Origin of the sequence: Paenibacillus urinalis (genome assembly GCF_028747985.1) — a bacterium.
Lineage (GTDB): Bacteria > Bacillota > Bacilli > Paenibacillales > Paenibacillaceae > Paenibacillus > Paenibacillus urinalis.
This window is the reverse complement of record NZ_CP118108.1, coordinates 1,091,200-1,206,542: the sequence shown is the minus strand read 5'-3', so window position 1 is coordinate 1,206,542 and position 115,343 is coordinate 1,091,200. Positions and strand designations below refer to the sequence as shown.

At 46.7% G+C, this 115,343-nt stretch carries 102 protein-coding genes, 1 pseudogene and 1 riboswitch (1 of these 104 running past the window's edge); of the genes and pseudogenes, 42 read left to right on the top strand and 61 right to left on the bottom strand.

Annotation, left to right across the window (positions count from 1 at the left end):
* Window positions 1–290 precede the first annotated feature (290 nt).
* Together PUW25_RS05330 and PUW25_RS05325 are read left to right on the top strand one after the other, a co-directional pair.
* Window positions 291–1,118, top strand: a complete 828-nt coding sequence (locus tag PUW25_RS05330) for a hypothetical protein (protein WP_274338206.1) — start codon at window positions 291–293, stop codon at window positions 1,116–1,118.
* 107 nt (window positions 1,119–1,225) lie between these two features.
* Window positions 1,226–1,399 (top strand): hypothetical protein, encoded by a 174-nt coding sequence (locus PUW25_RS05325; RefSeq protein WP_205053932.1) that lies wholly within the window; start codon window positions 1,226–1,228, stop codon window positions 1,397–1,399.
* Window positions 1,400–1,473: 74 nt separating this feature from the next.
* Here the strand turns inward: PUW25_RS05325 and PUW25_RS05320 are convergent, their stop codons facing one another.
* The 7 genes from PUW25_RS05320 to arfA form a co-directional block, all read right to left on the bottom strand.
* Complete coding sequence (locus PUW25_RS05320) at window positions 1,474–2,247, bottom strand: ABC transporter permease (RefSeq protein WP_047912243.1); 774 nt, start codon at window positions 2,245–2,247, stop codon at window positions 1,474–1,476.
* Window positions 2,248–2,274: 27 nt separating this feature from the next.
* Window positions 2,275–3,051: an ABC transporter ATP-binding protein gene (locus tag PUW25_RS05315; RefSeq protein WP_274338205.1), complete on the bottom strand. Its 777-nt coding sequence runs from the start codon at window positions 3,049–3,051 to the stop codon at window positions 2,275–2,277.
* 14 nt (window positions 3,052–3,065) lie between these two features.
* Window positions 3,066–4,076, bottom strand: coding sequence for an ABC transporter substrate-binding protein (locus PUW25_RS05310; RefSeq protein ID WP_274338204.1), 1,011 nt, complete (start codon window positions 4,074–4,076; stop codon window positions 3,066–3,068).
* Window positions 4,069–5,526 (bottom strand): aryl-sulfate sulfotransferase, encoded by a 1,458-nt coding sequence (locus tag PUW25_RS05305; RefSeq protein WP_274338538.1) that lies wholly within the window; start codon window positions 5,524–5,526, stop codon window positions 4,069–4,071. The genes PUW25_RS05310 and PUW25_RS05305 overlap by 8 nt, the downstream gene beginning before the upstream one ends.
* Window positions 5,527–5,589: 63 nt before the next feature.
* Window positions 5,590–6,147, bottom strand: coding sequence for a MarR family winged helix-turn-helix transcriptional regulator (locus PUW25_RS05300; protein WP_047912247.1), 558 nt, complete (start codon window positions 6,145–6,147; stop codon window positions 5,590–5,592).
* A 402-nt stretch (window positions 6,148–6,549) separates the two neighbouring features.
* The gene (locus PUW25_RS05295; RefSeq protein ID WP_047912248.1) at window positions 6,550–6,798 is read right to left on the bottom strand and encodes a hypothetical protein; all 249 of its coding nucleotides are present in this window, start codon (window positions 6,796–6,798) and stop codon (window positions 6,550–6,552) included.
* A gap of 711 nt (window positions 6,799–7,509) precedes the next feature.
* Window positions 7,510–9,024 carry an arabinosylfuranosidase ArfA gene (arfA, locus tag PUW25_RS05290; RefSeq protein WP_047912249.1) on the bottom strand — a complete coding sequence of 505 codons (1,515 nt, stop codon included), beginning with the start codon at window positions 9,022–9,024 and terminating at the stop codon, window positions 7,510–7,512.
* Between the two features lie 199 nt (window positions 9,025–9,223).
* Between arfA and PUW25_RS05285 the strand changes: the two genes are divergently transcribed.
* On the top strand, window positions 9,224–10,129 hold the full coding sequence (locus PUW25_RS05285; RefSeq protein ID WP_081872500.1) for an ArsR/SmtB family transcription factor: 906 nt from the start codon (window positions 9,224–9,226) through the stop codon (window positions 10,127–10,129).
* 46 nt (window positions 10,130–10,175) lie between these two features.
* Here PUW25_RS05285 and PUW25_RS05280 read toward each other — a convergent pair whose 3' ends face one another.
* The 8 genes from PUW25_RS05280 to PUW25_RS05245 form a co-directional block, all read right to left on the bottom strand.
* Window positions 10,176–10,961, bottom strand: coding sequence for a C40 family peptidase (locus tag PUW25_RS05280; RefSeq protein WP_047912250.1), 786 nt, complete (start codon window positions 10,959–10,961; stop codon window positions 10,176–10,178).
* A gap of 407 nt (window positions 10,962–11,368) precedes the next feature.
* Complete coding sequence (mmsB, locus tag PUW25_RS05275) at window positions 11,369–12,532, bottom strand: multiple monosaccharide ABC transporter permease (RefSeq protein WP_047912251.1); 1,164 nt, start codon at window positions 12,530–12,532, stop codon at window positions 11,369–11,371.
* Window positions 12,525–14,075: a multiple monosaccharide ABC transporter ATP-binding protein gene (gene mmsA, locus PUW25_RS05270; RefSeq protein WP_047912252.1), complete on the bottom strand. Its 1,551-nt coding sequence runs from the start codon at window positions 14,073–14,075 to the stop codon at window positions 12,525–12,527. The genes mmsB and mmsA overlap by 8 nt, the downstream gene beginning before the upstream one ends.
* Window positions 14,076–14,111: 36 nt before the next feature.
* Window positions 14,112–15,197, bottom strand: coding sequence for a multiple monosaccharide ABC transporter substrate-binding protein (gene chvE / locus PUW25_RS05265; protein WP_274338201.1), 1,086 nt, complete (start codon window positions 15,195–15,197; stop codon window positions 14,112–14,114).
* Window positions 15,198–15,460: 263 nt separating this feature from the next.
* Window positions 15,461–16,666 (bottom strand): response regulator transcription factor, encoded by a 1,206-nt coding sequence (locus tag PUW25_RS05260; protein WP_205053941.1) that lies wholly within the window; start codon window positions 16,664–16,666, stop codon window positions 15,461–15,463.
* Entirely contained in the window at window positions 16,663–18,525 is a 1,863-nt protein-coding gene (locus PUW25_RS05255) for a cache domain-containing sensor histidine kinase (protein WP_205053942.1), read from the bottom strand. Before PUW25_RS05255 ends, PUW25_RS05260 begins: the two co-directional genes overlap by 4 nt.
* Complete coding sequence (locus PUW25_RS05250) at window positions 18,515–19,516, bottom strand: substrate-binding domain-containing protein (protein WP_205053943.1); 1,002 nt, start codon at window positions 19,514–19,516, stop codon at window positions 18,515–18,517. The genes PUW25_RS05255 and PUW25_RS05250 overlap by 11 nt, the downstream gene beginning before the upstream one ends.
* A 145-nt stretch (window positions 19,517–19,661) precedes the next feature.
* Window positions 19,662–20,339, bottom strand: coding sequence for a nitroreductase (locus PUW25_RS05245; RefSeq protein WP_205053944.1), 678 nt, complete (start codon window positions 20,337–20,339; stop codon window positions 19,662–19,664).
* A 226-nt stretch (window positions 20,340–20,565) separates the two neighbouring features.
* Between PUW25_RS05245 and PUW25_RS05240 the strand changes: the two genes are divergently transcribed.
* Window positions 20,566–21,765, top strand: coding sequence for an acyltransferase (locus PUW25_RS05240; RefSeq protein ID WP_274338200.1), 1,200 nt, complete (start codon window positions 20,566–20,568; stop codon window positions 21,763–21,765).
* A gap of 134 nt (window positions 21,766–21,899) precedes the next feature.
* Here PUW25_RS05240 and PUW25_RS05235 read toward each other — a convergent pair whose 3' ends face one another.
* The 3 genes from PUW25_RS05235 to PUW25_RS05225 form a co-directional block, all read right to left on the bottom strand.
* Complete coding sequence (locus PUW25_RS05235; RefSeq protein ID WP_052512004.1) at window positions 21,900–22,592, bottom strand: hypothetical protein; 693 nt, start codon at window positions 22,590–22,592, stop codon at window positions 21,900–21,902.
* Window positions 22,593–22,696: 104 nt separating this feature from the next.
* Window positions 22,697–24,586, bottom strand: a complete 1,890-nt coding sequence (locus PUW25_RS05230) for a sensor histidine kinase (RefSeq protein WP_274338199.1) — start codon at window positions 24,584–24,586, stop codon at window positions 22,697–22,699.
* Window positions 24,587–24,611: 25 nt separating this feature from the next.
* Window positions 24,612–24,965, bottom strand: coding sequence for a hypothetical protein (locus PUW25_RS05225; RefSeq protein ID WP_238546392.1), 354 nt, complete (start codon window positions 24,963–24,965; stop codon window positions 24,612–24,614).
* A gap of 163 nt (window positions 24,966–25,128) precedes the next feature.
* On the opposite strand from PUW25_RS05225, the gene PUW25_RS05220 reads away from it, so the two are divergent.
* The 5 genes from PUW25_RS05220 (at window position 25,129) to PUW25_RS05200 (ending at window position 28,244) form a co-directional block, all read left to right on the top strand.
* Window positions 25,129–25,290: a hypothetical protein gene (locus PUW25_RS05220; protein ID WP_177178795.1), complete on the top strand. Its 162-nt coding sequence runs from the start codon at window positions 25,129–25,131 to the stop codon at window positions 25,288–25,290.
* A 72-nt stretch (window positions 25,291–25,362) separates the two neighbouring features.
* On the top strand, window positions 25,363–25,773 hold the full coding sequence (locus PUW25_RS05215) for a hypothetical protein (protein ID WP_047912260.1): 411 nt from the start codon (window positions 25,363–25,365) through the stop codon (window positions 25,771–25,773).
* Between the two features lie 189 nt (window positions 25,774–25,962).
* Complete coding sequence (locus tag PUW25_RS05210; RefSeq protein ID WP_047912261.1) at window positions 25,963–26,619, top strand: peptidylprolyl isomerase; 657 nt, start codon at window positions 25,963–25,965, stop codon at window positions 26,617–26,619.
* Window positions 26,620–27,009: 390 nt separating this feature from the next.
* Complete coding sequence (locus tag PUW25_RS05205; RefSeq protein WP_047912262.1) at window positions 27,010–27,285, top strand: YqkE family protein; 276 nt, start codon at window positions 27,010–27,012, stop codon at window positions 27,283–27,285.
* A 167-nt stretch (window positions 27,286–27,452) separates the two neighbouring features.
* Window positions 27,453–28,244: an SDR family oxidoreductase gene (locus PUW25_RS05200; protein ID WP_047912263.1), complete on the top strand. Its 792-nt coding sequence runs from the start codon at window positions 27,453–27,455 to the stop codon at window positions 28,242–28,244.
* Window positions 28,245–28,328: 84 nt separating this feature from the next.
* Here PUW25_RS05200 and PUW25_RS05195 read toward each other — a convergent pair whose 3' ends face one another.
* Window positions 28,329–29,099: a YwaF family protein gene (locus PUW25_RS05195; RefSeq protein WP_238546393.1), complete on the bottom strand. Its 771-nt coding sequence runs from the start codon at window positions 29,097–29,099 to the stop codon at window positions 28,329–28,331.
* 197 nt (window positions 29,100–29,296) lie between these two features.
* Between PUW25_RS05195 and PUW25_RS05190 the strand changes: the two genes are divergently transcribed.
* From PUW25_RS05190 to PUW25_RS05170, 5 genes are all read left to right on the top strand, one after another.
* Window positions 29,297–29,743, top strand: coding sequence for a MarR family winged helix-turn-helix transcriptional regulator (locus tag PUW25_RS05190; protein WP_047912264.1), 447 nt, complete (start codon window positions 29,297–29,299; stop codon window positions 29,741–29,743).
* 71 nt (window positions 29,744–29,814) lie between these two features.
* A complete protein-coding gene (locus PUW25_RS05185; RefSeq protein ID WP_047912265.1) occupies window positions 29,815–30,801 on the top strand; it encodes a ring-cleaving dioxygenase in 987 nt (328 codons plus the stop codon).
* Between the two features lie 299 nt (window positions 30,802–31,100).
* Window positions 31,101–32,528: an aspartate ammonia-lyase gene (locus PUW25_RS05180; protein WP_370510357.1), complete on the top strand. Its 1,428-nt coding sequence runs from the start codon at window positions 31,101–31,103 to the stop codon at window positions 32,526–32,528.
* Window positions 32,529–32,691: 163 nt separating this feature from the next.
* Window positions 32,692–33,615 (top strand): proline dehydrogenase family protein, encoded by a 924-nt coding sequence (locus tag PUW25_RS05175; protein WP_047912266.1) that lies wholly within the window; start codon window positions 32,692–32,694, stop codon window positions 33,613–33,615.
* A 902-nt stretch (window positions 33,616–34,517) separates the two neighbouring features.
* Window positions 34,518–34,976, top strand: a complete 459-nt coding sequence (locus PUW25_RS05170; RefSeq protein ID WP_274338198.1) for a hypothetical protein — start codon at window positions 34,518–34,520, stop codon at window positions 34,974–34,976.
* A 66-nt stretch (window positions 34,977–35,042) separates the two neighbouring features.
* On the opposite strand, the gene PUW25_RS05165 is transcribed toward PUW25_RS05170, so the two are convergent.
* Window positions 35,043–35,549: a hypothetical protein gene (locus PUW25_RS05165; protein ID WP_274338197.1), complete on the bottom strand. Its 507-nt coding sequence runs from the start codon at window positions 35,547–35,549 to the stop codon at window positions 35,043–35,045.
* Between the two features lie 336 nt (window positions 35,550–35,885).
* On the opposite strand from PUW25_RS05165, the gene PUW25_RS05160 reads away from it, so the two are divergent.
* Window positions 35,886–37,016: an AbrB family transcriptional regulator gene (locus tag PUW25_RS05160; RefSeq protein ID WP_047912268.1), complete on the top strand. Its 1,131-nt coding sequence runs from the start codon at window positions 35,886–35,888 to the stop codon at window positions 37,014–37,016.
* Here the strand turns inward: PUW25_RS05160 and PUW25_RS05155 are convergent.
* Genes PUW25_RS05155 through PUW25_RS05145 form a run of 3 tightly spaced genes read right to left on the bottom strand, consistent with a single transcriptional unit; the run spans window position 36,993 to window position 39,619 of the window.
* Window positions 36,993–38,021 (bottom strand): 5-oxoprolinase subunit C family protein, encoded by a 1,029-nt coding sequence (locus PUW25_RS05155; protein ID WP_047912269.1) that lies wholly within the window; start codon window positions 38,019–38,021, stop codon window positions 36,993–36,995. The two genes, PUW25_RS05160 and PUW25_RS05155, sit on opposite strands and share 24 nt — an antisense overlap.
* On the bottom strand, window positions 38,018–38,833 hold the full coding sequence (gene pxpB / locus PUW25_RS05150) for a 5-oxoprolinase subunit PxpB (RefSeq protein WP_047912270.1): 816 nt from the start codon (window positions 38,831–38,833) through the stop codon (window positions 38,018–38,020). Before pxpB ends, PUW25_RS05155 begins: the two co-directional genes overlap by 4 nt.
* Window positions 38,834–39,619: a LamB/YcsF family protein gene (locus tag PUW25_RS05145; RefSeq protein ID WP_047912271.1), complete on the bottom strand. Its 786-nt coding sequence runs from the start codon at window positions 39,617–39,619 to the stop codon at window positions 38,834–38,836. It lies immediately after the preceding gene.
* Between the two features lie 174 nt (window positions 39,620–39,793).
* On the opposite strand from PUW25_RS05145, the gene PUW25_RS05140 reads away from it, so the two are divergent.
* Window positions 39,794–41,023, top strand: coding sequence for an aminopeptidase (locus tag PUW25_RS05140; RefSeq protein ID WP_047912272.1), 1,230 nt, complete (start codon window positions 39,794–39,796; stop codon window positions 41,021–41,023).
* A 251-nt stretch (window positions 41,024–41,274) separates the two neighbouring features.
* Here PUW25_RS05140 and PUW25_RS05135 read toward each other — a convergent pair whose 3' ends face one another.
* Both PUW25_RS05135 and PUW25_RS05130 read right to left on the bottom strand, forming a co-directional pair.
* Window positions 41,275–42,279 (bottom strand): DUF1835 domain-containing protein, encoded by a 1,005-nt coding sequence (locus PUW25_RS05135; protein ID WP_047912273.1) that lies wholly within the window; start codon window positions 42,277–42,279, stop codon window positions 41,275–41,277.
* A gap of 61 nt (window positions 42,280–42,340) precedes the next feature.
* Complete coding sequence (locus PUW25_RS05130) at window positions 42,341–43,960, bottom strand: PucR family transcriptional regulator (RefSeq protein WP_238546394.1); 1,620 nt, start codon at window positions 43,958–43,960, stop codon at window positions 42,341–42,343.
* A gap of 270 nt (window positions 43,961–44,230) precedes the next feature.
* On the opposite strand from PUW25_RS05130, the gene ald reads away from it, so the two are divergent.
* Window positions 44,231–45,358 (top strand): alanine dehydrogenase, encoded by a 1,128-nt coding sequence (gene ald, locus PUW25_RS05125; RefSeq protein WP_047912274.1) that lies wholly within the window; start codon window positions 44,231–44,233, stop codon window positions 45,356–45,358.
* A 133-nt stretch (window positions 45,359–45,491) separates the two neighbouring features.
* On the opposite strand, the gene PUW25_RS05120 is transcribed toward ald, so the two are convergent.
* Window positions 45,492–46,700, bottom strand: a complete 1,209-nt coding sequence (locus tag PUW25_RS05120; protein ID WP_047912275.1) for an MFS transporter — start codon at window positions 46,698–46,700, stop codon at window positions 45,492–45,494.
* A gap of 215 nt (window positions 46,701–46,915) precedes the next feature.
* Between PUW25_RS05120 and PUW25_RS05115 the strand changes: the two genes are divergently transcribed.
* A complete protein-coding gene (locus PUW25_RS05115; protein ID WP_193746052.1) occupies window positions 46,916–47,773 on the top strand; it encodes a helix-turn-helix domain-containing protein in 858 nt (285 codons plus the stop codon).
* A gap of 58 nt (window positions 47,774–47,831) precedes the next feature.
* On the opposite strand, the gene PUW25_RS05110 is transcribed toward PUW25_RS05115, so the two are convergent.
* Window positions 47,832–49,058 (bottom strand): AGE family epimerase/isomerase, encoded by a 1,227-nt coding sequence (locus PUW25_RS05110; protein WP_047912276.1) that lies wholly within the window; start codon window positions 49,056–49,058, stop codon window positions 47,832–47,834.
* Between the two features lie 218 nt (window positions 49,059–49,276).
* Window positions 49,277–50,191: a PD-(D/E)XK nuclease family protein gene (locus PUW25_RS05105; RefSeq protein ID WP_337999943.1), complete on the bottom strand. Its 915-nt coding sequence runs from the start codon at window positions 50,189–50,191 to the stop codon at window positions 49,277–49,279.
* A gap of 192 nt (window positions 50,192–50,383) precedes the next feature.
* Here PUW25_RS05105 and PUW25_RS05100 point away from each other — a divergent pair, with 192 nt between their 5' ends.
* Entirely contained in the window at window positions 50,384–51,091 is a 708-nt protein-coding gene (locus PUW25_RS05100) for a protein kinase family protein (RefSeq protein ID WP_047912277.1), read from the top strand.
* Between the two features lie 168 nt (window positions 51,092–51,259).
* On the opposite strand, the gene PUW25_RS05095 is transcribed toward PUW25_RS05100, so the two are convergent.
* Complete coding sequence (locus PUW25_RS05095; protein ID WP_047912278.1) at window positions 51,260–51,712, bottom strand: SRPBCC domain-containing protein; 453 nt, start codon at window positions 51,710–51,712, stop codon at window positions 51,260–51,262.
* 173 nt (window positions 51,713–51,885) lie between these two features.
* Between PUW25_RS05095 and PUW25_RS05090 the strand changes: the two genes are divergently transcribed.
* A complete protein-coding gene (locus tag PUW25_RS05090) occupies window positions 51,886–52,701 on the top strand; it encodes a helix-turn-helix domain-containing protein (RefSeq protein ID WP_047912279.1) in 816 nt (271 codons plus the stop codon).
* A gap of 146 nt (window positions 52,702–52,847) precedes the next feature.
* Here PUW25_RS05090 and PUW25_RS05085 read toward each other — a convergent pair whose 3' ends face one another.
* The 3 genes from PUW25_RS05085 to PUW25_RS05075 all read right to left on the bottom strand — a co-directional run bounded on the left by PUW25_RS05085 (window position 52,848) and on the right by PUW25_RS05075 (window position 57,253).
* On the bottom strand, window positions 52,848–54,569 hold the full coding sequence (locus PUW25_RS05085; protein ID WP_047912280.1) for a cellulase family glycosylhydrolase: 1,722 nt from the start codon (window positions 54,567–54,569) through the stop codon (window positions 52,848–52,850).
* A gap of 232 nt (window positions 54,570–54,801) precedes the next feature.
* On the bottom strand, window positions 54,802–56,100 hold the full coding sequence (locus PUW25_RS05080) for an NCS2 family permease (RefSeq protein WP_047912281.1): 1,299 nt from the start codon (window positions 56,098–56,100) through the stop codon (window positions 54,802–54,804).
* A gap of 286 nt (window positions 56,101–56,386) precedes the next feature.
* Window positions 56,387–57,253, bottom strand: a complete 867-nt coding sequence (locus tag PUW25_RS05075; RefSeq protein WP_047912282.1) for an AraC family transcriptional regulator — start codon at window positions 57,251–57,253, stop codon at window positions 56,387–56,389.
* Between the two features lie 226 nt (window positions 57,254–57,479).
* Here PUW25_RS05075 and PUW25_RS05070 point away from each other — a divergent pair, with 226 nt between their 5' ends.
* The 3 genes from PUW25_RS05070 (at window position 57,480) to PUW25_RS05060 (ending at window position 60,341) form a co-directional block, all read left to right on the top strand.
* Window positions 57,480–58,538: a Gfo/Idh/MocA family protein gene (locus tag PUW25_RS05070; protein ID WP_047912327.1), complete on the top strand. Its 1,059-nt coding sequence runs from the start codon at window positions 57,480–57,482 to the stop codon at window positions 58,536–58,538.
* Window positions 58,535–59,392, top strand: a complete 858-nt coding sequence (locus PUW25_RS05065; protein WP_047912283.1) for a sugar phosphate isomerase/epimerase family protein — start codon at window positions 58,535–58,537, stop codon at window positions 59,390–59,392. Before PUW25_RS05070 ends, PUW25_RS05065 begins: the two co-directional genes overlap by 4 nt.
* A gap of 67 nt (window positions 59,393–59,459) precedes the next feature.
* Window positions 59,460–60,341: a sugar phosphate isomerase/epimerase family protein gene (locus tag PUW25_RS05060; RefSeq protein ID WP_047912284.1), complete on the top strand. Its 882-nt coding sequence runs from the start codon at window positions 59,460–59,462 to the stop codon at window positions 60,339–60,341.
* Between the two features lie 535 nt (window positions 60,342–60,876).
* Here PUW25_RS05060 and PUW25_RS05055 read toward each other — a convergent pair.
* Entirely contained in the window at window positions 60,877–61,551 is a 675-nt protein-coding gene (locus tag PUW25_RS05055) for a MarR family transcriptional regulator (protein ID WP_274338537.1), read from the bottom strand.
* 184 nt (window positions 61,552–61,735) lie between these two features.
* Between PUW25_RS05055 and PUW25_RS05050 the strand changes: the two genes are divergently transcribed.
* Window positions 61,736–63,268, top strand: coding sequence for an FAD-dependent monooxygenase (locus tag PUW25_RS05050; protein WP_047913471.1), 1,533 nt, complete (start codon window positions 61,736–61,738; stop codon window positions 63,266–63,268).
* 160 nt (window positions 63,269–63,428) lie between these two features.
* On the opposite strand, the gene PUW25_RS05045 is transcribed toward PUW25_RS05050, so the two are convergent.
* Both PUW25_RS05045 and PUW25_RS05040 read right to left on the bottom strand, forming a co-directional pair.
* On the bottom strand, window positions 63,429–64,448 hold the full coding sequence (locus tag PUW25_RS05045) for an SDR family oxidoreductase (RefSeq protein ID WP_047913470.1): 1,020 nt from the start codon (window positions 64,446–64,448) through the stop codon (window positions 63,429–63,431).
* Window positions 64,449–64,725: 277 nt separating this feature from the next.
* Window positions 64,726–65,241: a mismatch-specific DNA-glycosylase gene (locus PUW25_RS05040; RefSeq protein WP_047913469.1), complete on the bottom strand. Its 516-nt coding sequence runs from the start codon at window positions 65,239–65,241 to the stop codon at window positions 64,726–64,728.
* A 192-nt stretch (window positions 65,242–65,433) separates the two neighbouring features.
* Between PUW25_RS05040 and PUW25_RS05035 the strand changes: the two genes are divergently transcribed.
* Window positions 65,434–66,261: a nucleotidyltransferase domain-containing protein gene (locus PUW25_RS05035; RefSeq protein WP_047913468.1), complete on the top strand. Its 828-nt coding sequence runs from the start codon at window positions 65,434–65,436 to the stop codon at window positions 66,259–66,261.
* 128 nt (window positions 66,262–66,389) lie between these two features.
* Window positions 66,390–67,313, top strand: coding sequence for an AEC family transporter (locus tag PUW25_RS05030; RefSeq protein ID WP_205053969.1), 924 nt, complete (start codon window positions 66,390–66,392; stop codon window positions 67,311–67,313).
* Between the two features lie 240 nt (window positions 67,314–67,553).
* Here PUW25_RS05030 and PUW25_RS05025 read toward each other — a convergent pair whose 3' ends face one another.
* The 5 genes from PUW25_RS05025 to tnpB all read right to left on the bottom strand — a co-directional run bounded on the left by PUW25_RS05025 (window position 67,554) and on the right by tnpB (window position 72,926).
* Window positions 67,554–68,123 carry a YdeI/OmpD-associated family protein gene (locus tag PUW25_RS05025; RefSeq protein WP_047913467.1) on the bottom strand — a complete coding sequence of 190 codons (570 nt, stop codon included), beginning with the start codon at window positions 68,121–68,123 and terminating at the stop codon, window positions 67,554–67,556.
* Window positions 68,124–68,149: 26 nt separating this feature from the next.
* Entirely contained in the window at window positions 68,150–68,662 is a 513-nt protein-coding gene (locus tag PUW25_RS05020; protein ID WP_047913466.1) for a DinB family protein, read from the bottom strand.
* 84 nt (window positions 68,663–68,746) lie between these two features.
* Window positions 68,747–69,664 (bottom strand): helix-turn-helix transcriptional regulator, encoded by a 918-nt coding sequence (locus tag PUW25_RS05015; RefSeq protein ID WP_047913465.1) that lies wholly within the window; start codon window positions 69,662–69,664, stop codon window positions 68,747–68,749.
* A 503-nt stretch (window positions 69,665–70,167) separates the two neighbouring features.
* Entirely contained in the window at window positions 70,168–71,601 is a 1,434-nt protein-coding gene (locus PUW25_RS05010) for a PstS family phosphate ABC transporter substrate-binding protein (RefSeq protein ID WP_052512249.1), read from the bottom strand.
* A gap of 188 nt (window positions 71,602–71,789) precedes the next feature.
* Window positions 71,790–72,926 carry an IS200/IS605 family element RNA-guided endonuclease TnpB gene (gene tnpB / locus PUW25_RS05005; RefSeq protein ID WP_274338536.1) on the bottom strand — a complete coding sequence of 379 codons (1,137 nt, stop codon included), beginning with the start codon at window positions 72,924–72,926 and terminating at the stop codon, window positions 71,790–71,792.
* A gap of 458 nt (window positions 72,927–73,384) precedes the next feature.
* On the opposite strand from tnpB, the gene PUW25_RS05000 reads away from it, so the two are divergent.
* From PUW25_RS05000 to PUW25_RS04990, 3 genes are read left to right on the top strand one after another with little or no spacing between them, the layout of a single operon-like run.
* Window positions 73,385–74,632 (top strand): ABC transporter substrate-binding protein, encoded by a 1,248-nt coding sequence (locus PUW25_RS05000; RefSeq protein ID WP_047913463.1) that lies wholly within the window; start codon window positions 73,385–73,387, stop codon window positions 74,630–74,632.
* Window positions 74,633–74,634: 2 nt separating this feature from the next.
* Window positions 74,635–75,504, top strand: coding sequence for a carbohydrate ABC transporter permease (locus PUW25_RS04995; protein WP_047913462.1), 870 nt, complete (start codon window positions 74,635–74,637; stop codon window positions 75,502–75,504).
* A gap of 34 nt (window positions 75,505–75,538) precedes the next feature.
* Window positions 75,539–76,354 (top strand): carbohydrate ABC transporter permease, encoded by an 816-nt coding sequence (locus PUW25_RS04990; protein ID WP_047913461.1) that lies wholly within the window; start codon window positions 75,539–75,541, stop codon window positions 76,352–76,354.
* Window positions 76,355–76,382: 28 nt separating this feature from the next.
* Here the strand turns inward: PUW25_RS04990 and PUW25_RS04985 are convergent, their stop codons facing one another.
* Window positions 76,383–77,255, bottom strand: a complete 873-nt coding sequence (locus tag PUW25_RS04985; protein ID WP_047913460.1) for an AraC family transcriptional regulator — start codon at window positions 77,253–77,255, stop codon at window positions 76,383–76,385.
* A gap of 184 nt (window positions 77,256–77,439) precedes the next feature.
* On the opposite strand from PUW25_RS04985, the gene PUW25_RS04980 reads away from it, so the two are divergent.
* Both PUW25_RS04980 and PUW25_RS04975 read left to right on the top strand, forming a co-directional pair.
* Window positions 77,440–78,579: an LLM class flavin-dependent oxidoreductase gene (locus PUW25_RS04980; protein WP_047913459.1), complete on the top strand. Its 1,140-nt coding sequence runs from the start codon at window positions 77,440–77,442 to the stop codon at window positions 78,577–78,579.
* A gap of 239 nt (window positions 78,580–78,818) precedes the next feature.
* Complete coding sequence (locus PUW25_RS04975) at window positions 78,819–80,834, top strand: S9 family peptidase (RefSeq protein WP_274338535.1); 2,016 nt, start codon at window positions 78,819–78,821, stop codon at window positions 80,832–80,834.
* Window positions 80,835–80,975: 141 nt separating this feature from the next.
* Here the strand turns inward: PUW25_RS04975 and PUW25_RS04970 are convergent, their stop codons facing one another.
* The 4 genes from PUW25_RS04970 to PUW25_RS04955 all read right to left on the bottom strand — a co-directional run bounded on the left by PUW25_RS04970 (window position 80,976) and on the right by PUW25_RS04955 (window position 85,334).
* The gene (locus PUW25_RS04970) at window positions 80,976–81,842 is read right to left on the bottom strand and encodes a hypothetical protein (RefSeq protein WP_152557814.1); all 867 of its coding nucleotides are present in this window, start codon (window positions 81,840–81,842) and stop codon (window positions 80,976–80,978) included.
* Window positions 81,843–82,032: 190 nt separating this feature from the next.
* Window positions 82,033–84,063 carry a hypothetical protein gene (locus tag PUW25_RS04965; protein WP_274338534.1) on the bottom strand — a complete coding sequence of 677 codons (2,031 nt, stop codon included), beginning with the start codon at window positions 84,061–84,063 and terminating at the stop codon, window positions 82,033–82,035.
* On the bottom strand, window positions 84,038–84,940 hold the full coding sequence (locus tag PUW25_RS04960) for an ABC transporter ATP-binding protein (RefSeq protein ID WP_047913455.1): 903 nt from the start codon (window positions 84,938–84,940) through the stop codon (window positions 84,038–84,040). The genes PUW25_RS04965 and PUW25_RS04960 overlap by 26 nt, the downstream gene beginning before the upstream one ends.
* The gene (locus PUW25_RS04955) at window positions 84,933–85,334 is read right to left on the bottom strand and encodes a GntR family transcriptional regulator (RefSeq protein ID WP_047913454.1); all 402 of its coding nucleotides are present in this window, start codon (window positions 85,332–85,334) and stop codon (window positions 84,933–84,935) included. The genes PUW25_RS04960 and PUW25_RS04955 overlap by 8 nt, the downstream gene beginning before the upstream one ends.
* A 211-nt stretch (window positions 85,335–85,545) precedes the next feature.
* Between PUW25_RS04955 and PUW25_RS04950 the strand changes: the two genes are divergently transcribed.
* Together PUW25_RS04950 and PUW25_RS04945 are read left to right on the top strand one after the other, a co-directional pair.
* On the top strand, window positions 85,546–86,193 hold the full coding sequence (locus tag PUW25_RS04950; protein ID WP_052512248.1) for a futalosine hydrolase: 648 nt from the start codon (window positions 85,546–85,548) through the stop codon (window positions 86,191–86,193).
* A gap of 8 nt (window positions 86,194–86,201) precedes the next feature.
* Window positions 86,202–87,035, top strand: coding sequence for a 1,4-dihydroxy-6-naphtoate synthase (locus PUW25_RS04945; RefSeq protein WP_047913498.1), 834 nt, complete (start codon window positions 86,202–86,204; stop codon window positions 87,033–87,035).
* Window positions 87,036–87,143: 108 nt separating this feature from the next.
* Here PUW25_RS04945 and PUW25_RS04940 read toward each other — a convergent pair whose 3' ends face one another.
* Both PUW25_RS04940 and PUW25_RS04935 read right to left on the bottom strand, forming a co-directional pair.
* The gene (locus PUW25_RS04940) at window positions 87,144–88,742 is read right to left on the bottom strand and encodes an ATP-binding protein (RefSeq protein ID WP_274338533.1); all 1,599 of its coding nucleotides are present in this window, start codon (window positions 88,740–88,742) and stop codon (window positions 87,144–87,146) included.
* 133 nt (window positions 88,743–88,875) lie between these two features.
* Window positions 88,876–89,112, bottom strand: coding sequence for a MerR family transcriptional regulator (locus tag PUW25_RS04935; protein WP_047913497.1), 237 nt, complete (start codon window positions 89,110–89,112; stop codon window positions 88,876–88,878).
* Between the two features lie 315 nt (window positions 89,113–89,427).
* On the opposite strand from PUW25_RS04935, the gene PUW25_RS04930 reads away from it, so the two are divergent.
* From PUW25_RS04930 to PUW25_RS04915, 4 genes are all read left to right on the top strand, one after another.
* Window positions 89,428–91,026, top strand: a complete 1,599-nt coding sequence (locus PUW25_RS04930) for a flavin monoamine oxidase family protein (protein ID WP_047913451.1) — start codon at window positions 89,428–89,430, stop codon at window positions 91,024–91,026.
* 92 nt (window positions 91,027–91,118) lie between these two features.
* Window positions 91,119–91,700 carry a RidA family protein gene (locus PUW25_RS04925; protein ID WP_337999912.1) on the top strand — a complete coding sequence of 194 codons (582 nt, stop codon included), beginning with the start codon at window positions 91,119–91,121 and terminating at the stop codon, window positions 91,698–91,700.
* A gap of 27 nt (window positions 91,701–91,727) precedes the next feature.
* Window positions 91,728–91,916, top strand: a complete 189-nt coding sequence (locus PUW25_RS04920; RefSeq protein WP_047913450.1) for a twin-arginine translocase TatA/TatE family subunit — start codon at window positions 91,728–91,730, stop codon at window positions 91,914–91,916.
* Window positions 91,917–92,076: 160 nt separating this feature from the next.
* On the top strand, window positions 92,077–93,423 hold the full coding sequence (locus tag PUW25_RS04915; protein ID WP_274338532.1) for an LLM class flavin-dependent oxidoreductase: 1,347 nt from the start codon (window positions 92,077–92,079) through the stop codon (window positions 93,421–93,423).
* Window positions 93,424–93,593: 170 nt separating this feature from the next.
* Here PUW25_RS04915 and PUW25_RS04910 read toward each other — a convergent pair whose 3' ends face one another.
* From PUW25_RS04910 to PUW25_RS04895, 4 genes are all read right to left on the bottom strand, one after another.
* Window positions 93,594–94,343 carry an amino acid ABC transporter ATP-binding protein gene (locus PUW25_RS04910; RefSeq protein ID WP_274338187.1) on the bottom strand — a complete coding sequence of 250 codons (750 nt, stop codon included), beginning with the start codon at window positions 94,341–94,343 and terminating at the stop codon, window positions 93,594–93,596.
* Window positions 94,344–94,362: 19 nt separating this feature from the next.
* Window positions 94,363–95,022, bottom strand: coding sequence for an amino acid ABC transporter permease (locus PUW25_RS04905; RefSeq protein WP_274338186.1), 660 nt, complete (start codon window positions 95,020–95,022; stop codon window positions 94,363–94,365).
* Between the two features lie 116 nt (window positions 95,023–95,138).
* Window positions 95,139–95,882: an amino acid ABC transporter substrate-binding protein gene (locus tag PUW25_RS04900; RefSeq protein WP_274338273.1), complete on the bottom strand. Its 744-nt coding sequence runs from the start codon at window positions 95,880–95,882 to the stop codon at window positions 95,139–95,141.
* A 312-nt stretch (window positions 95,883–96,194) separates the two neighbouring features.
* The gene (locus PUW25_RS04895; protein ID WP_420799969.1) at window positions 96,195–98,762 is read right to left on the bottom strand and encodes a rhamnogalacturonan lyase; all 2,568 of its coding nucleotides are present in this window, start codon (window positions 98,760–98,762) and stop codon (window positions 96,195–96,197) included.
* Between the two features lie 207 nt (window positions 98,763–98,969).
* Here PUW25_RS04895 and lpxC point away from each other — a divergent pair, with 207 nt between their 5' ends.
* From lpxC to lpxA, 3 genes are read left to right on the top strand one after another with little or no spacing between them, the layout of a single operon-like run.
* Window positions 98,970–99,803 carry a UDP-3-O-acyl-N-acetylglucosamine deacetylase gene (gene lpxC / locus PUW25_RS04890; RefSeq protein WP_274338185.1) on the top strand — a complete coding sequence of 278 codons (834 nt, stop codon included), beginning with the start codon at window positions 98,970–98,972 and terminating at the stop codon, window positions 99,801–99,803.
* Between the two features lie 16 nt (window positions 99,804–99,819).
* Entirely contained in the window at window positions 99,820–100,851 is a 1,032-nt protein-coding gene (lpxD, locus tag PUW25_RS04885) for a UDP-3-O-(3-hydroxymyristoyl)glucosamine N-acyltransferase (protein ID WP_274338531.1), read from the top strand.
* A 3-nt stretch (window positions 100,852–100,854) separates the two neighbouring features.
* Window positions 100,855–101,658 (top strand): acyl-ACP--UDP-N-acetylglucosamine O-acyltransferase, encoded by an 804-nt coding sequence (gene lpxA, locus PUW25_RS04880; protein WP_274338183.1) that lies wholly within the window; start codon window positions 100,855–100,857, stop codon window positions 101,656–101,658.
* 72 nt (window positions 101,659–101,730) lie between these two features.
* On the opposite strand, the gene PUW25_RS04875 is transcribed toward lpxA, so the two are convergent.
* Complete coding sequence (locus tag PUW25_RS04875; RefSeq protein WP_047913442.1) at window positions 101,731–104,112, bottom strand: glycoside hydrolase family 95 protein; 2,382 nt, start codon at window positions 104,110–104,112, stop codon at window positions 101,731–101,733.
* A 282-nt stretch (window positions 104,113–104,394) separates the two neighbouring features.
* On the opposite strand from PUW25_RS04875, the gene PUW25_RS04870 reads away from it, so the two are divergent.
* A complete protein-coding gene (locus tag PUW25_RS04870) occupies window positions 104,395–104,970 on the top strand; it encodes a DUF6434 domain-containing protein (protein WP_047913441.1) in 576 nt (191 codons plus the stop codon).
* Between the two features lie 106 nt (window positions 104,971–105,076).
* Here the strand turns inward: PUW25_RS04870 and PUW25_RS04865 are convergent.
* The 7 genes and pseudogenes from PUW25_RS04865 to PUW25_RS04835 all read right to left on the bottom strand — a co-directional run bounded on the left by PUW25_RS04865 (window position 105,077) and on the right by PUW25_RS04835 (window position 111,441).
* Window positions 105,077–106,056 (bottom strand): annotated as a pseudogene (locus tag PUW25_RS04865) (ABC transporter ATP-binding protein).
* A 17-nt stretch (window positions 106,057–106,073) separates the two neighbouring features.
* Complete coding sequence (locus tag PUW25_RS04860) at window positions 106,074–106,883, bottom strand: ABC transporter permease (RefSeq protein WP_193746100.1); 810 nt, start codon at window positions 106,881–106,883, stop codon at window positions 106,074–106,076.
* The gene (locus PUW25_RS04855) at window positions 106,880–107,656 is read right to left on the bottom strand and encodes an ABC transporter permease (RefSeq protein ID WP_047913439.1); all 777 of its coding nucleotides are present in this window, start codon (window positions 107,654–107,656) and stop codon (window positions 106,880–106,882) included. The genes PUW25_RS04860 and PUW25_RS04855 overlap by 4 nt, the downstream gene beginning before the upstream one ends.
* Window positions 107,657–107,882: 226 nt before the next feature.
* Entirely contained in the window at window positions 107,883–108,767 is an 885-nt protein-coding gene (locus PUW25_RS04850) for an ABC transporter permease subunit (protein ID WP_047913438.1), read from the bottom strand.
* A complete protein-coding gene (locus PUW25_RS04845; protein ID WP_047913437.1) occupies window positions 108,764–109,735 on the bottom strand; it encodes an ABC transporter ATP-binding protein in 972 nt (323 codons plus the stop codon). Before PUW25_RS04845 ends, PUW25_RS04850 begins: the two co-directional genes overlap by 4 nt.
* On the bottom strand, window positions 109,732–110,880 hold the full coding sequence (locus PUW25_RS04840) for a hypothetical protein (protein ID WP_205053980.1): 1,149 nt from the start codon (window positions 110,878–110,880) through the stop codon (window positions 109,732–109,734). The genes PUW25_RS04845 and PUW25_RS04840 overlap by 4 nt, the downstream gene beginning before the upstream one ends.
* A 39-nt stretch (window positions 110,881–110,919) precedes the next feature.
* A complete protein-coding gene (locus tag PUW25_RS04835) occupies window positions 110,920–111,441 on the bottom strand; it encodes a sigma-70 family RNA polymerase sigma factor (protein WP_047913435.1) in 522 nt (173 codons plus the stop codon).
* A 294-nt stretch (window positions 111,442–111,735) separates the two neighbouring features.
* Window positions 111,736–111,815, top strand: a riboswitch (ZMP/ZTP riboswitch).
* 53 nt (window positions 111,816–111,868) lie between these two features.
* Between PUW25_RS04835 and PUW25_RS04830 the strand changes: the two genes are divergently transcribed.
* Window positions 111,869–112,726, top strand: coding sequence for a bifunctional 5,10-methylenetetrahydrofolate dehydrogenase/5,10-methenyltetrahydrofolate cyclohydrolase (locus PUW25_RS04830; RefSeq protein WP_047913493.1), 858 nt, complete (start codon window positions 111,869–111,871; stop codon window positions 112,724–112,726).
* A 119-nt stretch (window positions 112,727–112,845) separates the two neighbouring features.
* Here the strand turns inward: PUW25_RS04830 and PUW25_RS04825 are convergent, their stop codons facing one another.
* Both PUW25_RS04825 and PUW25_RS04820 read right to left on the bottom strand, forming a co-directional pair.
* Entirely contained in the window at window positions 112,846–113,961 is a 1,116-nt protein-coding gene (locus tag PUW25_RS04825; RefSeq protein WP_047913434.1) for a serine hydrolase, read from the bottom strand.
* 134 nt (window positions 113,962–114,095) lie between these two features.
* Window positions 114,096–115,343, bottom strand: the 3' portion of a protein-coding gene (locus PUW25_RS04820; protein ID WP_274338530.1) for an alpha-glucuronidase family glycosyl hydrolase. Its footprint extends 834 nt past the window's final position; only the last 1,248 of its 2,082 coding nucleotides appear in the window; its start codon lies off the right edge, out of view — the gene reads right to left on this strand; it ends in the stop codon at window positions 114,096–114,098.

Below are 115,343 nucleotides of genomic sequence, written 5' to 3'. Positions count from 1 at the left end.
ACACGATGACACATGTAATTTATGCTCGTAAAATAGTACTAGTATTTGTTTGTATCGGTTTATTTCTCACTTGGAGAAATAAACACCAAAAATCATGACCACTCCAAAAGTTTGAACCCATTCAAAACTGTCCTATATTTTATGGAGGCAGATCATGACTAAAGTAACTTATCATCGGAAAAATGCTATTATTCACACCCTGATATGTCTCCTCTTTTTGGTTATCGGAACCTTTCTTGCAAAAATCATCTATTAATCAGCCAATATATCTTAAGTAAAAAGGAGATCTTATGGACAAACCATTAATTACGTTATCCATCGAAGAGTTTGGTTTTGCACTGGCTTCCTTGGGCGCAGATGACGTCGCTGCCGGCCTGCTCAAACCAATGTACGGTGAACTAGAAGAGAATGAATGGGAGCTAGTGCTGAGAGCAGCATCTCATAGTCTTCTATCCAAAGGCCTCATCGTACGTATGGAAGAAAATGAAATTGAATTCGTCCCCGAGCTTCTGGACATGCTTGTTCATTTTGCGAAGAGCCGGAGCATGCTCAGAGGCTACACCGATTGGGATGGTCAGGAGAAAGTACTGACAATCCATAAAGGAACCGAATCCGGTGATCCATACCTCTATCATTTATCTATTGATCAGCGCATCCACCTCTTTACCTGGACGGAGCCAAGTGAATGGGAAGAAGAATTATACCGTCTATACGTGGGACAAGCACGTACTCTACCGCCTGGTACCTCCTCCCGTTTCCAGCTGCCTGAATCACAATGGAGCCAATTGACGGAGAACCCTGCCCTTAATAATGCAGAGCGTTTAATAAACGAATGGTCCGTCGATGCCGCGGATAAGGATCTGATTGTATCCTGGTGCACCGATTTTCAAGCATCCGGACGAAGCCTAGATAACCTCAGCATTATGAATTATTCACAGGAAGAGCTGCCGGCTGCAGAGAGCATATTACTGCTGCTCCACACAGACAATCATTTCTGGAGCGTATATGATACCCCACAGGAATCAGAAGCCGAAACGCTCATCACCATTGAACGTACTGGTGAGAGCAGCCTGCGGACTCATCTTCAAGGCATGATCAAGCAATTTGCCAATCAGTAATACCTAATGGTATAGCTCACCTCCTTATCCTGCATGAACAGGTATAAAATTCTGGCCTGCTTGAAAAAATACTTGAGTATGCGGAGATGGGAGGAGGTGTGTTACTGATGAGCAAATCTAAGAACCAAGCTACAAAAGCCGAGGTCATCTCCACGAAGCTGAACAAGCTGCCAGTCCCTGGGGAGAATGACACTGAATTTTCTTCTGAAGAAGCAGCTCATGTGTTTGAGAAGCAGCCTTCATCCCAAAATAACAATCTGGAGCAGGATCCAAATCTGTAGTTCAACAGAGCCGAACCTCTCTATACCAAAATAAAAGCTTCACGGTCACATTGTGCCGTGAAGCTTTTTTCACCTTACCTGCGCAGCGCATTGGAGCTGACTACCCCGTAACGGGAGAGAAGTTTTCGTCCGATCAGTCCTACGATTCGGTCCGTGAGAAATCCCATGAGCCCCAGGCATAAGAGTCCAACAAAGATCCAGTCGGTGCGGAAGAAGAGCCGTGAGTTCCAGATCAGGTAACCCACTCCCTCATTGGAAGCAATCATCTCTGCTCCAATAATCGCCATGAAGGAGGTCCCCATAGCTAACCGAATCCCTGTGAACATATAAGGCACGGTTGCTGGAACAATAACATGAAGAACAATTTGCCACTCTGACGCCCCCATGCTTCTGGCTGAACGAATCTTATCCTCTTCCACGGACAGAACACCCGTGAGCGTATTCAGTGTGACGATAAAGAAGGTTGCGTACAGAATCAGCATAATTTTGGACGTCTCCCCGATCCCAAACCAGACAAGGAACAATGTAATGAAGGCAATCGGCGGTATGAACCGGATAAAATTCAGAAACGGCTCGGCGAATAGCCGGATCGCATGAACCTTCCCAATTGTAATCCCTACGGGTATAGCCAGAAGGCTGCCAAGGGTCCAACCCAGAAGCACTCGGTATGAGCTGATTCCTATATATTGAAGCAATGTGCCATCCATGAACAGCTCATAGCCGCCTTGCAGTGTATAGAGTGGACCTGGTAGAATTTCTGGTTCATATACAAGTGACAGCAGATGCCACAGGATGATAAGTGCGAACCAGAAGGTGATATGCAATGCTGCTTTTTTATACTTGCTCATAACAATCTCCGCCCTCCGATATCCGCTTTATTCATCAAAATGAGATTGAATTTGGTTATAGACTTCATGAAACTCAGGTGCAGACAAATCTCTTGGATAGGCAAAAGGAACATCATACACATCTGTTATTTTGGAGGAAGGGCCTGCAGACATAATGCCGACTCGCTGCCCAAGAAGCAGTGCTTCCTGAATATCATGCGTTACAAAGATCACCGTCTTGTCTGTCTCCTGCCAGATCTTCACGAGCTCTCGCTGCATCGTTCGTCTCGTCATCGCATCCAGCGCACCAAAGGGTTCATCCATCAGCAAAATAGCAGGGTCATTGGATAGCACTCTGGCAAGCTGAACTCTCTGCTTCATTCCGCCTGACAGCTCCCTGGGGAACTTGTGCTCATGACCCGCAAGACCTACCATGGATATATACTGATCCGAAATTTGCTTGCGTGCTGCAGCGGGTATCCGCTTCATCCGGAGACCAAACTCCACATTCTCCCTCACCGTAAGCCAAGGGAACAGGGAAGAATCGGCCTGCTGAAATACAACCGCACGATCCTGTCCCGGTCGTTCAACCTCTTTCTCCCCAACCTTGACCTGCCCCGACGTCTTAGACACGAATCCTGCGATCAGACTGAGCAATGTAGATTTACCGCAGCCGCTTGGACCAAGCAGAATAAAGAATTCTCCTCCTTTGACCGTCAAATTAACGTCCTGAATGATGTAATGGAGCTCCCCTTGGGCCTGTTGAGTAAAGCTCTTATTAAGCCGCTCGATATAGATCTCATTGGCGCTTGCTGCTGCTCTCATAACGTATCCCCTCCTTATTCCACTTCAACCCGATCCGGAAAAGCGGTGCGAATCAGATCCAGATTAATCTTCTCTTTCAGATCAAAATCCGTTTCAATCGTACCCGAACTGATCATATATTCCTTCTGTCCGACTAGTCCTTCATAGGCCTTCTCGCTAAACCCAACATTCCATGGATTATTGGGCAGGTCCTTCAGCGTAGCTTCTCTCGGCTGCTTGACTTCCTCATACAAAATATCTGCTGTTTCATCGGGATTAGCTTGGGCGTATTCAGAAGCTTCGTCCAGCGCTTTTAGAAAAGCAACCATACCTTCTTGGTTGTTGTCCAGCACTTCATTGGTTGCAATTAAGCCCGTACCCAGCCGCACAGGCGTCTGTGACATATCTGTCAATTCATGAGCTTCCTCCAGTGCACTGAATTTCTCATTCAGCACGGCTCCGTATATCCAGGTTGCATCAATCTCTCCTTTTTGCAGAGCAACATAAGCTTCGTCGAATGCCCCTTGGCCAATGAGCTCAACCTCGGATAAAGACACTCCATTCTCAGACAGATACACATCCCATAAGTAAGGAATGAAGGTACCTCTGGAGAAGCTCAGCTTCTTCCCCTTCAAATCCTCTGCACTTTTGATCTCATTGCGTACATAGAGCTTCCACTCCTTGGCGCCTTGATCGGTAGCGCTGCCTGAAGAAGCGAAGATGGAATAGTCTCCCTTGCTCACTGCATTAATAAGCGGATAATCCGCTCCAAAAGCAACATCTACCTGTTTAATGAAGAGTGAGTTAATTCCTTCTGCTGGTGTTGCAAAAGTAACAAGCTCTGCGTCAATCCCGTGTTTATCGAAGATCCCTTTGCTCTTCGCCACTCGAAAAATCGGATTCGTTGAAATATCTGCAATTCGGAGCTTGAGCTTGTTACTGCCTTGCCCTTCTGCAGAAGTTCCGCAGCCGCTAAGCAGGGAGACGGTAAGGATAAGGACAGCAAACAAGCTTACATAACGGATGATCGCTCTCAATTTACTCATGTTGATCCCCGTCCTTTCGCTGCGTGACTTCATCCTGAGTCGCTACGCAGAAGGCCCCTTCTCCATAAGATTCTGTTCCCTGTACTTCGACGGCACTGACCGCGCCTCTTGGGGCTGCACCCGGCAGACGGAAATCAGCGACATCCAGTGGAGCAATTTCCACTTCAACAGGCTGTTCCAGCTGGGGAACCCAGTTATAAGGAACACGGTAAGCACGATAGACCATATTGGCATTTATTTTATTTTTATATGGAGATATATACTCCCACACAATCTCATGCTCTCGGGTAACTTCAAAGATCCGGCCATCTGCTCCCTCGGTAATGAGTGTATTTCCATTCGGAAGGCGCTGGGCGGAGCTGATATAAGGACTGTAGAACCGGTAAGCATCAAGGGGTACAATATATCCTGCCTCTGCCGGTGTATACTGCCATTCAATTTTGAGCGTAAGCGGGTTAATCTCAAGAATTCGGGAGTAGTCACGACGTGCTACCTTTACGCCGTCCGGTGCTTCCGGGTTTGGAGCTCCGAACCCAGCCCAGCCCCCGTTATCAAATACAAGAATATTTCCTTCCCCAGGCAATCCTTGAGGTATCAGATGAGCATGATGCTGTCCAATGATCCACCCGATCTGCTTAAGCTCCTCTGCCCCATAGTCTGGTCCCAGCTTCCACACGATGCTGCCTGTCTTCTTATCTGTAATGGCGATAATATTCGTCTCCCGCGCATCCCATATAATATTATCCGGATGAAAACGCTCATCGCCTGCATCGTAGTGCTTATTAGGTCCTAAAATAGACGCTGAATTGATATGCATCCAGTCTCCGGCGTGACTACCAAAGCCGCGGGAATTCGGATCGCGGTAAAGCGATCTTTTGGCATCCTCATCGAATCCGAGCTCTTCAAAGTGGTCACTCACTGACCATTCCCATACAATGTTTCCTTCCCAGTCCACTTCAATAATGATGTCATCGAGCAGCTCCTTATCGGATATTTCGGGACGGTGTACATTTTTGTGAGCGAGAATGATCGTATTGCCGGAGTCGACCTTCGGCTCCTGACCAGGGACGTAATAGCCTACTGGATTGCCTTCACGCTGATAATCATGATGCTGGCGTGCCATCCACTCCCCTTCATGATCCGGGTCCTCAATCCATTCCTGCCGATCGAACTTCCAGACAATATTGCCATCCCAGTCCACCTGAACCAGATTCGCTTCGTCCTGAAATCCGTATTTTGGATCTCTCTCCTTCGTGCTTCCCAGTACATAGCCGCCTGGAAACAGCTTGTTCGGAAATCCTCTCAGCCCCTTCCACAGCCGCACCTCTCTGCCGTTCATATCAATAAGCAGCGCTCCCGTATCTGCCGCCTGAAAAATCGTGTACCCGCCCCATGCCTTCTCTGGCAAATATACCGTTGCCCCTGTTGGATAAATGGTTGGATGTCCCATGTTGATTTCTCCCCTCAAATTTGTGGTTTAACAAGCACTGGATCATATAATTGCAGAAATTTTTTAATAGGATATAAATCGATTGGGTCTGTCTAATTCACTGTCTGATCGACCCTCATACTCATTCACAGATTCAGCGGTTATCTGATTCACAGTCGCTTCTATCCGTGTAATCACATTGTCAGACAACCCCTCTAGCTGTACATTCAGTCGTTTCAGAAAAGTGGCAGCAGACTCAAGCTCCTTGTTTGTAAAGCAACCAAAAATCTCATCAATGATAATGGAGCCACTATCCTTGTTCCGCATGATCATTTCATTACCCGATGGAGTAATTCCAAGAACGACCGATCTCCGGTCAGTATCACTCCGCTTGCGTATGGCAAATCCACTAGCCTCCAGCTTGTCACATAAAGCAGTCACTGCTCCTGAGGTAAAATCAAGCTGCTCCGCAAGATCACCAAGCCGCTGATCACCTTCGCGCAAGATCGTATTCAGGATAAGAAGACCCGGGAGGGATATGCCTTCCACCGATACCTTGTCTCTCTCCTTCACAAATCTTCGAACCACTTTGCGGAACAAATAATCGACCTCTTCCAGTAGAATCCAATCCTTCTCCTGCATATCGCTCCTTTCAGGTGCATACCATGGAATGCAAAAAGGCCCCTAGCACCTCTTCACGCATGCATTCGCATCACGAAGGAAGAGATGGTTAGGAGCCTTTGGTTGGTCCAATCGGCTGACCGTTATGTATTGAGTTAGTTAGGCATATGGTATGAATCAAATGTTGATCGTTCGCTTCATACCAAATGCTTCAGTATTAAAATAACGATTGCTTAATTAATGAACATTTACTTAATGAGCACTCATTTAATGAGTTGTGGTGTAAATGTCTTGTTGCAAGATTAAACCAATTAATCCAACCTGTCAAGTGTGTTTTTAGATAATGCTTTGCATTTAAAATTTTGCTTAAATTTGTATAAATTGATAAAGAAGCACCCAGTAACGGCTGCTTCTTTCTTTTAGCTATTGCTTAATATTTTTTAACTGTTTTTGTAAATCAAAATTTTCTGGCTTAGGAAGGTAAGCCCAATTTTCTCCATTTTGAATCCACTCTTTTAAATAACCCTCATAAGTGTATTCTTGATCATCATCGTGAAAGCCAAACTCAAATCCACAGCATGGGCAAACGATAAATGACTTCTCTCCAGTTTCATATATGGGAGGGTCTTCCAGATTATTGTATCCACAAACAAGACAGGTGTATGTTTTCATATTTCATATTTATACCTTTTCGCTATTATTTTTGGAGCTTGTTTCTTTAAGATAATACTTAGCTCCAATCTTAACTAGTATACACGTTACTTGAATCATAGAAAAAGGATTATCGCCATCATGCCTCGCCTGGAGTCTAATCCGGGAATCAGCAGAAAACTTACGATCTGAACCCACATTCACCTCGCAGCCCTACTTACAAAATAAGGCCAGAGCTTCGCATACTTGCGGCTCTGGCCTCACCCCCGCCTCCCCACAAAAGGGGATGCGAAGGTGCCTTTGAGGTTTGCCTCCAGCGATTAGCGAAGAGGTGATTGTGGAGAGAGGAAGCGTCAGCGTTCGTTTTTTGTCTGCTGATTCCTTCCTTGCCTGAGTCTAATCCGGGAATCAGCAGACAACTTACGATCCGAACCCACATTCACCTCGCAGCACTACTTACAAAAAAGGCCAGAGCTTCGCATACTTGCGGCTCTGGCCTCACCCCCGCTCCCCATAAAAGGGGGTGCGAAGATGGTTTGAGGTTTGCCTCCAGCGATTAGCGAAGAGGTGATTGTGGAGAGAGGAAGCGTCAGCGTTCGTTTTTTGTCTGCTGATTCCTTCCTTGCCTGAGTCTAATCCGGGAATCAGCAGACAACTTACGATCCGAACCCACATTCACCTCGCAGCGTCCTTAGCTGGAGCCACCTCACTCATTTTCAAAACCTCAACACTTTACTTCGCACTCACCTTCAACCGAATGACATTCCAGCTCGCCTTACCCAGCTGCGCAGTCACCGTCGTACCATCAACAACCGCATTTCCATTCTTATGCGGAGCAACACGGTCTGGCTGAGCTGCTGTATTCACTGCTTTTAGATCATCGCTTTCAAGCACAATGTGCTCAATGATCTGGCATTGGCCGAAGCTGCGCAAGTCCACTTCCACAGGCAAGGATTCATTGAGGTGGCGGTTTACAGCAAAGACCGTAACCTCCTCGGCCTCTTCATTATGGATCGCAATGGCTTCAAGGTAAGGAACGTCTGTAATTTCCTTCGTATCATATTTAGGAGATTGAACCAGCGGCACAAGGGCCTGACCTCGACCGTATACAGAAGTATGCAGATAAGGGTAATAGATCGTTTGTTTCCAAGCAGCCCCGCCATTCTCTGTCATAATCGGAGCAATGACATTGACCAGCTGAGCGAGACATGCCATTCTCACACGGTCGGAATGCTTGAGCAGGCTGATCAGCATACAGCCAACAAGCAGTGCATCCTCATGATTATAGACGTCCTCGAGCTGTGGAGGCGCAATTTGCCATGGTTCCATCTTGCTGTCGTTCTCATTGGAGTGGAACCACACATTCCATTCATCGAAGGAGAGAAGCATCTTCTTCTTGCTGCGCTTCTTCGCTTTGATATAATCACAGGTTGCCGTGACGGTCTCAATAAAACGATCCATTTCAAGCGATCTCGCCAGGAATAACGCAGAATCCTGCTCACGATTGCCATAATATTGGTGCAGCGATAAGTACTCTACATGATCATAGGTATGATCAAGCACGGTCGCTTCCCATTCCGGGAACGTCGGCATGTTGATGCTGGAGCTTCCGCAGGCAACAAGTTCAATCGTTGGATCCACCCACTTCATAACCTTAGCAGCCTCAAGCGCAACTCTACCATACTCTTCTGCCGTCTTATGTCCAATCTGCCATGGACCATCCATCTCATTACCAAGACACCAGGTCTTCACGTTGTGCGGATCCTTGTAACCATGCTTAATACGCAGATCACTGTAGTAGGAGCCGGAAGGATGATTGCTGTACTCGACAATATTACGGGCAGCATCGACTCCGCGTGTACCCAGGTTAACGGCCATCATGACCTCGGTATTGGCCTTCTTCGCCCAATCCACGAATTCATTGAAGCCAAACTCATTGGTTTCCACTGTGCGCCATGCCAGCTCCAGACGGCGTTTACGGTCTTCCTTCGGACCCACACTGTCCTCCCAATTGTAACCGGATACAAAATTGCCCCCTGGATAACGGACAATCGGAACCTGAAGATCCCGGATGAGTCCCAATACATCCTGACGCAAACCAGCTTCATCCGCAGTCTCATGACCTGGTTCGTAAATTCCTCCATATACCGCACGACCTAAATGCTCTATAAAAGAACCATAAATTCGTTTGTCCACTTCTGCGATTCGAAAATCTTTGTCGACGATCATCTTTGCTTTATCTGCCATGAATTATGCCAACTCCTTAAATTAATTTAATTATTAATCCTTTAAGCAAATCATAATTCCCTCTTTTATTAAAATCCAAATAAAACTTAAATGCAATAACATTTTTGATATTTTTAAAATATTATTGAATTTATTTAATCATTAATCCTATAATAAGAGTTAATAATTAAATCAACGGATTCAGGAGCGAATAGAACATATGATAAGAGCAAATGCTGAAGATAAATGGCTCCCTCTGTACGAAGCGTTAGCCAGCGGTGTCCGGCTGTCCATCATCCGGCTTCTTGCAGAGCAGCCTATGAATATTAAGGAGCTTGCGGCCTCTCTTGAACTAAGCAGCGCGATTGTAACCAGCCACGTCCGCAAACTGCAAGAAGTCGGCATTGTGGAATCCAAGATGATCCGCAAGGATGGCGGAACACATAAGATTAATTCCCTGGCCGTCGATTGGATCGAGATTATGATGCCGAACAAGGTTCAGCAGCTAGCACGCAAGTATAAGGAGACCTCTATTCCAATCGGGCATTACACCGAGTTTGATGTGTATCCGACCTGTGGATTGTCAACGACAGAAAAAGTCATTGGACAGTACGATGATCCGCGTTATTTTCTCGATCCCGAGCGTGTGAATGCACACATCTTATGGTTTGGTAGAGGATATGTAGAATATAAAATCCCGAATTATTTGCTGCAAAACGAACAAATTACAGAGATTGAAATTTCATTTGAGATCGGCTCTGAGGCTCCAGGCGTTAATCCCAACTGGCCATCTGACATTTCCTTTACCTTAAACGGCATACCGCTCGGAAAATGGACAAGTCCCGGAGACTCCGGAAATGGCAGAGGTGTCTTCACACCCGAGTGGTGGCAGGATGAAGTGAATCAATATGGACTCTTGAAGGTCATTCGCATCACGAACGAGGCTACTTTTATTGATGGACAGCGCATGTCGGAGATGACCATTCAAGATATTCCGATAGAACGTAATCAATGGACATTCCGTCTAGCTGTTGAACAGGACGCGAAGCATGTCGGTGGATTAACATTATACGGTGAAGGCTTCGGTAACTATAATCAGAACATCATTCTGAGACTGTACCACTAAAAAAAAGCCTCTTCCGTTAAGGAAGAGGCTTGTCTTAGATAGGATATTACAGCGCGCTGCCGCCATACAGGAAGCGGTATTCCCAATGCTTGCCTTTGAAGGTATCGACTTTTACGCCGCCGGATTCAGTCGAGTACGTATGAAGCATTTTGCCATTACCCAGGTAAATCGCGACATGCGTAATTCTTGCTGAACTCTTATTGATTCCGGAGTACGAGGATTTGCTCGAACCTTTGTAAGACATGAAGAACATCAGGTCACCGCGTTTCAGAGAAGAAATGCTGGATTTTGCATTACCTTTGTTCTTAACATATGTTCCTTGTTGACGAGAATCCGCTGGAAGCGTAATACCCGCCCCATCCATGAATGCACGTCTTACAAAAGAAGAACAGTCAAATGTCTTGGTGCTGCTGCGTGGTGCGCCGAACTCATAAGGCGTTCCCAGATACTTCGCGCCCGCGTCGATCACTTTCTCCACAGTCTTTGAACTTGTGCTGTTGGCAGAGACGCTGCCACCGCTAGAAGAACTTCCGCCGCTTACTGTCTTTGTATATTTAGAAGAAGAAGAAATATATCCTGTGTTTCCTTTTGTATCTTTGACTTTAAGCCAGCTGGATCCAGATGTTCCAAGAACAGATACGGTTTCTCCCTTTTTCAGCATGCGAATGACGGATGAAGAAGTGGTTGCTTTCTCTCTCAGGTTAACACCGTAGAGAACTTCCTTAGTTGTTGTAGCTGCATAAGCCTGGCTTGAGAATACAGGCATGCTCACTGAGCCGAACATTAATGCTGATGCTATAGTTGCAGTTAGTATCTTTTTTGTAACCTTCATGTTGTAGAACCTCCTGAAGTTTTAGGTTTTGTTAATTCCTCATGACATCACCTTGCCATCAACTGTCCCCATTGTAGGACAGGCAAGCAACCTAAATCATCGGACTTTAGTCCTGATCACCCCTTTATAAAGATAGGTATATAAAACTATATAAATACGTTATATGATTTAATTCCAGATTGCATAATACTGATGAAAACAAATCAAAATATTCTTATATATCAACACATTATTACAAATAAGCAAGAAAAAACAGCCTTAAATTTATTAGGTATATAGACCTATAAATAAAAAGGCTGTTTTATGAATTGGATAAACTTACTAGTAGTTACATTGGATATTATATCCGTCAATAAGTTTTGTTTTTACTTTTTAACCTTTTTGTAACCTATTGAAACGTTTACAGTTTAAGCAGCTCGTTTGTTCTTGTTGTAAATATCAAACGCGACAGCTAACAACAATACAAGTCCTTTAATTCCCTGCTGCCAGTCGATACCGAGCCCGATCAGCGACATCCCGTTATTCAGCACACCCATAACCAGACCACCGATAATAGCGCCAAATACGGTTCCAATTCCCCCTGATGCGGAGGCTCCACCGATAAACGCGGCCGCGATCGCATCAAGCTCAAAGTTTGTACCCGCTCTTGGGATAGCCGCGTTCAATCTTGCAGTAAAGATCAAGCCGGAGATCGCAGCAAGTACCCCCATGTTAACAAATACCCAGAAGGTAACCTTCTTTGTTTTTACACCAGACAGGCCTGCAGCCTTCTCATTACCGCCTACCGCATAGATGTGACGTCCCATAACTGTCTTATTCATAACAATGGAATAACCTACAATAAGCACGGCAAGCAGCACCAGGATGTTCGGAATCCCTGCATAGCTGGCAAGCGCCACGAAAAATACGTTAACGACGATCGCAATCAGCACCATTTTCGTTATAAACAGCGGCGTAGAACTGGTCTCGAATTTATACTTCTGCTGATTTTTACGTGCTTTCACTTCATTAATAATGTAAAGTACGGTTACAATCACACCTGCAAGAATTGCTACCAGATTCGTCCCTGCATTCCCGAAGTCCGGAATGAAGCCTGCACTAATCTTCTGGAACCCTTCCGGAAGAGGGGATATGGACTGGCCTTCCAGTACAATCATCGTAAGACCACGGAACAAGAGCATCCCGGCAAGAGTGACGATAAAGGCCGGTATACGGACATATGCTATCCAGAACCCTTGCCATGCGCCGATCAGTGCTCCCAGCAGAAGCGACAGAATGACCGCTACGACCGGATGCAAATTCATATCTACCATCATAATTGCAGCGCAAGCACCTACCAGGGCAGCTACGGAGCCTACGGACAAATCAATGTGTCCTGTAATGATAACCAGCACCATACCAATGGCGAGGACGAGAATATAGCTGTTTTGCAAAATGAGGTTCGTAATATTGATTGGTTCGAATAATAATCCGCCACTAAGGACCCCGAACAAAATCATAATGAGTATTAATGCTATAATCATGCCGTACTGGCGAATATTATTTTTGAGCAGCTGCATTAAGTTATCCATTTGTATGCCCTCCCGATCTGGTCGTGTTCGTCATGTATTTCATCAACAGCTCTTGATTCGCTTCACTCCGATTCACCTCACCTGTGATCCTTCCTGCATTCATAACGAAGATTCGGTCACAGATGCCGAGTATTTCTGGAAGCTCGGAAGAAATAACGATAATGGCCTTTCCTTCATTCGCCAGCTCCTGAATAATCGAGTAAATTTCAAACTTGGCCCCTACGTCAATTCCTCTCGTAGGCTCATCGAGTATAAGAATATCCGGCTCGGAATAGATCCATTTGCTCAGCACAACCTTCTGCTGATTACCACCGCTAAGGTTCTGAACCTCCTGGTGGATACTGTTTGTTTTGATCTTGAGCCGTTTACGCATTTGCTCCGCAACGATCACTTCTTCATTTTCATTAATAACCGAAGCCTTCTGCAGCTTCTTGATTCCGGTTAACGAAATGTTTCGCTTAATATCCTGGATCAGTACAAGCCCATAGTCCTTGCGATCCTCTGTTACATAGGCAAATCCATTATCAATCGCCTGATTGATTGTGTTATTGTGAATGACCTGTCCGTCCTTGCGCAGCTCCCCTGAGATTTTCTGTCCGTAGGCCTTTCCAAAAATACTCATCGCAAGCTCCGTCCGTCCCGCTCCCATGAGACCGGCAATTCCTACAATCTCTCCGCGCCGTACATTGAGATTGACTCCATCCAGTACTTTGCGATCGGCATGATGCTCGTGGTATACAGTCCAGTCCTTGACTTCAAGCATAACTTCACCAATGTTTGGCCTGCGTTCCGGATAACGATCCGTTAGGTCACGGCCAACCATGCCTCGGATAATTCGGTCCTCGCTCATATCCTTCGATTTCATATCCAGCGTTTCGATCGTCTTGCCATCTCGCAGAATCGTTACAGAGTCCGACACCTCAGATACTTCGTTCAGCTTATGTGAAATGAGAATACAAGCGATTCCCTGCCTCTTGAATTCCAGCATCAGTCTGAGCAGATTTTGACTGTCTGTCTCATTAAGCGCTGCTGTCGGTTCATCCAGAATAAGCAGCTTCACCTTCTTGGACAGCGCCTTCGCAATCTCGACAAGCTGTTGTTTACCGACACCGATATTCGTGACCAGCGTGTTAGGATTCTCATCCAGCCCCACTTCCTTGAGCAGTTCAGAGGTCTTCGTGATAGTCTCCTGCCAATTGATTACCCCTTTGGTTGCCCGCTCGTTACCTAGAAAAATGTTCTCGGCAATAGACAAGTATGGGATAAGCGCGAGTTCCTGATGGATGATGACGATCCCTTTCTCCTCGCTGTCCTTGATCGTTTTGAATTCACATACCTGATCCTCGAATAAAATATCTCCCTCGTAGGAACCGTAAGGGTACACTCCGCTCAGTACCTTCATCAGTGTTGATTTACCGGCACCATTCTCGCCGCATAAGGAATGAATCTCGCCTGCCTTCACTTTCAGGTTTACATTCTCCAATGCTTTAACACCGGGAAATTCCTTTGTAATCCCGCGCATTTCAAGTATATATTCAGCCATGATTTCACCTTCCCGCATCAAAAGTTAACAGTCATTCTATTCCAGCCCAACTTCGTCTTTGGTGTAGTATCCGGAATCAATTACAACTTCCTCCAGATTCGTCGCATCCACAGATACTGGTTCAAGCAGGTAGGACGGCACAACCATTTTTCCATTATCGTAGCTCTCCGTATCATTCACTTCTGCTTCGGTCCCAGAGAGAACGCTTTCAACCATGGCAACCGTTCGCTCCGCCAGCTGACGCGTATCCTTAAATACAGTTTGTGTCTGTTCTCCTCTGACGATGGATTTGATGGAGGAGAGCTCTGCATCCTGTCCAGTAATTACAGGCATCGGATTGTTAGAGCTTCCATACCCTACACCCTTCAGAGAAGAAATGATGCCCAGACTTAACGAATCAGCAGGAGCAAGAATTGCATCAATCCGCTCATTTGAGTAATGCGCACTGATCAAATTATCCATCCGCTTCTGCGCTTCCGCACCATCCCATCTGAGCGTAGCGATTTGACTCATTGAATTCTGTTTGCTTCGTATAACGAGCTGACCGGAGTCAATATACGGCTGTAGAACAGACATAGCGCCGTCAAAGAAGAAGTAAGCATTGTTATCATCTGGTGATCCGCCAAACAGCTCGATATTAAACGGTCCCTTGCCTTCCTTGAGGCCCAGCTTCTCCTCTATATAAGAGCCTTGAAGAACACCGACTTGGAAATTATCAAATGTAGCATAATAGGACAGATGCTCTGTATTACGAATCAATCGGTCATAAGCAATGACACGAATGCCTTGGTCATGAGCCTTGCTGATGACATCGGTTAATGTATTTCCGTCAACGGATGCAATCACGATCACATCCACGCCTTTCGTAATCATGTTCTCGATCTGTGCAATCTGATTCTCGACTACATCCTCCGCATATTGCAGATCGGTCTTGAAGCCTTTCTCTTCAAACAGCTTCACCATGTTATTCCCGTCGGCTACCCATCTCTCCGCCGATTTCGTTGGCATGGCGATGCCGACATAGCCCTGACTTTCGCTGCCGCCTGTCGTCTCCTCAAGATTACATGCACTCAAAGAGATAACGAGCACGAAGAGAAGAAGATAGGTTAGTGCTTTCTTCATCGTTTCCACCCTTTCGCTTGTACGATTGTGCCTGGATTAAAGCTTTTATAGTTAGCGCTTTCATATCCATTGATCCCTTGTTTCTTCTATAATGATATCTCAACGCTTCTTGAATCGTCTTTGCACATTTGCAACCGTTTTTATAAAAATCAAACCTTTCTTGGCAATATCCCGATAGGAGTTCAGTGGCAACAAAAAAAACGCCTTGCGGCGTTTTTTTCAAAATGAAGAGCTATATCTTCCTTGAATGCTCTATTGATTCTCTAAACAAAGGCTTCGCCCTTACGATATTTGTTCGGGGAAATGCCGATGACCTTTTTGAATGCAGTGCTGAAATAGTGCTGACTCTCATATCCGATATGATCCGCAATCTCGTGCATGGCAAGACTGCTGCTATTCAGCAGCTGTATCGCTTTGTGAATCCGAATTCCGGTCAGCAGGGCAATAAATGACTCCCCGAGCTCCTTCTTCAGCATGCGGCTCAAATACACGGGTGAAACTCCCAGCTCGGAAGCCACCAGCTCCAGTGTCAAAGCGTGGTTGTGATAATGCTCCTGCAAATATTGCCGGGCTCTTCGTACAAGCGGAGATAGCGAAGCCTCCTGATAGATGCATTCCTTGCACAGGTTGTATGCCTCTAGAAGCTCCATCTCCACTCCAACATCCTCAGCAGCGGTGTGTAGAGTGACACCCAGATTCTCCTTGGCCGCCTCCTCGATCTTCATGAGCAGTTCTGGTGTGAGCCTGCTCCAGCTGATCCCTACGATCAGATCAGATCCATTTCTGAACACAAGCGCTTCCGAGGTGCCGATCAGCTCTTCAACAATGTTCTTGACCGCATACAGATACAGCTGGCGATCGCCTTCCTTCAAGATCGTATTCGGCATGCTTGCCTCTGGCCAGCGGATCACGAGACAGCTTGCGGGAGAAGCTGCAGGAAGAGAGAGCAGACTGAGCTGCATCCTAAGCTCCTCTTCGTTCAGTCTGCCTTGTACCCATTCCTGTCCCAGCTGCTCTCGCAGTACCTCCCTTCTCTTGCGGAGATGCTCCCTGGCAGATGCCTGTTTTTCCTTCTCCAGCTGCTCCTCATCGAGTGAAGCCTTGATTCGCTGCAGCACACTCATCAGCTCATCCGTTTCAACCGGCTTCAATATATATTCCTCCACACCCAGCCGAATCGCTTGCTGCGCATAGCTGAATTCATCATACCCTGTAATGATAATGCATCTGCATTCCTGCTTCTGCTCTCGAAGTGCCTGAATGAATGAAATGCCATTCATAATCGGCATATTCATATCGACGAGCACAAGATCAGCTCCCCGTTCTAGTACAAGCTCCAGTGCTTCCGCTCCGTCTTCGGCGAGTCCGATGACTTCCATGCCCAGAGAAGCCCAGTCTACCGACTCGCTGATGCCTTCACGAATGATAGGTTCATCATCCGCAATCAATACTTGATATGGTTTATTCATAGCTCCTCCTCCTGTTCGTGGTCAGCCATGACTTGAGGCTCGGTCAACAAAGGATGCTTAATCGTGACCGTTGTGCCTTCCCCCAGCGTGCTGTCCAGCTGCACGCCGTAATCTGTTCCGAATGCGAGCTGAATTCGGGCCTGCACATTTAACAGGCCATAGCTCTTCGGTGACTCCTTCTCTTCATGCTGCTTATCTATGGTGATCAATGGATTGGCAAGCTTCTCCCTCAGCTGCTGAAGCCGCTCCTCATCCATGCCCGCCCCATTATCTGTGATCGTCATCAGAAGATAGTCGGTTTGCTGTTCCACCTGAATTCGAATGTTGCCTGCACCGCGCCTGGCCTTGATCCCATGATAGATCGCATTCTCAACGATCGGCTGCATGATCAGCTTGACGACATAGAATCTTCTGACCCCCTCCTGCAGCTCGATCTGGCAGTTCAGCCGGTCCCGATAACGGGTCTTCTGAATCTGCAAATAGCTGGTGATATGATCTATCTCTTCGGACACCGGAATCATGCTGCTGCCCTTACTGAGCCCGATTCTAAACAATCGGGATAACGATTTCACCATTTCGGATACATCTTCCGCCCCCTGCTTGCGTGCCATCCAGTGGATGGTATCCAGTGTGTTATACAAAAAGTGCGGCTTGATGTGAGCGGTAAGACTGCGCAGCTCAGCTGCCTGCTTCTGTTTTTCTTTTCTCCGGTTCATAGCCATCAGCTTCTTGATCTCCTGCAGCATTCGGTTAAAGCTGACACCGAGCATTCCGACCTCATCTCCACGGTTACCGAGATTACGCAGTGTCATGTCGCCTTTTTCGGCCTTCTGCATCAAGCTCATCAAGTGATGAATCGGCCTTGAGATGGATTGTGACAGGACATAAGCCGCCGTTAGTCCAAACATGCAAACAATAAACAAATAGCAAATCACATAAAAATGAATTTCTCTAACAGCAATTGCTGAATCACCTGTATTGAACACCCCGATAGTACGCCAGCCAGTGTAAGAAGAGGTCTGGTATTGAAACTGAAAGTTCTGATCTCCGACTTGTTTTGTAAAGGTTCCATAGGCGGCATCTTCAAACCAGGAGCTCTCCAACTGAGTAATAATGGACTGATCCGGTGCGAAGATTTTATTCCCATCCTGATCCTGAATCATTAAATATCCATCTTTACCTAACGTGACGTCCCTTGCAATGCCTGAGATCGAGAACAGCTTCAGGTCGATCAAAATAACGCCTCGCGTTTCCCGAGTCTCCGGATCAACCAAAGCTCTGGATACAGACACGACTTCATCCGGCGTATAGTTCACATGGGTAGTTACTCTCCGCTCTCCAGGGTGCCCGATGACCGTAAAGATCCCTTTCTGATCCACGGCAGCCTGATACCAGCTCTCTTGTGTGAGATCTGTATCATCTACAGCATACATTTCGTTGCTTATATATTCCCCTTCATTATTAATGATTAAGATCCCTGCAATATCGGGATGAAGTGTTGTAAATCCCTGTAAAAAAGCTTGAACACTTCCAGAGCTCTTCACCCGCTCTCTTACCTCGGGAGTACCATCAATAAACTGCTGAACATCCTCATCAAATTCGGTGAGATAGGTAATGTTCTGCAGATTTTCAATGGACTTGTCGAGCGACTGATTCACTTTACCAATCAGCTGGAGTGTATTGTCTTCGACCTGCCTTTCCACAATTCGATCCACGGTCCAATTGACGATTAATCCAAGACCCAGTGCAGGCACGATACCAATCAATACAAAAAGAATGGAGAGCTGATAACGCAGCGGCATTTGACTGAACTTAAGGCGCTTCCATAACCTTCCAGATCCGCGCTCATTATTTCGCATAATACTGCTCCACATTCTGTTTGGTAACTACATTAATTCCTGTATCGACCTGGACTGGAACCGGTGACACATCGTCTGTCGCAGAAGGCGCCGGAATCGTCAGATCATGGTGAAGATGGAACAAATATTGTAAGGACCAGTACCCCATATTCCATGTTCCCTGTGCAATGCTTGCCGCAATAGCACCTTCCTTGATCAAATCAAGTGTGGCTTTGTTCGTATCAAAGCTCACAATTTGAACCGGATCCCCATGCTGCTGAACCGCTTCAGCGACACCGACACCACTTGCTGCTTCGGTGACGAATACTCCGGCAAGATCCGGATACTTCTCAAGCAGTGCCGAAGTCACTTGTTCCGCATCCTCTGCATTTCCTTTTCCATTAACCGTATCGACCACTTTCATCATCGGATAGGTGCTCTCCAGCGTATCCTTGAATCCTTGAATCCGCTCTGTATGATTGTGCTGTCCAGGTACAGTAACGATCGCTACCTGTCCCTCTCTTCCTGCCAGCTTCGCCATCTGAGCTGCTGCGGTTGCCCCAGCGTTGTAATTATTCGTTGCCAGGAAGGAGTAAGCTTTGCTATTCGGTGCACCTGAGTCAAACAGCACGACCGGAATGTTCTCCTCAATCGCGCGGTCGATAACACCATCGAGTCCATTCGTGTCAATCGCAGAGATGGCGATGCCTGCCGGTTTCTTCGCAATCACCTGGTCCAGTACCATAATCTGCTCCTGCAGGTCGTACTCCGTTGCTCCTCTATATTCAATGGACACGTTCAAAGCGTCAGCCGCATCCTCAAAGCCCTTAAGCACGCTCTTCCAGTACTCAGAGCCAGATTGGAAAGTGACCATCACATAACGCTCCGAGATATCTCCTCTCAGACCTTCACCCGCAGCTCCTCTATTGTCCACGTCCTCTGTCATATATTGAAATATATAAACCAAAAAAGCGAATATTAAAAGCGCATAGATCAGCATCATCTTCTTCAATATAGCTACGCCTCCTCGGTCTGTTCCAATGCCGGCATTTAACCGCTTTCATTAATCATTATAAATCGAGCTGTCAAGACTGTGAACCTCATGACAACAGACCCCCATCGCTGAGAGTCTGTCGTTACAATACATATGCACGAGTCTAGTTTAAGAAATGTACCATTTGGTGAAGCGCTTCTCTATCTGATGTATGCTCATTATAGGGACTGTCGTCGACAGCATAGCCAAGAACAACACCAGAGCGGATAATCAGATGATCCGGAATCGACAGCTTCTCTCTAAGTATTTGGGGATAAGCAATCGAATTAAAGGCAGGAACACTCTGCACATGATGATGCTCAGCGGCCAGCACAAGATATCCGGCGAAGGTGCCCAGATCCATGGTCGACCAATCCGTAAGCGATCGCTCCTGACAAATAATAACCAGGGCTGTTCCATCAAAGAACGAAATGTTATTGCGTCGATTCAGCTCTCTTGCCTTCTCATCCTCACGATTGATCCCCATACACTCAAACATATGTATGCTGTTACGGATGCTGCGCTCCTGCATATATTCAGGCCATTCCTTCGGAACAGGAACATCCGTATTGTATGGCTCTGAACGATCAAACGCAGCTAAATAGGCCTCTCTGACCGCTTCTAAGGTGCCGCCTGTAGCAATAAATACCTCCCAAGGCTGGGTATTCGCCCAGGATGGTGCACGCAGTGCATCTGTTAATATATTCTCAAGGGTCGCCTGCGGAATAGGCTTGCTCTTGTCAAATTTACGGTGAGACTTTCGGCTCTGGAACAGGTTCTTACTCTCTTCATGATGGTTCACTATTGGTTCTCCTCCATTCCTATACTCTATATCTCTGGAATTGACGATTCTTCATGAACGATAATATATACAGACAATAATTACAAGCACACACAGTCCCAAGTTGTAGTATACTTGCTCATGTTATTTGTTATTTCATCTATTCCTAATGTTGATTCGTTACAATAATGACTCCAAGTGCCTGCCTACTTGTCATGAGAAACAACTATTAGGAGGTTATCTACTATTGAAAAAACCTAGAATCGAGGAGCTGACACCTCTACGGGGACTCGCGTTCCTCGCGATTGTGATGCAGCACAGCCTCGCGGAATATATATACCGGGCGGATATACTTGCGCCAGATTCCACCATGCTTATGATTGTGTATCATTTGACAAGGTTCGGTACACCGACATTCGTGTTCCTGTCCGCCGTACTTCTGTTCTATAACTATGAGAAGAAGCTGCACTATTCAAGCTTTATCCGCAAAAGATTCGGAGATATTTATGTCCCGTTCCTGTTATGGACAGTTCTATACTGGCTGAGTGTAAGACTGACGGCTGGCACCAACTGGCTGAGTGCTGACACCTGGACAAGCCTTGTTAGTGAATGGTTTGTTCCTCAAGCCGGTTATCAGCTGTGGTTCGTCATCATGGTATTCCAGTTCTATCTGCTGTTTCCGCTGTTCCGGAAAGCCGCTCTGTTTCTGAAGAGCAGACTGACTCCTCTCGATCCGACGCGGCAGAACCGTACGGTTGTTACTATTATCGTACTCACTGGCGCTGCCTATGCTTATCTGTTATACCTGTCTTATTACGAGATGGGCGCTTGGGCAGCAGAAGCAGGCGGGATAACCCAAACACTGCTAGGGTACAGATCTTATTCTTTTATTATGTATTTCTTTTATTTTATTCTTGGTGCACTGGTTGCCTTCATGCTCGAAAAATTTCGCAAATGGATACTCAAAATTATGCCCTGGACTGCGTTCCTGTCCATCGCCTTATTCACACTGCTCGCTTATGATGTGCTTCGCGGCTCTTCTGATGTGATGAACCTGAACATATCTACCTATTTGAAGCCTCAGACCTTTGCTTTGATTTTGACACAGATGTTCCTGCTGTATGGATTCATGCTTGTCATCTCGCCGCAGAGCCGTTTCCGCAAGCTGTTTACATGGATCGGAAGATATTCATACGGCGGTTATCTTGTCCATGCCATGGTCATTTACGGCATCGCATTCTTCACTAGACCAATGGAGCTGTCTGGATATCATTTGCCGGTAACGATCGTCACATTCCTGCTTACCGTCATCGTATCGCTGCTCATCAGCTTCGGCTTGTCCAAGCTGCCTGGATCAAGGTATCTGGTAGGACTTGCGCGCAGACCTAAGAACAAGACCGCGAGAGACAAGGACAAGACGGTCCCGGCAGAAGGTGCTGTGCTCTGAGTTAAGAAAAATGCATCATTTTCTTGTTATTCTTAATCTGCACATGCAGATTTCCCTAGTAATTAAACATCCCCTTCAAGCTTCGTCTGTCAATGTATGACATTCCTGCTTGAAGGGAATTTTTTATTTAGACTTTAGCTATGATCATGCTTAAGGGCTTCTTTTCCCGGCGCCCCATCGATCTTGATCTTCCGATGGATAAACTTCTCCAGATCAGGTGTTAACTCTTCCTTCAATTTATCCACCAGCTGTTTCTCGGATACACCTTTTGATTTGGCGATTTCAGCCAGTGACTTCCCTTGCCGAAGCTCTTGGTTAAGCTGATCCGGCGTCAGACCGAGAAACTTGGCAATTTCCTCGCGATTTAAACGATGTCCTTTGCCATGATGTGCATGCCGCCCGCGAAGCTCACTGAGCGGAGTGTTGATCACTTTGGCGAGCCGGGCGTGAATATTTGATTTCATCGTGGTGCCTTGTTCTTTCGTGAGGCAGCCTTCTTTGACCGCGGCATCCACCCGCTTATCGATAGCAGGAATAAGCTTCTTCTCGAGCTGCTTGTCTGTCATTCCCTTCGACTGCGCAATGCTTACAATCGTCTTCCCTTGTTCCATTTGGGATGCCAGTTCCTTCAGATCCATATTCAGAATCTTGGCTGTCTCATCCATGAAATAGAGGTGATGTCCTTGACCGCAATTTGCATCTACCTCAAACTCGGTAAATACCGGATCCGGGGTCTTTGCTTCCTGTGCTTCGGCCCCTCCTGCATACCCTGTCATAATCGAAATCAGAAGAGCCGCAGAAGCGATGCGCGAAATATATTTGTTCATGTGTTTGTCCACCTTTCTAGCTGCAATAAATTGTCTGCACTTCGTTAGTGTGGACGAACACACCCTTTTTTATCCATTGCACATGAACAACCTGAATTACAAGCTCAAGTACCCGAAGGAAAACGAATAACAGCCTCCGTTCCAATCCCCTTCTCGCTGCTATATTCTATACTTCCATCCATAGCCTCAATAATCCGGAATGTCACCATCATGCCGAGCCCCGTACCCTTCGTTTTATTGGAGAAATAAGGTTCACCGAGTCTCATGAGCTCCTGCTCATTCATCCCTATTCCGGTATCCTGTACATGAATAAAAATTTCCTTGCCTCTCGAATAAGCCTTGACTCTAACCTCGCCGCTGCCCTGAATTGCCTCTATGCTGTTCTTGAGAATATTAATAAATGCTTGCTTAAACTTGGAGGTGTTTCCCCGAACCCACAGGTTCTCAGGTACATCCATCGTAATGACACAGCCCTCCAGATTGGCCATCGGAATCAGCACACCTTCGATGTGATTGAATTCTTCCGCCAGATTAATAAGCCTGATCTGATCAAATTCCGGCTTGGCAAAGGTCAGAAAATCATTAATAATCTCGGATGCCCGATCGAGCTCCTCAATCGCGATGCTGACATATCTTCGATTCCTCAAATTCTCCTGCTTGCTCATCAGCTGCAGAAATCCGCGGGTTACCTGAAGGGGATTACGCACCTCATGTGCGACAGAAGCCGCTAATTCACTTATAATCTTGATCTTTTCCGAGCGCTGCAGCTCATTATTAAATACTTCAAGCTCTTTCGTATACAGCTCTACTTGCTCATGCTTACCCCACAAGGGATTGGTCTTGATGATCACTAGAGTGACGGTAAATGCAAGCATCCCCCACTTGATCATCCAGAAGTCATACCAATTCAAGGTGTAATATAGAATCCATTCGACAACGGCAGCGACTGTAAATATTCCAGAACCGCATGATAGCAAATAGGCTTTACGGTTCCCCTTAAGTGCCTCCAGGATGGCAAAATAGGTCAGCAGAATAAGCTCTACAATAAATACAACGCCGAACACAGGCCGGGTCAGGAATTCATAAAACGCATAGATGACATCCCCCGTTAATGCATTGACGACTCTAACCAGCATGCAGAATGCGATGTATACCAGCATCGATTTCCACAGTTTATTGATTAATCCGCCTGGTCCAGGTCCGATCATCTGTTCAAAACAATAGGCCAAGAGCGGCAGCAGCAGAATCAAAGCCGCTTCGAAGCCTGTAACCAGAATCTCGCTGTAATCAGGGTACAACGTATATAAAGTCGGCGAATACAGCAAGACAGCCAGCCCGAAGCAGATAATGACCCCCATCATTGAGGACCACTGTCTTGTATTCACCCGGGTCATAAATAAACAGGTTACCGCAATAAGGACGGCAAGCAGAAGCAGGATACCACCTATCAGGACCGACGATAAACCATCTCTAAGATACATGCCGCTTAAGTCTATATAAGACCCTGTCCATGCGTCCTCGCTCAAGCCTACTGTTCTATCACTGCTGTGTGTCCAGATGTACACGACTTTGCCTGCATCCTCTTGATCGAGAGACAACAGAATATGATTCCGATCAAACGGATAATTATTGGATTGTCCTATTACACGTTCTCCGTCTATATAGATATCAATTTGCTGTCCATAAATATATTCAAGCAGAAGTCCCGATCTCTCATCTAGATCGGCTGGCAGCTTGATTCTGGTCCATGCGGCATGAACCGTAGATGGATCCATCTCATCAGCAAAATAGCTGTCATCAATCGCTGTCCACTTATAATTCCCCTCCATCAGCTCCTCATAGCTGAGGTTGACACTGTCATTAAACCAGAGCATGTCCCGCGACAATTTCTGTATATCCTTCTCCTGTGCGTGCAAGACTGCTTGCGGCAGGATGAAGAGTACCCCTAGTAAACACAAGATGATAGCCGCCGATACTCTGGGCCCGATCTTCATTAGAACACCTCAAGACTCGATAAAATTAATATACATCCTTATTTTTCCACACTTTATTGATATCTACAATACTATTCTCTCGCTCATCCCGAAGTCTCTCGCGCTCTGCTTCATACTGATTCTTGATCATTTCTAGTTCCCTCTGTTCTGCTTCCTCCCGGTATTCAAGCCAGACCAGACTCTCCTCATCCTCGTAGATGGTCCATATATCTGAGAATAGGTAGTCCTTGATCTCCACAATCCTGCCGTTCCATAAGCCAGAAGACCAGTAGAGGCCGTCAGGTTTACGAATGACCGTCCGTGAGTATCCAGGTGTAGATGCTTTTTGACCGATCTTGATTGATCCGATCATATTCGAGAATGTACACCATTCCATCACCTGTCTTCCCCCATTCCTAATGACTCTCTATATTTTATAGCTAACATGGATTTTACGAAACTATATTCATTGTATTCAATTGATTCGGGAGCGAAAGCTCGGTTTAAGAAATAGTCAAGTACGTTGATCAGACCTCTCAAATTCATGAAGGAGGATAAAAAAAATGAATAACACACATCGAAATGTGGAAGTCGAGCACAAGGATGTTCAGAAGAAATCTGATTCCAGCTTAGTCGCATCTACATTTATCAAATACGCAGCTTATATCATCCTATTTTTCGGATTCCTATACTTTCTCGTTAAATTTGTATTCCCCATGTTCTAGATGGACACGCTATCCGTAACTATGAACTGCTATGCATTGCATGAAGATGATAAGACTAAGGAGAGATATCACATGAATAATAGACCACATACTAACGAAGCCGATTTTGCCTATGACCGTTATAAATCCATGCAGGAGCCGGATCCGCTGAATACCGTACCTGAAGATGATTTGGATTATGTAAATACGTATACAGAGCAAACCGTAAGTCTTGATGAAGACACGACACCGCTTGATGCCGAAACGGCTCAAAAGGAACCGATGCAGGATGTGCGCAGCGCCTCTTCCATTGAATTTGCAGCGGACGAGGATTTCATGGAACGGCAGGATGTGCTGATCCGATCCACCGAGCCCGACCTTACTTCCGTACCTGATGCAGATGATATCGATGCAAACAGCCCGGTGGATCCGGCTGCTCCAGACCCGGATGCCATGCATGGTACAGATCTGATCAATGGCGCCGGCGGAAGTCCGGAGAAATGAATAAAAAATAAGATAATGAACAAGCTGTTGCGGTGTCTTCATTTGCAGCAGCTTGTTTTTTTGTTCCGTCACACTCCTCTCCTCTTCTACAGCTATGACATTTTCGTGTCTATTCCGATGAGCGTTTCTAAATGGATTAAAAAAAGGTATGATGAGAACATATTCAAACTATATCAAGGAGGAAACAGCATGTTGTTCAGATCCAAAGGCTTCAAATTCCTCTTGCTCCTGACTACGCTTGTCGTTATTCTGGCAGGGTGTGGAAAGGATACTGCAGAGAATGACGAGCTTGAGTTTGGAGGGATTGGTGTTCCTGACCCTGAGAAGTCTCATCCGGTTGCTACCATTGAGCTGTCCAATGGCAAGCAGATCGTAATGGAACTCTACCCTGAAGTTGCGCCAAATACGGTGAACAATTTCATATCCCTTGCCAACAGCGGCTTTTATGATGGAACGATCTTTCACCGGGTTATCCCGAACTTTATGATACAGGGCGGCGATCCAGAAGGAACAGGGACCGGCGGTCCTGGTTACAGCATTAAGGGCGAGTTTACCAGCAACGGGGTGAAGAATCATCTGCTGCATGTTCGCGGTGTCGTATCCATGGCACGATCCAATGACCTTGATTCGGCTGGGTCCCAATTTTTTATCGTACAAGCCGATTCAGAGCATCTAGACAATACTTATGCTGCCTTTGCTAAAGTGACTGAAGGCATGGACGTTGTTGATGAAATAGCCAATCTTGAAAGAGATCAGAACGACCGTCCGACTGATCCGCCCGTGATGACCAAGGTTACTGTTGACACACTGGGTGTTGAATATCCAGAACCGGAGAAAATTCAATAGAAAAACAGCAAAAAGACCGGACTCCTTCGTTTGTCCGGTCTTTATTACGTACACCATTTATCCCGTATCATCACCATATTAAGCTAATCCATCCCATGATCGAAATCCAGAGCGGTACACTGAGCAGGATGCCCCACATTAACCCTTTCAATAGCTGCGTGTTTAGTTCCAATAGCAACGACCCCTTCACTGTTTAATTAGTCGTAGTATCGGTGTTCAAAATGAGCTATATACTCTAGTTCGCTTATTTTCTTCCTCTACTTTATATTACACCAATTTTTAGAAAGCGCTATCATTAATTTATTTCTATTCCACTTTCCTGCTACTTATACTTCCAATCCACCCTGTGTACCTGTTATAATTTTGCGACGATGAAACGGAGGGATCATCATGGTCAAAAAAAGAAACACGCCGTCCCGGCAGTCGACTAACCGTACTTCGAGCCGTGAAGAATCCGGAGCAGCGACGCTGAAGGACATGCTGAGCGATGAAGTGCTTGGCAAGCTCAAGGCGCAGGCTAAGGAAATTAAGGCAGCCAATCAGCAGCGACAGGAAGAAGCTCGCCGGTTGGCAGAAGAGAAGAAAAAGGCAGAGCAAAAAAAACTCGACAACAACTTTGAATATCTTCTAGAGAACAGTAACCTCGATTGGCACAAATATAAATAAAATGCGGAATCCCCAAGCACTGACCTGTGAAGACAGGCTCTGTGCTTGGGGATTTTGCAAAATGTTGCACTCCCCCTCTTCCCTATGATTCAACCTACCGCTGCCGGGGGTATTTCTACGTTAGAAAGCTTCACGAATAATAGACTATGGATTAGGGAGGAATCGTTATGCCGAATCTTCGATTTGAGAATAAGATTGCCATTGTGACCGGGGGAGGTTCCGGCATAGGGCAAGCCGCTGCCCTTCGATTGGCAGAGGAAGGTGCGCACGTATTTATGCTTGATCGAACCGTCGAAAGAGCAGAAGAAACCAAAAGTAGGATTGAGCAGAACGGCGGAAGGGCTGAAGTCATTGAATGCGACATCGCGAAGCCCGAGATGGTGGAGAATGCGATTAACACCGTTGCAGAACGGGCAGGTCGAATTGATGTTGTCTTCGCCAACGCCGGTGTAAACGGAAAAATGGCGCCGATTGAAACGATGGAAATCGAAGATTGGGATCAAACGATGTGCATTAATATGAGAGGTACGTTCGCCACGGTTAAATACGCGATACCTCACATGAAGGAGAATGGCGGAAGCATCATTATTAACAGCTCCATCAATGGAAACCGCGTATTCTCGAATATTGGCTTCTCTGCTTATGCATCGACAAAGGCCGGTCAAGCTGCATTTATGAAAATGGCGGCACTGGAGCTTGCCAGATATAAAATCAGGGTCAATTCTGTTCATCCCGGCGCGATCGACACGAATATTGATTCCAAGACGGAGCGCTCTGAGGATCTGGATCAGGTTCAAATTCCGGTCGAATTTCCTGAAGGAGATCAGCCGCTGGCCGGTAAGTCAGGCAAGCCTGACCAAGTCGCTTCTCTGGTCTTGTTCCTGGCCTCAGATGAAGCCTCCCATATATCCGGCACCGAAGTCTATATCGATGGAGCAGAATCCCTGCTCCGCGGATAATAAGACAAGACGTATAGAAGAACCTCCATACCTGCTGCAATATCGCAGCGAATATGGAGGTTTTTTTGCTGTAAGAATTGCAGGCTAGAGTGATACATGATCCTTGCTTACCGTCTTGCTTGAGGCACGTGAGGGCAGATAGAAGAAGAGGATATACATCATGGTAAATAACACGAATGCGACCCATTCTTCGACAAGAATATAGTAAGGATAAGGTCCGAGCATATCTAATATAGAAGGTGACTCCGGCTTGTGGGACAGGAACATATAATTCGCCCCGAATACTTGATTGAAGCACCACACGATGCCAGCAATAAGATTAAGCAGCAGCATAGAGAGCGGAACCGAGGTTATCGTGAGTCTCACCTGCTCAATCCAGGTCATATATAAGGCGGCAGCAATAATAGAGCCGTGCGCGATGAAGAATTGTATAAAGCGAAAATGAGGGAAGGTATATACCAAATCAGGCGTTAGTAATGCAGCCAGCGCACCGCAGATTCCAGCATAGAACACAAGCATGTACAGCACGCGATTTCGGGTCACCAGCATAACACATGACAGAAGAAGCGTAATGCTGCATAGCTCCAGCGGCAGCGTGTAAGCCGGATCCCATAGATCATAGATCTGATACCATACTTCAAGCATGAGCTGCGATAGAATCAGTAGTGACAGCAGTATGCAGCGCAGTATTTTTCTAGCCGATACGGAGTTCCTCAGCTTCTGTCGATACATAAACATCGCGAGCAGAAGAACAATAATGACAGCTACTGCTCCTGCATGAGCAAGAGACATGAATTCAAACCTCGGTGCATTATAAGGATTGAAGATGGATAGGTCAGCAACAATGGTATGCAAGGATCTCTCCTCTTCCTTTCGAGAATAAAGTTAATTTGATCATAATGGATCTCCATGAGGATGGAAAGCCATCATATAGAAGAAACTCATAGAATTAAACATGAAAAAAAGACAGTTGACATATTATCAGTTTAATTATAAACTGAACTCAATAAGTTTAGTTCTAAACTCAAATTTCTATTGAAGGAGGAACTTGGATGAATGAAGCAAACTTCACTCCTCCTCACCTGTCCAAACCGGAGGAACGGCTCGGTCTGCTGCTATGGTTCCGGCTGTCCCGCATCTATAACCATAACATCCGGGAAAATAATCAGCATTTGAAGGCCTGGAATTTATCAACAGCTCAATTCGACGTCCTTGTTCAGGTGGGCACTGAGGAGCGGATGTCACAGCAGGAGCTGGCGAACAAGCTGCTTGTTACTAAGGGCAATATTACTCAGCTATTGAGTAAGATGGAGGATTTAGGTCTGATTCAACGGGAAACAGACTGGAAGACCAAATATGTATCTCTTACCGATCAAGGCAGAGCATTATATGAAGAGGTTGTGCCAGCACAAGAGCAATTCCAAGCATCCCAATTCAGCAAACTAAGTAAAGACGAGCGTAAGGAGCTGCTTAAGCTGCTCAAGAAGCTGCAAGACTAACTGCTCATCTGCGTGTATTCTGGCGGATTTTTTATAAATTACAATGTAAATTATGGGGAGGTTATCTTATTATGACGGAACTCGCTGCAATCAAAGGAATCCATCATGTATCTGCGCTTACAGCCAAGGCACCAGAAAATTTCGAGTTTTACACCAAGACCCTAGGTCTGCGTCTCATCAAAAAAACGGTGAATCAAGACGACAATTCGATGTATCATCTATTCTACGGCGATGAAAAAGGAAATCCCGGTACCGAGCTGACCTTCTTCGAAATGCCAAATGCGGGACAAACACGCACAGGGACGAACAGTATTTCGGCCACCTCTCTCCGGGTGCCCAGCGATGCCTCCCTTGCTTATTGGAAGCAGCGTTTTGAGGAACTCGAGGTCGATCATGATGAGATTACGGAACGCGCTGGACGCAAGACACTGGCTTTTCGTGATTTTGAACAGCAGCGCCTCATTCTTGTCTCCGATGAGCATAATGAAGGGGTCGCCGGCGGAGTACCTTGGGAGAAGAGTGTCATTCCTCAGGAGCATGCCATTGTAGGACTCGGACCCGTGCAGCTGACCGTAGAACAAGGCGAGCATACAGCAGCTGTACTGATCGAAGTGCTGGGCTTCCGTCACAAAGGAAGTTATCCTTCTAATGTGCCTGGTCAACCGGATATTGAGGTATACGAGGTTGGGGAAGGCGGCAGCGGTACGGAAATTCATATTGAAGAAAGAACGGATCTGCCGGTTGAACGTCCCGGACGCGGAAGTGTACACCATGTAGCTCTGCGTGTAGAGAATGAAGATCAATTGAAGGCGTGGATCCCTCGTATCAACAGCTATGGCTTTCCGAATTCCGGATTTGTGGATCGATTCTATTTCAGATCCCTGTACTTCCGTGAAGGTAACCGCATCCTGTTCGAGCTGGCTACGGATGGTCCGGGCTTTGATACGGATGAGGATATTCTCCATCTGGGAGAATCTCTAGCCCTTCCGCCTTTCCTTGAAGAAAGTCGCGGTGTGATTGAGAAGATGCTGAAACCGCTGAATACCCAACAATCTTAAAATAGTTAAGAGTTATACGCAGCCAATGCACCAAGGCATATTAACCAGTTATATGGTTGATGTGCCTTTTTTCCAAACATCTCTGTCTCTCTCCTCTGTGGACATCTTATATTCATTGAGTGTGAACGCCTAGTCCTGTCCAATTCACTGCGCACTGCATATAATAATAGGAACAAAGTCGACCCTATCTGCTTTTTTGTGAAAATCTTGGATACTTTGAGGTATACTAGTAGTGCTTGTTTGCAATCCAGTGATGTACACCCCGGCAAGCACATCATAACCGTTTCCTATTGGAGGGAATAAAAGTGTCAGGATTAATTAGAACTGAAAAAGATTTTATCGGCGAAAAAGCCATCCCTGAGAATGCCTATTACGGTATCCAAACGATGCGCGCCGTCGAGAATTTCCCGATCACAGGAGTTCCTATTGAAAAGGAATTGATCACTGCATTAGCTGCTGTCAAAAAAGCTGCTGCTGCGGCCAACATGGATTTAAAAATGCTTCCTCAGCCGATCGGCAGTGCCATCATTACCGCTGCTGAAGAAGTCATGAAAGGCCAGCACCTTGATCATTTCATCGTCGATTCCATTCAAGGCGGCGCCGGCACCTCGATCAATATGAATATGAATGAAGTTCTCGCAAATCGCGGTCTCGAGCTGCTTAATCAAAATAAAGGCGACTACTTCCATTGCAATCCTAACAATCATGTAAATATGTCCCAATCGACCAATGATGCCATTCCAACAGCTCTCCGTATTGCAGCTTATCGCCTTAGCGAGCATCTGCTGGGTACGATGAAGGAGCTTGCAGAGGGCTTTAAACGTAAAGAGAAAGAATTCGACGATGTCGTTAAAGTCGGGCGCACCCATTTGCAGGATGCGGTTCCGATTAAGCTCGGACAAGAATTTGGCGCTTATGCGAGAGTACTCACTCGTGATATCGAACGGCTCGATCATGCAACCAAACGTCTACTCTCTATTAATCTTGGAGCGACCGCTGTTGGTACAGGACTAAACGCCAAAGTTGAATATATCGAAAAGGTAACCAGCCACCTGGCACAAATCACCGGACTCCCCCTCTATACAGCGGAGGATCTGGTGGATGCTACCCAAAATACAGACAGTTATCTTGAACTCTCGGCAGCTCTCAAGGTCTGTGCCGTGAACATGTCCAAGATCTGCAATGATATTCGTATGATGGCTTCAGGACCAAGAGCGGGATTCTCCGAGCTGCTCCTGCCGCCGAGACAACCAGGCTCCTCCATTATGCCAGGCAAGGTAAACCCGGTCATGGCCGAAGTGATGAACCAGATCTCGTTCCAGATCATCGGTAACGATCATACCATTGCGCTGGCCTGTGAAGCGGGTCAATTCGAGCTGAATGTCATGGGACCGGTCATCGCCTTTAATCTGCTTCAATCTCTGAAAATCATGAATAATGGCATGAGTGCCTTCCATGACTTCCTGGTGAAGGATTTAGAGGCCAATCGCAAACGAATCAAAGAAGTGCTCGATCAAAGCTTCAGCATGATTACCGCACTGAATCCACATCTCGGATATGATGTAGCGGCCGGTGTCATTAAGGAAGCTCTGCGTACAGGCTCCACCATCACGGCCATTATTCTGGAACGCGGACTGCTGACCCTGGAGGAACTGGATGAAATTCTTCATCCAGAACAAATGACGACACCCGGCATTGCCGGAGAACGTTTCCTGCATATGAATTAATCCACAGCTATACCCCGTCTTCCTTTCGAACGACGAACTGGACGACAAGTTTAAATAAGTCGTGTTCTCACTTACGAGAATACGGCTTATTTTCCGTATTGGATTGTTATTTAAGCCCTCTTCTCCCCATACATATGATTAGGAGAGAAGGGAGATATCGCCCATGATAACTACGAACGAGCTGTATCGAAAAACGCTACTTACGATTGCCGGCAATCCACGTATTGAACGGCTTACGATAAAATACGGAAGATCGCTCGCGAGACGATTTATTGCCAGTGAACACTTGGATGGTGCTCTTACGGAAGTGCGGAAACTAAATGAAATTGGAATCATGGCTACTCTGGATCATCTTGGCGAGGGCATTCAGCAGCTGGAACAGGCAACAGGCTACCGGGATGAGTACATTCGTCTCATCGAAGGGATATCGAAGAGCAAGGTTCAATCCAACGTTTCTTTGAAACCAACCCAGATGGGGCTCGCGCTGGATCCGGAAGCATGCTACCAGAATATTCGGGCTGTCGCTCGCGAGGCTAAGTATCATCGTAATTTTGTCAGGATTGATATGGAGGATTCGCCTTACACTGAAGCGACTCTTCAGATCGTGGAGAGGCTTCATCGCGAGGGGCTCACCAATGTCGGTACTGTAATCCAGGCCTATCTGTTTCGGACGGAAGCGGATGTACAGCATTGTATTGAGCACCATATTCCACTTCGCCTGGTTAAGGGCGCCTACAAAGAACCTGCTGCCATCGCTTATCAAAATGCAAAGGATGTACGCAGCCAGTTTGAGCGTATCATTCAGCTGCATCTGGATCAGGACGTTTATACGGCAATTGCTTCGCATGATGATCGGATCATTCAATTTACGAAGAGATACGCAGCGGAGCATAGCATTTCCAAGGAACGATTTGAATTTCAGATGCTCTACGGGCTGAGAATGCAGGAACAAGAACGGCTGGCGGCCGAAGGTTATCGGGTAAGATGCTATGTACCCTATGGGACGATGTGGTACCCGTATTATACGAGGCGGCTTGCGGAGAAGCCGGGCAATTTAATGCTGGTGTTGAAGAATATGGGCAGATGAGGGTAGTTCTGGAAGGGCTTGCCGCGGGGCTCTGTTAGCGAAAAGAAACTTGCGGGCTGGCCTGGGGGGCTCTATAAGCGAATGTTCGTCCGATCGTTCTTGGATTGGAAAGCTTTGAATTATTCTAAGCGGTTTTCTTTCCAATCCAAATACGAACGCTGTCGCTTCTACCGAATCATTTCGCTTACTGAGCCTGGGGGCCAGCTGGCTGGACAGTGCCCTTCCCCTATTCTTCTCTTGGGGGAGGGCTTGTTAGGTGTCCGATGTTCTTATTTCATCGGACTCTTTGGTTTGGATAGCTCGCGGGGGACACTCTGGGAGCAAAGATAACTGCGGCTGGCCTTGGGGGCTCTATAAGCGAATGTTCGTCCGATCGTTCTTGGATTGGAAAGCTTTGAATTATTCTAAGCGGTATTCTTTCCAATCCAAATACGAACGCTGTCGCTTCTACCGAATCATTTCGCTTACTGAGCCTGGGGGCCAGCTGGCTGAACAGTGCCCTTCCCCTATTCTTCTCTTGGGGGAGGGCTTGTTAGGTGTCCGATGGTTTTATTTTATCGGACTCTTTGGTATTGTTAAATTATACTATAAAGGAAAAATACAGGAGTATTTGTAGCTGCGTTACGATATCATCTCTATCAAAAATATGCAGGGCAACTAAATCATGAAGTGACTAATAGAACATGAAGGGACTAATAGAGCATGAAAAAGAACAAGTATAAAATCCTATACATAAGTATCATCTCTTTTATTGCTTTGATCTTGATTTTGTGGAGTATGTCTATTTTAAACCGTAGTCGCCCTTATCATGATACCCCATCTCAAATTACTGAAGAAAAGACAACCTAACTAACTTCAGATCATTGAGTACTAATTCTTTTCAGTATGAAAGCGTCGATCATATGGATCAGTTAGCAGAGCTTATTATTATTGGTACACCTACAAAAAGCTTTATCGATAGAGAACATAAGATTACACATTATGGAGATGGCGAAGTTCAAGACTTCTACACTTTAACTGAGATACAAATCGACAAGATCCTTAAAAAACCGGATGATTTACCTCAAGATCAAAAAACGACATCCATCATTGAACCCATTGGTTTAGATGGAGAGACCAAATTGATCGTTGACGATTATGTAGAACTTCAAAAAGGAGATCAAAGTGTCATTTTCTTAGTGAAAAATACGTTTGGGGATTACGGTATTATGAACGAAAATCTAGGTAAGTACAGCCTGGATCATCCAGAGGTATCAATCAGCAGAATGTCTGAGGAGTCTTCACGACAGTCAGAAGAAAATGAGACAGATAAATATATTAACTACCGTGAAGAAGTATTCAAAAAATATAATATTGAATAACCATCAAACAACAAACGCTGATTCATGTTCAAATTAACGTTTGTTCTCAGGGGGGAATCTATACTTTTAATTCGTATAATGTCCTTTATATAACCATTGTCCATCAACTAATTCAAAATGCATATATATAGCCACGTGCCCTTCATGGTGAACATTAGCGAGAAATACTTCGACTTCATTTTCATTCGTTTGATGATATCCCCGGTATTCTAAATTGCCTATTTCAATAGAGGACAACATCGAAACATCCTGCTTGTGGTCATCGTCTTTTAGTGTATAAGTTTCTTCCTGCTCGTCGAACTCCATTGTAGGAACAGAAAGGGATTCTAGGGTTACATAATCTTTGTTATTCATCGCACCAATAATCTTAAAAGACGCATTCAGTGTTCCTCTAATCACATTCATATGTTTCTCAGAAGGAGCCATTTTAGAAGCGTCAAGCTCTTCTATTAGTTGTTGATTCTCGGTCTGTAAATCTTGAATTTGTGCTTCATGCGTCACTGGTGATACTTCACTATTACTACAAGCAGATAAGATAAATACAATAAATAACATAAAATATATGTTTTTCATGTTTTACCTCCTTTTAAAAAAACAATAACATACACTAAACAAAAAGGATGAAGAATTTGTAAGTTCTTCATCCTTTTTGTTTTTTATAAGAACATGATCTAAACTCAATGAACTCATTGTTTTGACGCTAGCATCATTGTCAGCTTGTATCTGAACGCCTGAATAAAATGGTATTGAGTCTTAATTAATTATGATCTGCAGCTAACATAAATCTCTGATTAAATTTATTAATAACTTTCATAATGTAAGCAAGGAGTAGTATGCTTAACAGGATCATGTACATATAAGAACGACCTACGCTCCATGAATCCAATATAGAATAGGATGATCTTCGCTATGCAAGGCATATTACGTAAGCATAAAACGGCACGCCTGTGCCTAACACTGCTCACTGCTCTACTCGGCGGCTGGGTTTTTGCTCTGCTTCACATTCCGCTCTCCTGGCTGCTGGGTCCAATGGTATTTGTACTGATCGGCTCTAGTAAATGGGCAGCCCAGTTTGAGTGGAACGCCTCCCTGCGAAATACAGGAATGATCATCGTTGCCTATACGATGGGCTTGTCCTTCACTCTCTCTGCGATTAAGGAAATTACCAGGCATCTGCCGACGATGCTCCTTATGACGGTGCTGTTACTCCTGTTGTGTGCTGGCATGGCCGTTATTTTGTCCCGACTGACGCGAACCGATTTCTTGACGATGCTGATGGGCAGCATCCCTGGCGGCTTAAGCCAGGTCGTTACCCTTGCGGAAGAAACCAAAGGGGTTAATGTCACGATCGTTACCGTTATGCAGGTCATTCGTTTATTTACCATCATCATATCCGTTCCCGCCCTGCTCTTCAGCCCTATTATTGGTCAGACTCATGAGCATTCAGGTTCAGATGGTGCTGGTCTCAGTGAAGGAGCTGCTGCGATAATGGGCAGCGGTCAAAGTATTATTTTGAACTATGGACTGTATGCTGTGGTCTGTATTGTGTGTGCTTGGGGAGCCAAGCAATTAAAATTCCCAACTGCGCCGCTGCTCGGCCCCATGATCGGAACCGCATTGCTGCAAATGACGGGTCTAATTGGCCCTATTCTGCCTCCTGCGGCTATTAACGGAGCTCAAGTGCTTATTGGTGCATATCTTGGTTTGCTGCTCAAGCCCGGTCAGTTTACGCAGAGATTTAAAATTCTGTCCCTTTCCATTACTTCGAGTCTGCTGCTTGTCACTGGCGCGGCAATACTTAGCTTCTTATTGTCTGTGTTTAGTTCTGTCAGTCTTCCAACTGCGCTGCTCAGCCTGGCCCCTGGAGGAATGGATCAAATGAGTATTATGGCGCATGAGATCGGTGCAGATCTGTCCATCGTTGCTGTCTATCAGTTGTTCCGTCTGCTGTTTATTTTTTTTGCAGTTCCTCCCGTACTGAGAATGATCATAAGCTATGTACACAAAAGGAACCGTCTAGTGACCGAGGAGCATCTTTAATTGGATGGCATTTCTAAGCTGATTCATTTGGATCTCCTTCATAATCAGAAGGGTCTCCGCTTCCTGCACACGGATGAGGCGAAAGGACAGATGAGCTCCTGGAGGAAGCTGGGCAAGGAGTCCGAGATCTACACTTGCGACCTGCGCTATTCGCGGATATCCTCCCGTGGTCTGCCGGTCAGCCAGCAGCACAATAGGTTCTCCCACTGGCGGCAGCTGAATGGTCCCTTCACTTACCCCCTCCGAGAGGAGTTCGAGTTCACCTTGAAGTTCCAAGGGGCCCTCCGTGCCTCGAAGCCGGTATCCCATCCGATCTGAGCTTGGTTCAATTACATATTTCTGTTGTTCAAATCTGTTCTGACTACGCGCTGACATCCATGTATAATGATATCCTTCCACGACCCTGATGACATTGACTCGGGAATAAATAAGAGACGGATCGGCGAACCAAGATGTTGTAACATACCCGCTATGCTCCTCTCCTATATCAGCTATTATCTGCTCAAGCAAACGACTGCGTACTCCAGGTTTATGAATGGAGATCGTATCTCCTGACTGCAGCATCCTGCCCGAATAACCGCCCAGCTCACCTCTTACATAAGTACTCCGACTTCCCATAAGAACAGGAACATCCATCCCCCCGGCAGCGGCAATGTAGGCCCTGCACCCTCTCTTGCTAGAATAATCGGGGCCTCTGAATTTGATCCTGCTTCCTTCGTTTATAAAAAGCGGCCTCCACAACGGCAAGGCCTCACCGTCCATGACCGGTTTAAGGTCCCCTCCGCAAATGGCAATCAGACCCGAGTGCTCCATTCTGAATTCAGCTCCGGATAAAGTCACCTCCAGCACTGCGTCTGTCTCTTCATTACCCACGAGCATATTCGCGATTCTGGCCGCATCCTTGTCCATGGCACCTGACACAGGAACACCGTATTTTTGAAATCCCCATCTGCCCAAGTCCTGTACTGTCGTCAGCATCCCGGGCTTTATCACACGAATACTCACCCTTCACCGCCTCCTTGAATAAATGGAAAATTACCGTTCATGGATTCACCGTACTCCTTCTCCGTTATGGCCCGAAATTTCACCCGATCTCCGGCTTGAAGCAAGGAGGGTTCCTTCTCCATCGGATTAAACAAGGACAGCGGCGTCCTGCCGATAATCTGCCATCCGCCAGGCGTAGACTGTGAGTACACACCTGTCTGCCCGCCCCCAATACCGACGCTTCCTGCCGGGATCTGCAAGCGAGGTGTGACTCTTCTTGGTACAGTAATACTCGAATTCATCCCGCCGAGATAAGGAAAGCCTGGTGAGAAGCCGATCATATATACCGTATACTCCGGAGCTGTATGCTCTCGGATCACTTCTTCAGCAGATAGTCCTGTATGACGTGAGACCTGCTCCAAGTCTGGGCCCGCTTCTCCTCCATACCATACGGGAATCGTAATCAATCTTGGCTCTTCACGCTGAAGTGGAGCAGACTTGCCGAGCAGAGCCTTAACATAGCTCCTAACCCGCTGTGATGGGGAAATATACTTCCCACTTGGGCCGAACCCCTCGTCATATAGAGGCTCAGACTTAAATGCCCCACTTGTGTCACGCATTACGACGATAGGGTCGTAATGAACGGTAATGCTAGAAAATGCAGGTACACATTCAAGCATGCCGGGAAAAGGCTGCGCCTCCAGCTGGATCAAGCATGTACGCACTTGCTCGTGAATAACGGGATCAATTCTTTGATCAAATGCAATAAGGATTGCTGAATCACCCATCGAGACCATTTTTGGCTCTGTTAGCCGGGCCGGATACTGGTTCATTTACCGCTCCCCCATTCTTCGGACCTTGATTCCCTGTATGTCAAAAGCCTCCCTTAATTGCAAAGCATGCTCGATTGCCTCCGGTGTGTCGCCATGAATACATAATGTGTCAGCCTTGATCTTAATGGGGGTTCCTTCCCGTGAAATGACTTCCCCGGATTGTATCATCCGCAGTGCCTGCCGCACACAAGTGGAAGAATCGTGAATGACTGCTCCCTTAATATGCCTCGGGGTCAACGTCCCCCCCGCTTCATAGGTACGGTCAGCAAAGACCTCACTCGCTGTTCTGATACCGACTTCCTCTGCGGTATGAATGGAATGGCTTCCTGCCAGCCCGAACAGAATCAGACTCGAATCCACACGATACACCGCTTCCGCAATGGCTCTTGCGATCGGTTCCCGCTCAGCGGCCATATTGTACAGCGCTCCATGAGGCTTCACATGAGACAGTACGGCACCTTCTGCCTTAGCAATCGCAGTCAGCGCACCGATCTGGTACAAGGTCAGCTCGTATACCTCCTGAGGCGTCACTGCCATTTCTCTTCTGCCAAAGCCGATGAGATCCGGCAGACCTGGGTGCGCCCCAATTGCAACTCCATGAGCTAATGCCAGTTGAACAGCCTCTCTCATCTTCCCTGGGTCCCCCGCATGATAGCCGCAGGCAATGTTTGCGCTCGTTATGTATTTCATGATCTGGGCATCAGAGGATGAAGGATACACTCCATATCCCTCCCCCAGATCGCAATTAAGATCAATTCGGAATTCACGTGCTGGTTGGTTACTCATACACAAATACAGCCTCCTGACACGAAATCAATTTCCTTCTCATTACTTTGATTCATCATATCAAATTAGGGCGTACATGGCTCTACAAGCATCTTTATTTTGATTTCGAGAGAATTAGCAGTACACTAGAAGAGAACCATTTTTACCAGGCAGGAATAAGGAGGATATTTCAATATGGACTTTCAAACCAAACTCAATAACTATGCCGAGCTGCTCGTTAAGGTCGGTGTCAATGTACAACAAGGACAAACCGTCGTGCTCAATATTTCGATTGATTTTCCTGAGCTTGCTCGTGCCATTGTCCAAAAATCGTACGAAGCCGGTGCGTATAAAGTCAAAGTCAACTGGTCAGATGATGCCGTATCCCGAATTCAATATGACATGGGATCTGAGGAGTCGTTCCTGGATGTTCCTACGCATGCTGCAGCAGAACGGATCGAGCAGGCCGAGAATGGGGCTGCCTTTATTACGATCAAATCGGATGATCCAGATCTGTTAGCAGGTGTGTCATCACAAAAAATCATTAACGCTAACAAGACAGCAAGCAATGCCCTTACCCGTTTCCGCCAGCTGACGCAATCCTTCAAGGTAAGCTGGACACTCGGAGCAGCTCCTTCTGCAGGATGGGCAACCAAGGTGTTCCCTGATGTGCCGGAGGAAGAGGCTGTGGCGAAGCTGTGGGACGCGATCTTCCAAATGGTTCGTGCCGATCAGCCGGATCCGGTTGCTGCCTGGGAGAAGCATGTTGCTACTCTAAAAGAAAAATCAAGCTATCTGAACGACAAGCAGTACAAGCAGCTTCATTTCATTGGTCCAGGAACCGATCTTAAGCTCGATCTGCCTGAGAACCATGTATGGCTTGGCGGCAACAAAGAGAATGCAAAAGGCGTATGGTTTGTACCGAACCTGCCAACCGAAGAGGTATATTCCGCTCCTTTCCGTACAGGCGTAAACGGCACTGTGTCCAGCACGAAGCCGCTCAGCTACAGCGGAAATATTATTGATAACTTCACTTTCACGTTTGAGAACGGACGCGTAACCAAGGTTACAGCTGAGAAAGGTGAAGAAACCCTGAAAGGCCTTGTCGGAATGGACGAAGGCTCCCACTATCTTGGAGAAGTGGCATTGGTTCCGCATCATTCACCCATTTCGGACTCCAACATTTTGTTCTACAAAACACTATTTGATGAGAATGCCAGCTGTCACTTGGCGATCGGCAGTGCTTACTCGGCCTGTGTTGAAGGCGGTACGGAGCTCTCTCCAGAGGAGCTGCGTGAACGCGGTCTGAACACAAGTGCGGCACATACCGACTTCATGATCGGTTCCGGTGAGCTCGACATTATCGGAATTACGAAGGATGGCAAGGAAGAGGCAGTCTTCAAGCAGGGCAACTGGGCATTCTAATGATGCGGTAGAGCCGCTATTTTGAAGTCTGTAAACTTCATCGAAACGATAGTAGTAAGACCCGATTCACAGCTGACTTGTGTATCGGGTCTTATGATTTTCGAGAGAGTATTTTTTTATTTATTCGAGCGATCAGGACAAGATTTGGATCAGGACGAGATTTGGATCAGAGCAATGCGCTCCAGACCGCTTTCGTTCAGTAATACTTCATTTGGAGATGTATCAGCTCGGCATCAATCTGCATATTCGCGTTATTTCAGCTTCACAAGTGACTCCGTTACTCGATTCCAGCCCCACTTGACCCCCCCATGCAGAGGAATCCCTCCATACCATACCTCTTCAGTTGAGTCCGGCATATAATGAACGCTCCCGCCCAGCACCTTCTCGCCTTGCTCTGTTATGGTGAGTACAGCCTCCTTAAAACCTGCAGGGATGAACTGATAATCCGGGAAGCGATCACTTCCTGCCAATTGCAGCACAGGAGCGGAACCAGCAGCCATTCGTCTCAGAATCGACCAAAATTCAAGATCGCCCATGCCAAGAAGATGCAGTCGATCTCCGACCTCCCTGAACAGCGAATGCGGTCTTCTCCCGCCGTTCTTTAAGGTATTGAGTACTTCTTGCTCAACACAGCCAAGCCCATTTTGAAACGAAGGAAGTCTAGATAAATGAGCAGTAAAGGCTTTTTTGGCAAATGGAAGAATCGAAGTCTCTTCTTCGGTCTTCTCCAGCAACTGCGCTAACTCACTCGGGTTGGACGAGATATACGCCCTCCACCACGCGCTTCCCAGCTCAAGCTCATCACGGCTCAGCAGGTGCCATGTCCCGGATAAAGCTTGGAGCTCAGGTGGAGATAATTGTCCCAGTCCTCGAAACAATGGAATTCCAGGATAAGATCCAATGCTGAGCAGATTCAGCTTAACACGGACCGTGTCATTCTGTTGAAACCAGTGGAGCAGATACGCAAGTATCGTCTGATCGAACAAATCATGCTCGAACCACAGCACCACCTCATCAAATGCAGCGAGCCTCTTCAGCACAAGCTCCTGACTTCGACACTGGGCCATATACTCTCCTGCTGGAATACCAAGGAGGCGTTCCAGGGCTTCTGCCCGCAGAGAGGAATTCACCTCATCCTCCATATGCTCAAACAAGGGTCCGCACGAGTAGATTTCGCGCCACACCAGAATTTCGCCTTGTATTCCAGACTGTTTCAATTTATCTGCGACAATATCACCATTCACAATATGCAGCATGTTGGTTCCTCCATCATATAAGCTCTTTTTGACACGAAAAAAAATTGTACGCTCCGCTTCCCTAGCGGCTGTGCTGAAGCATATCATGGGCGAGCAGTGCCATTTCGATTGACGTTCGGCGGTGTGGCTGCAGCCAGTCCTCTCCCAGAATCTCCTCCAGCTTATCCAGTCTGTTATACAAGGTTTGTCTATGAATATATAGAGATTTAGCGGTCTCCAGCTTGGAGCCGAAGGCATTCATATAGGCCTGTAGCGTCGACAGAAGCTGAAGCTCGTGCTTCTCATCATATTGAATCAATGCTCCTAAGTGGTCCTGTACGAAGGACTTCAGAAACTCGTTCGGCGCAGCCTTTAGCAATTGATAGACTCCCAATCTGTCATAAAATAAACACGGGTTCATCTGAGGCACACTTCTACTGACCTCAATGACTTGATAAGCCTCCTCAAAGCTTCGCGAGGATTCAATCATCTTGCTTCTTGCTTTGCCAAAACCGGCATGAATCATCACACCTTCAAGCTGATGGGTAGCAAAACGGCTGATATCCGCTGTGATCGTCTGGAGTGTAAGCATTAGATTACGCTCCGTATCCTTCGTAATGGACTCTTTGGCACAGAGCACATGAATTTGGTTCATTTTCATCATCACAAGATGAGGTACATTATTTTTCTTCAGCAGTGAACGGAGCAGCACCATAATATCTTGATGCCCCGCTTCCTTTCGCTCCTCCGCAACGTTCTTGGAGCGATGCTCAATTTCCATCACACCGCCGATGAACAGGTATTGACCCTTCACCAGCAGACGCAGCCCCATGCTCGTCTGTGCCTGCTCCTCATTATGAATCCGGTTGCTGAGCAGATCCTGCAGAATACCGTTCTGATTACGGAGCATTTTCTCCTCCAGAAACTGAGTCCGCAGCAGTAGCGTGGCTACGGCTTTTACCGTGTAATCCAGAAGAAGAGGTGCTGCTTCCGTCGGCTGTTCTCTCGTTACAATGCCCACCCCCGAGAATACCTGCCCAAAAATAACGACAGGCTGGAACAATATCGTTGTGTCCTCATCGAGTGCAGCATGAATGTTTGATTCCTGACTCCCCAGGCTTCGATGCTCTACTTCATGGGCGTACAGCTCTGAAATTGCGGCTGCGACTTCTGGTTCTATACTGGGATAGAACTGGTTATGTTCAAGGGTAGAGATATACGCAACCTGCTGGGATGAATATTCATGGAGCAGACGGAGAATGCTGGATACATCGGTACTTTGGAGCGTCAGCTGCTGAATTTTGCGGGAATAATTCTCCAGATCCTTTAGGAGCTGATGCTGACGGTTAATAAGATAAGAGTGAATATCCTGCGTAATTTCTACAAAACGGACAGGCTTGTCAAATACGATAATCGGAAATCCATGCTCATCCGCTAGCTCAAGAATATCCGCAGGGATATGATCAATGCTTGTTCCGAATTCAACACACAGACCTGCAGCCTCACTCTGGATGAGCTGAAGAAGATACTCCTTCCGCTCCTGCTCAAATTTGAGCCAGAGTCCAGTAGACAAGATGAGATCGCCTCTGCTCAAGTAAGGTGAAATCTTGGTTATTTCCAGCACATGAACCCAGCCTACCTGACGATGGAGACCTTTTTCTCCGGCAGCAATATGGGCTCTTTTGAAGATCGGTCGGTTCATGACCTCTTTTATGGTAAGAGATTGTGATTTTTTCAGAAAACTCACCACCATGTGAAATATACTTACATTAACATTCATAACTACAACCATGACACTTGACTATTATGACATATTGTTATGCGAATTACATGATTTATAGACAGAAAGTAAGATGCATTTTGGTATTATCCAACATAGAATTGTAGTATAGCTGACATTGAATTATATAAAAACTTGAATCTATCAGCACGGTTGACATTCATATCCTACTCTAACGACGAGGTGATTCGCATGATCATTGGTGTACCAAAGGAAATTAAAAACAATGAAAACCGGGTAGCCCTTACACCCGCAGGAGCGGCAGAATTTGTACGCAAGGGGCATCAGGTATACGTGGAATCCGGTGCCGGCAATGGCAGCAATTTTACCGACGCTGAATATGCTGCAGCTGGAGCTGAGCTGACGGATGTTGCCTCAGTATGGAATAAAGCAGATATGGTGATGAAGGTCAAAGAGCCACTGTCCAGTGAATACGGATATTTCCGAAATGGTCTTATTCTGTTTACGTATCTTCACCTTGCGGCCGAGCCTGAGCTTACCAAAGCTCTCGTGGACAGCGGAGTGATTGCGATCGCTTACGAGACGATCACGGTGAACGGAGCCCTGCCTTTGCTGACGCCTATGAGTGAAGTCGCTGGCCGAATGGCTGCTCAGATCGGTGCTCAGCTGCTGGAGAAGAACAAAGGCGGCAAAGGGATTCTGCTATCCGGAGTTCCGGGTGTAAGCCGCGGTAAGGTTACGATCATCGGTGGAGGAATTGTGGGTACGAATGCAGCCAAAATCGCAGCAGGTCTTGGTGCAGATGTGACGATCATCGACCTTAGCGTGAATCGTCTCCGCGAGCTGGACGACATCTTCGGCAGCAGCATTCATACCCTGGTATCCACACCTGCAAATATTGCAGAAGCGGTCGCATCTTCTGATCTGTTGATCTGCGCTGTGCTGATTCCTGGCGCTAAGGCTCCTCGTCTCGTAACCGAAGACATGGTGAAGAATATGAGCCCCGGCTCGGTTATCGTGGATGTTGCCATTGACCAGGGCGGAATTGTAGAGACGATCGATCATATCACAACTCATGACAATCCAACTTATGTGAAGCATGGCGTTGTGCATTATGCGGTAGCCAATATGCCGGGTGCGGTGCCGCGTACTTCTACACTGGCACTCACAAATGCAACCTTGCCATATGCGCTGAAGCTGGCTAATCTTGGTGCTCTCCAAGCGATGAAGCTGGATAAGGCCATTCTTACAGGTCTGAATGTATTTAAAGGCCAGGTTACGTATGAGGCCGTCGCGAGAGATCTCGGGTATCCCTTCGTCTCAGCAGACGAAGCATTAAGAACCGCAGTAACCAACTAACTCGTCTGCAGCCCAGATCCTTCGAAGGCGATGATTGATAACACCTAAACTTCTATTCATATAAAAAAGAAAACAGCGCCTGCCTACTCAAGTTCAAGAGTAGGCAGGCGCTGCTTTTGCTTTTGTTCAAATATCAGGTATGAATCGGTGCAAGCTCATCCTGCACTTCTGCCTTTTGCTTCCGGTCGAGCTGATAAGAGAATGCTGTAATAACAAAGGCGGCAACCGTGAATGCAAGCGCCAGCCACGGAAGAGCGGCAAGTCCGCTGCTCTGCACAACCAGCCCCCCAATAAAGGAGCCTACTGCGATCCCGGTATTATTCGCAACCGGCATCAGAGAAGTCGCAAAATCTTTTGCCCGAGGCACGTATCGGCGAGCGAGATCAATAAGATACAGCTGTGTAGATGCATTCAGTACATAAGAGACCAGTGCAATCATAATCAGGCTCAGCAGCCCGGCAACAGGCACCGAGGCAAGCAATCCGAACAGAACAAAAAGTGCCGCCTGAACCATAAAGACGATCCTCAGCTTACCCATGTAATCTCCCGTCGCGACTCGGCCCCCAATATAATTACTTACGATGGTAACGAGTCCATATATGAACAGAATAACACTGAACCAAGCCTTTGGAAGACCCATGACCTCGCCCATAATCGGTTCAATATACGTATATACTACAAATATAGCTGCCGTCCCGCAGGCTGGAATCAGAAAAGCAAGGATGATCCGCGGATTCCCAAGCAGAACAAACTGTTCTTTGGCGGATACCTTCACAACAGGAATACCTCTTGGAATATACACCGCGTTTAACAACAGCGCTGCTACGCCCAAAATGCTGACAAGAATAAATGTAGCAGGCCAATCAAAAAACTGTCCTACGAAGGTGCCGATCGGAACCCCAAACACATTAGCAATGGTAAAGCCGCCTAAAATGTAAGAGATTGCACGCCCCCGGCGCTCAGGGGCCACATAATCACTTGCTACCGATATGGCCAGCGATAGGGACAAACCGCACAGAATCGCTGTGACTATTCTTGTTCCCATCAGGAATGCAAATGAACCGGATAATGCGCTAAGTATGTTCAACAGGATGATGAGTGTAATCCCGGTTAATATCAGCATCCGCTTGGGGAAACGACCGAAGATGCTCAGTACAATTGGTGTACCCACAGCATAGGCCATGGCAAATCCAGATACTAATATTCCCGCCGCCGTGAGCGTAACGCCAAAATCACGGGCAATATCTGACAGCAGACCAACAATAACATATTCCGTCGTACCGAGGATAAATGCCATTAGTGTAAAAGAAAAGACGAGTCCTTTTTCCTTGGAGTAAGACATGTTTCTCTCCCTCTATCTTTATATAATTTCATAGTGCGGTGTATGGTTTGAAATCCGCCTTTATCAGCATACGGATATTAGAGGGAGTCTACAATTAAACATGTTGCTGGGTTTTATTTCCTTGTTATATATCTTGTTCTTTTATTTGACAGAAGGTTTCACTTGGCTTTACGATGTGAACCATGATTCAATCGACACAGAAGGAAGGGATCAAGGTGAACAAGAACACTGTTCCGCCTGCTGAGCAGCTGTTATATGCCGGGAGCATAAGCAATAATCCAGACTGGCAGTTCCCAAGCCACAAGCATGATGATCTGTTTGAAATTCTCGTTATTAAGGAAGGCGAAGGGGATTTTATTATAGGGGAAACGAGCTATCACGCGGCCAAAGGGGATGTGCTTATTTACAACAAAGGCATTCTGCACGCCGAGAAATCCTCCAAGGAGCATCCGGTGTTTATCTGCTACTGCGGCTTCTCTTCTGCTCGCGAATATATTGTTCCGCCCCACGCCCATCCTCTGATTCGTGCTAACAAATACTCGAGCGAGATGGTGACGCTCATGGAGCTGCTGTTCGAGGAATCCTCCATGCAGGAGGAAGGATATGAACAAATCGCAGGGCATATACTGAGCTCCATTCTGGTGCTTGTACACCGCATGCTCAAACTGCAAAATTCCGCTCAAAGCTTGACCAAAAACAAGCTCGCAACCGAGATCAAGGAATATATCGACGGGAACTATACACAGGCTCTGAATCTCAAACAGATTGCTGACGAGTTTAATATCAGTTCCTACTATCTTGCTCATATCTTCAAGAACACCTATGGTACTTCACCAATTAATTACATGATCCAGAGACGCATGGGCGAAGCAACCCGGCTCCTCGTTCAGTCCGAGATGAAAATATGGGAGATTGCCAAGATTACCGGCTACGAGAATCCCAATTATTTCTCTATTCTGTTCACTAGAGTTGTCGGCATGTCGCCTAAGCAGTATCGAGAGCATCATAATCAGAGTCTTTCCTATGCGGAGGGCTTGTCCATACAACAGCATCATAAAAAAACAGATCTTTAGCTATCGCCAAGATCTGTTTTCACCTAATTTGTTATGCTTATTTGTTATGCAAAGAACACTAAACTACAGCGCGTGATCTAACAATCGATTCCAAACGCTCGATCGCTTCCAGACAAGCCCGGCTGTTATGATACGGACATTTCCATGCCCCAACCTTCTGCTGTCTGCGGTTAGGCTCACCACTACGGAATACCTGCCAGTGCCATTCCCCGCCTGTACGATCAACAATATAATCCCGAATAAAGCTCCAGCTGTTCTGAGCGGCATACAAGTACTGCATTTCATCACTGATCTGATAGGCATTAAGATATCCGACCATTGCTTCTGCCTGCGGCCACCAGTCCTTGCTGTCATCCAGTCTGCCGTCTGCATGAAGCTCATTATATATGGCGCCATCTGTGTCCGTACCTTCCGCAAGCGTCGCCACAGCCATCTGGATCGCAGCAGCTCGAACCTTGTCCAGCAGCTCCCGGTCTCCGAGTACTTCTGCCGCTTCCCACAGCAGCCAGCTTCCTTCGATATCATGTCCATAGGAGACGTCGGCAGACTGTGAATTCCACTCATCATCAAAGAACAGCTTGAAGTGACCTGACTCCGCATCCAGTATTAGATTCAAATGGACTTCGATCAGCTCCTTAAGCTTCAGGCGCAGCCCCTCCGGCTTCCATATCCGGTATAGATTCGTATAAGCCTCGAGCACATGCAGATGCGTGTTCATGGATTTGCGTTCATTCAGATCCTTGCCGCTGAGGCTGAGATCGTCTGTCTCGCCCCACTCTCTTGATAAGGCTTCCACATACCCTGTATGTACCGGATCATAGGCATAACGTTCGAGCAGGCGGTAGATCTCTTCTGCCAGCTGCAGCGGTTCGCGATTGCCCGTAGCCCGAATGTATTCAGCGAGTGCATAGATGACAAAAGCCTGCCCATATACCTGCTTCTTATCCTCTGAGGGTGTCCCGTCCGGATGAATCATCCAGTAGAAGCCGCCATATTCTTTATCTGCAAAATGGGTCTTCAGCTGTTCGAGCGCACGCTCGGCCATATGAAGATCATCGTCCTGCCCATATTTTCGGTAACCGGCAGCAAATGTCCATAGTATTCGCGCATTAAGAACAAGCGATTTATCCGCTCCATGTTCAATCTCACCGTCCGCATTCATCGCCCCGATAAAACCGCCATGGGTATCGTCGACCGTCCGTGCTTTCCAGAAGCCCAATATATTGTTCTTAAGCTCGAATTCAACCTCTTCCAGCCAGACTTGCAAGTCCAAGCTCTTCTCCATACATCCTTCCTCCTCGATCCTTCTTACTAGCAGCTCATCTCTCAATTCATCATAACAACATCATAACAAAATAGTTAATTATTCATATTAACCAAGGAATATACCACAATAACAAACCTCAAAATATAATAACATACTCTTGTATATTAATCTCTAAGTAATCTTATTTCGCTATATAAAATAATAACACGATAAGAATTAAATCTTATCGTGTTATTTTATATTGCTCTGTAGCTGCATATCTCTCTGAAGTTGCATTCTCCGCACACTCTTTCCGAAGGCATTGGCGTAAAATATCCGATTTCCTTCGGCCGGTTGTAGTAATCATCGGCAAGACAGGATTTCATCTCCTCGATCTCTCTGCCTACCTTGGCGATGACCTCATCAATTTCAGCCTGAGATGCCTGATAGCTCTCACTAATTCCGGTTAGCAGATACTCTACTCTCAGCTCAATATGCTCGTACGGTATATTATAATGCTCGTGAACATAGGCAGCATATAAGTATAGCTGCTCTGTAAAATTGTCTTCCTTCCCTGTTTTCCAATCAACGATAACGATATGGCCTTTCTCATTGCGATACAGCACGTCCATCTTCACGTATACTTTCGTATCGTGCAGAATCATATGGTCCCATTTCTCGACCTCCATTATATGAGCAATGCCAGACTGAATCTCCTTCCACGTCCTGCTCTCGTACAGCTTCCCAGCCACGGTCTCCATCCGTGCTTTGATCGAGGTAATTCGGTTCTGAAGCTTGGCATCTTCGTCATAGTACATTTCAGACAGCATGGTATGGTACTTGGGGTTCAGATGCCATCCATTCATATCTTTGGATTCCACATAGGCCTTGTTCAACAGGTCTCGCATTCGTTGCTGTAAGAAGGGTACCTCCGGCACTGTTCTGTTACGCTCCCAGCTTCGTATGACCGATTCACACATTTGATGTGCAAGGTTCCCGAATATCAAATACAGGCTGCTGAGCTGCTTCAGCCGGTAGGTTTGAACCTGGTCCGGATCTGCGGACTCCGGCTTCCAACCGTTATGTGAACCGTAATAATGGTAATAATATTTACGAAGGCATTCATTAAACATACCTGCTCGTGATCCTGAATAGGACCACGGGGGATACATTGTTATCATGATCCATCAGAGCCTTTCTTTGCAATCTATCATCGCTTTATTGTATTGTATTCTATCATAACCCGCAGAATCTAACGAAACATTTCATATTATGGAGCGTACTAAGAACAAAGCAATGAGAAGCCACTCCTGCATATAATGGAAGACAAGGCAGGGTTGTTCACGTTAAAGGGGCAAACAGACATGAGTACTGAATTTGAGCAGGAAGAAGTAAGGAAGGATTGGCTCAAGGCCGACTCCCTACTTGGACAGGTCGAAATTATAGGTAATGCGGAGAATGATCTGGTCAGCATTGAAGGAAATACAGATGGATTAGAATGCATCGGTGTTGGTACCGATGCCGCCGTATTTATAATGCCGGAATTACCTCAATATGCCTTCAAGATTTATTCACAGCAGGCCTTAGACAAGAAGAATATAGAAAAAGAAGTTTATGCGAAGCTGAAGGGTTCTCCGTATTTTGCAGCTTGTTATGGGGACGGTGTGAATTACCTGGTACTCAGCTTTGAAGATGGCCCTACGCTTCAGGACTGCATAACCCTCGGAATTCCAGTACCGGAACAGGTTATCCTTGATGTAGAAGAGGCTCGCAGGTATGTAAGAAGCGTAGGCCTTAACCCTCGGGATATCCATCTGAAGAACGTGGTTAATCAGAACGGACGCGGCAAAGTGCTCGATGTCTCCGAATATGTGAAGGAGGGTGACGACCAGCGCTGGGATCACTTAGTATGGGCCTACTATAATGTTTATCCCCGGTTTAACGAAATCAAGGTTCCGCTCTGGGTCATTGATGCCGTGAAAAAATGGTATCATCGCCGGAATAAATCGGTCATGAATCTGGAGGAGTTCTCTTCCAAGGTGATCCGATTGTTTGATAAGCTAATGAAATAGTAAGCTGTATAAAAAAAAGCGGCATGTGCATCTCCAAGTCATTCATAGAGATGCTGCATGCCGCTATTCTCGTTCATAACTTGAAAACAGCGCCTTGCCGCTATTATTGTTCAGAACCTGAGAACAGCGCCTTGCCGCTATTTCTGCTCAGAACTTAGAAACAGCGCCTCAAAAACCAAAGTCCAGCGCCTTCCCTGTCTCAGCTACACTTTTCACATTGCTTAGAACCATCGGCCAGGTCGATTTCGTTCGTTCATAGGAGGGATGCCCTTCACTCCACTCATCATTCACAAATGTCAGCTTCGTACAGCCGCCTACAATCTCAAGAGTATACGTCATTCGAGTCGTGAGCTCCGCATGATTCTCCGCATAGCTTGGTCCAGGATGCTCTGTGCAGCTGAACAACTTGCCAGGTTCACAGGCCAGTACCTCACCATACACGTGTACCGTTTCATCTCCTTCATTCCCAGGGCCGACATATCGATACCCCTCGCCTACCTTGAAGGAAGAGTCAAAGATCGAACCAAAGAATATCTGCCTTGTTCCTTCCGGTTTGAACAGCGTGTCCCATATCTTCTCGGGTGATGCTCCAATATACAGCTCATAGCGAAGTGCTTCCATTTAAGTCCCTCTCTTTCTCGTGAACAGCGAAGTATTTGACAATATCCTTCTTCACTTTGTCCAAAATTTGTTAAAATAAGACAAGATCAACATTCGATCTTCTGATAACTTGATATTACAGCTTGAGCATGAAGGCGTATTGTAAAAAAGCGACAGACAGGAGCGAAGCTGAAATGAGCTTTTTGTTCTCACAGAAACCTAGCATGGGTATCATGAACCTGGAGAAAGGCGAGGAGCATTTTCGCTTGGAACGCTTTTTGCCCAGTAGGGAGCTTCAGCATTTTATCAAGCACTATTGGGTTGTGGAATGGGAGCTGGCTGAAGACAAGACCCATATTCAGGAGGTCATTCCGAATCCTTGTGTCAATTTGGTCATCGAATCAGGACGCACTTTTTTCTATGGGCCTGCAACCCGTAAATATAGCTATCAGCTGAGTGCCACAGGACGTGTCTTCGGGATCAAATTTAAGCCAGGCGGATTCTTCCCTTGGTATGGGCAGTCTATATCCAGGCTGATCGATCATCCACTTCCGGCAGATGAGATATTCAATGTGCCCCGCGAAGAGCTGGAATCGACGTTTCTCAACACAGCGTCTGACCACTTAGAGCTTATTTCCCGTATGAATGATGCCCTATTGTCCCTATTGCCCCCGGAAGACAAGCTTACCGATCTGACAGAGCAAATGACAGAATATATTCGGCTTCATCATGAAATTACGAGAGTGGATCATGTATGCGAACAGTTTAATATGAACAAACGAACACTGCAGCGCATGTTTAAACAATATGTAGGCATTAGTCCGAAGAATGTAATCAAACTGTACCGGCTTCAAAATGCAGCGGAAGCGCTCGATCATGGACAAACGGTGAATACACTTGAGCTGAGCCTTGCGCTTGGATACCACGACCAGTCCCATTTTATTAAAGACTTTAAGGCCATTGTCGGTCAAACGCCGGAAGCCTATACACGAAATGTTGCCCGCCGCTGATAAAGCGCTAGTCCGCTTAGGCGCAGATTTATAATGTTCATCTTCAATACGCAAGACAAGGACTACGGATATTTCTCATCTCATATATCATACAAACATAAGGCCCCGGCAAGCGAATGCCAGGGCCTTATGTTCAATTCATGATCTTAGGAAGCCGATCCTGTTACACTTGTGCCATTCTTCGTAATCGTATAAGTGATCACTTCTCCGCTCCAGAAATGGAAGGTAAGAACCACCTCACCATCCTTCGTCTCATTGAAGAAGTTAGGCTTCAACACGATTTCGCCCTTATCATAGGAAGGAGAGAAGGTATACTCGAATTCCTTGAAGGAGGTCCAATTCTGTGGACCAGCTACGGTGCCATCCGTATATTTCGCTTCCATCGTTGCCAGCAGATCTCCGTTAAAGGATACCGGAATAGCGAAGAACTCTGTCGTTCCTTCCGCATCCTGCAGCACAGGTGTACTGTTCGTAATGACTCTGAATTTCCAGTCTGCGCCTTTGTTGAATTCAGCTGTAATGACGCTGTTCACACCATACTCACCGGAAGCGGTCAGTTCTTCAAGCTTGCTTGCTTTGATCGTAAGAACATCCTCACTTACCACATAGTCTTTAAATTTCTTCAAATTCTTGCCGTCCACACTCAGCTTCGTCAGCTTATTGCCGTTCAGCTCCAGCTGGATGTTTGCATCCTTCACATCCGCATCTTTTTCGACAAAGATCAGGTCAGTCTCAGCCGTTGCCGACCGTCCCTTCCAGCTTTCCTTCATCATATTGAAGAAGTCGAGATCAGACCATTCGTAGGTTGTTCTATTCATATGCTGGCCGTTATCCCATAGCATGTGAGTTACATCTTTTTCATTCAGATAATGCGTCAGGAACTCGAAGAATTTCAGCTTCTCACCCTGCTCGATTACAGCCGTGCTTTGGTCAAAGCCAAGAAGTCCATACTCACCAAGAATGACCGGAATTCCTTTGGCAACAAACGTATTGTGGACATTATCAAAGGTTTGGATAATATCGTTCTTCGTATCCTTTTCAAAATGGGTATAACCCGCAATGTTCACACTAAACGGCCAAAATCCATAATAATGAACGGTTGCGATAATATTAGGATCATTCAGCTCTGTAATTGTGGCATACAGCTCATCCATTCTCTCCTGTGTAGGCGAAGCCTCTAAGGTTGATAGAACAAGCGGTCGTTCTGCATTCTTGCCGCCGGATTCACGCAGAATGCTGTGGAAGGACAAATTCAGTTCTTTCAGCATATCGAACATCTTCTCTTCATCTGTCGTTCCACCGTCGGAGAAGCGCGGCTCGTTAACGCTTTCAAACATCAATTTGTTGGAATGATCTTTGAAGTGGTCTGCTACTTGGGTCCAGATCGCGTTGTACCGAGCAAGGACTTCGTCATGCTTCGTCTCCATGTGGCTGATCCATAACCAGGAATCATGATGGACGTTAACCATGACATACAGATCTTCATCCAAAGCCCAATCTACAACTTGTTCAACCCGCTCCAGATAAGCAGGCTCAATGGTGTAGTTCGGAGCTTCACCGATATGGCTGTCCCAGGTCACTGGGATACGAATACTCTTATATCCTTGGTCTGCAATTTCCTCAATCAGCTCTTTCGTAATTTTCGGATTGCCCCAGGCTGTTTCATCCGCTCCGACGGCATCCAGGGAGTTCCCCAGATTCCATCCGGGCTGCATGTCATCTACATAAGCCTGTAGTTTATTTTTGGCCACTGGCTCTGCTTCCTGCTGCTTGTCCGCAAAGGCAACAGATGTGAATAAAGAAATGACAAGTGCTGGAACCATTGCAAGTGCGAGTAAGCTCTTCGAACGCTTTTTGTGCAATACCATTTGCATCTCTCCTTATGTAATTTAGGTCATGATACAAGCGCAGCAGAACGTGCTCGACTATACTGAAAGCGCTTTCGGTAATAACTTATCATAATTTACCATCCAAGAATACCCTGTAAATTCTTTCTATACTCATATAAAAATTAGATATTATAGGAATCTGCCTCAGCATTAAAAAAAGAGAGCAGCCTGATTACACGCGCTCTCCTAATTATTAAAATCTCTATATTGATTAATGATCCAGGAAGACAAGCTGGATGAAGAACAATACCGCGAAGATGTAGAATATCGGATGAACATCCTTGCCTTTTCCGCGCAGCAGCTTGAGTACCGGATAGAAGATAAACCCTACCCCGATTCCTGTTGCAATACTATGTGTCAGCGGAGTAAGAATGATAATAAGAAATGCCGGGAAGGCCTCCTCAAGATCATTCCACTTGATCTTACTAATAATGTTGATCATAAAGTAACCGACGATAATCAGCGCTGGCGATGTAATAGCCGGGATACCTGAGATTACACTAATAATAGGTGAGAAGAACAAGGTTAATGCAAGCAGAACGGATACGACTACAGCCGTGAGTCCTGTTCTTCCTCCGGCAGCAACCCCTGTGCTTGACTCAATATAAGCCGATGTCGGGCTTGTTCCGAACAATGCGCCCGAAGTCGTTCCGACTGCATCAGCCAACAGCGCACCGCGGGACCGCGGGAATTTCCCATCCTTCATCAGCCCTGCCTGTTCAGCAACACCGAGCATTGTGCCCGTTGTATCAAACAGGGTAATCAGCAGGAATGTAAATATGACCGTATATAAACCGTTTGAGAATACACCAGCAATGTCCAGCTGGAATGCAGTAGTCGTGAAGCCCTGCGGCAGGGACACGATGGATTCCGGCATTTGGAATAGTCCCATGATCCAGGCAATAATCGCGGTAATCACCATACCGATGAATAGATAACCTTTTACGTTGTAAGCCATCAGTACAACGGTAATCAGCAGGCCGATGATTGTCAGATACGCCATAGGCTCGGACAGATTCCCTATTGTAATCAGCGTAGACTCGGAAGCTGCGATGATGCCTGCATTTTGCAGTCCAACCGTTGTAATAAACAAGCCAATCCCTGCCGTAATCGCATGCTTTAGACTTTCTGGAATTGCATTAAGCAGCATGTAGCGGAATGAAGTTAGTGATAGAATAATGAATAGTATACCTGCAACAAATACCGCACCCAGTGCAATTTGCCACGAAACGCCGCTGCCAGCTACAACACTGTATGCAAAGAATGCATTTAATCCCATGGCAGGCGCCATAACAATTGGATAGTTAGCCCATAATCCCATAATCAGTGTGGCCACAATACTTGCAAGGACTGTCGCAATAAACACACCGTTAAAATCCATTCCTGTGCTGCTCAGAATACCTGGATTGACGACCACGATATAGACCATCGTAAAGAATGTCGTAATTCCGGCTATAATCTCGGTTGAGACACTAGTGCCTCTTTCTTTTAATTTGAACCATCTTTCCATGGAATAGCCTGCCTCCAGCCTTCATAGTTGTGCATACGGTGCTAAAAACAAAAAATCCTAATCTACTCTTATAGGATTGTTAAAATGTCGCTCCTATATTCGTCATTAGGATCTAACAGCTCTATTTTATAAGCTTTAAACCAAAATATTAGGATACATATCTATGTTTTTAACCTGATGCGCATTTCGTATTCTAAAGAATTTAACACGACATGTCAATAAAATCATGATTTGTTCACAGTTATTTACGAACTATATTAAGTCTATTCGTAGTGTTTATTCGTTTTTATTGACCTCGAATGCTGGAGGGCGGTACGTGCTTATACTTCTTAAACGTTCTGCTGAAGTAAGAAATATCATTATATCCGGCTGCAAGAGCGACCTCCGAGATCGTCATTTCCGTGTTACGGAGCAGATACTCCGATTTGTTGATTCGGAATTGATTAATATAATCGGTTACTGTCTTGTTCGTGAGCTCGCTAAACAATCGGCTGAAATGAAACCGCGACAAATTGGCCATCCGGGCCAGCTGCTCTACCGACAGCTCCTCCAAATAATGCTCCTCTATGTATTTGAAGACCGGAGCAAATCGCGTCAGATTCTTGGTACGGCTGTTAAACACCGACAGCGGCATATATTCAGCAACATATTTACGGAACAGGATCGTCAGCATACGGTACATGCTGGATTTAATGGCAAGCTCATATCCCAGCTCTCTATTGCGGAACTCGTGTTTGATCAGCTCAAACGCACCTCGCAGCTCCTCATCATCTGTAATATGATTCCTGAACATCACATTATTCTGTGTCATCGGCGTAATGAATTTGGTCTCCACCGCATCCGGCGATGGACTCTGCAGCAACGAAAAATCAGCAATGAGGGCATTATACAGCAGATCACCGGACAAGTTGATCCCATAGTGCAGATCGTTGCTGTTCAGAATAATTAAGTCTCCAGCCTTGGCATGAGTGACCTGCGAATTGCATTCGATTTCCGCTTCGCCGTGTACAAAATACAAAATCTCCATATGCTCGTGAAAATGTGGAGGGAACAGCGTCTGCCCCTTCTCTCTGTACTCACAATGATGAAGCTTGATCGGAAAGTGTGGATCCGGCATGTCCATAGGTTCCCGCAACGCAGCGTTTCTAAGCATGTCACCCCTCCATTGACCGCACAATTGTTCAAATAATCAGCATCCGTCTGCATGGCTTTCTCATAGGTCCCAAAATACAATAGTTGTGAATCATGAATAGATTGAGCCATGAAGCTGACAGCGCATACTTCTTAGCATTTCAGCGTTTAGAATGTCTGCAGTGAAGATCGGTTCTTTCTATCCAGTATATCCTATTACAGAGCTTGAAGGGAGCACGAAATTACATATGAGTACACTAAAAGTTGGCGTCATTGGCGCAGGCAGCATCTCTCAATATCACTTAACTCCTTATAAAAATAATCCGAATGTAACACTTCTCGCGGTCTGTGATATGAATCTGGACAGAGCACAAAAAACAGCCGAAGAATACGGAGCTCCACACGCCTACAGCGATTATAACGAGCTGTTGGCCAATGAGGAGATCGATGCTGTCAGCATCTGTACCTGGAATGATACTCATGCCGAGATCAGCATCGCCGCTCTCAAGGCTGGCAAGCATGTCCTCGTGGAGAAGCCCCTCTGCCGGACGGTGGAAGAAGCTCTAAAGATCCAGCAGGCGGTTAAAGAATCCGGCAAAATACTTCAAGTCGGATTTGTCCGCAGATACGATCCGAATGCGCAGATGCTTAGAGCTTTTGCAGACAACGGAGAATTCGGTGAGATTTATTATGCCAAAGCTTCCTATATCCGCAGACTCGGTAATCCGGGCGGCTGGTTCGCAGATTCAAGACGCTCCGGCGGAGGTCCGCTGATTGATATCGGCGTCCATGTCATTGATCTCTGCTGGTACATGATGGGCAGACCCAAAGTAAAATCCGTCAGCGGCAACACCTACCGCAAATTAGGCAACCGATCCAATATCAAAAATCTATCCTCTTATAAAGCAGCAGACTACAGTGCGGAGAGTAATGATGTCGAGGATTTGGCCAATGCACTGATTCGGTTTGAAAATGGTGCTACATTGCTTGTAGATGTGAGCTTCACACTGCATGCCAAAGAAAATGAAGGTGTTGTTAAGCTCTATGGTGACAAGGGTGGATTCGAAATCGATCCGGAAGTCGTCATTGTTACAGAGAAAAACGATACGATTATAAACATCAAGCCTCAGACCGACAGCAAGGGCTTCCAGTTTGAGAAAGCGTTCCAGAGCGAGATTGACCATTTTGTAGAGTGTGTACAGACGGGCAAGCAGCCGATCAGCCCAGTTGAGGACGGCGTAGAGATTATGAAGATCCTTCGCGGCATTTACGAATCTGCCAGCACAGGGAAGGAAGTGTACTTATGAAGCTCGGACTCAGCACTTACAGCCTGTATCAGGCACTGAACAGCGGTAAAATGACGGTCGAAGATGTCATTGACTTCACTGCGGATCATGGCGGAGAACATGTGGAGATTGTTCCGCTCGGCTATAATCTCACAGAGCAGCCTGAGCTGATTGATACCATCGTATCCAAAGCCGCTGCCCGTGGACTCGAAATATCTAACTATGCGATCGGTGCTAATTTTCTGCTGAATGACCAGGATGCTTATGAACAGGAGATCGCCAGAGTGCAGCGAGAGGTAGATATCGCACACCGGCTTGGCGTCAAATTAATGCGTCATGATGTCGCCTCATCCCCGGATGTATCCATCGCTAATTTCAATGCTCATTTGGAGCAGCTGGCGAATGCTTGCCGCCGTATTGCAGAATATGCAGCTTCATATGGAATCACGACGAGTGTGGAGAATCATGGGTTCTTCATCCAGCAAAGCGACCGTGTACAGGCGCTGATTCATGCTGTAGGGCTGCCTAATTTCAAAACAACACTGGACATCGGAAACTTCCTGTGTGCCGACGAGCAGCCCATTGCTGCTGTGAAGAACAACCTCCCTTATGCTTCCATTGTGCATATCAAGGACTTCTATGTCCGTCCGGCAGGGCAGTATCCAGGGGAAGGCTTCTTCACCTCTACAGCAGGCCAATATTTACGCGGTGCAGTCGCCGGTCAAGGAGATCTTCCGATGCGTGATATTATCAAGATGATCAAATCCTCTGGTTATGACGGCTATCTGAGCCTCGAATTCGAAGGATTGGAAGACTGCGAATTGGGTTCGAGAGCAGGACTCGCCAACGTAAGAAGAATATGGGACGAAGTCTGAAATCTAGCGGACTGAATCCCCAACCCTAAACTTAATTTTAGAACGAAGGTAGATAAGGAGGTACTGTATGTCTTTTACAAATAAGATCGGCGTCATATCGGATAGTTTCCAAGCAGGACTCAAGGGTGGTCTCGTAAAGGCCAAAGAGGTTGGTGCAGAGGGTGTGCAAATCTATGCGGTCTCTGGAGAAATGGCTCCTGAGAACTTAACAAGCACAGACCGTAAGCAGCTGCGCAGCTATATTGCTGACTTAGAGCTTGAAATCTCGGCACTATGCGGGGATTTAGGCGGACATGGCTTTCAGGATGCGGCAGCAAACCGTGAGAAGATCGAACGCTCGAAGCGCATTCTAGACCTCGCTGTGGAGCTGGGCACCGATGTGGTTACCACACATATTGGCATCGTCCCTGATGATGTAAACAGCTCTATTTACAGCACAATGCAGGAAGCCTGTGAAGAGCTTGGCGTCTATGCGAAGAGCATGAATGCCTATTTTGCAATCGAGACCGGCCCTGAACGCGCCGCCCATCTGAAGAGCTTCCTTGATTCTCTCAGTACAAACGGAGTGTCGGTCAACTTCGATCCTGCCAATATGGTCATGGTGACTGGCGATGATCCCGTCGAAGGTGTAAAGCTGCTCAAGGATTACATCGTTCATACGCATGTGAAGGACGGCAGGCAGACCCGACCTATTGATCCTAAGGAAGTATATGGCTACCTCGGCTATGAAGGGATGACGCATGAGAAGATTGCGGAGATGGCCTCCTCGGGAGCGGCCTTTTTAGAAGTGCCTCTTGGTGAAGGTCAGGTGGATTTTGATGCTTACTTTGCCGCTTTACAGGAGATTGGCTATAAAGGCTATCTGACGATTGAGCGCGAGGTTGGCAGTACACCGGAGGAAGATATTAAGAAGGCGGTTCAGTTTATTAAGAAGTATCGGGGATATTGAGTTAGTTGGGAAAAAGCAGGAGGTTGGCTGCTGCGCCGCTTCGATAGCGAAAGGTACGTTCGATCGTTCTTGGTTTGGAGAGCTCTGATTGGATTATCTAAGGTTATCTCTCCAAACCAAATACGAGCGCTGGCGCTTCTCTCTGTACCCCTTCGCTCTCTTCGCTTATCAGCCAACCTCCGTTAAGAGCATCCCCCACACTTCTTATTAACTGATGTGGGGGGGATTATGAAATAGGTCCGATACTGCAGAAGCAGATGTCGGACCTTTTTTATGAAATTCGTGTTAGCTGGCTGTTCCGCTTCGATAGCGAAAGGTACGTTCGATCGTTCTTGGTTTGGAGAGCTCTGATTGGATTATCTAAGGTTATCTCTCCAAACCAAATACGAGCGCTGGCGCTTCTCTCTGTACCCCTTCGCTCTCTTCGCTTATCAGCCAACCTCCGTTAAGAGCATCCCCCACACTTCTTATTAACTGATGTGGGGGAATTATGAAAAAGGTCCGATACTGCGGAAGCAGATGTCGGACCTTTTTTCTACTCCGAAAAAAATACAGCATGAAGGATTGCTTTCGCTTTCTTTAAATCACGTGAATCCAGCTTATTTAGCATCTCAGTGACTTCGCTCATTTCCTTGGAAACAATAGGATTACCTAGTACTTCGCTTGTACTCTGGCTGAGTTCATTTGGATTCTCATTTGTCTCCGGATAAATCCATGATGTCTGCCATGTTTCATGTAGAACCTTAACGAGAAATTCCAACTCCTCTTCGTTATACCGCTGCAAGAATCGATGGACCCCAAAATCTATTTTTTGATGCAATGCTTCATGCAAACGATTAATTTCTCTGCCTAGTGATGTTGTACGAAACAGAACTTCCTTTTTATTTCCAGGAATATATTCAAAATCAATAATTTTTTTATCTGCCAATCTTCTCGTGATTTTAGAAACATTCCCTTTTGAAAAGCCGAATTGCTTCGATATCGTTATCCCATTGACAGGCTCAAGCTTACCAATGGCGCTCAACACATGCAGCATACTGACAGTCATATCCTTCATCAATTCTGCAATGACTGGATTAGGACTATTTTGAATAAGCCACTGTTTTTCTTCATCCTCTTCTCCTTGAAATTTTTGCTGTAGAGCATTCACTGTTCCCATCAATTCGTTTATAAGTCGATCTTTTTTTTGTACTCCTAAATCATCTGTCATCTATTTTCCTCCGGAAATGGTGGTTAACTTAAAATCCAGTATATCAAGAAGAAGCTCACCAATAAAGTTTCCACGAAACTATGTTGACATAAATCATTAAGCTCTTTAATATTGTTCATTAGAAACTTTATTATTTCTTAGAAACAAAAAACGGATACAGAACAAAACAGGAGTGAACACTGAGATGACGATCAAACCCACCGACCAGCATTATATCGACGTACTTATTGCTGGAGCAGGTCCTACCGGCTCCACACTGGCTGCGGATTTACTCCGACGCGGCCTTCGCGTCCGTCTAGTCGACAAGGCAGCACATGCTTTTAAAGGCTCCCGTGCTAAGGGGATTCAACCCCGGACCCAGGAGGTCTTCGAAGACCTCGGCGTACTTGAAGAAGCTCACAATGAAGGCGGACCATACCCGCTTGCAGGACTCCACATCGGACCGATCACTATACCGTGGCGTATGCAAATGCAAAGCAAGCCAACTCCAGATATACCTTATCCAAATATCCTACTACTGCCACAGCTTCGTACTGACGCTATCTTGCACCGTCTCCTCGAACGTCAAGGACTATGTATTGAGTTTAATACCTCGGTGGAAGACTTTGAACAAGATGCAGATGGGGTGACAGTGACTCTCTCTACAGGAGAACAAATACGCAGCAGATATCTGGTCGGGGCCGACGGGGGTTCGAGCACCGTTCGAAAAGTACTGGGTACGCGATTCATCGGCGATACCGATGAATCCGACCGAATGATCATTATCGATGCTACAATTGATGGATTATCAAGCAAACGGTGGCATATATGGCCACGAACTCAAGGTAAATCTGTCGCAGCATGCCCCTTGCCCCACACGAACCAGTTCCAGGTTATGATTAAACTGGCACCAAACGAAACACCCGACCTTCACAATACCGCGTTGGCAGCCCATTTTTATAAGCTTACCGGTTTGAAGCTCCATGACATCACTTGGAGTTCGATATTCCGGCCAAACGTCAGGCTCGCTGAGCACTATCGCTCAGGAAGGATTTTCGTGGCCGGTGACGCCGCCCATGTCCATACTCCGGCTGGAGGGCAAGGTCTTAATACTGGAGTCCAGGACGCCTACAACCTCGGCTGGAAGCTCAGCCAGGTGATTGCAGGTGCTCCTGACCGTCTCCTTGACAGCTATGAGAACGAACGACTGCCAATTGCCGCATTCGTACTTGGCAGATCTAATGAGCTATACTCCGGACTCAAGCAGCATCGTCTATCCAGCCTTAAGCGAGGAGACGAAGAACGACAGCTCGGTATCTCTTATCATGGTGGTCTACTTGCACCAATGGAAGCACCTGCTACCAAAACCCTCCGTGTTGGTGACCGAGCACCGGACTCAACTTGTATCGGACAGGATGGGATACGGCGACTCTTTAACGTCTATCAAGGGCCGCACTTCACTCTGTTGGCCTTTGGAGCTAACGCTACCAAGGCACTTCACGAGCTGACGTGGCCAGCTACAGGTGCCAAACTACATCGCTACTCAGTGGAGACCCATGGCAGAATTGATCATAATTGCATCATTGACAGCACCGGTAATCTGAACAGTATCTATGGCATCACTAGAGACACATTAGTATTGATCCGACCAGATGGATACATTGGAAGCATTATTACGAAAGACTGGCATGCAGCTTTCGACGCTGCAGCCAAAGAGCTTACCCCACCACTACAATGAGGAATATATAAATGATTGCCCTTGAAGAGGGATTTTCTAGAGGGAATGATATTTTCATTATGCGGAAGATCAGCGAAAATCAATAAAAGATCCGAGACTGCTGTGGCAGATTTCGGACCTTTTATTGTGAAGCTGGTTCGTAGTTGGCTGGCTGCGCCGCCTATTTTTCCACGAGTATATTTGCAGCCGCATCAAGGGCCTGAATTACTTTATCGCACCAAATATCAAATTCCTTATCCTCTTTTTGCAGTTCTGGATGTGCAAGTATATGTTGGACAGTCTCCTTGATCCCTTGATCCAGCCGAGTCGTAGCCACATAATCAGGGACCAGTCGCTTCAGCTTGGAATTATCAAACACGACGGAGTTGGCTTTATCGCCAAGCAGACCTCCTCTATAGTCCTGAGTGCTGCACGCATCCAGAAACTCCGACGCCACATGAACGGCATTCAGCTTCACACCGAGGCTGTCGGCTATAATTTCATAGATTTGATTCCAGGTGACCGTCTCATCCGAGGTAATATGGACAGCTTCTCCAATGGCATGGATATTCCCCATTAGACCGATAAAGCCTTTCGCAAAATCACGATTATGGGTCATCGTCCATAATGATGTACCGTCTCCATGAATAATGACCGGCTTATGCTCAAGCATGCGCTTTGCAACCTGCCATGAACCGCCGCTGCCATGAACGCCGAGCGGAATTGATCTTTCATCATACGTGTGGCTTGGCCGAACGATCGTGATTGGGAATCCGTGCTCCCGATACTGCTGTGTTAGATACTCTTCACATGCGATCTTGTTCCTGGAATACTCCCAGTACGGATTGGATAGTGGAGTTCCCTCTGTAATACGGTAGTCCGACAACGGTGTCTGATATGCTGAAGCTGAGCTGATAAACATATACTGCTTGGTTTTATCCTTAAACAAGCGGTAGTCCCGCTCCACATGAGCTGGATGAAATGCAATAAAATCCGCCACGACATCAAACTGCAGATCCTGAATCAGTCCAGCGACCTGTTCTTCATCATTAATATCCCCTTGCAGAACCGTTGCTCCTGCTGCAAAGCTTTCGTTCCGATTCCCTCGATTGAGCAGATACAGCTCACAGCCTTGTTCGAGAAGCTGACGAGTGATCGCAGAACTGATGGTACCTGTGCCTCCAATAAAAAGCGCTTTCATGTTATCCACCTCCGCTAGATTATGACCGCAAGTACTTTTAATATTTCGGTGCAAGCATCAACTAAACGATCTATCATTCTAATGATAGCACGGGCTTATGACGTAAAACCACATTCATTGCCTTTCCAAATGATTTTGCATCTCTATGCCCATCAAGACCGTATTTCGACATCCGTCTGCATATCCCTCCTATTGTCTGACTTCTATTCGGGGCACTGCCATATTTACAAACCAAAAAGCATCCTGCAAAATACCTCCTTCTGCAAGATGCTTCAATTTAGCTTCGTTCACTATGCACATAGTCACTTAACTGCTTGTAGATATCGATAATTTCCGCCATTGGCATTCGAACCAGCCCGCTGGAGGACGGTGCCACAAATTCATGCATTCCTTTTAGATAAGGTTCAGATTGGAAACCCCAATCGGCTTTTGATCTTTTGGAATACTGGGCATATACACCCTTGCCAACGAAGCAGGCGACTTCTGGTCTATACTGTTCCAGCTTATTCTTCAGCAGGATCCTGCCTTCCGCATACTCCTCTTTCGTAATATCTTCAATACCTTTCGTCGGTCTTGCGACGATATTGGTGAACCCGTAGCCCAGCTTCAGTAAATCCTGATCTTCCTCTGCTTGATACAGACGAGGAGTCAGACCTGCCTGATATAGTATCCGGTAAAAATTGTTCCTTGGATTGGCATAATGATGACCCGTTTCCCCTGAACGTATGCTTGGATTAAACCCGATAAATACGACTTGGAGCCCTGGCTCCAAATGATCTAGAATTGCCTCCATATGTAACAAGCTCCTTAGCTAAAAAATATACATTGATCTCTGGTAGATCGTTGCTCCGATTATTTGATAAAGTAGATTCTATAATAACAATACCCGAACGTTGATAAAAGAATCCAATCTTCCAAGAAGCTCTTCCCATCCTTGTGCTGAAATGTTTGCTATAGAACAGAAATGAAATGGAGGCTGAACAAAATGGATATCACTCCGTTATTGAATAAGGTGACAACCCTTCTATCCCATGTTCCAGGCATTGTCGGTATCGTTCTTGGCGGCTCCCGCGCGAGAGGAACCCACCAAACGGACTCGGATATCGATATCGGCATTTATTATGATTTGCAGGCAGGATTTAGCATTGATGAGATCAATAAGGCTGTGATGGATCTAAATGATGAGCCAGTCCGCGAGCCTATTTCCCCGATTGGAGGCTGGGGACCATGGGTTAACGCTGGGGGATGGTTTGTTATCGATGGATGTCCTGTCGATCTGATCCTGCGGGATCTTGTACGTGTGGAGCACGTGATTCAGGAATGTCTCGGCGGAAAAATAGAAGCCAGCTATCAGCCTGGTCACCCTCATGCTTACATCAATGGGATGTATATGGGCGAACTCGCCATTGCTCAAATTTTGATTGATTCTGACCAACGTCTTGCCTCACTAAAACAAAAAATAACCCCTTATCCAGGGGCGTATAAACAGAATATGATCGATTTCTTCTCGTTTGAGTCCTCCTTCTCCTTGATGCTTTCCCAGAAAAGTGTCACCAAAGACGACAGCTATTATGTGATGGGTCATGTATTCAGAAGCCTGTCCTGCTTGAACCAGATCTTGTTCGCCAAAAATGAACAGCACTGCATCAACGAAAAACGGGCCGTTCAGTTGATCGAAGGTTTTGACTTGAAGCCTGCTCACTATAAGCAGCGTATTGATGAGATTATAGAGCTGCTCTCCCCTGATCCACATCAGCTGGGGCTCGCGGCGGCGAAGCTTCAAAGCCTAATCGAAGAAACCCATAATTTATAAACACAGGCTTATTAAAAAAAGAATGAAACTTACCATCTCCACAGCTTCGCTAAAGTGCTATAATGTAACGAGTGTTTGAAAACATTCAGAAATGTTACATAACTTGATAGAAAGAAGCTGAAAACTTCATGATTGCTGACATCTTGCTGGAAGTGGTTCTGCCTGTATTTGTGCTTATTGCGGTCGGGTCACTGATGCAGCGTGCGTTCAATCTCGATCTCTACACACTTTCGAAGATTAATTTCTATTTTATTACACCTGCTGCCGTGTTTATGAGCATGTACCTATCCGAAATGTCTGGGAAGCTGCTCGGGACCATCGTTTTATTTTATTTTTTGTATGCATTCATTTTATATATTATCGGGTCCATCGTCTCCAAATCCTTTAAATTCAGCAAAGGTATGAAGGCTGCCTTCAACAATAGTATTATGCTGGATAATGCCGGAAACTATGGAATGCCCATCAGTGCGCTCGTGTTTAAGGGAGATCCGATGGCTGCATCGGTTCAGGCCTTCATTATGTCGATGCAAAGCCTGCTGACCTTTACGTACGGGGTCCTGTCTATTCAAGGGGCCAAGCTGAAAGGGAATTATCGAAGTGTCATCATTGGTTTTTTAAAAATGCCTGTTCCTTACGCGCTTCTGCTCGGTATCCTGTGGAACGTACTTGATGCACCGCTGCCGACCTTTCTCTCCATGCCGCTCGATTATGCGAGAGATTCCATGGTAGCCGTTGCGCTCCTCACGCTTGGAGCCCAGATTATGAAATATCCGCTCCGGTTTGGACGGCTCAGCGTATACATCAGTATGATCATTCGTCTGCTTGTGGGTCCTGCCATTGGTATCACATTGGTATTTGCACTTGGTCTTGAAGGCATTACAGCTCAGGCATTAATTATCGCTTCTGGGATGCCAACAGGCGTTAACTCCTCCATCCTTGCAGAAGAGTATCAGAACGAACCGGATTTTGCAGCACAGACCGTGCTTATCTCTACACTGTTTAACATCATCACCCTGATCGGACTTATCGCATTGGCTAAATCATTTGCATAAACAGAAGCAAAGCCTGGTATCGACAATTGATGGTCGATCCAGGCTTTTTGTAATTTAAAAGAAGGTAAGTATTGTGTAATTCCTTTTAAGGTAGTAACTATCCCTTTCATTAAATATAGACATTGGCTTATAATCACTTTGAAGTTCAAGCTCACACGTATCCACATAGATCGTCTTTTTAACAGCATCCGGAAACCGCCGATCAAAGTCTTCTACAATTTCATCTAAATAGTATCATATCTAATAATCTAGGAGTCGCCCATTATCATGCCATTGTCCGTACATCTTGTTTTTTTTCGTGTGAGCTAATAATTTGACTAACCTGCTGTTATACAGATCAGGCTCGTTCCGGACACTTTGTATCGTGTCGATTCGTATTCTTTGATACAGGGCTGGAAAAGCCAAGAAATTATTATACACTCTCTTATCCTCTTTGAGCCTGCTGTCTATAATCTGGTCGATTACAAAAGAATCAGGATTCATATCAGGAAGCACCTTTCTCCCTTCATTCATCATCAAGCCCAGCTTCTCGAGACGGCGGACACGTTCTTTATTAAGCTCCGTCCAAGAGCTCTTTTTACTTCTGGGCGACAACCTCTGCGCCATTTCCGTCTGCGATATTTTCTTCTTAAGCCCATCAATCCATCCAAAACACAAACATTCTTCCACCGCGTCCAAATACAGAATGGTATCTGGCTGTAGTGTCAGGCTCACGACAACCCAGCAAGATTTTTCACTGTTTCCATTCTCCTGCAGCCACACCCTCAAACCTTCTCTTGATGTAACAGACAGCAGATTATCCATCTTCATCAAATAAATCATCTTCCTTTATCGATTCATACCTTCGCAGCTTCCTGGTACCAATAAAACGAATAATCGTTCATCGTAGATGCATGACCGAGCTGACGCAGCATGGTCGATACATTGCCCCTGTGATAGGTTCCGTGATTAACGACATGCATCAATATTTCCGATAAGCGGGTTTGACGGACTCCGGCGAATGGATTATTTAGCAGGATCGTCTGTTCTAAATCGGTTTGGGCTGAGAGCCATTCTGAATAGCGCTCCGCTAACTCATCATAAGAGCTCGCATATTCATCCACTGAATGAAGAACACGCTCATTGATCGACATACATGCTTGAAACGCATCTGGCATTTCCATGCCTGTTAACACCAAATACCACATTTTATCCACGGCATAGATATGACTGAGTGCATGGGCAATGGTGGGAAACGAGCTGTTCACATTTTCTGAGAGCACAGAGGAAGGAAGTTCCTTCATTCTACGTAGTATGGTTTGGGTAGCCCAGGTATGATAATTAAACATTTCTACAGGATAATTCGTCATTCGTATCGACTCCTTTTGGGTTTTTATAAATTATTTGAATCGTTCCTGTAGATATAATAAAAAAAGATGTATGACAGCTGTCTGTCACACATCTTCATATAATTGGAGTGCTTTTTGGAGCTGTTCTTTGAGGATACCACGCAGAGAAGGAGGCTCAAGGACCTCAGCGCCGCCGCCAAAACTGAGCAGGATTGTCCACAGCCAGCGAGCTGTTAATGGCTGATAGACAGGGATCCGCATCGTCATGCTTCCATCCGCATGAGGCTCTTTGTCTACCTGATGGAACTGATCCATCGCTTCTGCCAAAGCCTCCGGCCCCACTCGAACTACAACTTCCTCCAATTGTTTCTCCCACCGCTTGTTTGATACGTCGATCTCCTTCAGCACCCCTTGATGCGGCTCAAAGGTTAATTCCGTCTTGTTCAAATTCATCAGCCGCGACAAACGAAACTCCCGATAATCCTGACGAGCTCGGCAGTATCCATAAATGTACCAATTCCGATATTTAAAATGAAGCTGCAGCGGTTCAAGCTCACGGGTCGTACGTTCATTATTTGCATTAATATAATCAAAGCGAACAACATTCCGCCCGGCAATCGCTGTTCGCAAATGACGAAGTGCATCATGATCTGTACGGCGGGTATCCAAATTCACCGACAGAATCGTGCTTTGTTGCGCGGGCGCAACCGTCTGTAGTCTTTCAATGGTTCCTTGTACTCGCTCGTCCTCAAAAATAGTGGAGAGACTTCTCAGCACCGTAATCAAGGAATGCACGTCAAACGAGCCGAGCAGGCTTTTATCCATTTTGTAACCGTCCATCATACCGTATCCGCCATTCGTCCCTTGATAGGATACGACCGGAAAGCCTGCCGCACAGATCACATCAATATCCCGATAAATGGTTCGTTGGGATACCTCATACTCTTCAGCCAGCTTGGAGGCTGACAGGACTTCGTGATTCAACAGCTTGTATATGATCGAGATTAACCGCTCCAGTTTCATAAAATAGCCCGCCTTACCCTTATTATTGGCCGCCACATCTTTCTAAAAGGAACAATCGATATCGTACCCCTTATCTGAGTAGAATTTCTCTCTATTAGAAAACAAACCAAAAGCTTTGAATTTCGGATCTAACGTCCATTCACATATATCGATCGAAATAGATTTTCCCTTCGAATCAGGGAATCTATAATCAAAATCCTGCACGATTTCATCCAGTACAATATCCGGTCTTTCTTCACCCTCACCCAAGAGTGTCCGGCTGCCTCACACGCCGGACTTCTCCAAACTCCTCTTCCAATCGAAGATGAGGAAGAGATGCTTCTTTTGCTGGCTCCCCTGCGGAGGGAGCGAAAAGTTGTCGGGAGAAGCGTAGCGCTCGTATTTGGGAGGGAATGGCTTCCTTCCTATCTAATCCTATGCCATTCCCGGACAAGAACGATCGGACGAAACTTTCGCGAACGCAGCACCCTTGAGCCAGCACTATCTTTTAATCTTTTATTCTTTTACTCATCATCACCCACAGCAATAAATCCGCCCTCTTCCACAACCTCCTGACCTTCCTCTCCTTGAAGCCACTCCACTATCTCCCGTGCTGCATGATCCTCCGGCAGATCCGATCGGGTTACAGCATAGAGCTCAGCAGTGTACGGATATTCGCCAGAACGTATCGAGTCCCTGTTCGGCATCACGTCATCGATTGCCAAAAATTTAACGTTTTCTTTCTGATACATCTCGCTCGCATAATAATGAAATGAATACCCGATGGCGTTCTCTTCATTGTTATATGCGGCAACTCGGTCAATCAAGCCGCCCATCAGGCTGACCTTCTGTTCCTTCGGCACCTCCGTAAGTACCGCATCGACCATGACTCCTTTTTCCATAAAGGTCTGACTGCCGGAATTGGCCTCACGCTGCAGAGCTAGTATCGGCTCATTTCTGCCTCCTACCTCACTCCAGTTCGTAATAAATCCGCCATATATATCCTGAATCTGCTCTGTTGACAGACCGCTGATCGGATTATGATCGTTGACCAAAAATATAAAGGCATCCTTCCCCACGGGATGAAGTTCGAGCTCTACCCCATTTTTGGTTGCCGTGGAAACCTCATCTTCAGAAGGACCTGCCACAAAGATAAGATCCGCTCTGCCTTCGATAAGGTTTAGATAGGCCTGATGCGTCGTGTTAAACCGGGTGTCATCCGCTGCCCTTAGCTGATTAACACCCGTTAATTCACTCTTCAGCTTCTCGGCAAAAGGAATGGCAGCTGTCGCACCATCAATTTGCGGATACTGGTGAACGGTATAGCTCCCCTTTGGCACCACGATGAAGATCAGCAGAGCGAGGACACTCAGTATAGGGAACGCCCCCCATACGAGAATGCGAGTACGATTACTCACGGCTACCTTAACTTTCCTTTGCAGCACGATACCAAGCAAGATACTAATACTCGGGACAAGCGCCATAACTAACGTGACAACAGTCATCCCCCCACCATAAGCAGATAATACTTTCAATACCGGGTTAGCCCAGTAGAGGTTCAGCGAATACCACATCCAGGACGAGCTCCACAGCTCCCTCGCATCTCCATCTGACAGCTGCATCCCCAATCCCCAATAATAGAGAGCAAATCCGAGCAGCGGAATAATCGACAGCAGAAGTATTCGCGAATACGCACCTGTATCTCTAGTTACATAAGCCCCAAAACTTACAAACACAGTAACCATTAAATAGAAATAAACTGCCGCAATCAGAAAAACGCCAAGATCTGGTACTTGATGATGCAACAGCAGCTTTCCTGCCGGAACCCCTACAACCCCCCCGATAAAGAATGTCAACACAACATACATTAAGCAGATTTGAATGCTTTTTCCAAACCATAAACCCCACTTGGAGGATACTGGCTCCCCTTGATTTGCAGTTTTCTTTATATCTGACACTCAAATGCCCCCTATTTCTCTGCCGTATAACGTCGTCTTACCTAATATAAACGTAACTTCCCTTGAACACTCCCACCACCTAAAGAGGTAGGGGATTCTTGGATTGTCAAACCCATCGGTTTGAAGTTGTCCTGCTTGTGCAGTCCCCCAAGAGAAGCTGCGGTTCCCACAACTTGTTAAGCGAGCAGCTATATAGCAACTCGCTTAATATTTTGAGCGGCATTGTTGTCCCGATCATGGCTCGTCTTGCAGGATGGGCAATTCCATTCCCGTATAGACAAATGTTTGACCTTTGGATTTACAAAGCCACATACATGGCAGGTCTGGCTTGTCGGTGCGAAGGGTTCCGCAAACTTCAACGTACGTCCATACCATTTCGCTTTATAAGTAAGCTGGCGTTCAAATTCACCCCACGACGCATCCGCGATTGATTTCGCAAGCTTCGTGTTTTTGAGCATGTTCACCACATCTAAGCCTTCTATGGTGATCGTTTGGTTTTCGCGAATCAGCTTGGTTGTCAGCTGCTGCAGGAAGTTCTGGCGAATGTTCGCGATCTTCTCGTAAATGCGAGCGACGTTCACCTTGGCTTTATGCCAATTCGAGCCTCCCTTTGTACGGCGGCTCATGCGGCGCTGCCAGAAGGCTAACTTCTTTTCATAGCGGCAAAATGCCTTTGGGCTTTCTACACGCAGCCCATCTGAACAGACGGCAAATGCCTTTAAACCCAAGTCAATGCCGATATGCTTATGTGCGGCAGGAAGCGGCTCTTGCTCCACTTCACAAAGGATGGAGACGAAATACTTGCCTGACGCATGGCGCCGCATCGTCGCTGAAATGATGCGACCTTCGCATGCCCTGGAGTTGGCAAAGCGCATCCACCCGAGCTTCGGAAGCTTGACCTCATGGCCACGGATCGCAATATTCCCGTTCGTTTGCTTAGCCGTGTAGCTCTGAACAGGATTGCGGCGGCTTTTGAAACGCGGAGCACGGCTTGTCTTCTTAAAGAACCGATCGAAGCTGTCTGCAAGATGGCGTACGGCAGTTTGAAGCGCCGTACTGTCTACTTCTTCAAGCCATTCCAGTGAGGTTTTTAATACAGGTAGTTGTTTGGCACATTGGTTATAGGACAACCCCTTGCCTGTTTCGGCATATGCTGTATTCCACTTTTCCAGGAAGTGATTGAAGACAAAACGACAACAGCCCAGCGTTTTTTGAATGAGCAACTGCTGTTCATCGTTAGGGTAGATGCGATACTTGAAAGTCTTTTTTACCAACACGCCTAACACCTCCTTTATATGGATGATAAGACAGATTATAGCACACATGTTCGTCTAGTGGGCAAAAAAAGACGCGATTCCCCCCCCCTTAGCAAGCACTTGAAGCGGGAATCTTCTCGCTAGGTTATGATAAAAAGTTGTACCGAGAAATTTTTATTATAAGTGATAAGTGAATCAATTTCATAAAACATTTAGCTGCTTCAATCAAGGGTATATAGATCAAAATGATTTTATTTGTCTATATAGTTTCAAATTCACCGATTTAATAATTTATGAAGTTGTGATAAATATCATTGCAAACCACAAAATTACAAAATTCAAACAACACGAATTTACATTGCTGAACGATACCGGGAAGTGGTATGATGCTAATGCACACTATTCCAACTAATTTAGTAGGTTATTTATTTATGCTCTTTTGAAGCTTGAATTCTACGACAATGGATACTGAGGATCTATCCTTCTGTCGTTTTTTTGTTTATGTAGACTACGGAGGAGGCTTATTCATGAAAAAGAAAAAACGTTCCACGATGGCTGTGATTACCTTGGCTTTATCTCTGGTCGTAAGCGCATGCGGAAGCGACAATAGCAGCTCGGAAGGCGGTAAAGTAAAGATCAGCTTTATTCATTGGAACAGCGAAGCCGCTGTATGGAACGAGCTTATCAGTGAATTCGAAACCGAGAATCCTAATATTGATGTCACCATGCAGACCTTCCCGTCCGAGCAGTATCAAACGACGGCCCAAGCCAAGCTCATGGATGGTTCGGTCGGTGATGTGTTCGCATCCTTCCCGGGAGCCCAGTTCGAATCCATTCTGAAGGCCGGTTTATATACGGATCTGACGGGTGAGGCCTTCGTCGATAACTACAAGCCCGATCTGATTGAATCCGGTGCAAAGGACGGCAAACAGTATGCATTGCCCTACAATCTGATCTACAATGTGCCGGTATATAATGCCGGACTCTTTGAACAATATGGCCTTACGCCGCCGACCGATTGGGAAGGCTTTCTCGCACTCTGTGAGAAGCTGAAGAGCGAGGGCATTATCCCCATTGCCTTCCCTGGAGCAGATATCGGTCCTGGTCAATTCATGAATCCGATGATGATGAATAATGCACCGGATGAAGAAATCTTCGACAAGCTTGAATCCGGAGAAGCGAAGCTGACAGATGAATGGTGGGTGAAGACGCTTGCTCAGTTCAAGGAGCTTAATGATAAGGGCTACTTCCAGGAAGGCGCGCTGGGGACGAACACGGATGGTGCGATCGCCCTTATGGCTCAGCAAAAAGCAGCCATGATCGCAACAGGCTCCTATTCCATGTCTGCCATTCTTGCAGGTAACCCTGAATTAGATCTGAATCTGCTTGCACCGATCACAGTGCCTGCTGATGAAGCGACATATGAAGGTATTCATACAACGACGTTCATGCTGGGCATAAACAGTAAATCGAAGCATCCAGAGGAAGCGAAGAAATTCCTTGAATTCTTAAGTACGGCAGAAGCTGCAGGCAAGGTAGCTAACGAAACAGAGCAGGATGTCCCTGTCAAGGATATTGAATATACGTCGCCAGCTCTGACAGCGATCAGTGACTGGAGTACGAAGAACACTCGTTTCCAGCCTCGTTACCTCATTACTAATATTGAGATTCAAAAAGCGGTAACCAGCTCGATTCAGGAAGTGATGTCAGGAATTACACCGGAGAAGGCTGCTGAGAATGCCCAAGCCATTGTTGACCAGCAGCTGAACCTGTAATTATGGGTGTACGCAAATCAATCTACTGGTTTTTCGTACCCGGCCTGCTCTTGTATCTCGTGTTTTTTATTTATCCCACCTTGCAGGGGCTCTACTACTCCTTCACAGATTGGGACGGCATGTCGGATACGATGAACTTTGTTGGGCTCAGCAACTATGTCAATGTCGCGGAAAACACGATCTTTCACAAAGCCATCGGCAACAATCTGAAGTTCATGTTCAGTGTAGTTATTGTGCAGACGCTTGTATCACTGGTCCTATCGCTTCTGCTCGTCCGTAATTCCAAAGCCAACATCGGCCTGCGGGCATTGTATTTCTTCCCGACAATATTGTCCTCAGCGGCAGTAGGGTTTATCGGAACTTATATCTATGATCCGAATCTGGGGCTGCTCAATGAGGTACTGAATCGTATTGGCTTGTCCTTCCTTGCTAACAACTGGCTGGGTGATCCGTCCATCGCGATTTATTCCGTTGCAGGCATCCAGGCATGGGCGCATATCGGTCAGATGGTTATTCTGTTCGTGGCCGGTCTGCATGGAATTCCGGAAGAAATTAATGAAGCGGCCAGACTAGATGGCGGCAACCGCTGGCAAATATTTCGGTTCGTCACCTGGCCTCTGCTGGCACCGGCAGCTACACTGGTCATCGCCTACACAACGATTCAATCATTTAAGGCGTTTGACCTGATATATGTCATGACCCGCGGGGGTCCGGCTTACTCTACCGAGATTTTATCGACGTATATTTATTCTTCGGCATATCAAAATTACAACTTCGGGCATGCTTCGGCAGCATCGATTTATTTCCTAGCTATTATTGCACTGGTCACCTTCTTGCAGTTCAAAGCGATTCGCTCAGACCGTGCTGTATAACAAAGCCTAGCATGTGAAAGGAGGATGATATCCCTTGTTTGCTCGTACGCTCGGCAAGCTGCTGCTCACGCTATATGCCATTATTATTCTGCTTCCGCTGCTTGTTGTCGTTATGGCAACGATGAAGGACCAGCAGCAGTTCTATATGAATCCGATCGGAGTGCCTTCCTCCTTCTCGCTGGATAATTATATTCACTTATTTCAAAGCCAGCCGATGCTGATGTATTTCAGCAACAGTGTCATCGTCTCGTTCTCGACAGTCGCTGTGCTGCTTGTTCTCGCAAGCATGATCTCGTTCGGACTGTACCGTCTCAAGAATAAAATATCCAAAACGATATTGCTCCTGTTCGTCATTGGTCTCATGGTGCCTTCTCAGGTTAACATGATTCCGATTCACTCCTTCCTGCGGGATTTGGGGCTGACGAACAGCCGGATCGGTCTCATCCTTGTCTCCGTATCGGTTCTTATGCCGCTCTCTGTGTTCATGATCAACGGCTTCATGAAATCCTTGCCTAGAGAGGTATTTGAGTCCGCCAGTATCGATGGAGCTGGAGAGTCACGCATGTATCTCCAGATTGCGATGCCGCTCTCGGTCCCTTATCTAGCAGCGACGGCTACCTTCTTGTTTGTCTCGGTATGGAACGAGTTACTGTTCCCGCTCCTGCTGATTACGGATCAATCGAAGATGACCCTCCCGCTGGCGCTGCTGCAGTTCCAGGGTGAGTATTCTACGAATTATCCAGGACTCTTGTCAGGCGTTGTCATCATATCTCTGCCTATGCTGGTCATGTTCTTGTTCCTGCAGCGCTTCTTCATCTCAGGCGTGACGGCAGGCTCTCTCAAAGGTTAAATAAACACACAAAAGGACAAGTCAAGGGTTATCCCCTCAGAGCTTGTCCTTTTGTGTGTTTTTCACGGTATTTGGCTGGTGAGACGCCCTCATAGCTCTTAAAAGCTTTGGAGAACGAGAACAGATCGGGATATCCCACAGATTGGGCAATTTCTCCGAGCTTATAGTTCGTGCCTGTGAGAAGCAGCTTCGCCTCATTCATTCGCAGCTCCTGCATATATTTCATCGGAGAGATGCCATACGTTTTATGAAATGTTTTAGTAAAATGTGTGCGCTCAACGCCAACATAATCAGCTACACTCTTGATGGTAATGCCTCCAGCGTAATGAATTTCCAGATACTCTTTACCCTGCTGTACCCAAGAAGGCTCCTCCGGCGTCTCAGCCAGACTCGATTCATTCACAGCAAGCGCGTCAAATACCTTCTGAAGATAGGTCAGCCGCGATAAATCGGTCAGCTCCATTCGGCAGTGATCGAACCACGACTTCATGATCTCAACGGCTTCATCATTCAGTCCTCCCTGCAGATGGGGTCTTGACGGCCCAAGACCTGCTCTTGCAAGCAAGGACAGCGCATGCTTTCCGTCAAAGGCAAAAAAGATTTTCCGTAACGTCTTGTCCTCTGCGGTGTAATATTCGTGTGTAACTTGAGGAAAGAGACAGAACAAGTCCCCCGGGCGAAGCGAGTAGGTCTTCCCGCTCTGAATGAACGTCCCCTCGCCTTCAAGCACCATCAGCAGGTAGTAATATGGCGTTACCCGCGGTCCAATGCGATAGGCTGGCTTGGCAGCATTAGCCCCTAAACGGATAGGCCATGCAGCACTCCCCTTCTCATAAGCAGAAGGATTAAAAAAATGAATCTCCAGAAATTCGTGAACGTCTTCCTTCATATTTGTAAACATCTAACCCCTCCGATACCCACAAAATGATAAATCTGATTCCCTTCTATTGATATGGTTCGATTCGTTCAAGGTTGTTAAACTGATTAATATACTATTCCTACCGTATTAGTTGTAATTATTTTTATACCAAATATATAGAGTGAATGACAATAATGCAAGCATACCTTGAAAGGAGTGCATGATAATGAGCACAGCAGCACAATCCGTAGAGTTTGGTTGGTTTATTCCCACGAATGGGGATGGAAGATATATTGGTACCTTACTCGAGCGCAAGCCTTCCCAGGAGTATTTCGTACAGGTGGCACAAGCCGCAGAAAAAGCAGGGTACGAGTTCACACTCATTCCTGCCGGAGGAGATTGCTGGGATGGATGGATCGTCGGCTCTTGGGTCGCGGCTCATACCACCAAGCTGAAGCCGCTTATTGCAATGCGTCCAGGGCTGATCTCACCTGTGCTTGCAGCCCGTATGGCCTCCACTCTGGATCAAATGTCCGGTGGCCGTGCGCTTATCAATGTTGTTACTGGCCACTATCCTCAGGATCTCAAGGCAACCGGCGACCCGCTTCATGGAAGCCATGATGAACGTTATGAACGGACGAAGGAATTTTTGGATGTCGTTAAAGGTGTCTGGGGCGAAGATGGCAGCGGAGCAGGATTTGATTATGAAGGCAAACATTACGCGGTTGAAGGTGGTGTAAGCAAGCCTGCTCCTGTGCAGAATCCACACCCACCGCTATATTTTGGAGGAAGCTCTGTTTCAGGCAAGAAGGTTGCAGCGGAGAGCGCGGATGTCTACTTGATGTGGGCTGAGCCGGTGGAATGGATTCAAGGACAAATTGCCGAGATGGAGCAGCATCTTGCGGAGCTGAAAGACAACACAGGTGTAGAACGCACGCTTCGGTACGGAATAAGAGCTCAGCTTGTCGTACGTGAGACAGAGGAAGAAGCTTGGGCAGCCGCCTGGAATATTCTAAGCAAGGTTGAACCGGATCAGCTGAAGAGTCAGGAGAAGCTTCATGCCAAGACAGATGCGACGAACCAGAAACGCCAAATGGATCTGTATGAGCAATCGAAGGAGCAGGACTATATTATCGGACCTAATCTATGGTCCGGCCTATCTGCTGTCCGCGGCGGGGGTGCCGTAGCCTTCGTCGGAACACCAGAGCAGGTATCGGACAGACTGCTGGAATTTGTGGATGCGGGAGTCAGCTCCTTTATCCTCTCCGGATATCCACATTTGGAGGAAGCCGAGATTTCAGGTCGTCTATTGATGCCTTTAGTTAAGAAAAAGCTGGCTGACCGTTCCATTACAGTCAGTGTTTAAATGACTTAGAGCCTAATCTCGATTAGAGATTAGGCTTATTTTTGCTGCATCACCAGCGGACTTCTAATCAACAGATCGGTTTCCAGGGCATTAATTCTCCAAGCCTATCGAATTCCCCCTCCTTCCTGTTCCTGCTTATCTATCATTTAAAGTTACATTGTGATCAATCAATTTATTGAGATATGATAGTAAAGAACGACAATACTTTCCAACGACTTCGATTTAGGAGGATCATACGTATGAGTGATAAACGAGGCATTACAGCAGAAGATCTGTATCAATTCATCTGGACAAGCGACCCTTCTATTTCTCCCAATGGAGAACGTGTGGCTTATGTATCCAAGACCGTTAACAAGGAACGTAACGGATATAGCTCTCATATCCGGATGGTAGAGCTGGGCAGTCATGAGGATATCGTATTTACAAGCGGTGAACAGGATCGTCAGCCGATGTGGTCCCCCGATGGAGGAAAGCTTGCTTTTATACGTAACTATCAAGATAAACCACAGGTCTGGGTCATCCCTGCTAATGGCGGTGAGGCGCAGGTCGTTACCCATGCTGAGCATGGCGTAAGCGGATTTGCCTGGTCACCGGACAGCAGCAAGCTGTTGTTCCGTACGCAAGTTGAGCCACAGTCCACTGAGACAGATTCGAATACATCGGAAGATGCAAAGACAGAAACAGCAGATTCCAAGAAGCCGCTGGAAGAAGAAATCATTGATCGAATTCGTTATAAAGCAGACGGCACCGGGCGCTGGAACGGGCGCAGATCTCATTTATACATACAGCAATTAGGGTCCAATGCCGACGCAGCTCCGTTAACAGGTGGAGACTATGACATCGGAGATTTCTGCTGGTCACCGGATGGAGAGAATATCGCCTTCGTTGCAAAAATACCAGAGGATGATTCAGACCCAGATCTCAGTCTAATTACCGACGTCTACGTCATAAACGCAAGTGGAGAGAATCGCCGGAAGCTCACCTCTTCCGAATGGTCAGTATATGCAGTCAGCTACTCTCCGGATGGCGAGAAGCTAGCCATCTTCGGAAGTGATCGTTCTCATCATAATGCGACTCAAGTGAATCTGTTCATTCGTCCTGTTCAGGACGGTGAATGGCTATCCGTAACGAAAGCGTATGATATCCAGCTCACAAACTCCATGGTAACCGACATACGATCCGGCACTCGTTCTAACGGACCCGTGTTCAGTGAGGATGGTCAATCGGTGTACAGTCTGGTCTCGCGTGAGGGCGGCGTTCATCTAGTGAAGATCGCAGCAGATGGTTCGGGCTACGAATGGATCTCGCAAGGCAACAGAGACATTTATCAATTCGAGAAGTCCTCTGATGAGAAATTCATTCTTGCTGCTGCAGATCCGGCTCAGCCAGGAGATCTGTTCCTCCTCGATACCGAATCACAGCTCGAGAGCAGACTTACACAGCATAATGAGGTCTTCCTCCAAGAAATCGAGCTCATTCAGCCGGAAGAATTCTACTATAAGGCATCAGACGGGGAAGCGATTCAAGGCTGGGTGATGAAGCCCGCAGGAACACCGAGCGGGACGAAAATTCCGACTGTACTCGAAATTCACGGGGGTCCGCATGCCATGTATGGATTTACGTTCATGCTTGAATTTCAGCTGCTGGCAGCTCGAGGCTATGCCGTCATTTATACGAACCCGCGCGGCGGCCACGGATACAGCCAGGAATTCGTTAATGCCGTGCGTGGAGATTACGGCGGCAGAGATTACGCAGATCTCATGGAAGCTGTAGACTATGCATTAACTAAGTACGATTTTGTTGATGAATCTCAGCTCTTCGTAACAGGTGGAAGCTATGGTGGATTTATGACCAACTGGATTGTAGGGCATACGAATCGATTCAAGGCAGCCGTTACACAGCGCTCCATCTCCAACTGGATCTCCTTCTACGGCGTCAGCGACATCGGATTCTTCTTCACAGAGGATCAAATTGGCGGTGACGTATGGAAGAATACCGAATTATTGTGGAAGCACTCTCCCCTGGCGTATGTCGAGCAAGTGGAGACTCCACTTCTGATTCTTCACGGCGAAGAGGATCTTCGCTGTCCGATCGAGCAGGCAGAGCAGCTCTTCATCGCACTCAAACGGCTTGGCAAGAAGACACAGTTCATCCGGTTCCCGAAATCCAGTCATGAGCTGTCACGCGGGGGACATCCAGGTCTGCGTGTCAAACGCTTGAATCATATTGTCCGCTGGTTTGACGAGCATAAATAAGCTCGCGATCTATTTCGAGACTTCGAATAGAAATAGAATGATATTGAGGTAAGGCTGCACATCGTCACGACTTCTTCATGAATGGTGATATATGACGTGCAGCCTTGCTTCATCTTCAATATAAAATGAGTATGAGGAGGATTAGAGCAGCTTGCCCGCTCCTGCGATGACCTGCTTCACCTTCGACTCTAGTTTATACTGTTCTTCCTTTTGTCTTACGATGTCCTCTGCAATGGTACATAATGCTGTAATCGATGAGAGAACCGCTGTGCCCTCCTTCTTCTTCGTCACAACATTGAAGTTCTTCATTTCCTGTGTAAATCGTTTCTTTGCTGCAGATATATTGCTCTTGGCTGCTCTAATCTGTACCTGGACCGGATTTTTCTGCGCAAGTGCTGTCCTGACCTTCTTGACTTCGGCATCTCTCGCCTTTTTAGCCGCGGTCAGCTTGTCCTGTTTACGCTTGATCTCTTCCTTTGCGAGCGTAACCGCGACTTTGGTTGAGTCTACCTGTGACTTCACTGCAGCCGTCAGATTCTTGTTCTTCAGCTTTCTTACGAGGGTCAGTTCCTTGTTCAGCGAGGAATAGAGGGCAAACAGCGGTTCATACCGTTTCTTCGTGCTCGTTACATCCTGTGTTAATTTATCAATTTGTGCAGCTTCATGCTGTCTGAGTCGTTCAAGCAGTCTCGTTTCCGATTCCTTATTCGCATAATAGATCGTCCGGATCTGCTGATCAACGGATTGATCCTGCTGATGGAGGGTCTTCAGCCTGCTCTCCTGCTTACGCAGCGCTGACGAGATGGCAGAGCCCGACGACGATACGGTTTGATCCAGCATCTTCTTGCCCGTAATGGACAATTCGAACCCTGCCGCAAGAGCTGAAGGTACAGTTAGCGTTATCGCTAGGCCGATGGAGGCGAGCAGCAGCCCGCCTTTTTTCCACCATGTACTTCGCACGCTCCCCTTCCTAATCCCTGATGTTTGAATCTCACTAGACTTGTTCACGTTCGTTCATTCTCCCTTCTCACTTCGATTGTTTACTCTGATCCACTTCAATAAAAACGCATAAACACAAAAAACCCGCAAGAATAGGCATCCTGCCTGTTCTTACGGGTTCTTCCTCATAAGCCGCTCATATTCAAATCGGATCTATTCATATATACTTCATTTTCCACCTAGCGTCAAGCTGCACGCTCTACATACCCTCTGGAAAATGCTCCATGCCGTTAATAAATACTTCGCCTGTATTCAGCTTGATCTTGACGAGATAGGGGGTATCCAAATTGTAATCATCGTATACGGACAGGTCCTTTCGATGTGTTAGCACATCCCACTGACTGACCTCCTCTGTTACGCTCGTTTCCCCAGATAGCTGCGCCATATGTTCATAGTATTTCTCGTTTAATTCCATATCCTCTTGACTGCCGGAGAAACCGGTGTTCGGAATGTTTCTTGTCACTGTCATTTCGCGGATATCTGAAGGATTCATTCTGGCTTGATCAGCAAGACCCTTCTCTACCATCCAGGCTTCCAGCTCCTCATAGGATTTGCTCCATTCTTGATACTGATAGCTTCCGTAACGTAGATTGGGACTCGTTAGCTCAATTGTCGCCCAGCTGTTTCCCATCTCAAGCTGTTCCTCATAACTCATGCTCACTATTTCTTTAAGTAAGATCTGCTTAAATTCCTTAATGTCCTCTGGATCCTTAATTGTAACCTTCTTATTCGCCTCCCAGCTTGTTAATGTAATTCTCGATGTATCTTCATCCAGAAGGGTGCTCTGAACATACTGCTTCTTATACTCTTCGTGCTCCATAACCTTCCTTAGACTGTTCTCCAGCTGACCTTCTTGCAGCTCATACTCGCGAACCCATTTATTCCCACTCTCTAGCTCGTAAGCAATAACTAAATTTCTTGAACGGTCTGAAGTCTTTACAGGTGTGATCTCACCTGCTTCATATTGGGCAATAAGCTCTTGATGCAGCTGAAGCACCGCTTCAATATAGGCAGGATTCTGACTGAAGCTCTTGCAGGTCAGCTTCGCTGGAATTTGCATTTGATTTACCTCATCCATATCAATGAGGTTAGTAAAATGCTCAGATACAGCGACACCTTTAATGTCCTCCGCCTTAGGGACACGAGTTTCAAAGCCATCGATATTGGATACAGGCAGATATAGCAGCAGAAGAAGCAAGAGACTGTATCCTATCGAGCTTGCGAGTGTGCGTTTGCTCCATATGAGCCAAGTCTTGCGGACGACCATCTCAGCAATAAGACAGCCTAGAATCCCTCCGATGAGATAACCAATTATTAAACCACGAGTACTGTATCCATTCGCCTCGGACAGATAGGCCCCTAATGCCATGGATATAAACAGCATGACCAGCAGACGGAACAGGAGTGTCATAAATGGAAAGACAATAGCTCGTCCTGAGGCGGCCGTATCTCTTTTTCGATATAAGAAATAACTGATTATAATAAACATGACACCTAACAGCAAGTAAATAAGAATCTCCATCCAGCCGAACGGTTGACCTGACAGTCCTGTCAGCCTCAGAAATGGCGAAATAGTGCCCAGTTCAAATCCAGTGCTATATCCCATTTCATAATATTCACTAGAGAAGCCGAATAGAAATCTCTCCATATGAATGACACCCAGCACAAGGATCCAGGCCGGGGTCAGGAGCAGACCATAGGTTACAATCAGCTGAAGGATCGTTTGTCCAAGACTTACTGCAAGCAGGACCGTGAGTCCAGACAAAAATAATATGATCGCTGTAGACAGCCACGCCCATTCCCAGACAACGGACAGCTCATATATGTAGTGATTACTTGCAAACAAACGAATCAATGCGGTTACGACAGCAATTACCCACACCGGTACTAACATGAGGATCAGTGCACTGAACAAATGTGATGTGAGCAGCTGGTTCCGTGTAATCGGCAAGCTGTGATATAAATCGGACGGAGCCTTACTATGCAAATATCGAAAAATAAAGCTTACGGTAAAGATCGGAAAAATCAGCAGCAGATTAAGCGTCAGATCGTCTGAAACATCAAACAAAGAATCGATCTCTCTGCCCTGGCCTCCACTAACGGGATGAACCAGCATAACAAATGGCAGCAAAAAGGCCAGAGCCAGCAGATACAAGATTCCAATCCATCCATGCTGCTTCAGATCTTGGAGAATCACTCCACGGTTAAAGAATAATCGGATGGATGTCATAGCCAGCGTCCTCCATTTCATAGATAAAAATCTCTTCCAGCGTGAGAGGCAGCATATCAAGCACATAAGGATCGTAAGCCTTGAATGCTTCCTTCACTTCCTGCTCATCGCCTTTCACGATATAAATTTCCACACTTCCCCGCTTCTCTCCATGCAGTATGCGAACATGGCTGGACAGGGTCTCCTCATGACGGTCATCTCGGAAGGCTACTTGAATCTTGTGGGTATCGGCCTTCAGATCATCCAGGTCCTTCTCAACCATGAGCACTCCGTTATGCATGATCCCGATATGATCGCACATATCCTCGATTTCTCTTAGATTATGAGAAGAAATAACGACGGTCAGCTCTCGTTCAGCTGCCTCCTGGAATAATAAATTCTTGATCATCTTGCGCATGACCGGGTCAAGCCCATCGATGGGTTCATCCAGCAGCAATACATCCGGCATACAGCTAAGAGCCAGCATAATTGCAGCCTGGTGCTGCATCCCCTTAGACATTCGGTACAGCTTCCGTGTAAGGTCCAGCTTGAACACCAATTCCAGCTGACGAAACCGTTCTTCATTCCACCCGGGATACATTCGCTTGTAGAAGGCAGCCATCTGGCGAATCGATGTATGAGGGAAAAAGTAAGGAATATCGGACATAAAAATAATCCGGCTTTTTAATTGTGTATTCTCATAAACGGGTACGCCGTCAATGGAGACACTTCCCTTGTCAGGCTTATAGATTCCTGCCATTGTTTTTAACAGCGTCGTCTTTCCTGCTCCGTTCGATCCCAAGAGGCCGAATATCGAGCCCTTCCGAACAGTAAGGGACAGATGATTCACCGCTGCCTCTGTCTCAAATACTTTCGTTACACCCGATACTTCAATCATGCTCTTCCCCCTCTACCCGATCCAAATGACGATCCTGCTGTGCCTTCTGATAAATCTCCCTGATTTCACCTTCTGTCATTCCCAGATAGACTGCTTCCGTAAGCAGCTTATGTATCTCCAGCTTCAGTTCCTGTTTTCTCTGATCAAGAGGTCTATGCTCCACCTTAGCAACAAAACTTCCCTTGCCCTGCAAAGAATAAATATACCCGTCCCGTTCCAGCTCACGGTAAGCCTTCTGAATCGTATTCGGATTCACGGTAAGCTCGGCTGACAAATGCCTCACAGAGGGCAGCTGCTCATCTGGCTTCAGCATTTCCATCATAATCAACTCCTTAATGCGTTCAATTAACTGCTCATATATCGGTTTACGGCTGCGCACGTCCAGTTCAAACATCGGATACCTCCTTCATAAATAATCAATACCAATGTAACGATGTAGAGCCCAAAGTTAATGCATAACACTGAATTAACTGTACTATTACTTATAATACAGTTAACTATTAAACTGTCAATAATCACTTTGTCATGCCACTTTCTCAAAAATGATATAATTAAATCGCATTACACACCTGTTTCTATGTCACCAGAAGGAGCTGAGCTGCATCATGTCATCTCGAATCTTGATCGTCACTGCCGTTGAGGCAGAGCGGAAGGCTATAGAGGACGGCCTGAAAGTCCCGGAGTATTATCACGTCATTGCAGGAGGAGCCGGACCTGCGTCCGCCGCGGCAGCAACCGCAGCAGCACTGGCTTCTGATTCGTACAAGCTGGTCATTAATGCAGGAATCGGCGGCGGCTTCCCGGGGCGTGCCGGAATCGGAGACGTCGTTATTTCTACAGAAATGATACAAGCGGATCTAGGCTCCGAGACGGCGGAAGGATTCCGCAGTGTGGACGAGCTCGGTTTCGGCAGATCACGAGTGACCGCCGATTTCGAAGCGATTCAATCCATTCAATCCGCATTACAGACATCAACAGATTTACCTGTCCACTACGGCCCCATTATTACGGTATCAACTACAACGGGAACAGCTCACACCGCCGAGGAATTGTTAAGACGTGTTCCAGAAGCATACGCAGAATCCATGGAAGGGTATGGCGTCGCCGCTGCGGCAAGCTATATGAATGTACCCGTACTCGAGATTAGAGCCATCTCTAATACCGTGGGTCCCCGTAACCGGGATGCGTGGCGCATTCCAGAAGCACTGCAAGCTCTAACCACAGCCAGCCAGAAATTATCGGAGGTCTTGTAATTATGAACATGAACATTGTTTACTCACCATGTCCCAATGACACATTTGTCTTTCATGCTCTAGTCCACGGGCAGATCCCAAATACACCGGATTTCACGGTTACATACGCAGATATTGATGTGACAAATACGCTTGTTACGAAGCCAAGTGACTATGATATCCTCAAAATTTCTTACGCCGCCCTGCCATGGCTGTCTGATGAATATCGCCTCATTCCATGCGGCGGTGCCCTTGGCAGAGGCAACGGTCCCCTGGTGTTGACAGCAGATCAGAATACCAAGCCGGAATCACTCTCTGGAAAAAGAATTGCTGTGCCTAGCGAGCGTTCTACCGCTTATCTTCTGTTCCGGCTATGGGCTGCCCAGAACGTGCCTAGCGGCATCGGCGAAATTGTGGTTATGCCATTTGACCAGATTATGCCTGCCGTTCGCGATGGTAAGATCGATGCGGGTCTCGTTATTCATGAAGCCAGATTTACGTACCCGTCATACGGCCTCTCACTAATGGCGGATATGGGTACTTGGTGGGAAGCGGATACGGGTCTTCCGATTCCGCTCGGTGCCATCGTTGCGCGCCGCAGTCTTGATCCTGCTGAGATCACCTCCTGGATTCAAGCTTCCGTTGATTATGGCTGGAAGCATCCCGAGCAGTCCAGACCCTATATTCTTTCTCATGCACAAGAAATGGACCCTGAAGTTGCACAGCAGCATATCAATCTCTATGTCAATGAATTCACCAGAAATCTGGGTGAGGAAGGCTTCGGAGCGATTGAAGCTCTCTTGGGCCGTGCTGCTGCCGAAGGTCTCGTACCTGAAATTGACTTTGAGAAATTGAGAAGCTAAATACATGAAGCTCGGGTTATACACATGTAGCTGTATCCCGATCGAGCACAGCAAGAAGAAGCCTGCACGGATATCCCCGTCAGGCTTCTTTCTTATTGCAGCAGTTGATCAGGACTCGGGGCCTGATTCATCCGTTAACAATACAGGCAATATCAATCGAAACGTCGAGCCTTCTCCCAGCACACTATGTACCGTAATGGAGCCTTTGTGATCCTGGGCAATCTTCTGGCAGAGAGACAGACCAAGTCCTGTTCCATCCTCCTTTGTCGTATAGAAGGGATTGAAGATCTGATGAAGCTGATCAGGAGCAATTCCTGTTCCAGTGTCTTGAATCTGGATGACCGCTTTATTGTCAGCCCGGCTCACTCTAATCTTCACTTCACCAGGAGTCTCCATCGCCTCAAGCGCGTTGCGCACGAGATTAAGCAGCACTTGAACAATCTTGTCTCGATCCATATAGATGTACATCGACTCGTCCTCAATGTCCAAAGTCAGCTGATGTCCTCGCGAAATCGCGTCTGACTCCGACAGGGAAATAACCCTTTCCGTACACACTGTCAGCGACTCTGATCTCATATTGCTGGCATGTGGCTTGGAGAACTGAAGAAATTCGGCGGTCAGCTCCGTTACTCTCGTAATCTCACTCATAATAACCTCATACCAGGGCTTGATATTGTAGGACTGAATCTTGGACAGCTGTACAAATCCCCGAATCGCAGTAAGCGGATTGCGGACCTCGTGAGCCATTCCTGCTGCCAGTTCACCGACAACCTTCATCTTCTCCGATCTGAACAAGTCCTCCTCCCGCTGAAGCCACTGCTCCCGCCTCATCTGAAACAGCTTGTCCTCTGCCTTCATAATGAGCTGATTATGATCTTCACTCTCCTCAGGATGAGACACGAAGCTGTACGATACCTGGTAACCGAGTGAATCCATCTCCAGCAATGCACCAATATGATCCGGCATATAATATTCAGTGGGCAGCAGTAAGGCATAACGATCTCCTGCATATCTGGAAACACCATACGCGTTAGGGAAAGTGGAGGTAAGTGCCTTACCCAGGTTAATGAGCGCCTCATTCCCGCTTTCCAAGCCATCATGATTGTAAGATTTGAAATTTTGCAGATCTAGCAGAATTAAATAAAAAGGAACCTTTTTGGATATCAGCGCTTGTATCTCGTTCATATATCCAAGGTAATTAAGAAGGCCGGTCAGCGGATCGTGAGTGGTGAGATAGTCATTCTTATCGAGAAGGACCTGCTTCTCTGATTCGGCACGAATGACATAATGAATTAGAAAAACGATAAAAATTAAAGTCAAGAAGTCAAAAATCGTAACGAGGATATTATACGCCCCTATAGGAACGTAACTAAACCGAATAATGGTATACTGCAGGATAAGCAGTACAGAGACAGGCAATGTTTTCTTGTAGGATTGTTTCTTATCAAAAATCGTCATGATCATAATGTAGTACAGCAGTACACACCAGTTCAGCTGGGTGATATATTGAAAAATGCCGAGCAGAATCAGCTGAACCCAGAGAAACCGCGGATACTTATGATCTAATACTACGGATAACAACAACAGAATGCTCACGACAATCATGGCACACAAACGATGCGTGCTCTGACCCAAAATAGAAGATGCGATAATGATCAGCAAGCAGCTAATCGGAAAGAAAATTAACTTGAGTCGATGGATTAACAATCGTTTTTGCACTCCCCTATGCCTGTTTTCAAATTTAGCAGTTATAGATAAGTGCATTATATACCATGAATGTGAAGATTGTTGTCGAATAGTGGCAAAAAGCGGTTGCAAAATCTGCGATCTTGCCGAAATGTTATATCACGCTGCTCTGCCGCCGATTCTTAGCCTTAAGTTCGTAGGTATTATATCCCTCCTTTAGCTTGCGATGAATTTCTTGTATTTTCTTTACATCCTCAAATGAATATCTTCGACTTCCCCCTTTCGTTCGTGCTGGAAAGACAAGCTGCTTCTCCTCATAATAACGAATTTGCCTCTCCGATAACCCCGTCAATTCTTTCACCATGCCAATGCTCATAATTTGATCATTCATCACAAACACCCCTAATGTTAGAATACTTGCCATATTACTGGAGTATCTTCTCCTGAAACTATGTTTGATGAACAGATTTAGCAGGGTATTTAGCTGTCGATGATAGTAACTATCGTTATGGCAACAATTTTAAGGATTTTCCGAACAAAATTCAATAGATTGAAGCAAATTGATAAGAAATTAATCGATTCGAAGTTACTATCACAAAAAAAGTGTGTTAGATTTCCTTACAAAAATTGAGACAATAGAGCTTCTTGTCTGCTAATATCTTCTCCACAAAGGTTCTTAATACGCACAAAGGAGATGAAGTATAGTATGAGCAATGCTGAACAGCCTCAGGACATGACAAGAAGACAATTCCTATCGACAGTTGGCAAGGTCGGGGGTTCTCTTGCCGTCTTCAGTCTAATGGGCAATTTGGGTCTTCTCTCTCCAGAAACGATGAAAGCTCAGGATTATACGCCTCCCGGGAAGAACGATCTTGCGCTGAGCAATCGAAACGGCAAGAAGATTATTATCCTGGGTGCCGGCATCGCAGGATTAACCGCGGCCTATGAGCTTGGCAAAGCCGGATATCAGTGTACCGTGCTGGAAGCGAAGCCTTTTGCGGGCGGCCGGAATTGGAGCATTCGCAAAGGAACCACGAATCAGGAAATCGGCGGAACACGGCAATACTCCCAATTCGGCAGCGATCTGTATTTCAATGCAGGACCGATGCGGATTCCCCAGTTTCATTCCACTCTCGAATATTGCAGGGAGTTCAATATCCCGATTGAGCCCTTCAACAATGTGAACGACAGCGGCTATTATTACAATGAGAATGTGGGGGCACTCTCCGGACAAAGAATTACCAAGCGTGCAGCCAAAGCCGATGTGCGCGGTTATGTCTCCGAAATGCTCGCCAAGGCTGTCAATCAGTCTGCTCTTGATCTCCCTATTACCCCAGAGGAGAAAGAAAAGCTGGTTGAATATCTCCGGCGGGAAGGGGATTTGAATGCCGACCTGTTCTACCGCGGCTCTTCCCGCGGCGGATATAAGGAAGAGCCGGGCAGCCGCCTGGATGCAGGCGTTGTAAGAGATCCGTTTGATCTCACAGCCATTCTTCAATCCGGATTCGGTAATTATTTCAGCAATGAATATGGTTATGACCAGCAAATGATGATGTTCCATCCTGTCGGCGGTATGGATATGATCGTGAAGGGATTTGAGAAGCGTCTTGGCAACCGGGTCAAGCTGAATGCTCCTGTTACCGAGATACGGCAATCCGGGGATGGCGTGCGGGTTCGCTTTACCCAGAACAAAAAGGAACAGGAAATAATCGGAGATTATTGTATCTGTACGATTCCCCTCTCCGTTCTTCGAACGATTCCAGGTGACTTCTCTCCATCCATGAAAAGTGCAATTCAGAACGCAAGATACGCATCTGCGGGTAAGATCGGCCTGCAATTCAAACGCAGGTTCTGGGAAGAGGATGAGCTGCTCTTCGGCGGCAACAGCCTCACCAATATGGACATCACCCAAATCTATTATCCTCCTACAGACTACTTTGGCAAGAAGGGCATCCTGCTCGGCTATTATGCAACCGGAGCAAATGCGGACAAGCTGGGCAGTATGAGCTACATAGAACGGGAACGGCATGCACTGAATCAAGGAGCCAAGATCCATCCTCAATACAAGACAGAATTCGAGAATTCGTTCTCCATCGACTGGAAAAAAATTAAATATCAAGAAGGTGCCTGGGTATCCTATAATGCCGAGGAGCGTGCAGGAATGTACAAGACCCTCTGCCAGCCGGACAACCGAATCTATCTTGCAGGAGATCATATCAGCCATATCGTAGCTTGGCAGGCCGGGGCCATTGATTCCGCAAGAGCTGTTGTTAAAGATATTCATCAACGTGTCATGAAGGCTTAATGCATACGGGATAGCCTACAGTTATCACAGAATAGATTGGCAATAGTGTATTTCAATCCAGGTATATGAATGTCCAGAGGAGGCAGAAGTTTATGATGAACAAAAAAATAAAAAGTTTAACGCTCGCAGCTATACTCATGGCAAGCTTAAGTGCAACCGCTTATGCAGCAGATAAAGCCCCTATCGAAGTTCAGGGAACCGTATCGGTGCCTGAGCCCGCCCCAATACAAGCCGCAGCACCTGATAATGGTACTGTCTTCTATGGTAATCCAAGCTCTAGTATTTCGGGTGGTGTCGTTGTACCGGAAGGGGCTGCCTATCTGTACACGAGCGGCACAGTTCCACCTGTACTGAATAAAGAAGGTAAGACCATCTATGAGCGATATGGAGATACCAAGACTCAGGCGGCCGGTGTTCTGGCATCCATTGAGAAGCAGCTTAAGGATCAGGGTCTCTCTATGAAGGATGTTGTCTATCTCCGCGCCTACTTGACGGCGGACGCCGCGAAGGAAGGCATATTCGATTATGCAGGCTGGAATGAAGCTTATGGCGAATTTTTTAACAACGAAAAAAATCCAGTCAAGCCCGCTCGCTCCACTGTTGGTGTGGCCAGTCTCGTAAGCTCTGATTGGCTGATCGAAATTGAGGCTGTCGCTGTATTTCCCAAAAAATAATCAATTACTACATGAGGAGGACATCTTATGTTCCAGAATATAGGAATAACCGGAATCATTATGATTCTGGTACTGGTCCTGATCTTATTCGGACCTTCCAGATTGCCTGAGCTTGGACGCGCCGTAGGTCGGACCTTGTTCGAGTTCAAATCTTCTGCTCGTGATCTCGTCGGTGATAGTAAGGATGAGGATGAATCGTCACCGAACAAAAAGTAGTTGCTAAATTTTGGATTCCTATGTTATTATGCTTTTAATAAATTTATAACTATTCCAGTCGGAATATACTACATTCAACCGGACAGCCGGAGATCATTCTTTTCTATTTAGGAAAGAGTCTGATCTTCGGTTTTTTTTGGTTGTCAGGAGGAGGCAAAGTATGTCCAAGAGAGAAATGAAGCTAGGCGCCTTTCTGATGGTTCCAGGTCATCATGTGGCTGCATGGCGCCATCCTGATGCGGATGTGAATGGTGTGCTGAATTTATCGTTCTACAAAGAGCTTGCTCAAACCGCAGAGCGGGGTAAATTCGATATGGTGTTTCTGGCAGACAGTCTTGCCGCAAAAGGAAATAAACGTATAGAGGGCCGAGCGGTGAATGCTACATTTGAGCCGCTAACCTTACTATCTGCACTCTCTGCAGTTACAGATCGTATTGGACTTGCAGCCACCGTCTCCACCACCTATAACGAGCCTTACCATGTTGCCCGTAAGTTTGCCTCCCTGGATCATCTCAGTAATGGCAGGGCAGGCTGGAATGTGGTTACCTCCGGCAGTGAAATTGAAGCTCTGAATTTTGGGAAAGAGAATCATCTGCTCCATGAGCTGAGATATGATCGTGCCAAAGAATTTGTAGATGTCGTATCCGGATTGTGGGATACCTGGGATGATGATGCGGTTGTTAAGGATAAAGAATCGGGCGTGTTCTCCGCGCCTGATAAGATCCGGGCCCTCGATCACAAGGGAGAGTGGTTTCAGGTGCAGGGGCCTCTGAATATCTCCCGCCCTCCACAGGGCAACCCTGTTATCATTCAAGCCGGAGCTTCGGAATCGGGCCGGGATTTTGCCGCACAGTACGCGGAGGCGATCTTTACCGCATGGCAGACATTTGATGAAGCGAAGCAGTTTTACACAGATGTAAAAGGCCGGCTGCAGCACTATGGCAGAACGGCCGAGGATGTAAAAATTATGCCGGGCGTGTTCCCTATCATCGGAAGAACCGAAGAAGAAGCTGATGAACTTGAATCCAAGCTGAAAGAGCTGATCCATCCTACGGTCGGTGTAGCCCTCTTATCAGGTCTGATCAGCTACGACCTTTCCTCTTATCCTGTAGACGGTCCCTTGCCTGAGCTTCCTGATCTCTCGCAAATCAATGGTCAGAAGAGCCGTTTCCTTCTTCTCAAAGACATCGCCGACCGGGAAGGCTACACCATTCGCCAGCTGTACCAGCACATCGCCGGTGCACGCGGACATTGGAGCATCAAGGGAACGCCCGTTCAGATTGCGGATCAGCTGGAAGCTTGGTTCAATGGCGGTGCTGCTGACGGATTTAATGTGATGGCCCCGTATCTGCCTGGAGGCTTAACCGACTTTGTCGATCTCGTCGTACCTGAGCTTCAGCGTAGAAATTTATTTCGGAAAGAATATACAGGAAGCACACTACGGGAGCATTTGGGTCTGAGAAGACCTGTCTCAACCGGCACACAGCAGCCCCTCCAGCATTCTTAACTGTATAGCATATATGTCAGTATTTATCCTCCTCTTCACGTTCCCCCCGTATCCCCTCTCATACAAAAATAACCTTTGCTCGCCAGAGCAAAGGTTATTGGCTGTTTAGTAATTTTTGCATAGTGAATCGATGCAAAATTCCAGTTTATATCACTTTAGCTTACAGCAAGCTACTCACTACGCATAAGAAATGCCTTCGTCCGTTCAAGCTGCGGATTCCCGAAGATTTGATCGGGTGTACCCGCCTCGGCAATCTCACCTTGATCCATGAATATAACACGGTCCGCGACATCTCTCGCAAAATTCATCTCATGTGTAACGATGATCATGGTCATGTTCTCTTCAGCCAGCTTGCGGATAACCCGCAGTACTTCTCCAGTGAGCTCAGGATCAAGCGCCGATGTCGGCTCATCGAACAGTAGAATCTCCGGATTCATCATGAGTGCCCGAGCGATAGCAACACGCTGCTTCTGTCCACCGGACAGGCTGGCCGGATACACATTCGCTTTATCCAACAAGCCGACCTTAGCCAGCAGGTCTGCCACCCGAGGTTTAATGGCCGCTGTATTTTCCTTCTTGACCATTTTGGGAGCGAGCTCGAGATTTCCTTGAACGGTCAGATGCGGAAACAGATTGAAGTGCTGAAATACCATGCCCATTCGGGAGGTAATTCTTTTGATCTCAGGTGCACTCACATATTTGCCTTCGCTCACGAGTGACTCTCCCCCGATGCGTATCGTTCCGCCATTCACCGTTTCGAGGTTAACCAGGCTGCGAAGCATTGTACTCTTGCCTGAGCCCGAGGGCCCGATCACTGCGATAACTTCACCAGGCTTTACATCAAAATCTACTTTTTTTAATACCTGCAGATCTGCAAACGATTTTTGCAGGTTCACGACTTCTATCATATTTGTCATCATGCGACATTCCTTTTAAAGTTTATTCAAACCGAAACCGCTTCTCCAGCGCTTTGAAGAAGAGCGTAAGTACAAGCGTCATTAGCAGATAGACGACTGCCGCCACAGCAAAAGGCATAATGGTTGCATCCCGATTGACTGCGGTCTGTGCAAAATGTAATACCTCAGGAACAGCAACGGCATAGAGAAGTGCGGTGTCCTTGACCAGGGTAATCGACTCATTCGCTGTCGAAGGAAGCACCACTCGAATCATCTGAGGCAGAATAACCCTGGTCATTGTCTGCCATTTGCTTAAGCCAAGCACCTGTGAGGCTTCATATTGACCTTTATCGATCGACAGCAGCCCGCCTCTGAAGATCTCTGCAAAATACGCAGCGTAATTCAGTACAAAGGCGATACCGGCCGCAACGCCGCGATCCAGTACCAGATACTCTCCGACCACCGGAAGCATCGGCAGGCCGTAACAGAAGAAGAGCAGCTGAAGCAGCAGCGGCGTGCCGCGCATGACATAAATATAGCTGTGCGCAATCGCAGACACCGGCTTGAATCGGCTATTCGCCATTAAGGTAATGCCAAAGCCGAGCGGTATAGATAATATAATGGCTGTGAAAAATAACAGCACGGTCGTTCTCGCCCCTTCAAGCATGGGCAGCGTAATACTCCACAAATATTCTAAACTCATCGTTATCTTCGACTCCTACAATCCGGATTATGGATTCATGATTCCATTCATTGAAGTAAAAGAAACCGGGATAAAACCATCACCCGGTTTCCAGCATATCCTCTTTTTAATATTGCCTAGTTTAATACTTTGTCCTCTCCAAACCATTTCTCGGAGATGCTCGCCGCTGTTCCATCCTCACTCAGCTCGTCAAGCGCACTTTGCAGCTCATTCAGAAGCGCTTCGTTTCCTTTTTTCACACCGATTCCATATTCTTCAGGAGCCAGTGATTCATCCAGCAGCTTATAAGTCCCTTCTTCTAGAGACATGTAATACTTCGCAACGACCTCGTCTATAATAACGGCATCCAATCTGCCGCTCTTCAGATCACTAAGAGCTAGTACATTATCTGGGAATTCGGATACGCTACCGACCTTCTCGTTAATCGGGTGTGCACTCAGCGCATCTGATGCAGAAGAGAGCTTCTGTAATCCGATATTCTTGCCTTCAAGCTCTTCCAATGAAGCAAGAGGTGAATCTGACAGCACAACGGCGACCTGACTGTTTGCCATATAAGGCTTCGTGAACAGCACCTTCTCTTTGCGCTCATCAGTAATGGTATAACCATTCCAGATCAGATCAATGCGTCCGCTGCTTAGCTCCGATTCCTTGGAGGACCAATCAATTGGCTGAAACTCTACTTCCTTGCCCATCTTCTCCGCTGCTGCTGCTGCATAATCAATATCAAATCCGACAATGTTATTACTCTCATCACGGAATCCCATCGGTGCAAACTTGTCATCAATCCCGATGACGAGTGTATTCTCATCTTGTCCGCTTGTTGAGCAGGCGCTCAATACAAGAACGAACATACTTATCATAAGTAACCATGCTGACTTTTTCACGAGTTTCCCTCCACTAGATGTATATTAAATATAGAATAGAATAAATTGCATCCATTTCCAAACGCTTTAGTCCGCTACCATATTAGCAGAATGAAAACATCATAACATAGGATGAGAGATTACGCCACTGCAATGATGAAATTTGTTGAAATCTGTTGAAATGGGGCCGAGATTGGGATAGACAGATCATTGATCCAAGGATTACATCCACATAAAAAACAACCCCATGAATTGCGGATAGACACTGTTGTCCATCCCGATCCATGGGGTATCCTTATATTCACTACCTTATTTCTGCTTCCATTCATCCAACAACAGCTCGGCATGATGAGTCAGGTTCAGCCTTGCCCGCTCGCTAATCTTGTCCTTGCCGCCTCGCTTGTCCAGCTGTGCCATATATTTTTCCAGGAAGGAAGATGCTTGCTTATAAGCTCCTTTATTATAATGATGCACTGCTTGTTCTAGCGTATTGGCCAGCTGCTTCACTACAGCTCCTGACAAATCTCCTTCTTCTGCATATTGATCATGTAATTGCTCCAGCACAGGCAGCAGCCCGGCGATCGATAGATTGGGAAGTGTCACCTGAGCAAAATCCATATCGGATGCATAATAATAACTTGTATACACCGGCTGATTATAGCCCGTATTCTGCGTAGCTACACCTGCACGATATTGCGGATCATGAAGCAGGGTGTGCAGCTTGTGAGTTGCCACTTCCGTATTGGAATAAATACGGATGGCGCTGCTATCTGCCGTACGGACTAACATTTCTTCCCGCCAATCGCCAAAGACATCTGCCACAAGCGACGGCGTGCCTTTCGTATGATTATTTGTACGGGTTCCTTCTGCGGTCAGCACCGTTCCTTTTTTCCAATCGTCAATGGTCGGCGTATTCTCTAGTGATCCGTTAATAAGCTGGGTCGTCATATCCTTGGACCACTTGATGCTCATATTGGTGCCTGGGGCCGTGTCGCTAATCTTCTGACCTGCTGCTGTGTATAATCCAACAGCCCACGTTTCAAGTCCCGGATGATCCGGGTCCACATCACCAATCATGCCGCGTCCGGTATCACGTCCGGTATAAGCGCCGTAGATAACCTCACCCGTTTTTGCATCTCTAAGCGCGTATCCATAAGGAGCATAGGCTCCGCCTTCATGTACCATATATACTTCGAGGCCTTCGCGAGAGGGATCAATGTTCGCAACATGCAGGGCATCACCATGTCCCAAGCCTGCCATAGCTCCGGGATTGGCACTTTGCGGCGGCATCACAGCAGAAGCATTAGACAAGACAGAACCATCATGATCAATGGTCGCCGAGCCATATACAATCTCCTGCTTGCCGTCACCATCCACATCCGCTACGCTGAGCGAATGGGCTCCTTGTGTTGTAATCTGCCCGTATTCAGGATCTGTACCTGCTCGTCCATGAGGACCATCTCTGAACGGATTCGTCATTGGCGTCCAGCCGCTGTCCACGTACCAGTACTCATTCAGCTTCTCTCCATCCCAGCTGTAAGAGACCAGTGTTGTCCGGGTATAGTAGCCTCTCGCAAATACTGCATAGGGCTGTTCTCCGTCCAAATAAGCTACGCCGGACAGAAACCGATCCACCCGGTTCCCCGGCTCGATCCGGTTCATCGCATAATCTCCCCAGCGCAGTCCGTCATCATACCGGCCCGGCTTGTAACGTATGGTCTCAAGCTCTTCTCCGCTCTCTCCTTCAAATACGCTTAAATACTCGGGACCCGATAATATAAATCCTTCAAATTGCCGGAATTTATTCCGATTGGCATCCTTGGAAGGAGCAAATACGTCCATGAAATGATCAGCTAGATGCCCCGCATCCTCCCGGGATAAAGGATAATCATAAGCTGGAGCAATTCCGAAGGCTTCCTCCAGTGTTTGCGGCCAGCTTCCATCCTTAACCTCCTCATATTCATGCCAGTTCATGAACATCTCGACAATATGCTCATAGTAGCCCTCAGCGCTAAGTCTATAATCATCCACATTAGAGTAGCCTGCAGCAAGGTCTTCCTTCAGCATCGTAATATACCGCTCAGATATGACATCCCCTTGGTCATTATAACGAAGAGTCTTGGTACCCGGGGCAGTCTTGAACATGAGCTCGGCTCTGCCATCCCCATCAAAGTCATATACAAGGAACTGAGTATAATGGGCTCCCGACCGAATATTGACACCAAGATCTATACGATACAGCAGTCTGCCTTCATAAGTATAAGCGTCAATATAAGTGTTGCCTGTATAGCCGACTTGGGACACGTCCTTCGCGTTACTCGGCTCCCATTTTACAAAATACTCTAGCTTGCCGTCCCCATCCACGTCTCCTACACTCATGTCGTTAGCTGAATAGGTGTAGGCCTCCCCTGCCGGTGTAATACCGTCCTGCGGCTTCTGGAGTGGAAGATCATAATAAGAATTCCCCCACGGTATAACGGCCTTACTCTGATCAACTTCTTGGCCTTCCACAACGGCAGATACGTAATACCGGGAATCTGTCTCTCCGGCCGGATCAAGATAATTCGTACTGTCCGTCACTTGGGCAATTCTTTTACCATCCCGGTATATGTTGAAGTCCGTACCCGTGAGCCCCGTTTCATTACTGCCCGTTGCCTCGTTAGCGAGCAGTCTCCAGCTCAGAAATACGCCGTTATTCGCAGGCACTGCAATAAGCCCGCGATCCAGATATTCCATTTGTATACGCCGTTCCATGCTCGGCTTCCCCTTCCTGCTTACATCTTCAGCTGCGGATGCAATTCCTCCTGCAGCGATCAAGACAACACTCATCCCTGTCACCGCGATCTTTTTGCATAGTCTCATACTGAAATATGCCATCTTAACACCTCTTCATCCAAATAGTGATCAGCCATCCCCAAATTATAGACATGCCCTTCCCGGACCACCATTCAAATAACAGAGTTTATTGTTCAAAAATCAGTGTTTCTCTTATTTCCATATCTCTCAAGTGTTGCAGAAAAGACATATAATATTTACCAATATTCGATAATTAATCTATAATATTCTAATAGAAAGGAGGATGTAATGGAGTATCAACGCACACTCGCCACGCCTATTGAAATGAACAGCATTACCCTGCACAGCGGAATTCCGGCATCCATGACCATACATCCTGCTCCAGCTGACAGTGGAATTCTCTTCAGAAGAGCTGATCTATCTCCTGTAGAGAACATCAGCGCCGTGCCGCATAATGTATCATCGACGGATCGTTGTACACAGCTTACTAATGAACAGCACTATTCCATTTCGATGGTCGAGCATGTTATGTCAGCCCTTCGCGGCATGGGAGTTGATAATGCCATCATTGAAGCAGATGGTGAAGAGATCCCCGTCTTCGACGGCAGCTCTGTAATGATCAGCGACAGAATCGCCGAGACCGGACTCGTAGAGCAGCATGCCCTCAAGAAATACAGGCGCTTAACCCAAGCCATCCGGGTACAGATCGGCCGTTCGTATCTGGAAGCCATTCCTTCCGAAGAGATAAGCTATGAAATCCAGTTCACGAATGATCATGAGTTCCCCTTTTTAACGAATCAGATTGCTTATTTCAACCCTGCCATCCACGATTACCGAAGTGAAATTTCTCCGGCACGCACCTTCGGCTTTGAACAAGAAGTAAACCTTCTAAGAAGCAAAGGCCTAATCCAAGGCGCATCCATGGACAACGCAGTACTCATCGGAAACAGCCAAATCTTGTCGGACCTGCGATACCCGGATGAATTTGCCCGCCACAAGCTGCTCGATGTGATGGGTGATCTGGCACTGGCGCCTCCAGTTCTAGCCCAAGTTAGAGGCGTGCGAACTTCCCACCGTCTGAATACTCTTTTGGCACGGGAGATCATGAATAATCTACATTAATAAGGAGATAGCAAAGATGGAGTACAAGCTTAAAGCCATTGCACAGGAACTGAATGGAGAGTTAATCGGTGACGGAGAAGTGACCATACATAGCATCGCTTCCTTATCCAGTGCAGAGAGTGGACAAATCACTTATGTAACGGAGAAAAATATAAGCAAATTAACAGACTGCCGTGCCTCAGCCATCGTGGTTCCCGAGAAGCTTATCGATGCGCACCTGCCTGTGATCCGGGTAAAAAATCCCCGGCTGGCCTTTGTTCATGTTATGAACCTGTTTCAACAGGATACCAGAGCAAACGGTCTTATCTCTTCTTCGATGGTCGATTGTTCACTCCAAGCCGGGGAGAGCACACAGATTGATGAAGGCACCGTTGTCAAAGAGAACGTATCGATTGGTGAGGGAACTCTGATCTCCTCGAACTGTTTTATTGGCGAAAATGTTACGATTGGAGATCATTGCTTCATTCATCCTCATGTCACGATTCTGAGTGATACCTGGATCGGCAGCAACGTCATTATTCATTCAGGTGCAGTCATTGGGTGTGATGGATTCGGCTATGAGTGGGATGGTCAGCAACATGTAAAAATTCCTCATGCCGGCAATGTTGTCATTCATGATGATGTCGAGATCGGTGCCAATACAACGATAGACCGTGGAACAATCGACCCCACTATTATCGAAAGGGGCACGAAGATCGACAATCTGGTCCAGATTGCTCATAACGTGCGCATCGGCAAACAATGTATTATCGCAGGCACAACTGCAATTGCAGGTTCAGCTTCCATCGGGGATCATGTCGTGCTGGCCGGTGGATCTGCAGTCGTTGGTCACCTCACAATCGGGGCTCACTCCACGATCTTGGGCAAGTCAAACATTACGAAGGACTTACCTGCACATTCGATCATTTCGGGCTACTATGCCCGTCCTCACCATGAACAACTGAGAAAACAAGCCGCTATTGAACGTCTTCCACATACATTGAAGAAATTCAGCACTCAGATAGACTCCTTAGAGAAGAGCATAAAGAAGCTGACGAAGGAGGAATAAACCATGACTCTCCCTACTACAACGGTTCATCCTACTGCGATCATTCATCCGACCGCTGTTATTGGAGATCAAGTCGAGATCGGCCCTTATTGCATCATCGAGGAACACGTAAGGATAGGAAATGGAAGTACCATTGAAAGCCATGTGCGAATCGGTTCAAATACCACACTGGGTGAACACAATCATGTATACCAGGGAGCCATTATCGGCTCCCCTCCCCAGGATCTTAAATATAACGGAGAGGAAACGCAGCTGATCATCGGGGATCATAATACGATTCGAGAGTATGCAACGATTGCCAAAGGAACAGGTTCCGGCGGCGGAGTCACACGGGTAGGGAATCATAATTTTATAATGAACTATGTTCATGTTGCACATGATGTAGCCTTAGGGGATCATATCGTCATTTCCAACAGTGTGCAGATTGCAGGTCATGTGGAGATCGAGGACGAGGTCACGCTTGGCGGCTTGGTTGGTGTTCATCAACATTGCAAGATCGGCGCATATTCCATGATTGGAGTTGGCAGCTGTGTCACTCAGGATATCGTCCCCTATTCACTCGCGAGCGGCGATCATGCCAGGATCTACGGCATCAACCTCATCGGCTTAAGACGCAAAGGCATGTCGGGGGACGATATTCGAATGATTAAGCAGATTCATTCCCTCCTGTTCCGCAAGAACCTGACGCTGGCCCTTGCACAGGATGCTATTGATCATTTGCCTCAGAGCGTGTTTAAAGAACACACCATTGCGTTCTTGAAGAAATCCAACAGAGGAATCGCAAGAATAGGAACGCGTCCTATGTAAAACTATTGTAGAGGTCTAACAGAAAAAACGCCGATGTTGTCGGCGTTTTTTCTGTATAGCCTGTTCTTACTTCTATCCCTGAATGCTGAGGATATAAGCTCCTCCAGCTTGTACAGGGAAGACCAGAACTCCGTTCTCCTTGACCTCTGCCTGTACTTCTTCGCCGGCTTTATTGGTTATCTTAATGACGGCAGCTCTCGTCCGAACCGCACACACTCCATCATGATCGGCACGAATCTCAGCTGCAGACAGCTGTCCGCCTTCCCATGCAAGATCAACCTCATAGCCGCCCCTAGCACGAAGTCCACGGATGGAACCTTTCTCCCAAGCCTGCGGCAGAGCAGGAAGAAGTTCTACATAGCCTTGATGTGATTGAAGCAGCAGCTCAATAATGCCTGAGGTTGCCGCAAAGTTACCGTCGATTTGGAATGGTGGATGTGCGTCGAACAAGTTCGGGTACACCCCGCCGCTCTCGTATCTTTCGGAGCCGTCACGAACGAGCTGAAGCAGATTGGACACAAGGCGATGCGCCCGATCTCCATCCTGGAATCGTGCCCACAGACCAACCTTCCAGCCAAGGCTCCAGCCTGTTCCACCGTCACCGCGTCTCTCCAGTGATACGCGTGCAGCCTGAAGAAGCTCCGGTGCAAGCCCCTCGGTAATTTGGCGTCCAGGATATACCCCAAATAGATGGGATACATGTCTATGGTGAACATCTTCATCCTCATAATCATGGAGCCACTCCTGCAGCTGACCATATTTGCCGATTCTCAGCGGCGGCAGCTGATCTCTGGCTGCGAGGACTTCTTGCGCAAATTCAGCATCTTCTCCCAAGACTTCGCTCACCTCAGCAATATTGGTGAACAAATCATACATAAGAGCAAGATCCATGGTCGCTGCTGTTGTCACCCCATACAGCTCACCGTCGATTCTGTATCGATGCTCCGGCGAGGTAGAAGGTGCGGTCACGAGCATCCCGTTCTCATCCGGAATGAGCCAATCCAGGCAGAAGAGCGCGGCGTCCTTCATGATCGGATACGCTGTATTTCTTAGGAAATCCTCATCCTTGGTAAATACATAATGCTCATATAAGTGCTGACAGAGCCATACGCCGCCCATTTGCCACAATGCCCACACCGGATCGCCATGTCCAAAGTTCCCTACAGGAGCGGTATGTCCCCACAGATCGGTATTGTGGGAAGCCGTCCAGCCTCTTGTTCCATAATGAATCTCCGCCGTCTTCTTGCCGTTGACGGACAGACGCTTAATCAGATCCATCAACGGCTCATGACATTCGGACAGATTGGCTGTCTCCGCCGGCCAGTAGTTCATTTCCGCATTGATATTCAATGTATAATTACTGCTCCATGGCGCTCTCGTTTCGTGGTTCCAAATGCCTTGAAGGTTCGCAGGCTGAGTTCCTGGTCTGGAGCTGGATATCATCAAGTAACGGCCATATTGGAAGAGAAGATTCACCAGATAAGGATCCCTGCCTCCATATTCTACGATCCGTTCATCTGTCGGAAGATCAGCTGGTGCAAGCCCTGGTCCGAGATCCAGCTCCACCCGTTGATACAGTCTTTGGTAATCTTCTACATGGCGTGCGCGGAGCTCTGTATAATTGTACTTCAGTGCGTTATCCAGATGCTCCTTCGCACAAGCCGATTCATCCTTGCCGTCTTTACCCGGTGAACGGTCATAACCATTAAAGCTGGTTGCCATACTCAAGTATATAGTAGCGCTGTCTGCATCCACTATACGAATACCTGATGCATCCACCTTGGATGTCCCGCCTTCATGGGTTACTGCAATTCTTCCTTCAAAACGCATGGCATCCGTTTCTCCAGATTTACCATATCGGATCGGATTGTCCGCAGGATAATAGCTGGGGTGCACTACTTCTGGTGCATATCCGGATAGAACGGCGTGATTTCCATCGGAAGACTGCTCATGTCGAAGCAAGCTGCTGAAGCTTGCCTTAAACCCTAATCTTCCTGGGATACTGGACTCCATCCGCATGACAATAATTTGATCTGGATAGGAGGCGAATACTTCGCGGGTATACACCGTCTCCCCGATTTGGAACTGAGTCGTAGCCACGCCTTCATTCAGCTCCAATGTGCGTTTGTAATTCCAGCCGATATCTCCGTGATCAAAGCTGATGTTCAGATCACCGAAGGGGAGATACGACTGAGTATAAGCACCCATCATTTTCTTGCTTAGCTTGTCCGCTTCTGCATACTTGCCTTCCTTGAGCAACCGGCGTACCTCAGGCAATACTTCAAGAGACTCCGGATTATTCGTTTCCTTCGGTGGACCAGACCATAACGTGTCTTCATTCAGCTGCAGTCTCTCCAGCTCCATCCGCCCAAATACCATAGCGCCCATTCTACCATTTCCGATGGGAAGAGCTTCCGTCCATTCCTTGGCCGGACGATTGTACGTTAAGAACATGTGCTTTCCTCCAAGCTTGTATTTTTTTATACCGAAATAGGTGTGCAGGGGGTGCCATCATCCTACTTCCTTATAATTTACCTAAAACGTTTTAGGAATCTTGCTATCCTGCTTCACTAATGCTTGATTCTACTCTTCAATTCGCAGATGAAAGCGGATTCCACTCTCCTCTGTTATCGTCCTAAAAAAGTGACAAAAAAGCAAGCCCTAAATGTTGAACAATCCTGTTGATTTACAAGAACATATGTTTGTATTAGTATACATATAGGAGGTGAATACGGTATGAGACCTAAACTAACAGATGACATTAGTGTACATAGCTTTAAAGACTATTATTGGTTAAAAGAAGAATTACAGGACTTTTGCAGAACACATGGAATGAGTGCATCTGGTTCAAAGACAGAACTTGCCGATCGAATCGAGGTTTTTCTGGAAACAGGCGAGATTAGAAGCCCTCTTAGGAAACAGAACTCGGCCCGGAAGACAGAACAGCATCCCCCTTTAAGTCTTGAGACGATCATTACAGAGCATCATCGCTGCAGCCAAGAAGTAAGGGCCTTTTTTAAGTCCGTCATCCCTAAATTTCATTTCTCTACATATATACAGAATTACTTTAAGAGCAATATCGGTAACACGTACCGTGACGTCGTCGAAGCTTGGCAGGAGGAAGAATACCGAAAAAAAGACCCTGCTTACAAAAAAACGATTGCTCCCCAGTTTGAATACAATCAATTTACTCGGGATTTTTTTGCTGATCCCGCTAATGAGGGAAAGAGTCGAAAGGAAGCCATTGACGCTTGGAACAAAATTAAACGCCTGCCCGGCAGCAACAAGTATGAGCGTGAATCATCATTATAGAACTCTTTGATCGTATAAGTGGTCTATGTAATGTAAAAAAGAGGGTCCCCTGCCTTGCTGCTGCGGGAGATCCTCTTTTTTAAATGAAATTTCGTGTTATGACACTTCAATATACTTTATGAATTACATCTTCAAAAACCGGTTCCTGCATCTCGACGTCCTCAATCTCACCCCATTCACCCAGCTCCTTCAAGATCTCCATGGTGGTGATCTTGCTTCGATTGGCTTCAACGGTAATCGTATTCCCCGTTATCTGTGACAATTTCATCATAGGGTAGTTATGCACGTCTGCAGATGGAGGAATAGAGCACCCTTCCCGATACGATACTTTTATAATAGTAGGAAGTCCGATATTATCGCGCAAAGCTTGAACCGTTCCATCATAGGTAAGCTGTCCATGGTTAATCACCATGACCCGGCTGCACAGCTGCTCAATGTCGTCCATATCATGGGTTGTCAGCAGGATCGTTTTGCCGAGTTCCTCGTTAAGCAGCTTCAGGAAGGAGCGAATATTTCGCTTGGCATTAACATCAAGTCCGATCGTTGGCTCGTCTAGAAAGAGAATGTCCGGTTCATGCAGCATGGCTGCTCCGAGGTCTGCCCTCATCCGCTGTCCAAGCGACAGCTTGCGCACAGGTGTATCCCAGAATTCCTTCAGATCCAGAAGCTCGGAGAATTGATCAATGCGCCTCTTCTTATCGGTATCCTCCACCCGGTACATCTTGGCAAGAATATCATAGCTGTCTCGGACGGGCAGATCCCACCACAGCTGACTGCGCTGTCCAAATACGACACCCAGTCTTCTAACGACCTGTCTGCGCTGTTCATGCGGGTTCATCCCGCTCACCGTTACCTTACCTGCGCTGGGATGGAGAATGCCGGTCAGCATCTTAATTGTTGTCGATTTCCCGGCACCGTTTGGACCGATGTAGCCGACAAATTCACCCGGTTGAATTGTGAAGCTGATGTTGGTCACTGCTTTTTTTACATGATATTGCCTGGAGAAAAAGGTAGCAGGCCAGAGAACCTGCCTTCCTGTACAATTGGTATCTTAAATTCTTTGTGCAGCTGCTGAACTTCAATCATTGTGAGTGATTCCTCCTTTAGCTTCCTGTACTCTGATATTTCGTTATGCCAAAACTCCAGAACCTGAGGCTTACTGCCAAGCACACGAATGCCGCACCCAGTACGAGTCCAAGCACCCAAGGTCCGACCTCACCGCGTAAAATGTAAAGTGCCGGTACATAATTGACCAGTCCCACAGGAAGGACTACCAGGAGCAGCGAAGCAAGCCAGTTGGGATACAGTGATATGGGATACCTTGCCGCCGTTCCGGCTGCGTCCTCAGTAAACGTCTGCAGCTCGCTGATCCGTGTCGTCCAGAATCCGAGCGTAGCCGTAGCAAGACCGATGGAGAACAAGATGACCGATCCGGTAAGAATGATAAACAGTGACTGCGGGATGGCAACCCAGCTGATCTGCCCCGAGTTCATCATGCCGTAAATGGACCAGCCGAACACAAAGCCTCCCTGCAGCCATTCACCAAGCATAATCCGGAAGCGCTGAGGCAATAACGTGAACAATACGGGCAGCGGCCTTGTGAGCAGCTGATCCATGTCCCCGCTGACCAGATATCTCTCCAGATGGTGCACTTCATTGGCAAGTGAGCGGTACACCGTTTTGGATAAGGTCATCATGGCAAACAAATACCCGACTTCATAGATGGACCAGCCTTGAATGGCTCCGAATCGGTTCAGGACGATGGCAATCATGAGAAATTCCGCAATTTGAATGAGCGCGGCAAGCAAGGAGCCTAGAAAGAAATTAAATTTGTACTGCATGGAGCTTTTGACGCTGGTACGTATGAGAAGAGAATAGAGTTCAAAGTATGCTGTCAGCTTGTTCTGCTTCATCCGCCCTGCACCTCCACTTTTCGTCTTAGAAAATAGGTCGCAAGGAAACAAAGCAAGGTGAGCAGCACACCCCAAATCACGGTACCTGCAAGCAGATGAGCATCCGGGTATCCTAGATAGATCCGGGTGGGTACATACAGAAGATAAGGATAAGGTGACAGCCAGGCAACGCTTTGCAGCCATTCCGGCAGCCATTCAATGGGGATAAAGAATCCGGCAAGCAAATTTACGAGTGCATGATGAGTCCACTGCAGCCAAGCCGACTCCGTCGTCCACATGGCTGTAGCACCAATGATGTAATTGATGCATATTCCCATGTAGGCAGCTCCAAGCAGACTCATTGCTGTCCATATGTAAGTCATGCCATCTGTAGGAAGCTGCAGGTTGAATGCAATGAGATAAACGAGGTAGATCGGAATGGATTTGAATATAAACTGGTACAGCACCTGTCCCCATTCCCGGCTCATCAGATGAGTGAACAGGTGGACGGGCCGCATTAAATCCATGGCAATATGCCCTGTCCGTACGGTCTCAGGGATACCGAGTCCACTCGTCAAGAATGTCGTAACCCACAAGGACGCTTGCGTGAACGCAATGTAACTGACCATCCCGTAGGTTCCGTATTCACCGAGCGCATTGTCACGACCGATGCCGATCCAGATACAGGCATACAAGTAGCCGAACAAGGCACTGGCGATATTGTGCACCATATGTGCACTGCGATACTGCAGGTTTCGTGCGTAGGCCTTTCGAGCCAGGGTGAAATAGAGCAATTTGATACACCTCCGATAAGCTTGATGAGACGCTGATTCATACGTCCACTTCAGACAAGGTGAAATGCGAGAGAAGGACACTATCATACCAAAACCATCCATTTTAGGCAATCTCTTTTTTAATCAACAAAAAGACCCTCGGGAAGAATCCGAATCCATAATGACCTCACCTGCAACAGTAAGGATTACCGCTTCGTCGTTCTTCGCGATGGCCTTTTTGTTCAATTTATAAATCTTTCCGCTGGAAGCGAAGAATGCCCCATACGAATACGATGGCTGTGTAGATGAGAGCATACACAACAAATGTGCCGGAAGGCGGATTACCAACAAAAAATTCGGCTACCATGCCGCTGATATCGACTAGCCCGCCTAGCTCATCCATTCCAATTAAACCGTGCAGCATTTTTCGTTGAAGCGCATCGACAGGCATCAGCATCGACATCAGTCCAGAGATATTTGACAGCTTGACAGCTACCTCCGCATCCATAATATCAATAATCCCTATGCTTCGAATCTTCTCAAGCATACCGCCAAGCCAGCCCGCGCCAAACAGCATCGTCATAAATACACCATTACCAAGGGAAGAGAACCTTGTGGAGCCCAGCATGGTCAACGAGATCAGCAGTACAATGACCAGCGCATACAATAAGAATGCCTGGATATGAACCATGGGATCCTGCGGGATTGCTGCATGGATATCGGTGATGATCATAATGGCTGTGTACAGCACGAGTGTATAACACAATAACAAGGATACATAACCAAGCCATCTGCCAATATAAAATTTCCATCTAGGGATGGGTCTTGGCAGAAGAGCTTGCATGACACCCTGTTCGGCCTCACCTGCTATGGAGGAGAAGGAACTGAAGATGGACAGCAGTGCCACAACGAATCCGGCGAAGAAAAAACCGATCATCATCATCAGTACGCCACTGGCATAGTCAGTGATCAAGTTACTTCCTGTCATAAAGCCACTGGACCGATTGCTGTCAGCAATCGCCGCTCCAATGAACCAATAAGCTATCAAAAATAGAATGGAAAGAATGCCTGCAAGGATCATGACACGCTTACGCAGCATCTCTTTCCAGGTCATATTCATAATCAGTATCATTCGTGTTCCCCCCGATGGCTAAGTCCCGATACGGCGGTAAGGAACCAATCCTCCAGCTTGCCGGTTACTCTGTTCACTTCATAGAGTGTCATCCCCTGCTCCATAATGAGGGAGTTGATCCAGCCTGCCTGCTCCTCGTTATCGAGCTCAGCGACAAGCCAGGTGGAGTGCTGTTCTTGAGAAGCGGGCAACGATCCTACCGTCTTACTGTCCACCTGTATCTCAATCCCGGTCTCTTCCTGCAGCCAGGTCAGGATCACTGGCGTATAGCCACCCACTTTAAACCGATAAGTGATCCTCTGTTGCAGGACAGAGCCCACATCGCCGGTACGTAAAATCTCCCCGTTGTTTAACAGCGCAATCTGATCACACACGGCTTCGACATCTTCAAGCATGTGGGAATTCAGAAATATCGTCTTTCCCTGAGCCTTCAGTCGTTGCAATATGGAGCGAACCTCCTTGCGTCCGACCGGATCAAGTGCGGAGGAAGGCTCGTCCAGGAAGATCAGCTTCGGATCGCTTACGAGCGCTGCTGCGAGTCCGAGGCGCTGCTGCATTCCTTTGGAATAATCCTTTACCTTGCCTTTGCCCCGGCTGCCAAGTCCAACCTCATCCAGCAGCTCAGGAATGCGCCGCTTTGCATCGGAAGAGCTAACGCCGCACAGCTTGGCATGAAGCTTCATGACCTCTTCGCCGGTCAGCCACTCCTGATATCGGAACAGCTCAGGCAAATAGCCAATTTGTCCTTTGGCTTCAACGGAGTGAATCGGATGTCCAAAGATCGATGCACTGCCGCCCGTTGGATAGGTAAGCCCTACCAGCATCTTAACGAAAGTACTCTTGCCTGCTCCATTCGGTCCGAGGAAGCCAAAGGCTTCCCCTTCCTGGACCGTAATGGATACGTCACGGCAGCCGCGTCCGTTGCTAAATTGTTTGGTTAAACCTTCGGTGTGAATGGCGGCCGTCATTCCGTAATCATCTCCTCCACCTGTGCGAGCAGTTTGTCTTTGGAATCAAACAACGAGTCGCCGGACAAATTGAACAATACGCCGTCTTGCGTCCATGTAGCTGTATAAACAGGCTTCCCAGTTGAAGATACATAATCTTGTTCAACAATAACGACCGGCACTTCCTTCACTTCCACCTTCTCGGCATCTCCATCCGTGAACACTGGCATTGGAAGCTTGCCGGACAAGATACTGTCTGATTTAATCGCTGTCTTCAGATTATCTGGCAGCATCGGGAAGTCCAGCACTGCCTTGACCGCTTCCTCTACTGAGACAGAAGGATCAACCTCTACTGATGGAAGCTTCTGTTGAGATAACGAAGCGTACAGCTCCTCTCCATCTGTATCTGCATGGTAATATTGATGCAGCGTCGCTGGGATATGGAACGTAATTGGCTTCCCATCGAGAGATTCAGGCATTAATTCCTTGGCACCAAGCCGCGCCATTGTCGTGTTAACTTCATTAATGTTCAGTTTCATCGTAATCGTCTGTGAGGTAAATGCATAATAACTTTCTACATTGAAAATATCATTCTCATATGCTGTGAGCCCGGTTAGCTCTTCAATCTCTTGTAAGCTTAATTTTTCATTGTTGAGTTCAGGTCCATATGCATTCGTAAACGAACCATGCTTGTTGATAAAGTCCGATGAATTGCTTCCTCCAGATACTGAGTTGAAGAAGTCCATAACATCTCCTTCATTAACTACCGTTACCTCATCCATACGGAATTGGTTTAGTATCGCGGCAAGCGCCTTATCTCCGAGCGGAGTCGCGATCATGACTCCTGCCACAGCCGCCGCCGTTGCTATGCTGAGCCACTTCTTAACCGGCTTTTTCATATGATGCTTTTTCTTTACAACAGCGGTCTGCTTCTCCTGATTCTGATGATCCGTCATATCGTATCTCTCTCCCCTGATTTCATTTTGTAATACACCTTTTAATACATCTTCCTTTAATGGATGTGCTGCCTTAGGCCCGTTTCCACGCTCCATGGACCATGCTGACCACTTGGGGCTCATTTCTTCTTCTTCCAGCCTTGACGCCAGCTTGTTCCAAGCATCTTCAAGCTGCTTGTTCTCGTCTTTTCCGTTCGGCTTTGATGTCATGTGCACGTTCAACTCCTTACTATGCTAATTGGTATATCCTCAGGACTGTGGCGCGGACTTTCCTTGAACCTTTCTCCTCAGCTTGCTTGTAGCTCTGCTTAACATCGAGCCGACAAGAGGAGGCCTTACATTCAGCTCTTCCGCTATCTCTGCATAGCTGTATCCTGAGTATTTCAGCATTAGCAGCTGTCTGTCGCGCTCCGGCAGCTCGTCCATCCATTCACGTACTTCCTCCTGATCCATACGCTTCAGTACAATCTCTTCTCCAGAGGACAGGAGCTGCTCTCTTCTATCAAAATACTGCTCCTGCTTCTCCTTGAGCTTCCGTTCTCGTATTTGTTTACTCATATAATCATATCCGATGCGAGTCAGTACACGATGAAGCCATGCACCAATCGCAGCCGGATCATCTGGCGGATTCCGATACAGCCGAATAAATACCTCTTGCGCAAGATCTTCCGCGGCGGCTTCATCCTGGATCAGAGCCATCAGTTTTCGGCGTACAATAGGATAATGCTCGTCGAACACTGTACGGAAAACGTCGATTTCCTGTCCTTCCATATGTTTAACGTCTCCTTTCAGCTGCAGCTATACATAAGACGGACGACAGTTTATTTTTATAGCACGTTTTATAAAAATGTTTAATGGAGTCCTTTTCGAAACTCATCGAACCCGAGAATTTGAAACTATATCAACTACCTATATGAATTATACCGAAGCTGGAATATAGCTCATCATTCCAAATCTTGTGCATCCCTATTGAACAATTCGACAAAATGAAGTACCATCATGGGGTGAGCTTCGATTATTCCATTGTTTCTTCATATGAGGTCTCACTTATACATTACAATTAAGATCGTCGCATGTAACTGGCGTACACGGTGAACCGTGAGGGAGCATGTGATTAGATATAGCCGTACGCCTGGGCAGAGGTAAGGGAACTTAAGTTTCCCTTGCCTCTTTTTTACTTGGAAAGGGCGATGTGATGATGAGCGACAACACACTGATTCTGAACGGTCAAACGGTAGCAGATTACATGAGAGAAGAAACGGGAGCAAAGGTGAAAGAACTGAAGGAGCAGGGAATCCAGCCGTGTCTGGCTACCATTCTGGTTGGTGATGATCCTTCTTCGGCAACTTACGTACGTATGAAAGGAAATGCTTGTGCACGAATCGGGGTGGAATCGATCAAGGTGGTGCTTCCTGCCGAGACAACGACAGAGGAACTCATTCAAGAAATCAACAAGCTGAATCAAGACCCTTCCGTTCACGGAATTCTGCTGCAGCATCCGGTTCCGCATCATATTGATGAAAGAGCATGCTTTGACACGATCAGCATTGAAAAAGATGTAGACGGAGTAACGACGCTTGGTTATGCACTGAACGCGTTTGGCGAAGCAGATTATCCATCCTGCACACCGCAGGCCATTATTCGCATTCTTGACTTCTATAACATTTCAATGGAGGGCAAGCACGCCGTAGTCATCGGCCGCAGTCCGATCCTCGGCAAACCGGTATCCGCGATGCTGCTGAATCGCAATGCAACGGTGACGACCTGCCACTCCAGAACGGTAAATATTGAAGCGATTGTGAAACAGGCAGACATTGTGGTCGCTGCCGTAGGTAAACCGAATTTTGTACAAGGAGATTGGATCAAGCCAGGAGCCGTTGTCGTTGATGCAGGCTACAACAAAGGGAACATCGGTGATGTCGACTATGATGCCTGCTTGCCGCACTCCTCTGCCATCACACCTGTACCTGGCGGTGTCGGCCCCGTTACCATCGCGACCTTAATTGAGCATACGGTAAAATCGGCGTACAAGTCATTACTGAAGCAAGAGCAGTAATATCATGATGTAACACTTTGAAGCCATCAGCTTCCTATAATTATAAAAGAGCCCTTCCAACAGGAAGGGTTCTTTTATGGATGATATGCAGTATCACTAGCACTGAACTCCCCTTCGGATCATTTAATCCCCTTCAAATGCTCCCGGACCGTCTCATCTGTCAGCAGCTTTAATTGGAAGCTGTTCAGACTATGCGATAGCTTGGCTTGTTCCTTCCAGGTCAGATCTGTCATGAATATAGCCAGCTCTAGTGTATTCCCTTCCTTATCTGTCGCATACATAGCATTCGTCAGGACAAACATCGTAGAGCCTCCTTTTTGACCTGCATGCTGAAGCCATTCCTGGTTGCGGGAATCTCGCATGAGTCCTTCCATAACGGGATCAAGATATTGATGCGCTTCATTAGAGAAGTAAGATTTGCTGTTCAGCTTCTCCATAATGGATACATAATCCCGTGTTGTGGAACGGGGCAGCCGGTCAGACCAAACCTTCTGGACATCCAGACTGAGCCATTTGCTAAGCTTCTGCTTGTCTTCTGCGGTTAAAGGTGAACTGGATATTCGGTTATGTATTTGTATTGCTGCAAGGCGATATTCTGCCAGGTCCATCTGCTTAAGTGCGGAGAGTGTTTCTCCCTTGGTTAACTGCTGTTCCTTCATTAGATCACTAGCGACAAATAATGAGCTGACCAGAGGATATAAGGGCTCATGATATTGTAAATCCAACTCGGTTATTAGCTTCTGAATGGAATCCAATCCAAGCAGATCCATGAGATACTCCGTATTGGCGTTGGAGCTGAAGGCAATCATTCCATAAGCTATCTCACTTACAGGTACGGTATCTGACTCTTCCTTTAATCCTAAGTGAGCGATCCAGGCTTCATGCGCGCCGCCATCGGTTTTGGGAACATAATATTGGTTCAGCGCTTTCAGTTCTACCTCCATCTCAGGATCGATTCGTCCCTCTGCTGCCTGTCTTGCATATTCAATAGCAATGATGATCTTAACCGTGCTGGCGAGCGGAAGCGGCTCCTCGGGACGGAGCTCGATCAGCTTCGCCTGATTATATTGAAGTACCATTGAGAAGCGGGGACTGTCTTTATTCTCTTCAATAAATTGAATGAAATAGTCGGCTCCTGTGTTATTTAGCTCATGTCTAAAACGCATGCCGCCAATGAACATAACTGCACACACCAGCACGATAACGCCTACAATCGACCATATGATGATCGTCATGATGCCCTCCTTTTACTCTCCCATATTATTGCATGTTAATCTGTTTAAATGGTTTCTTGATCATCTGTGAACAACCTAAATAGCTGCCGAGCTTCGCTCTGACAGCTATTGTAGCATATTTCCCCAAATTAGTATTAAGCATAAATCGTACGTTCAAGCTCATCTGAAATGCCTGACTTACGATAGAAATAAGTATTGATGATATCTCTCCATTCCTTCGAATGAGCAAGCTGTCCTTCCAGACGCTCCATTATACCCTGATAGCGCTCCGAATCAATCTGTCCCTCAAGCTTGCTCCAGCGCCGAATCAACGTTTCAACGCCTTCCACACCATCAAAGTGAGTGTCATAAATATGCTGAATGACCGTCTTGCCGGACTTCAGGACATGCGTATACGGTACATGATGGAAGAAGAGCAGTAATTCATCCGGACAGGTCTCTAGTGATTCGTACCGTTCAGCATTTTCCGGGAAATATTGTGCTGTATATCCGGTTCCATTCTTGACCGTCCGATTGACACCGATGCCATGACAGTCTGCAAAATGATACGTTCCCCACCTGGAATATTCATAGCCGTCCACATTAGGTCCATAGTGATGCTCCGGGTTAACCATCCAGCCTACACCAAGCGGTGAAGTGTAGCTCTCATAGATGGGCCACGAATCCTGAAGCATCGTACTCACCGCCTCGAGCACTGCAGGGTTAGAGCCAAAGGTTTGCTTGATCCATTCAGAGGTAATCTGCTCTTCAGCTAAATCCGGATTCCAGGTTAATCGGCCATAGCCGTATAAATTTGCTTGGGCAAGCGTGTGACCCGTCCAATTATGATCATCACCCACATTAATGACCGCCGTAATTCCACTGTATTTATACGGATACAATTCACCTGACGCAACCTTCTTAATCTCTGATCCCGCTCCCTTGGCGTAAGTATCAAAATCAAAGATTTCCTTCCACTGTGGAATCAGGTAGCATAGATGTCTTTGCTGTCCGGTATATTCCTGAGTAATCTGGAACTCCAGAATTTGGTTCGTATGCGGCATGGCTCCGAGAAGCGGGGACACCCCTTCCCGAACCTGAAAGTCCATTGGTCCGTTCTTGATCTGGAGAATCACGTTATCCTTGAACTGTCCGTCAAGCGGCTTGAAATGATCGTACGCGGCACGGGCCCGATCCGTCTTGCGGTCTCTCCAGTCCTGAAGACAGTTGTAGACAAAGCATCTCCAGATTACAATCCCTCCAAAGGGCTCATGTGCCTCAGCGAGCATATTGGATCCGTCTGCATGTGTCCGGTTATAGGTGAACGGTCCCGGACGACCCTCAGAATCCGCCTTAACGACAAAGCCCCCGAAATCGGGTATGTAGCTGTAAATTTCCTGTGC

Excerpts from the sequence above, each read along its gene's own strand:
- PUW25_RS05285 (WP_081872500.1), top strand. The coding sequence starts at position 9,224 with ATGATAAGAGCAAATGCTGAAGATAAATGGCTCCCTCTGTACGAAGCG.
- PUW25_RS05255 (WP_205053942.1), bottom strand. The coding sequence starts at position 18,525 with ATGCGAAATAATGAGCGCGGATCTGGAAGGTTATGGAAGCGCCTTAAG.
- PUW25_RS05145 (WP_047912271.1), bottom strand. The coding sequence starts at position 39,619 with ATGAGTAACCAACCAGCACGTGAATTCCGAATTGATCTTAATTGCGAT.
- PUW25_RS05280 (WP_047912250.1), bottom strand. The coding sequence starts at position 10,961 with ATGAAGGTTACAAAAAAGATACTAACTGCAACTATAGCATCAGCATTA.
- PUW25_RS04845 (WP_047913437.1), bottom strand. The coding sequence starts at position 109,735 with ATGACGGCCGCCATTCACACCGAAGGTTTAACCAAACAATTTAGCAAC.
- PUW25_RS04850 (WP_047913438.1), bottom strand. The coding sequence starts at position 108,767 with ATGATACTGATTATGAATATGACCTGGAAAGAGATGCTGCGTAAGCGT.
- pxpB (WP_047912270.1), bottom strand. The coding sequence starts at position 38,833 with ATGAACCAGTATCCGGCCCGGCTAACAGAGCCAAAAATGGTCTCGATG.
- tnpB (WP_274338536.1), bottom strand. The coding sequence starts at position 72,926 with ATGTGTGCTATAATCTGTCTTATCATCCATATAAAGGAGGTGTTAGGC.
- PUW25_RS05185 (WP_047912265.1), top strand. The coding sequence starts at position 29,815 with ATGACGGAACTCGCTGCAATCAAAGGAATCCATCATGTATCTGCGCTT.
- PUW25_RS05235 (WP_052512004.1), bottom strand. The coding sequence starts at position 22,592 with ATGAACAAATATATTTCGCGCATCGCTTCTGCGGCTCTTCTGATTTCG.
- PUW25_RS04900 (WP_274338273.1), bottom strand. The coding sequence starts at position 95,882 with ATGATAAGTATGTTCGTTCTTGTATTGAGCGCCTGCTCAACAAGCGGA.
- PUW25_RS05210 (WP_047912261.1), top strand. The coding sequence starts at position 25,963 with ATGTTGTTCAGATCCAAAGGCTTCAAATTCCTCTTGCTCCTGACTACG.
- PUW25_RS04895 (WP_420799969.1), bottom strand. The coding sequence starts at position 98,762 with ATGGCATATTTCAGTATGAGACTATGCAAAAAGATCGCGGTGACAGGG.
- PUW25_RS05040 (WP_047913469.1), bottom strand. The coding sequence starts at position 65,241 with ATGGAGGCAATTCTAGATCATTTGGAGCCAGGGCTCCAAGTCGTATTT.
- mmsB (WP_047912251.1), bottom strand. The coding sequence starts at position 12,532 with ATGGATAACTTAATGCAGCTGCTCAAAAATAATATTCGCCAGTACGGC.
- PUW25_RS04920 (WP_047913450.1), top strand. The coding sequence starts at position 91,728 with ATGTTCCAGAATATAGGAATAACCGGAATCATTATGATTCTGGTACTG.
- PUW25_RS05305 (WP_274338538.1), bottom strand. The coding sequence starts at position 5,526 with ATGGGACATCCAACCATTTATCCAACAGGGGCAACGGTATATTTGCCA.
- PUW25_RS05100 (WP_047912277.1), top strand. The coding sequence starts at position 50,384 with ATGAGTACTGAATTTGAGCAGGAAGAAGTAAGGAAGGATTGGCTCAAG.
- PUW25_RS05315 (WP_274338205.1), bottom strand. The coding sequence starts at position 3,051 with ATGAGAGCAGCAGCAAGCGCCAATGAGATCTATATCGAGCGGCTTAAT.
- PUW25_RS05075 (WP_047912282.1), bottom strand. The coding sequence starts at position 57,253 with ATGCTTAGAAACGCTGCGTTGCGGGAACCTATGGACATGCCGGATCCA.
- PUW25_RS05095 (WP_047912278.1), bottom strand. The coding sequence starts at position 51,712 with ATGGAAGCACTTCGCTATGAGCTGTATATTGGAGCATCACCCGAGAAG.
- PUW25_RS04905 (WP_274338186.1), bottom strand. The coding sequence starts at position 95,022 with ATGAGTTTAGAATATTTGTGGAGTATTACGCTGCCCATGCTTGAAGGG.
- PUW25_RS05105 (WP_337999943.1), bottom strand. The coding sequence starts at position 50,191 with ATGTATCCCCCGTGGTCCTATTCAGGATCACGAGCAGGTATGTTTAAT.
- arfA (WP_047912249.1), bottom strand. The coding sequence starts at position 9,024 with ATGGCAGATAAAGCAAAGATGATCGTCGACAAAGATTTTCGAATCGCA.
- PUW25_RS04945 (WP_047913498.1), top strand. The coding sequence starts at position 86,202 with ATGAACATTGTTTACTCACCATGTCCCAATGACACATTTGTCTTTCAT.
- PUW25_RS04975 (WP_274338535.1), top strand. The coding sequence starts at position 78,819 with ATGAGTGATAAACGAGGCATTACAGCAGAAGATCTGTATCAATTCATC.
- PUW25_RS04860 (WP_193746100.1), bottom strand. The coding sequence starts at position 106,883 with ATGAAGCAGAACAAGCTGACAGCATACTTTGAACTCTATTCTCTTCTC.
- PUW25_RS04875 (WP_047913442.1), bottom strand. The coding sequence starts at position 104,112 with ATGTTCTTAACGTACAATCGTCCGGCCAAGGAATGGACGGAAGCTCTT.
- PUW25_RS05025 (WP_047913467.1), bottom strand. The coding sequence starts at position 68,123 with ATGAAGATGGATAATCTGCTGTCTGTTACATCAAGAGAAGGTTTGAGG.
- PUW25_RS05325 (WP_205053932.1), top strand. The coding sequence starts at position 1,226 with ATGAGCAAATCTAAGAACCAAGCTACAAAAGCCGAGGTCATCTCCACG.
- PUW25_RS04955 (WP_047913454.1), bottom strand. The coding sequence starts at position 85,334 with ATGTTTGAACTGGACGTGCGCAGCCGTAAACCGATATATGAGCAGTTA.
- PUW25_RS04910 (WP_274338187.1), bottom strand. The coding sequence starts at position 94,343 with ATGATGACAAATATGATAGAAGTCGTGAACCTGCAAAAATCGTTTGCA.
- lpxA (WP_274338183.1), top strand. The coding sequence starts at position 100,855 with ATGACTCTCCCTACTACAACGGTTCATCCTACTGCGATCATTCATCCG.
- PUW25_RS05110 (WP_047912276.1), bottom strand. The coding sequence starts at position 49,058 with ATGGAGAAGAGCTTGGACTTGCAAGTCTGGCTGGAAGAGGTTGAATTC.
- PUW25_RS04835 (WP_047913435.1), bottom strand. The coding sequence starts at position 111,441 with ATGGAAGGACAGGAAATCGACGTTTTCCGTACAGTGTTCGACGAGCAT.
- PUW25_RS05090 (WP_047912279.1), top strand. The coding sequence starts at position 51,886 with ATGAGCTTTTTGTTCTCACAGAAACCTAGCATGGGTATCATGAACCTG.
- PUW25_RS05310 (WP_274338204.1), bottom strand. The coding sequence starts at position 4,076 with ATGAGTAAATTGAGAGCGATCATCCGTTATGTAAGCTTGTTTGCTGTC.
- PUW25_RS04825 (WP_047913434.1), bottom strand. The coding sequence starts at position 113,961 with ATGACGATCATCATATGGTCGATTGTAGGCGTTATCGTGCTGGTGTGT.
- PUW25_RS04950 (WP_052512248.1), top strand. The coding sequence starts at position 85,546 with ATGTCATCTCGAATCTTGATCGTCACTGCCGTTGAGGCAGAGCGGAAG.
- PUW25_RS05330 (WP_274338206.1), top strand. The coding sequence starts at position 291 with ATGGACAAACCATTAATTACGTTATCCATCGAAGAGTTTGGTTTTGCA.
- PUW25_RS05065 (WP_047912283.1), top strand. The coding sequence starts at position 58,535 with ATGAAGCTCGGACTCAGCACTTACAGCCTGTATCAGGCACTGAACAGC.
- PUW25_RS05085 (WP_047912280.1), bottom strand. The coding sequence starts at position 54,569 with ATGGTATTGCACAAAAAGCGTTCGAAGAGCTTACTCGCACTTGCAATG.
- PUW25_RS04935 (WP_047913497.1), bottom strand. The coding sequence starts at position 89,112 with ATGAATGATCAAATTATGAGCATTGGCATGGTGAAAGAATTGACGGGG.
- PUW25_RS05135 (WP_047912273.1), bottom strand. The coding sequence starts at position 42,279 with ATGCTGCATATTGTGAATGGTGATATTGTCGCAGATAAATTGAAACAG.
- PUW25_RS04995 (WP_047913462.1), top strand. The coding sequence starts at position 74,635 with ATGGGTGTACGCAAATCAATCTACTGGTTTTTCGTACCCGGCCTGCTC.
- PUW25_RS04925 (WP_337999912.1), top strand. The coding sequence starts at position 91,119 with ATGATGAACAAAAAAATAAAAAGTTTAACGCTCGCAGCTATACTCATG.
- PUW25_RS05320 (WP_047912243.1), bottom strand. The coding sequence starts at position 2,247 with ATGAGCAAGTATAAAAAAGCAGCATTGCATATCACCTTCTGGTTCGCA.
- PUW25_RS04980 (WP_047913459.1), top strand. The coding sequence starts at position 77,440 with ATGAGCACAGCAGCACAATCCGTAGAGTTTGGTTGGTTTATTCCCACG.
- PUW25_RS04870 (WP_047913441.1), top strand. The coding sequence starts at position 104,395 with ATGAGACCTAAACTAACAGATGACATTAGTGTACATAGCTTTAAAGAC.
- ald (WP_047912274.1), top strand. The coding sequence starts at position 44,231 with ATGATCATTGGTGTACCAAAGGAAATTAAAAACAATGAAAACCGGGTA.
- lpxC (WP_274338185.1), top strand. The coding sequence starts at position 98,970 with ATGGAGTATCAACGCACACTCGCCACGCCTATTGAAATGAACAGCATT.
- PUW25_RS05000 (WP_047913463.1), top strand. The coding sequence starts at position 73,385 with ATGAAAAAGAAAAAACGTTCCACGATGGCTGTGATTACCTTGGCTTTA.
- PUW25_RS05030 (WP_205053969.1), top strand. The coding sequence starts at position 66,390 with ATGATTGCTGACATCTTGCTGGAAGTGGTTCTGCCTGTATTTGTGCTT.
- PUW25_RS05015 (WP_047913465.1), bottom strand. The coding sequence starts at position 69,664 with ATGAAACTGGAGCGGTTAATCTCGATCATATACAAGCTGTTGAATCAC.
- PUW25_RS05120 (WP_047912275.1), bottom strand. The coding sequence starts at position 46,700 with ATGTCTTACTCCAAGGAAAAAGGACTCGTCTTTTCTTTTACACTAATG.
- PUW25_RS05060 (WP_047912284.1), top strand. The coding sequence starts at position 59,460 with ATGTCTTTTACAAATAAGATCGGCGTCATATCGGATAGTTTCCAAGCA.
- PUW25_RS05055 (WP_274338537.1), bottom strand. The coding sequence starts at position 61,551 with ATGACAGATGATTTAGGAGTACAAAAAAAAGATCGACTTATAAACGAA.
- PUW25_RS05140 (WP_047912272.1), top strand. The coding sequence starts at position 39,794 with ATGGACTTTCAAACCAAACTCAATAACTATGCCGAGCTGCTCGTTAAG.
- PUW25_RS05020 (WP_047913466.1), bottom strand. The coding sequence starts at position 68,662 with ATGACGAATTATCCTGTAGAAATGTTTAATTATCATACCTGGGCTACC.
- PUW25_RS04985 (WP_047913460.1), bottom strand. The coding sequence starts at position 77,255 with ATGTTTACAAATATGAAGGAAGACGTTCACGAATTTCTGGAGATTCAT.
- PUW25_RS05220 (WP_177178795.1), top strand. The coding sequence starts at position 25,129 with ATGAATAACACACATCGAAATGTGGAAGTCGAGCACAAGGATGTTCAG.
- PUW25_RS05215 (WP_047912260.1), top strand. The coding sequence starts at position 25,363 with ATGAATAATAGACCACATACTAACGAAGCCGATTTTGCCTATGACCGT.
- PUW25_RS04915 (WP_274338532.1), top strand. The coding sequence starts at position 92,077 with ATGTCCAAGAGAGAAATGAAGCTAGGCGCCTTTCTGATGGTTCCAGGT.
- mmsA (WP_047912252.1), bottom strand. The coding sequence starts at position 14,075 with ATGGCTGAATATATACTTGAAATGCGCGGGATTACAAAGGAATTTCCC.
- PUW25_RS05260 (WP_205053941.1), bottom strand. The coding sequence starts at position 16,666 with ATGAATAAACCATATCAAGTATTGATTGCGGATGATGAACCTATCATT.
- PUW25_RS05050 (WP_047913471.1), top strand. The coding sequence starts at position 61,736 with ATGACGATCAAACCCACCGACCAGCATTATATCGACGTACTTATTGCT.
- PUW25_RS05170 (WP_274338198.1), top strand. The coding sequence starts at position 34,518 with ATGGATCAGTTAGCAGAGCTTATTATTATTGGTACACCTACAAAAAGC.
- PUW25_RS04830 (WP_047913493.1), top strand. The coding sequence starts at position 111,869 with ATGAGCGACAACACACTGATTCTGAACGGTCAAACGGTAGCAGATTAC.
- PUW25_RS04965 (WP_274338534.1), bottom strand. The coding sequence starts at position 84,063 with ATGACATCCATCCGATTATTCTTTAACCGTGGAGTGATTCTCCAAGAT.
- PUW25_RS05130 (WP_238546394.1), bottom strand. The coding sequence starts at position 43,960 with ATGAACCGACCGATCTTCAAAAGAGCCCATATTGCTGCCGGAGAAAAA.
- PUW25_RS05035 (WP_047913468.1), top strand. The coding sequence starts at position 65,434 with ATGGATATCACTCCGTTATTGAATAAGGTGACAACCCTTCTATCCCAT.
- PUW25_RS05205 (WP_047912262.1), top strand. The coding sequence starts at position 27,010 with ATGGTCAAAAAAAGAAACACGCCGTCCCGGCAGTCGACTAACCGTACT.
- PUW25_RS05175 (WP_047912266.1), top strand. The coding sequence starts at position 32,692 with ATGATAACTACGAACGAGCTGTATCGAAAAACGCTACTTACGATTGCC.
- PUW25_RS05080 (WP_047912281.1), bottom strand. The coding sequence starts at position 56,100 with ATGGAAAGATGGTTCAAATTAAAAGAAAGAGGCACTAGTGTCTCAACC.
- PUW25_RS04960 (WP_047913455.1), bottom strand. The coding sequence starts at position 84,940 with ATGATTGAAGTATCGGGTGTAACGAAAGTATTTGAGACAGAGGCAGCG.
- PUW25_RS05295 (WP_047912248.1), bottom strand. The coding sequence starts at position 6,798 with ATGAAAACATACACCTGTCTTGTTTGTGGATACAATAATCTGGAAGAC.
- lpxD (WP_274338531.1), top strand. The coding sequence starts at position 99,820 with ATGGAGTACAAGCTTAAAGCCATTGCACAGGAACTGAATGGAGAGTTA.
- PUW25_RS04930 (WP_047913451.1), top strand. The coding sequence starts at position 89,428 with ATGAGCAATGCTGAACAGCCTCAGGACATGACAAGAAGACAATTCCTA.
- PUW25_RS05070 (WP_047912327.1), top strand. The coding sequence starts at position 57,480 with ATGAGTACACTAAAAGTTGGCGTCATTGGCGCAGGCAGCATCTCTCAA.
- PUW25_RS05045 (WP_047913470.1), bottom strand. The coding sequence starts at position 64,448 with ATGAAAGCGCTTTTTATTGGAGGCACAGGTACCATCAGTTCTGCGATC.
- PUW25_RS05165 (WP_274338197.1), bottom strand. The coding sequence starts at position 35,549 with ATGAAAAACATATATTTTATGTTATTTATTGTATTTATCTTATCTGCT.
- PUW25_RS05190 (WP_047912264.1), top strand. The coding sequence starts at position 29,297 with ATGAATGAAGCAAACTTCACTCCTCCTCACCTGTCCAAACCGGAGGAA.
- PUW25_RS05200 (WP_047912263.1), top strand. The coding sequence starts at position 27,453 with ATGCCGAATCTTCGATTTGAGAATAAGATTGCCATTGTGACCGGGGGA.
- chvE (WP_274338201.1), bottom strand. The coding sequence starts at position 15,197 with ATGAAGAAAGCACTAACCTATCTTCTTCTCTTCGTGCTCGTTATCTCT.
- PUW25_RS04840 (WP_205053980.1), bottom strand. The coding sequence starts at position 110,880 with ATGACATCAAAGCCGAACGGAAAAGACGAGAACAAGCAGCTTGAAGAT.
- PUW25_RS05160 (WP_047912268.1), top strand. The coding sequence starts at position 35,886 with ATGCAAGGCATATTACGTAAGCATAAAACGGCACGCCTGTGCCTAACA.
- PUW25_RS05300 (WP_047912247.1), bottom strand. The coding sequence starts at position 6,147 with ATGCAGGAGAAGGATTGGATTCTACTGGAAGAGGTCGATTATTTGTTC.
- PUW25_RS05230 (WP_274338199.1), bottom strand. The coding sequence starts at position 24,586 with ATGAAGATCGGGCCCAGAGTATCGGCGGCTATCATCTTGTGTTTACTA.